The following is a 113171-nucleotide window of genomic DNA, read 5'->3' on the forward strand; positions in this document are numbered from 1 at the left end:
TGCAGCAGACGCAAGCCGGCGCTGGTGAAGCGCACGGGCTTGGTCTTGCGCACAAACAGCGGCATGCCCATGCGCTCTTCCAGCTCTTTGAACTGGTGCGAAAGTGCCGACTGGGTCAGGTGCAGTCGCTCGGCGGCTTCCACCAGGCTGTCGGCTTCGCGCAAGGCGTGCAGGGTCTTGAGATGACGGATTTCGAGCACGGGCTCTCCATGAAGACAATTTGTGACAAGTTCGGATAGCGTGAGTTTGTCTCATGTTGCCAACGCTGTCGACCATGACCGCTGGGCGCTCTTCATCAAACTGTCACGTAACTGTGGCAGCGCGCTTGAACAAACTTCATCAGACTCGCGCTCTACTGGGGTTCTGCGTTTCGGTGTTTTTCATGCGCGTGTTGCTTTTACTGGCCGCCTTATTGTTCGGCCTGCCGTCGTTTGCGGCTTCTCGATGTGATGTCAATGTCCCGACTGAACGGGTCGACCTGGACCAGGTGAGCCTGGCGTACCAGAGCATTGGTCGTGCTTCCGATCCGGCCTTGTTGCTGGTGATGGGCCTGGGCGGGCAGTTGATCCACTGGCCCGACGAGGTGGTGGTCGCCCTGTGTCAGCAAGGTTTTCGGGTGATCCGCTATGACAACCGTGACGTCGGCCTGTCCACCTGGCGCCAGGCGCCTGCCAGCGCCAACCTGACCTTTGAAGTGCTGCGCTACAAACTGGGCCTGCCGGTGGCCGCGCCCTACACCTTGACCGACATGGCCGACGACGCCCTGGGGTTGATGGATGCGTTGCAGGTCCGCCAGTTCCATGTGCTGGGGGCCAGCATGGGCGGGATGATCGCCCAGCACCTGGCGGCCATGGCGCCGCAGCGCGTGGAAAGCCTGACCCTGATCATGACCAGTTCCGGCGCCGAAGGCCTGCCGGCACCCAATGCTGCACTGGTGCAATTGCTGTCACGGCGCAGCGCGCCCAACCGCGAAGTGGCCCTGGAGCAACAGGCCGACTTGCTGGCGGCCCTGGGCAGCCCCGAGGTCAAGGATGATCGCCAGGCACTACTGCATCAGGCGGCGCAGTCCTACGACCGGGCGTTCAACCCCGAGGGCGTGAAACGTCAGATCATGGCGATTCTTGCCGAGCCGAGCCGGGTACCCTTGCTCAACCAGTTGCGGGTGCCGACCCTGGTGGTCCACGGCACGGCCGACCCGCTGCTGCCGGTGATGCACGGCGTGCATCTGGCGGCGCATATCCAGGGCAGCCAGTTGCGCTTGATTCCGGGCCTGGCCCATCGTTTCCAGGAGGCGTTCAAGGCACCCTTGCTGGCGGCGGTGTTGCCGTACCTGCAAGCCCACCGCGAGGATGCGACGCATTGGGCGCAGGTTGAGCCCAGGCTACCTTCCAAGGTTTTATGAGAGCGGCCTAGGGGTGTATGGTGCGAACTTTGTGGCGTGTAATGCCTGCGAGGTTGCGTAAATGAGTACTTCCCTGAAAATCGATTTCGTCAGCGACGTGTCCTGCCCCTGGTGCATCATCGGCCTGCGCGGCCTGACCGAAGCCCTGGACCAGCTGGGCACCGAAGTGCAGGCCGAGATCCACTTCCAGCCCTTCGAACTGAACCCGAACATGCCCGCCGAAGGGCAGAACATCGTTGAGCACATCACCGAGAAATACGGCTCCACTGCCGAAGAATCCCAGGCCAACCGCGCCCGCATCCGCGACATGGGCGCCGCGCTGGGCTTTGCCTTTCGTACCGATGGCCAGAGCCGCATCTACAACACCTTCGACGCCCATCGCCTGCTGCATTGGGCCGGGCTTGAGGGCTTGCAGTACAACCTCAAGGAAGCGTTGTTCAAGGCTTACTTCAGCGATGGCCAGGACCCTTCCGATCACCCCACTTTGGCGATCATTGCCGAAAGCGTCGGGCTGGATCTCAAGCGTGCAGCCGAGATCTTGGCTTCGGACGAGTACACCGCCGAAGTCCGCGAGCAGGAACAACTGTGGGTCTCCCGTGGCGTGACCTCGGTGCCGACCATTGTGTTCAACGACCAGTACGCAGTCAGCGGCGGCCAGCCGGCTGAAGCGTTCGTCGGCGCAATCCGCCAGATCATCCAGGAGTCCAAGGCCTAAAGCCGAGCGCAAAGCAAAATGTGGGAGCGGGCCCGCTCCCACATTGGATCATTGTTGCCCCCCCTGGCCCATCCCTTGCATTACCCCCTTAAAGCCCGGCCGGCGTGCGGTTGGGCGCTGCCAAGGGGTTAAACATTACCTTGAATATCCTCGATCTCGACCACAGCCTCACAGCCCAGGCGCCGATTGCCCTGCGCCTGGCCAACGGTCAGGCCACGCGTCTGGACCTGCTCGACCTGGGCCCGAAACTGCGCCTGTGGTCCACCGAAAAAACCTGGAAACACTTCGCCCAGCGCCTGGCCCAGCGGCCCCGGCCAAGTACGCTGCGCCCGGAAATCTTCTTCGTCGGCTCCGGCGACTATCACCACCTGACCCCGGCTTTTCTCGCCGAAGTGCAGGAACCGATCAGCCTGATCCACTTCGACAACCACCCTGACTGGGTGCGCCTGGCACCGCGCCGGCATTGCGGCTCGTGGGTCAACCAGGCGCTGAAGATGCCGGCGATCAAACGTATCGTCACCCTCGGCCCGTGCAGTGACGACCTGCACAACCCGCAACTGCGCGGTGGCAACCTGGGCGCCCTCAAGCGCGGGCATTTGCAGTTGTTTCCCTGGCAGCACCCACCGTCGAAAGTCTGGGGTCGGGTAGGGGATGGTGCCGGCCATGCGCAACAGGAAAACCACCTGCACTGGCGCAACCTGGCTGAGCTCGACTGGGCTGCATTCCTTGAGCAAATGATTGCCAGCCTGCCCACCGAGGCGGTGTGGATCACCATTGACAAGGACGTGCTAGCCAGCGAAGACGCCGCCACCAACTGGGACCAGGGCGGCATGCGCCTGACGCATCTGTTGCAAGCCCTGCGTGCGTTGGCGGCGAGCAAGCGGATCATCGGTATCGATGTGTGTGGCGAGTTTGCCCAGCCTGCGTTCAGCAACGCGTTCAAACGCTGGGAAGCCAAGTCCGACCAGCCGCCGGCCGAGCGCTGGAGCGCGGACGATTTGCTGCGCAACGCGGCGACCAATGAGGCGTTGATCAACCTGTTCGAGGAGCTGTATCCGTGACCCTGACCGTGGTGGTGTTATTGGTCTTTTCCATCGTGCTCGATGTGATTGGCCAGTTGTGTTTCAAGCTGGGCGTGGACCGCTTGCCCGAGATCAGTGGCGGTTTTCGCCTGGGTGCATTTTGGGGCCAGGTGCTCAATGCGCCGCTGCTCTGGGCGGGCATCGGCGCCTATGTGATTGAATTTTTCGTGTGGCTGGAGGCCTTGTCCCGTGCGCCGCTGAGCCTGTTGTTTCCGCTGGCGGCGCTGGCGTATTGCCTGGTGGTACTGGTGGGCAAAGTCGTACTGGGGGAAACCGTCAGCCGCCGTCGCTGGCTGGGCACCCTGGTGATTACGGCCGGCGTGATGCTGGTCGCTGTTGCGGGGACTCAAGCATGAACTCGGAAAATATCGCTATCCGTCCGGTGGGCTGGCTGCATGGTCGCCTGGGGACGCTGGTGTTGTGGGCGTTGTTGATCTTGACCGAAAGCGGCGGCCAGTTGTTTACCAAGGTGGCCGGCGATCAGTTGGGGCAGATGGATTTCAACTGGCAATGGCTGGCGGCGGTGGCGGTCAACCCGGGGATCCTCGCGGCCATCGCCTGTTATATCGGCGCGTTTTTTGTGTGGATGCTGATCCTGCGGCGCAGCAGCCTGTCCCTGGCCTTCCCCCTGAGTTCGCTGGTGTTTGTGGTGGTGCTGCTCGGCTCATGGCTGGGCCTGGGCGAGCACATCAGCTTTCTGCACTGGGTGGGCGTGGTGGTGATCATTGGCGGGATCGCGCTGCTGGCAGAAGGCGAAGAAAACTGAGCGCAGACTGGAATGCTGGACAAATGTGGGAGCTGGCTTGTGTGGGAGCGGGCTTGCTCGCGAAGGCGGTGTGTCAGCCAGGAATTACTTAACTGACCCACCGCCTTCGCGAGCAAGCCCGCTCCCACATTTTGACCGTATTCCTACAGGATGGACGCGGTCGAATGGGTATTGGGCTTTGGACAATCAATCGAAGGTATAGCTGATCGCCGTCTGCACCTGTCCCTGGTTCACCTCGCCGGTCTGGCGCACGATGCTGCTATCGGCCGCCGAGCCTGTCAGGTGTACCCAACTGGCACTGGCCAGCAGCGACCACTTGGGCGCCAGCGGGATCTGCAGGCTCTGGGTCAATGTCAGGTTCTGGAACCCGCCGCTGGCGTTGTACGGACGAATCCCCGAGGCCTGCGCCTCATGCTCATCGACCCCGAAAAACGTCTGGGTCTGGCTCTCGTCGGCAAAGTGCGCCACCAGCCCCGTGCTGCCAATGACCCCGCCGCCCAGCGGATAACCCAGTTCGCCGCCGAGCTTGCCGAGTACGCCGCTCTGTTCGTGAGCGCCGCCAACACTGCGCCCCAGTTGCGCATAGACCCGCCAGAAGTCGGCCGGTGCGTACTGGAGAAACCCGCCGATCTCGGCCATGTCCGACACGTCCCGCAAGCCCCGTAGCGGACCATTGGCCGTACGTCCCGCCAGGTAGTTGAGGTAGGGGCCAGCGCTGAAACCATTGTGGTTGAGCGCACTCCAGGTCAGACCGTCGTCGGTATCCAGGCTGACATTGCCCCAGTCCAGGTCGAAGTAGGGCACCGGTACCGTGTGATAGCGGCTGCCAGTGGGTTCCCGGGCTTGGTAGCTGGCGCCAAGGCCGACCTCACCGCTAATGCCTTCAGCCAGCGCCGAGCCCGCCCAGAGGCCAAGCACACCGGCGAACAGCGCCGAACTCATCCTGCACATCATGTTATTGCCCTCTCGAAAACATACGCGCATGAACGCGCAGGCGCGGGGCGTGTGCAAGCACTCATGTTGTTTGTAGCGACCTACAAAAATTGTAGCTTCGGTGCTGCGTTTATTTCCCATGCATGCCCGCGAGCCCCAGCCCCGCTGGGTTTTGTCCACTTGGCACAGTCCCTGCTCTATCCCTGTCAACGGCGCATCAGCGCGCTAGCATCCAAGGTAAACGCAGATGAATGACTGGCATATCGTGTGTGACTTCGACGGGACCATCACACCCACCGATGTCATCGACAACGTTCTCCAACGCTTCGCCGGCCCCGAATGGGAAACCATCGAGCAGCAATGGCTGGACGGCCATATCGGTTCGCGTGAATGCCTGAGCCGCCAGTTGGCGCTGATCAAGGCGACACCGGCCGAACTGCTGGCGTACTTCGACACGGTCGAGATCGACCCGGACTTCCCGGACTTCGTCGACCATGTGCTCGGCCTCGGTGCTTCCCTGGAAGTAGTCAGCGACGGCATCGAACAAGGCATCGCGCGGATCCTTTCGCGCAACTACGTGACCCTGCTACCGATCATCGCCAACCGCTTGCGCCAGGTTGACCAGAACAGCTGGCGCATCGACTTCCCGCACACCAGCGACGCCTGTCGCGCGGCCTCGGGCAACTGCAAATGCAAGTCCACCCCGCGCAACAAGCGGGTGCTGGTGATCGGCGACGGCAAGTCCGACATGTGTGTGTCGGCCACCGCCGACTTCGTCTTCGCCAAAGGCAGCCTGGCGCAGTACTGCCAGGCCCACGACATCCCTCATATGCGCTTCGACAGCTTTGCCGAACTGCCTGCATTACTGGCCCAACTGCCCCAGGGCATGGCCGCCAACGCCACTCACTTTACGTCTGACACTCAGGAACTCTTTCATCATGTCTGATATCCGCATCGCTACCGCCGAAGACCAGGTTCTGCTGGATAAAGAAGCCAAATACTGCTCCTACGGCGACACCGTCCACTACATCGACCCACCGCGCATCTTCAGCCGTTGCGAAGGCTCCTACGTCTGGGACACCGAAGACCAGGCCTACCTCGACCTGCAAATGTGGTACTCGGCGGTCAACTTTGGCTACGCCAACCCGCGCCTGAACAATGCGCTGAAACAGCAGATCGACACCCTGCCGCAAATCGCCAGCCAGTACCTGCACAAGGGCAAGATCGAGCTGTCGGAAATGATCGCGGTGGACGCCAAGAAGAAATTCGGTCTCGATGGCCGTGTGCACTTCAACGTCGGCGGTTCGCAGTCCATCGAGGACTCGCTGAAAGTGGTGCGTAACGCCTGCAACGGCAAGAGCCTGATGTTCGCCTTCGAAGGCGGCTACCACGGGCGCACCCTTGGCGCGTCGTCGATTACCTCCAGCTACCGCTACCGTCGTCGCTATGGCCACTTTGGCGAGCGTGCCAACTTCATCCCGTTCCCGTACCACTTCCGTGGGCCAAAGGGCATGACCAAGGAAGAATACGGCAGCCACTGCGTGCAGCAATTCGCGCGCTTGTTCGAGACCGAATACAACGGTGTGTGGGACCCGAAGGTCGGCCAGAGCGAATACGCAGCCTTCTACGTCGAGCCGATCCAGGGCACCGGCGGCTACGTGATCCCGCCGATGAACTTCTATAGCGAACTCAAGCAAGTACTCGACCAGCACGGCATCCTGATGGTGGTCGATGAAATCCAGATGGGCTTCTGGCGCACCGGCAAGTTGTGGTCGATCGAGCACTTCGATGTGCAACCGGACGTGATCGTGTTCGGTAAAGCCCTGACCAACGGCCTCAACCCACTGGGCGGCATCTGGGCCAAGGAAGAGCTGATCAACCCGAAACTGTTCCCGCCGGGTTCCACTCACTCCACCTTCGCCTCCAACCCGTTGGGCACCGCGGTGGGCCTGGAAATGTTCAAGATGACCAGCGAAGTCGACTACGGCGCGATGGTCATGGCCAAGGGCAAATACTTCCTCGAAGGCCTGCAGGACCTGCAAAAGCGCTTCCCGATCATCGGCGATGTGGATGGCCTGGGCCTGGCCCTGCGCTGCGAAATCTGCGGGCCGGACGGTTTCACCCCAGACAAGGCAGCCCTGGACTACATGGTTGAGGAAGGCATGAAAGGCGACATGCTGGTGGACGGTCAGAAACTGGGCCTGATCCTCGACGTGGGCGGCTACTACAAGAACGTGATCACCCTGGCGCCGTCCCTGGAAATCAGCTACCCGGAAATCGACCTGGGCTTGAAGCTGCTGGAGCAACTGCTGACCCGAGCGATGAAGCGGTGAACCTGGCCGATATCGATCTCGGCGAAGGCAACGCCGGCTTCGTTCTCGGCAACGGTCCGGTCGGGGTCCTGTTGATCCACGGCCTGACCGGCACCCCGACCGAGTTGCGTCGGGTGGCCCAGGGCCTGGTCAAGGCGGGCAATTGCACGGTGTACGTGCCGACCCTGGCCGGGCACTGCGGGGGCAACGACGACCTGCAGGCCACCGGCTGGCGCGATTGGTACGAGGGCGTGCGCAAGACCTTTGTCGGGGTGCAGCAGCGCCATGCGCAGGTGTTCGTCGGTGGCTTGTCCATGGGCGCGGTGATGTCGATGTACCTGGCTTCGGAATTTCCGGGCCAGATCGCCGGGTTGCTGATGTACTCCACGACCCTCAAGTACGACGGCTGGAGCATCAACAAAATGGCGTTCATCACGCCGTTGCTGATCCGCATCCCGTTCGGCGTGCGCCTGTTCCGCTTTACCGAGAAGCCGCCCTACGGCATCAAGAACGAACGCCTGCGGGCCATCGTCGAGCGGCAGATGAAAGAAGGCGAGAGCAGCGAGGCCGGGCTGTTGACCATGGAAGGCGTCACCGTGCGCGAGTTGCACTGGATGAACGCCGTGGTGAAAAAACGCATGCCGTCGATCAAGACCCCGGCGCTGGTGCTGCACTCCATCGAGGACGACATCACCAGCCGCTGGAATGCCGACTACGTGGAGCGCCACCTCGGCGGCCCGGTGACCAAGATCCTGTTGGACAACTGCTATCACATGATCACCGTCGACCTGCAATACCGCCGGGTGATCGAGTTGAGTGCCGACTTCATCGAGCAGCACACCACCCCTGTGGACGAATACCGCCGGGCTTGACCCCGCCCCCTGTAGGAGCGGGCTTGCCCGCGAAAAACCTGAGAGCGACGCTGGGTGTCAGGTTTTTCGCGAGCAAGCTCGCTCCTACAGCGCACCCTCTGTAGGCGTCGGTTTGCCGGCGATGGACGCATGTGGCCCGGTTTACGCGGTGTTTTTAGATTAAGGAAACGCTGTGATCAGCACTAAAGCCTATTCAACCATCCAAGCCATCGACCGCAGTGCCTGGAACGACTGCTTTCCCCTGGCATTGGAAGATTGGGACTACTACGTCGCCGTGGAAAACGCCGCCATCGACGATTTCCAATGGCGCTATCTGGCCCTCTACGAAAACGGGCAACTGCTGGCCGTCGCGCCGGCGTTCATCACCCATTACCGCCTCGACACCACCGTCTCGGGCATTGGCAAACGCTTCACCCAACGCCTGGAACGCTGGTGGCCCGGTGCATTGCGCCTGGGCCTGTACGCCATCGGTTCGCCAGTGGCCGAGCAATGCCATGCCGGTGTCGCCAGCCATGTGCCGGCTGCACGACGTGCTGCCCTGCTGGCGCAACTGCTGGCCGCTGCGCGCCGGGATGCCGATGCATTCGGCATCGGCCTGCTGGCGGTCAAGGATGCTCCGACCCGGGATCAGGACTGGGCCGACAGTTGCAAGGCCGCCGGCCTGCACAGCATGCCGAGCTTGCCTACTGGGCTACTGCCGCTGCCCTACGGCTCGGTGGATGCCTACCTGGGTTCCCTGGGCAAATCCACGCGCAAGGATTTGCGGCGCAAGCTCCGTGCGCCGGGGCCACAGGTGGAGTGGCGGCGCAATGTCGATGACGTATTGCCCCAGATCATGCGTCTCTACGAAGCGACCCTGGCCCGTGCCGACCTGCAGTTCGAACGTTTGCCCGCCGGTTATTTCAGCCAGGTGCTCGCCCAGCTTGATCAACGGGCGCTGTGTGTACTTTACTGGGTGGACGAGCAACTGGTGGCGTTCAACCTGGTCCTGCTCGACCAGCACCGGCTGATCGACAAGTTCTTTGCCCACGACCTGGCCCACAGCCGCGAACACAACCTGTACTTTCGCAGTTGGCTGACCAACGTCGACTACTGCATCGAGCACAAAATTGCGTTGTATGAGTGCGGGCAGGCCGGTTATGCCAGTAAGCTGCGCCTGGGTTGTGAGTTCGCCGGCAATACGCTGTTCTTCCAGCACCGCAACCGCCTGCTCGACACCCTGCTCAAAGTGGTAAAAGTGTTTATTCGCCCGGATCGATCCGACCCTGCCATGGCTGCTGCAATAAGCGAAACCCGATGATCGCCAAAACCCGCCAGAAAGCCCGCCCGTTTGCCATTTCCCGCTGGAGCCTGCAGCGCAAGCTGGTGTTGGCGTTCTGGCTGGTGACGGTGATCCCGACGATGATTGCCGCTGAACTGGCGGCCACCACCTTGTCGCAGATTTTCGACAGTAACGTGCGCATCTGGCTGCAAGAATCGACCCGTATCGTCAAGGACGAAGTCAGCGACATCCTGCACGACAACGCCCGCGTGGCGCAGATCTTCCTGCGTTATGTGCGTCCGCCTTCCACCCATGAAGCGATGCGTCATGACCGTTTGATCGCAGACATTGCCAGCGCCACAGATATTGACGTGGTCACGCTGATTCGCAGCAGTGACAGCAAAGTGATGTTCAGCACTGTGGGCGATGATGTGGTGAAACAAATCAGCCTCGCACCCAATGCTGTATTGCAAACCGTGCAGGTCGGCGGCGTGGCCACCGGGGCCGTGATTTCCTCGTTCGAGACCAGTCAGGATGGCGTCGATTATGAACTGCTGGTGGGCACGTACCTGGACAGCAGCTTCCTCACCAGTGTCGCCGAGGTGCACTCCCTGGACTTGCGCCTGTACCTGGCCAATACCGACGGTTTCTCGGAGATTTTCTCGACCCAGCGCTTTGAAGACCACCCGACCCGCGTGCCCAAATCCGTCGAAACCCTGCTGCGCAGCACCAAGCAGCCTAGCGAGCAATTCACCAGCAACTACAGTGGCCTGTACTGGCCGATCTTCAATGACACCGGCGAGTTGCAGGGTGTGATCTTCAGCGGCCTGCTGCGCCACACCAGCCTGGTGGGGCTGGTGAACCAGAGCAATCTGTTCGTGCTGATCTTCCTGCTCAGTTCCGCCTTGTCCCTGGGGGCCGGCGTGCTGGTCTCCCGGCACCTGACCCGGCCGCTGCGTGAGTTGTCCCAGGGCGTGAGTGCGGTGATCAGCGGCAACTACCAACACCGCGTGGCCGTCACCGGCGGCGACGAGCTGGCGCAACTGAGCAGCACCTTCAACCATATGACCGAGCGCCTGGGCGAGTTGCATCACCTCGAAGCCCAACTGCGTCGGCGCGACCGCCTGCATGCCCTGGGCGAAGTGGCGATGGGCCTGGCCCATGAAATCCGCAACCCACTGGGCATTATCAAGACCGCGACGCAACTGCTGCACCGCCGCACGGACCTGCCGGAGACTGACAAGCGCCACCTGGAATACGTGGTCAGCGAAGTCAGCCGGATCAATGACCTGATCACTGACTTTCTCGACTTCGCCAAACCCAGCGAGCCACTGCGCAGCCAGCAACTGGCGCGGCCGCTGGTGGAAGAGATCCTGGGGTTCTGCGCGCCGGAGCTGGCGAGCCACGCCATCGACGCGCACCTCGACGACCAGGCGCCTGGCGCGACTCTCTATGTGGACGCCAAGCAATTCAAGCAGGCGTGCCTGAACCTGATTCTCAACGCCATCGACGCCATGCCCCAGGGCGGGCGCCTGACGTTGAGCATCAGCCGCGTCGATCAATCCACGGTGATCAGTGTCAGCGACAGCGGGCAGGGCATTCCGGCAGAGATGATCGAGCGGATCTTTACCCCCTTCGTCACCACCAAGGCCTCGGGCACGGGCCTTGGCCTGGCGAAAGTCTATTCGATCATGGAAAGTCACGACGGCCGCATCGAATGCACCAGTGAGAAGGATGCCGGCGCGACCTTCAGCCTGTACATTCCGGCCAACGGTGAAGATGACGGCGACGACGAGGACAGTCATGACGCATAACATATTGGTGGTCGACGACGAGCCCAAACTCTGCGATTTGCTGGCGTCGGCCCTGAGCCAGAACGATATCCAGGTGTTTATCGCCGGCAATGGCCTGCATGCCCTCAAGGTGTTGGAGCAGGAAGATATCGACCTGGTGATCAGCGACTGGCGCATGCCCGGCATGGACGGCCCGCAGCTCCTGGCTGAGATCAAGGTGCGTTACCCGCAGTTGCCAGTGATCGTGATGACGGCCTACAGCACAGTGAAGAATGCCGTACAGTCGATGCGCAACGGTGCCTACGACTACATTGCCAAGCCCTTCGACATCGACGAGCTGGACATCACCGTGGCCAAGGCCTTGCAGTTTCGCGACATCATGCGCGACAACGCACGGTTGCGTGCCGAGCTCGACGAGCATGCGCAATTCGACAGTCTAGTGGGCGACAGTCCGGCGTTCCGGCGAGTGCTGCAGGCGGTGGATTCGGTACGCGAAAGCAACGCGACCATTCTACTGACCGGTGAAAGCGGCACCGGCAAGGAAATGGTCGCCCGCGCCATTCACAAACATGGCAACCGTGCCGACAAACCCTTTGTGGCGGTCAACTGCGCCGCGATCCCCGAAGGTTTGCTGGAAAGCGAGATGTTTGGCCATCGCAAGGGCGCCTTTACCGGCGCCGTGGCCGACCGGGTAGGGCGTTTCATGCAGGCCGACAAGGGCACGCTGTTTCTCGATGAAGTGGGCGATATGCCCCTGGCGTTGCAGGCCAAGATCCTGCGCGCCTTGCAGGAGCGGGTGATCGAGCCGGTGGGCGATCCCCGCGAGCGTAAAGTCGATGTGCGAGTGATCGCCGCGACCAATAAGAACCTGCTGGACGCGGTGGCGAACAAGGAGTTTCGCGAAGACCTTTACTATCGCCTCAACGTCTTCCCGATCCCGTTGCCGGCGTTGCGCGAGCGCGTCGAAGACATCGCCCCGCTGGCCCGGCACTTTGCCCGTAGCCTGAGCGCCAATGCCGGTAAACGCATCACTGGCTTCAGCGCCGACGCCTTGCAGGCCATGGCCGCCTACAACTGGCCGGGCAATATCCGCGAGCTGCAAAACTGTGTGGAGCGCGCGACCATCGTGGCAGCCAGCCCGGTGATTGAAGATATCGACTTGCCAGCCTATCTGTTCGCGTCCCAACCGACGGCGGGCGATGTGACGACGATCCTCAGTGAAGGCCCGGGTGTGCCCCAGGACCTGGATGCGGCGTTGGCAGAGGTGGAGAAGGCGTACATCCTAGCGGCGTTGCAAGAGAGCAATGGCGTGCAGGCGGCAGCGGCGACGAGGATCGGGATCTCCGAGCGCAGCTTCTGGTATCGCCTGAAAAAGCTCGGGATCCAGATCGACAAGATCGTGCGCTGAAACACTGATCAAAATGTGGGAGCGGGCTTGCCCGCTCCCACATTTGATTGAGGTGAATCAGGCGTGGATGCGTACCCAGACGCTGACCAGCACCGTCGCCGCCATCAGCCAGGCTACTGCGGCGACTGCCAGCGAGGCCTCCAGGCGCATGCGGTCGACCATCACATACAACGTCGCCAGGTACACAAAGTACGGAATGATCGACCACATGCCGAACACAATGGTGGTCTTCAGGTCGTCCACCGAGCGGCCCTTGCCGACGATGTAGTGGGCAATCAGCGCGAAGGTCGGAAACAGTGGCACCAGCCCGGCAATGTAGTAATTCTTGGTCTTGGCCAGCATCGCCAGGATCAACACCACGGCTGCACCCAGGGCAGCCTTGAAGACTAAGTCCATGTGCGACTCCTTAGTGGCTCAGGCCGTATTTCTTGACCTTGTCGAACAAGGTGGTCTTGGCCATGCCCAGTTCCAGGCTGGCCTGGGTCAGGTTGCCGCCGCTGCGTTGCAGGGCGTCGCTGAGCAGGTTACGTTCAAAGGCTTCCACTGCCTCGGTAAAGGCCAGGCCATGGTTGCCGGCACTGGTGCCGCTTTTCTTGAAGGCCGGCAGGCCCAGGGCAAACCGTTCGGCGACGTTGCGTAGTTCACGCACGTTGCCGGGCCAGTCGTGGCTCATCAGGCTGGACAGGGTCTGGTTGTCCAGCTCTGGCGCGATGCGGTCGAAACGCAGGGACGATTGCTGCAGGAAGTGTTCGAACAGTTGCAGGATGTCTTCACGGCGCTCGCGCAGCGGCGGCAGCTCCAGCGTCACCACGTTCAGGCGGTAGTACAAGTCGCTGCGGAACTGGCTGGCACGGCTCAACTCGTCGAGGTCGGACTTGGTGGCGGCGATCACCCGGCAATCCACCGCCACGCTCTGGTTCGAGCCCAGGCGCTCCAGGGTGCGCTCCTGCAGGACCCGCAGCAGTTTGATCTGCAGGTTCATCGGCATGCTTTCCACTTCGTCGAGGAACAGCGTGCCTTCATGGGCATGTTCGATCTTGCCGATACGCCGTTTGCCGGCACCGGTGAAGGCGTTGGCTTCGTGACCGAAAATCTCGCTTTCAAACAGGTTTTCCGGCAGGCCGCCGCAGTTCAGGGCGACGAACTGGTGGGCATGGCGGCGGCTGAAGTCGTGCAGGCAGCGGGCGACCAGTTCCTTGCCGGTGCCGGTCTCGCCTTCGATCAGCACGTTGGCCGAGGTGTCGGCGACGTTGGCGATCAATTCGCGCAGGTTCTGCATCGCCGGCGAGCGGCCGATGATCCGGCCTTCCAACGAGTCACGCTCGGCCAGTTGCCGGCGCAGCGCCCAGACTTCGCGGGCCAGGCCGCGCTGTTCGAGGGCGCGGCGCACCACGTCCACCAGGCGCTCCGGAGAAAAAGGTTTCTCCATGAAGTCATAGGCGCCATTGCGCATCGCACCCACGGCCATGGATATATCGCCATGGCCGGTGATCAGCACCACCGGCAGGCTTTTATCCAGGGCCTTGAGGCGGGTCAACAGCTCCAGGCCGTCGATGCCGGGCAGGCGGATATCACTGATCACAATGCCGGCGAAATTTTCGCCGACGCGCTTGAGAGCCTCTTCGGCGCTGGCCACGCCGACGCTGGGGATGTCTTCCAGGGCGAGGGCTTGCTGGCAGCCGAGCAACACATGGGGATCGTCTTCGACGATCAGCACGGTGAGTTCGGTGTTGGGTTGGCTGTTCATGTCGATTCGCCGGGTTGATGGCCTGCCAGGGGCAGGCTCAGGACAAAGGCTGTACCACCATCGGCCGGATGTTCGACGGCCAGGTTGCCGCCGGTGGCCGCCGCAAGGCTGGCCGACAGGGTCAGGCCCAGGCCCAACCCTTGCTCGCCGGGTTTGGTGGTGAAAAAAGGTTCGAACAGATGCTTGCGGGTTTCGGGGGCGATGCCATGCCCGTTATCGCGCACCCGCAGGCGGTATTTGCCGTCGCTGATCTCACTTTCCAGCCACAGCTCGGGAGCGGGCTGGGCATGCATCGCATCCAGGGCGTTGCCGATCAGGTTGACCAGGATTTGTTCCAGGCGGGTCTGGTCGATCTGCAACATGGCCTGGCTGAAGCCGCGGTGTACGGTCAGTGGCAGGCTGTCGAGGCGGCTGCCCAGGACCTGGAACGCCGCGTCCACGGCCTTGCCCAGGCTGGCCTCGCCCTGATCGTCACCGCGCCGGGCAAACGAGCGCAGGCTGGCGGTGATGCGGCCCATGCGGTCGATCAGTTCGTTGATGGTCTTGAGGTTGGTGCTGGCGGTCTCCAGTGCCCCGCGCTCCAGGAAGCGCACGGTATTGCCGGACAAGGTGCGCAGGGCGGCCAGGGGCTGGTTCAGTTCATGGGCGATGCTGGTGGACATCTGGCCAATGGCCGCTAACTTGCCGGCCTGGACCAACTCGTCCTGGGCACGGCGCAGGGTCTCTTCGGCCTGGCGTCGTTCGCGGATCTGCGCCTTGAGCCGTTCGTTGCTGGCGCGCAGGTCAGTGGTGCGTTCGGCGATCCGCCGTTCCAACTGGTTGTTGGCTTCCTGCAAGGCTTCGCGGGCGGCCAGGCGCGTGGCGATGACCTTGCGCCGCTCATTCCAGGCAATCAGCAGGAACGCCACCAGGGCAAAGGCCACCGCGACGAGGATGCCCTGGTTGATCGCGGCCTGGCGCAGGTCGTTGAGCGGGGTGAGCAGGGTGAAGTTCCACGGTGTGTCGTTCAGCGGCCGGGTCTGGGCCAGGTAGGTGACTTCCTGCTCGTCGGCCACCACTTCACTGTTGGCCGGGAAGGTCAGTTTTTCGCTGCCTGCAGTAAGGTGTTCACGGGCCAGGGGTTGCAGTTCGTTGAGGGTCGCCCAGTAATATTGCAGGCTGCGGGCCAGGCGCTCCTTGGTGTCGTCGCTCAGTGGGCGCACGGCCTTGAGCCGGCGTGCCGGGTCGCTGGAGAGGATGATGATGCCGTTCTCATCGCTGACAAAGGCTTCCAGGCGCGCGCGCTGCCAGCGTTCTTCCAGCGCTTCCAGGCGCACCTTGACCACTGCGACACCAATGATCTTGCCGCGCTCCTCAAGGCCATGGGCCAGGTAGTAGCCGGGTTCGCCATTGGTGCTGCCGATCCCATAGAATCGGCCCGGCTGGCCACGCACGGCATTCTGGAAATAGGCGCGGAACGACAGGTCTTCCCCCAGGTAACTGTCGACATCGCGCCAGTTACTGGTGGCCATTACCCGGCCGGTGGTGTCCATCACATAAATGGCCCGACTGCGGCTGCGCCGGTTCAGGCCTTCGAGGTATTCGTTGACCGTTTGCCGGTGTTCCGGGCTCGGGTCGGCCAGCAGTTTGGAGACGCTGGATTCCAGTTCCAGCAGGCTGGGCAGGTAGGTGTACTTGCTGATCTCACTCTCGACCGTGCGTGCATGCAACTCCAATTGGCGCTCGCCGTTCTCGCCCAGGGTGCGAATCCCGTAGTGTTCGCTGGTCCAGAAGCCGATAAAGCCCAGGCCGATCATCAACAGGATGATCAGGGGCGGCAGGAACAACTGGCGAATCAGACGAGGCTTCACGGCAAGGGATGGCGGCGCGGCGCGATAGAGGGTGGGGTCGCATTTCATCACAGATGCCTTGGGTCAGCTACAGCTTGCCTGCTCCTTGTAGGAGCGAGTTGCGGCTTTTTTAGTGCTGCAGGATTTTTTCGAGGAAGTGCTGCGCACGTTCGGAACGGGCGCTGATATCACCGAAGAACTCCTCTTTGGGGCAGTCTTCGATGATCTTGCCGGCGTCCATGAAGATCACGCGGTCGGCCACTTTACGGGCGAAGCCCATTTCGTGGGTCACGCACATCATGGTCATGCCTTCCTGGGCCAGTTGCACCATCACGTCCAGTACTTCGTTGACCATTTCCGGGTCCAGGGCCGAGGTCGGTTCGTCGAACAGCATGACGATCGGGTCCATGGCCAGTGCACGGGCAATCGCCACGCGCTGCTGCTGGCCGCCGGACAGTTGGCCCGGGTGCTTGTCCTTGTGCGCCGACAGACCCACACGTTCCAGCAATTGCAGGCCTTTCTTCTTGGCCTCTTCTTCGCTGCGACCCAACACTTTCACCTGCGCGACGGTCAGGTTCTTGATGATGGTCATGTGCGGGAACAGTTCGAAGTGCTGGAACACCATACCGACGCGCGAGCGCAGTTTTGGCAGGTTGGTCTTCGGGTCGGCAATCGAGGTGCCGTCGACCACAACGTCACCTTTCTGGAACGGTTCCAGGGCGTTGACGCACTTGATCAGGGTGGATTTGCCCGAGCCGGACGGCCCGCACACCACGATCACTTCGCCTTTTTTGACATCAGTGCTGCAATCGGTCAGCACCTGGAAGTCGCCATACCACTTGTTGATATTCTTGATAGAGATCATACGGCAAACCTTTTTTGCAGACGCTTGACCAGCAGCGAGGCGGCAAAGCTGATGATGAAGTAGACGACACCGGCGAAGATCAGGAACTCATTGGAACGCCCGATGATGTCGCCATTGGCGCGCGAAGCATTGAGGAAGTCCACCAGGCCCACGGTGTAGACCAGCGAGGTGTCCTGGAACAGGATGATGCTCTGCTGCAACAGCAGCGGGGTCATCTTGCGGAACGCCTGGGGCAGGATGATCAGGCGCATGGTCTGGCCGTAGGTCATGCCCATCGCTTGTGCTGCAGCCATCTGGCCCTTGGGGATCGACTGTACGCCGGCCCGCACGATTTCGCAGAAGTACGCCGCCTCGAACATCATGAACGCTACGACGCAGGAGGTGAATGCACCGATTGGCGTGTCTTCGCCGGTGATCCAGCGCAATACGAACGGCACCGCCAGGTAGAACCAGGTGATCACCAGCAGCAGCGGGATCGAGCGGAAGTAGTTCACATAGGCGCCAGCCACGCGCGACAGCAGTTTGCTGGAGGACAGGCGCATCAACGCCAGGATGGTGCCGAGGATGATGCCGCCGACCACGCCCATGACCATCAGCTTCAAGGTCATGACCATGCCGTTCCACAGGCCGGGGATGGCCGGGATAATGCCGCTGAAATCGAATTCCATTATTTACCCCCCACGGAAATCAGGCCGGGCACTGCGACTTTCTTCTCGACCAGGCGCATCAGCAGCATCAGGCTCATGTTCAGGGTGAAGTAGATCAGCGTGGCCAGGGTGAAGGCTTCGAACAGGTTGGCCGAGAATTCGGCGGTCTGCTTGGTTTGCGCCAACAGCTCCATCAGGCCGATCAAGGACGCCACGGAGGAGTTCTTGAAGACGTTGAGGAACTCCGAGGTAAGCGGCGGAATGATGATCCGGTAGGCCTGGGGCAGCAGCACGTTCCAGTAGATCTGCGACAGGCTGAAGCCCATGGCGCGCGCGGCGGCTTCCTGGCCACGGGGCAGCGCCTGGATGCCGGTACGCACTTGTTCACATACGCGGGCGGCGGTGAACAGGCCCAGGCACACGACAACGCTCAGGTAGGCCGAGGTGGTCGGGTTCAAGTCTTGTTTGTACCAGTCCTGCAGGTTCTGCGGCAGCAGGTCGGGTACCAGGAAGTACCAGATGAACAGCTGAACCAGCAGTGGCACGTTACGAAAAAGTTCTACATAGCAGGTCGCGATGCCGGCCACGAGGCGGTTAGGCATCGTACGCATCACGCCTAGCATCGAGCCCAGCAGTAAGGCGACGATCCAGGCCACGATGGCGATGGCGATGGTCCAGCCCAAACCGGAGATGAACCAGTCGAGATAGGTCTCGCTGCCCACGCCGGTGGACTTGAAGAATACGCCCCAGTCCCAGTTGTAATTCATTAGGGTCTCCCCCGAAATCGATCGATGTACAAGCACCCGCTTGGGGAAAATCCATTCCCGCCTGACGGTGAACGTCAGGCACACGCGATCGGCTCGGAAACCGCCAGGTCGAGTGTTCCAAATAATGCCAGCAGGTAGTAACAGGCACCTGAGGGAGGGTTGGCTCCCTCAGGGGATAAGGTTAGTTCGGAATCAGGACTTTTTTTCAGCCGTTTTGTCGTCAGCCGCTTTGTCAGTCGGGTTGGCGATCAGGGCCTTGAGTTCGTCGCTCATCGGGAACATCAGGTTCAGGCCTTTTGGTGGGATCGGCGAGCTGAACCACTTGGTGTAGATGTTGTTGATTTCGCCGGACTTGTAGGTAGCGACGATGGCGTCATCCACAGCCTTCTTGAACGGGGCATCGCCTTTGCGAACCATGCAGCCGTAGATTTCGAAGGATTGTGGGGTGCCGGTCACGGCCCAGTCGGTTGGCTTCTTGGCCTTGGCCATTTCACCGGCCAGCAGTGCGTCGTCCATCATGAAGGCAACGGCACGGCCGCTTTCCAGCATCTGGAAGGATTCACCGTGATCCTTGGCGGAGATGACGTTCATGCCCATTTGCTTGTCAGCGTTCATGGACTTGAGGATGCGCTCGGAGGTAGTACCGGCGGTGGTTACGACGTTCTTGCCCTTGAGGTCAGCGAAATCCTTGTAGGTCGAGTCCTTTTTGGACAGCAGACGGGTACCGATTTCGAAGATGCCGACGGAGAAGTCGACTTGCTGCTGACGCTCGACGTTGTTGGTGGTGGAACCACATTCAACGTCCACGGTGCCGTTCTGCACCAGCGGGATACGGGTTTGCGAGGTGACCAGGTTGTATTTGACCTTCAGCTCGCCTTCTTTCATGCCGAGGTCTTTCTCGACAGCCTTGACGATGGCCAGTTGAATGTCGTGGGAGTAGCCCACTGGCTTGCCCGAGCCGTCTGCGATGTAGGAGAACGGGATGGAGGCGTCGCGGTGGCCCAGGGTGATGGTGCCCGACTCTTTGATTTTCTTCAGGGTGCCGGTGAGCTCAGCGGCAAAAACTGGAGTGCTAATCAGAGCGGCAGCGATAGCTGCGCCCAAAATATGGGGAACGATACGCATCAATACTTCCTCGACATTTGTTTTTTTTATGAAGCCTGGACGGCTCTTTCGATACAGCGAATGCCTGTGACGGCTCCTGAAGCATCTCAGGCAAACACGTACCAAGTGTAGAGCATGAGTCGTGCCAGACCGTTAATAAAAGTCTAACTATATGATTTATATAGTTATTAACTTTATGTGACGCTGTTTAATCGATGTTTAAGTCCGGCAAACCGAATCGGCAACAGCAGCGTGTTCGGAAAACCGAATCCATAGGTGTTGGCTTACCGTCGATTGTCATCAGTCAGTCCGCCATCGCAGGCAAGCCAGCTCCCGCATTGATCGCATTTCACATTAAGACGGCCATAAAAAACCCCTGGACCTTCCGGTGCAGGGGCTTCGTTAATCAGGCCGCTTCGATCTTGCTGCGGTTCTGCTCGACCTTGATCAGGTAGCGCTGCAGGTTCTCCTGCTCTTCGGGGGTGGTGAACAGCCCGAGTTTGGTGCGGCGCCACAGGATGTCGTAGGCCTGGGTCGCCCATTCCTCGGCGCACAGGTAGTCGACTTCCCGGGTGTAGAGGCCGCCGCCGAGGTGCTCACCCATGTCTTCCAGCGATTGCACGCCTTCAAGCAGGCGCCAGGTGCGGCTGCCATAGGTCGTCGACCAGCGACGGGCGATTTCGCTGGGGATCCACTCGAACTTGCTGCGAATATCCGTGGCCAGGGCTTCTGGTGTGGTCATGTCTTCGCCGCCGGGCAGGCTGGCCTTGGCGGTCCAGCTTGGCTTGATATGTGGGAAGTACGGGGCCAGTTGCGCCAGTGCCGATTCGGCCAATTTGCGGTAGGTGGTCAGCTTGCCGCCGAACACCGACAGGATCGGCGCTTCTTCGCCCGTGCCCGACAACGCCAGGGTGTAGTCGCGGGTAATGGCCGACGGGTTGTCGGATTCGTCGTTGCACAGCGGGCGCACGCCGGAATAGGTGTGCACGATGTCGTCGCGGCTCAACTGCTGCTTGAAGTGGGCATTGACCACATTGAGCATGTAGTCCGTTTCACCTTCGGTAATCGCCACTTTTGCCGGATCGCCGGTGTACTCACGGTCGGTGGTACCGATGATGGTCAGGTGATTGAGGTACGGAATGGTGAAGACGATGCGCCCGTCTTCGTTCTGCAGGATGTGCGCGTGGGCACCTTCGTACAGTTTCGGCACGATCAGGTGGCTGCCCTGGATCAGGCGGATGCCGTAGGGCGAATCCAGCTTCAGGTCATCCTTGATGAACTTGGCTACCCACGGGCCGGCAGCGTTCACCAGCGCCTTGGCGCGGATCGAGAACAGGCTGCCATCGGCACGTTCCAGGTGCAGATGCCACAGGCCCTTGCTGCGACGGGCGCTGACGCAACGGGTCTGGGTGTGGATATGTGCACCTTTTTCCCGGGCTGCCATGGCATTGAGCACTACCAGGCGCGCGTCATCCACCCAGCAGTCGGAGTATTCGAAGCCTTTGGTGATTGTGCTTTTCAGCGGGCTGTCGGCGCCGAACTTCAGGCTTTTGGAGCCGGCGAGTTTTTCGCGTTTGCCGAGGTGGTCATACAGGAACAGGCCGGCGCGAATCATCCAGGCCGGGCGCAGGTGCGGGCGATGGGGCAGCACAAAGCGCATCTGCTTGACGATGTGCGGGGCCTTGGCCAGCAGCACTTCGCGCTCTGCCAGGGCTTCGCGCACCAGGCGGAATTCGTAATGTTCAAGATAGCGCAGGCCGCCGTGGATCAGCTTGCTGCTGGCGGACGAAGTGTGGCTGGCCAGGTCGTCCTTTTCGCAAAGGAAAACCGACAGGCCGCGACCGGCCGCGTCTGCCGCGATGCCCACGCCATTGATCCCACCGCCAATAACGGCGACGTCATAGACTTCGGCTAGGGGTGGAGCAGGCAAGGTAGAAAGGGGCATCGGCGGGCCTCACGATGTATTTTTAATATTGGAATTCGAACATTAATGTTCATTTGCGAAAATGGTAGCTCATAAACGCAGGCGCAGCCAGTCGACTTCGATTGAAAAAACTCATCGAAGGGCCGAAAAAGGAAAATTTGTGAACATTGAGCCGGGTGCTGGCTCAAGAGAGTTGTTGCCCTACAGGCAGCCATCGCGGGCAAGCCCGCTCCCACAGTTGGAATGCGATCAACCTGTGGGAGCGGGCTTGCCCGCGATGACGGTGGTCCAGGCGCCAGAGATCTCAGGGATAGATCAGACGACTTCCAGGCGAATCTTATGCTGATTGAGCAACTGCACCAGCGCCGGCACCGGCGGCTGATCGGTGACCAGGCAATCAATCAAACTGATCGGCCCCAGGCGAATCATGGCATTGCGCCCGAATTTGCTGGAGTCCGCCGCCAGGATCACCTTGCGCGCATTGGCAATGATCGCCTGGGAAACCCGCACTTCCTGGTAGTCGAAGTCCAGCAGGCTGCCGTCCTCATCAATGCCGCTGATACCTACCAGGGCAAAGTCGACCTTGAACTGGTTGATGAAGTCCACGCTGGCCTGGCCTACCACACCGCCGTCACGGCGCACATTGCCGCCGGTCAGCAGCACATCGAAGTCGTCCTTGGCGCTGAGCATCATGGCGACGTTGAGGTTGTTGGTGATGATTTTCAGGTGGCTGTGGTTGAGCAGCGCCCGGGCGATGGATTCGGTGGTGGTGCCGATATTGATGAACAGCGAGGCGTGATCGGGGATCTGTGCGGCAATGGCTTCGCCGATACGCTGTTTTTCATCGCGCATCTGGTCGGCACGCATGGCGTACTCGGTGTTTTCGACACTGGAGTCATAGGCCGCGCCGCCGTGGTAGCGCCGTAGCAGGTTGGCATCTGCCAGTTGATTGATATCGCGGCGGATGGTTTGCGGGGTGACAACGAACAGCTGCGCCATTTCCTCGATGCTGACGTAGCCGCGTTCGCGGACCAGTTCGAGGATTTGCTGCTGACGGGGAGGCAGATTCATGGGGCGTCCTTTGGGCTGCCGTACAAAAAAGTGGCCCATGATGACGCAGGAATCTGCTCCCTGCCAGTTACAACCCTAAGTGGGTCCGGCGCTTGGCTTATTCGGCGCCTTCGTGGGGTTCCCAGTCGCGGGTGCGGCTGACCGCTTTTTTCCAGCCGGCGTAGAGTTTTTCTTTGGCTGGCTCGTCCAGTTGCGGTTCGAATTCACGCTCGATCACCGCCTTGCCACGCAGTTCTTCCAGGCTGCCCCAGAAACCACAGGCCAGGCCGGCCAGGTAAGCGGCGCCCAATGCAGTGGTTTCGCGCATTTGCGGTCGTTCGACCTGGGTGCCAAGGATGTCGGCCTGGAACTGCATCAGGAAGTTGTTGGCCACTGCGCCGCCGTCTACCCGTAGGGATTTGAGGCGTTCACCGGAATCCTGCTGCATGGCGTCGAGCACGTCGCGAGTCTGGTAGGCAATCGACTCCAGGGCTGCACGAATGATGTGATCCACGCGTACGCCACGGGTCAGGCCGAACAGCGCGCCACGGGCATACGGGTCCCAGTACGGCGCGCCCAGGCCAGTGAAGGCCGGCACCAGGTACACGCCGTTGCTGTCCTTGACCTTGTTGGCGAAGTATTCGGTGTCGTGGGCATCGTTGATGATCTTCAGCTCGTCACGCAGCCATTGCACGGTGGAGCCGCCGTTGAAGACAGCGCCTTCGAGGGCATAGGCCACTTCGCCACGGGGGCCGCAAGCGATGGTGGTGAGCATGCCGTGCTTGGATTTGACTGCCTTGTCGCCGGTGTTCATCAGCAGGAAGCAGCCGGTGCCGTAGGTGTTTTTCGCCTGGCCCGGCTCGACGCACATCTGGCCGAACAGGGCGGCTTGCTGGTCACCAGCGATACCGCCGATGGCAATCCCACTTTTGGTACGGCCATAGATTTCCGAGGAGGATTTAACTTCTGGCAGCATTTCCCGTGGGATATCCAGCACCTCCAGCATCTTCGCGTCCCACTCCAGGGTGTGGATGTTGAAGAGCATGGTGCGCGAGGCGTTGGTGTAGTCGGTGACGTGGGTCTTGCCACCGGTAAATTTCCAGATCAGCCAGCTGTCGATGGTGCCGAACAGCAGCTCGCCATTGCGCGCGCGTTCACGGCTGCCTTCGACGTTATCGAGGATCCACTTCAACTTGGTGCCGGAGAAGTACGGGTCGGTGACCAGGCCGGTGGTGTCGCTGATGTATTGCTCGTGGCCGTCGCGCTTGAGCTGCTGGCAGATCTCGGTGCTGCGGCGGCATTGCCAGACGATGGCGTTATAGATCGGGCGGCCGGTGATCTTGTCCCAGACCACCGTGGTTTCACGCTGGTTGGTGATGCCGATGGCGGCGACCTGATCGTGGTGCAGGCCGGCTTGCGCCAGGGCCTCGACCATCACGGCGCTCTGGGTGGCGAAGATTTCCATCGGGTCATGCTCGACCCAGCCGGCTTGCGGGTAGTGCTGGACGAATTCACGTTGGGCGGTGCACACCACGTTGGCGTCACGATCAAAGATGATCGCCCGTGAACTGGTGGTGCCCTGATCAAGGGCAATGATGTAGTTCTTATTCTGTGTGTCGGTCATGTCGATTGCCTTGGACGGAAAAAGGGAGTGGGTGAGTAGCCTGGGCCGCAAAGGGCAGGTGGGCTCAGGCTACCGCTATCAGGATGTTCGGGTATTACCGCTGGCGGCGGTGTCGGCTGCATCAGTTGTAGCAGGTGCGGCGTTGGGCAAGTGGCGGGCAATCAGCCCGCGATAGGCCGCAGCGCCGAGGCAGGCACCGACAATCGGTGCAAAGATCGGAATCAGGAAGTACGGAATGTCGCGCCCGCCAGTGAAGGCCATTTCACCCCAACCGGCGAAAAAGGTCATCAGTTTGGGGCCGAAATCACGGGCCGGGTTCATCGCAAACCCAGTCAAAGGGCCCATGGCGCTGCCGATGACGGCGATCAACAGACCGATCAGCAGCGGGGCCAGGGGGCCGCGGGGCAGGCCATTATTGTCATCGGTCAGGGCCATGATCACGCCCATGAGGATGGCGGTGATGACCATTTCCACCAGAAACGCCTGGGCTGTATTCAGCAAGGCGTGAGGGTAGGTGGAGAACACCGAGGCCAACTCCAGGCTGGCTGCGGAGCCACGGACCATCTGGTGGGTTTGTTCGTAATCGAAAAACAGGTTGCTGTAGAGCGTGTAAACCAACGCGGCGGAACAAAAGGCGCCGGCGACCTGGGCGATGATATAGAAGGGCAGTTTGCGTTTGTCGAAGTCGGCAAAAATGCACAGCGCGATACTGACGGCTGGATTGAGATGAGCCCCGGAAATGCCGGCGCTCAGGTAGATCGCCATGCTCACGCCGATCCCCCAGATGATGCTGATTTCCCACAAGCCAAAGCTGGCACCCGCGACCTTGAGCGCAGCGACGCAGCCGGTGCCGAAGAAGATCAGCAGCGCGGTGCCGAGGAACTCGGCCATGCATTGGCTTGAAAGTGAAGGCTGTTGAAGAGCAGTTGTCATTGAAAACCTCGGTTTTTTTTCTTGTCTGGCGCGTTGTCACAACGGACAAGGCGCGATTTTCACCATGGACAGGATCCCCATCCTGTTCGTGGCTTACTGCTCGATTACTGCAGGAAGATTCGTACGGTATTCGGAAACGAAAAAATATAGACAAGAAACACTGCTGTCAAAGGTCGAAAGTGAACGGTCGGTCATTTTCTAACTATTAGTGTGATGAATGATCGCGACAGCACGACAAATGAATGGGCGGCAAGCGGGGTCAGGCTCTGCGCGGATTCGCCGCACGGCGCCCTGCACTAGAGCGTTTTGCCTGGGTTTGTCCTAGAATCGGCGGTCTGCTTTGCCACGTTTTCCCCAAGCCTGGAGCCTCCATGACACCCGCATTGGACTTGTTGAAGAAAGTTCGCGCCGAACATCGTATCCACAGTTATGAACATGACCCCAAGGCCGCCTCTTATGGCCTGGAGGCCGCGGAAAAGTTGAGCCTTGACCCGGCGCAGGTGTTCAAGACCTTGCTCGCCAGTAGCGAAAAAGGTGAGTTATTGGTGGCGGTGGTGCCAGTCGTCGGAAGTCTGGATTTGAAGGCCCTGGCTCACGCAGCAGGCGTCAAGAAAGTCGAGATGGCCGACCCGGCTGCGGCGCAGCGTTCTACCGGTTATTTGTTGGGCGGGATCAGCCCGTTGGGGCAGAAGAAACGCTTGCGCACGTTCATCGATGTGAGTGCCCAGCCTTTTGCGACAATTTTTGTCAGCGCCGGCAGGAGAGGGCTGGAGGTAGAGTTGGGAGTAGCAGTGCTGGCAGAGCACACCCAGGGTAAATTTGCGCCGATTGGCCGGGCCTGACGTCAATTTCGAAGGTATCGGCAATCTAAATGTGGGAGCGGGCTTGCTCTCACATTTTGGATTTGGTTGCTTCAGCTGGCAGTGCTATAGCGCCGCACACCGGACTCCACCTGCGGAATCTGCGCCGCCGTGCTCCCCGAGGCCTGGAACAGCACCAGGTGTTCGGCCGCCACGCGAATCCCGACCTGTACACCCACCTGATGATCGGCATGGCTGGGGAAGATCGACTCTAGCTGGGCCCCGGTCGGCAACTGCAGGCGGTACAAGGTCGAGGCCCCCAGGAAGGTCTTGCCGACGATCTGTGCTTTCAGCGCGCTGTCCGGTGCGTAAACGATGTCGTCCGGGCGCAGCAACACGTCCACTGCACAGCCGGCCGGCCAGGTGTAGGCACGATTACCGCGCAACTCACCCAGTTCAGTGGTGACCGACTCCGGCGTAATCAACTGCCCACGGATGAAATAGCCCTGGCCAATAAAGCTCGCGACATAAGGTGTCAGCGGTTCGTGATAGAGGTTGTAGGGCGTATCCCACTGCTCCAGGCGGCCCTCCTTGAACACGCCTACATGGTCACTCACGGCAAAGGCTTCTTCCTGGTCATGGGTCACCAGGATCGCACTGGTGCCACGGGCCTTCAGGATGTCCCGCACTTCATGGCTGAGCTTGCGCCGCAGTTCGCCGTCGAGGTTGGAGAAGGGCTCGTCGAGCAACAGTAATTGCGGTTCCGGCGCCAATGCACGGGCCAGGGCCACGCGTTGCTGCTGCCCGCCAGACAGTTCGTGGGGGAAGCGTTTGCCCAGGTTCTTCAGGTTGACCAGCTCCAGCAGCTCACTAACCACGCGCTCTTTGTGCGGGTGTTTGCGGATACCGAAGCCGATGTTGTCGGCCACGCTGAGATGGGGAAACAGTGCGTAGTCCTGGAACACCATGCCAATGCGACGTTTCTCCGGAGCCAGGGTAAACCCTGCACTGGAGATGACTTCGCCGGCCAGGTTGATTTCGCCTTCGTGCACCGGCTCGAACCCGGCAATTGCCCGCAGGGTGGTGGTCTTGCCACAGCCCGAGGAGCCCAGCAGGCAGCCGATATCACCTGCGTTGAGGTGCAGATTGAGGTTCTGCACCACCCGTTGGTCCTGATAGCCGCATGCCAGATTGCGCAGGTTCAGCAGAAGTGGCTGGCTCATGCGTGGTGGTACGCCGGTGGGACCAGGAACTCCAGCAAGGCCTTCTGGGCGTGCAGGCGGTTTTCTGCCTGGTCCCAGGCGACGGAGCGCGGGTCGTCCAACAGGTCGAGGCTGATTTCTTCACCGCGATGCGCCGGCAGGCAGTGCATGAACAACACATCTGGCGCGGCGAGGTCGAGCAATTCACGGGTGACCTGATAAGGCGCAAACAGGGCCAAGCGCTTGGCGGTTTCGTCTTCCTGGCCCATGGAGGTCCAGACGTCGGTGCTCACCAGGTGCGCGCCGATCACGGCGTCTTTCGGGTCACGCACAATTTGCACGCGGGCGTCGGCCTTGGCCAGGAATTCGGCGCTGGGCTCATAGCCCACAGGGCAGGCAATGCGCAGATGGAAGTCGAACTGGATCGCCGCTTCTATATAGCTGTTGCACATGTTGTTGCCATCGCCGATCCAGGCCACGGTCTTGCCCTGGATCGAGCCGCGATGTTCGAGGAACGTCTGCATATCGGCCAGCAACTGGCACGGGTGCAGGTCATCGGACAGCCCGTTGATCACCGGTACCCGCGAGTTGGCGGCAAACTCGGTGAGCGTGCTGTGGGCGAAGGTACGGATCATCACCGCGTCGAGCATGCGCGACATGACGATGGCGCAATCGCTGATCGGCTCGCCACGGCCCAGTTGGGTGTCCCGTGGCGACAGAAAGATGGCCTGGCCGCCGAGCTGGATCATGCCGGCTTCGAAGGACAGGCGGGTACGGGTGGACGACTTCTCGAAAATCATCCCGAGTACGCGGTTTTTCAAAGGCTCGAACAGTACGCCGCGATTACGCAGGTCTTTAAGCTCAATGCCTCGACGGATCACGCTGACCAGCTCTTCGGGCGTGCAATCCATCAGGGAGAGAAAGTGCCTTGCGCTCATCATTAACTACCTTTTTGCAACAGACCGCAGATACTCAAAGCCTTGTTTATTGTGACAACGGGCGAGACCTGCGGCGAAAGCCGCACGGGGCGACGAAATAGGGGAAGGCGCGATATTGACACTAAATGTCGCGTCTTACCAATAGGCTACGGTTTTTTAGAGGGGTTCAAAGGGGCGGGAATTGCACTTTTGAGGCCTGTTTACGCACTGCAGCGGGTCATTTGTACACTGGCGTCGCGACCTTTTGCAATGTGTGATGGCGGCCTGAGGCCAGGTTGCGTCGGTTTCCTGGGCAGCGCGGGCGCTCTCTGAAACATTTGCTCATGCTTGGCCATGGCCTGGCCTGATGCCCGTTGATTCACGGGGCGAACGTTGCTGGCGCCGCTAGTGGCCGCGGCCCATAGTTGGGCCAAAGCCCTAATAAAGAGACTGGCCATGACCAAGACTCTCCATCACCGTGCCTGCCACCTGTGCGAAGCCATCTGCGGCCTGACCCTGGAAACCACCACCTCTGAGGAGGGCGGCATCGCCATCACCTCGATCAAGGGTGACGCCCAGGACACCTTCAGCCGTGGCCATATCTGCCCCAAGGCCGTGGCCCTGCAGGATATCCAGAATGATCCCGATCGCCTGCACCAGCCGATGCTGCGGGTGGGCAGCGAATGGCAACCGATCCCGTGGGGCGAGGCCTTTACCCTGGTGGCCGAGCGGCTGGCGGGCATCCAGGCGCGGCATGGGCAGAATGCGGTGGCGGTATACCAGGGCAATCCCAGCGTGCATAACTATGGCTTGATGACTCACAGCAACTACTTTCTCGGGCAGTTGAAGACGCGCAATCGTTTCTCTGCAACATCGGTGGACCAACTGCCTCACCACCTTTCCAGCCACCTGATGTATGGCCATGGCCTGTTGCTGCCCATCCCGGATATCGACCAGACCGACTTCATGTTGATCCTGGGCGGCAATCCACTGGCCTCCAATGGCAGCATCATGACCGTGCCAGATGTGGAAAAGCGCCTGAAGGCGATCCAGGCGCGGGGCGGCAAAGTGGTGGTGGTCGACCCCCGGCGCAGTGAGACGGCGGCCATGGCCGACCAGCATCTGTTTGTGCGCCCCGGCGGGGATGCGGCGCTACTGTTCGGGCTGCTCAACACCTTGTTTGCCGAGAACCTGACCCGCGACAGTCACCTGCCGGTGGACGGCCTGGATGAAGTGCGCCGCGCGGTTGAGGGTTTTACCGCCGAGGCCATGAGTACCCGGTGCGCGATCCCGGCGGCACAGATTCGCCAGTTGGCGCGGGATTTTGCAGCGGCAGACAAGGCGGTCTGCTATGGCCGGATGGGGGTGTCGACCCAGGCATTCGGCACCTTGTGCCATTGGTTGGTGCAGTTGATCAACCTGGTCACCGGCAATCTGGATCGGGTAGGCGGCGCCTTGTGCACCGAGCCCGCAGTGGACCTGGTGGCGGCGACCTCCGGCGGGCATTTCAATCGCTGGCAGAGTCGGGTTTCCGGGCGTCCCGAATACAGCGGTGAACTGCCGGTGTCGGCACTGGCCGAAGAAATGCTCACCGAAGGCGAAGGGCAAATCCGCGCACTGGTAACGGTCGCCGGCAATCCGGTGCTGTCCACGCCCAATGGGCGGCAACTGGAGCAGGCGCTGGACGGCCTGGAGTTCATGGTCAGCGTGGACTTGTATATCAATGAAACCACGCGCTATGCCGACCTGATACTGCCGTCGACCTCGGCCCTGGAAAACGATCACTACGACACCACCTTCAATATGTTTGCGGTGCGTAACGTCACGCGCTTCAACCGGGCGATCCTGCCCAAGCCTGAGGGCGCGTTGCACGACTGGGAGATTTTCGTCGGCCTGGCCGAGGCGTTTGCGGCCAGGACCGGCAACCCGCTCAAGCCCACGATGGCGCCAGCGCAGATGATTGATTTTGGCCTGCGGGCGGGCGCCTATGGCGATGCCTCCAGCCATAAACTGTCGGTGGCCATGCTGGCCGAGCATCCCCATGGCCTGGACCTGGGGCCGTTGAAGGCCAACCTGGCAGGGCGCTTGAAAAACGCCAATGGTCGGGTGCAGGCGGCGCCAGCAGTGATCCTGGCGGACCTGGCGCGGTTTGCAGCCTTGCCGTTGCCCAAGGCCGATGAGTTGCTGCTGATCGGTCGCCGGCATGTGCGCAGCAATAACTCATGGATGCATAACTATCACCGGTTGGTGAAGGGCAAGCCGCGGCATCAATTGCTGATGCATCCGGATGACCTCGCCAGTCGCCAACTCAGTGATGGGCAGCAGGTGCGGGTCAGCTCGCGGATCGGCATGATCGAAGTGCAAGTGCTGTCCAGCCTGGAGATGATGCCTGGCGTAGTCAGCCTGCCCCACGGTTGGGGGCATGACCGGCCGGGCGTACACATGAACATTGCCAGCGCACAGCCTGGAGCCAGTGCCAACGACCTCACGGATGAGCGGCAGTTGGACGAGCTGTCGGGCAACGCAGCATTGAACGGCGTGCCAGTGCAGGTCGCGGCGGCGTGACGCAGTGAGTCTGTCGGGGAGCCCGAGCACCACGCTGGGATTTTGCGTTACAATGCGCCACCGTGCCGACCTGTGAGTCGCAAAGTTCCAGCCGAGGTGTTCCATGGATATCATCGAAACGATTAAAGAGCAGATTGCCAACAACACCATTCTGCTTTACATGAAGGGCGCCCCGAATGCCCCTCAGTGTGGCTTCTCCGCGAAGGCTTCCCAGGCTGTCATGCAGTGTGGTGAAAAGTTCGCTTACGTGGATATCCTGCAAAACCCGGAAATCCGCGCCAACCTGCCGAAGTACGCCAACTGGCCAACTTTCCCACAACTGTGGGTAGCCGGTGAACTGGTCGGCGGTAGCGATATCATCACCGAAATGGCGGCTGATGGTTCGTTGCAGGCGCTGATCAAGGACGCTGCTGAAAAAGCCGCTGCCAAGACCGAAGCGTAATTCGCGCGCAATAAAAAGCCCCGCTTCTCATTCGAGAGCGGGGCTTTTTTGTACCTGTAGGAGCGAGCTTGCTCACGAAAAGCGTAAAGGCGCCGCGTTCATTCAGAATGCTCGCGTTATCGTTAACGTCTTTCGCGAGCGAGCTCGCTCCTACAATAGTTAGAGATTATTCACCCATCTGCGATTGCAGGTAGTTCTCCAGGGTCACTTTGTCGATCAGGCCGACTTGGGTTTCCAGCCAGTCGATGTGCTCTTCCTGGTCTTCCAGGATATCTTCCAGCAGCTCACGGCTACCGAAGTCGCCCTTGGTCTCGCAGTGGGCAATGGCGGCCTTGAGGTCGGCGTGGCTCTTGCGCTCCAAGTTCAGGTCGCTGTTGAGCATTTCCAGGGTGTGCTCGCCGATGTTCAGCTTGCCCAAGTCCTGGACGTTCGGCAGGCCTTCGAGGAACAGGATGCGCTTGATCAGCGCGTCTGCATCCTTCATGGCCTTGATCGATTCCTTGTACTCACGCTTGCCGAGCTTTTCCAGGCCCCAGTCGTCATACATGCGTGCATGCAGGAAGTACTGATTGATCGCGACCAGTTCATTGGCAAGGATTTTGTTGAGTTGCTGGATGACTGAGATGTCGCCTTTCATGATTGGGGTCCTGCCCTGTATTCGTTGTATATAGGGCAGAGTTTGAGCTGCACAATTACGAGTGTCAAACCTAAGTTATTGAATAATAAATGAAAATTAATCGGAATAAGAATGTTTGTGTTCCGCGTCTTGGCGCTAACTATTTGAATTACAGACATAAAAAAACCGGACATTAAGTCCGGTTCTTTAAAATAGGCTGATTCAGGCGTGTGTAAATTCTACTGAATAGGGGATTGCGGCCTGGGCTACCTGCAGTTTTGTCAGGGTTTCCCGTACCACTTGCTTGGCGAGGCAGGCACATTTGCCACATTGGCTGGCTACGCCGGTGGTTTCACGCACTTCCTTGTAGCTGCAGCAACCTTCATAGATCGCTTCGCGGATTTGTCCGTCGGTGACGCCAGTGCAGAGGCAGACATACATAAGGGAGAACCATCGCGGGTTTAAGGCTTAAGTGCGATGGATCTTAATGTTAACGAGAATGATTGTCAAAGTGCTTTCTCAAAGCATTGCCCCCCATATGGCCCTCGCTGACGAACGGCTTTTTTCAGGTATGATGGTTGGTCTTTACGAAGCGTGATCGCGTCACGGGCCTGTCGTCAAATCACGGCAGACTCAAAGGCGGTCCATTTACTTCAATTACCATCAGGAGATAACCAATGAGCGTACTCGTCGGCAAACAAGCCCCGGATTTCGACGTACCAGCCGTCCTCGGCAATGGCGAAATCGTTGACAGCTTCAAGCTGTCTGAAGCCATCAAAGGCAAATACGGCCTGGTGTTCTTCTACCCGCTGGACTTCACCTTCGTCTGCCCGTCCGAGCTGATCGCCCTGGATCACCGCATGGACGACTTCAAGGCGCGTAACGTTGAAGTGGTTGCCGTCTCCATCGACTCCCATTTCACCCACAACGCCTGGCGCAACACTGCCATCAATGATGGCGGCATCGGCAAAGTCAAATACACCATGGCTGCCGACATGAAGCACGACATTGCCAAGGCCTACGACGTTGAGTCCGAAGGCGGCGTGGCATTCCGTGGCGCGTTCCTGATCGACGACAAGGGCGTTGTGCGCTCGCAGATCATCAACGACCTGCCGCTGGGCCGTAACATGGAAGAGCTGATCCGTCTGGTCGACGCTCTGCAATTCCACGAAGAGCACGGTGAAGTCTGCCCGGCCAACTGGAAAAAAGGCGACAAGGGCATGAACGCTTCGCCAGCAGGCGTTGCGGCTTACCTGACCGAGAACGCTGGCAAGCTGTAAGCCAGGTTCGCGGTAAAAAAAACCGGCCTGAGAGGGCCGGTTTTTTTATGCATGGGATTCAGGGACGCAATCAGTCGCTGAAGTCTTCCCAGCCGCCCATCTGTTTCCAGCGGTTGACGATGCCGCAGAACAGGTCGGCGGTCTTCTCGGTGTCGTAGCGAGCCGAGTGGGCTTCACGTCCGTCGAAGTCGATGCCGGCTGCCTGGCATGCCTTGGCCAATACGGTCTGGCCATAAGCCAGGCCAGCCAGGGTGGCGGTGTCAAAGCTGGAGAACGGGTGAAACGGGTTGCGCTTCATGTCCAGGCGCGCCACGGCGGCGTTGAGGAAGCCCAGGTCAAAACTGCTGTTGTGGCCGACCAGGATCGCGCGTTTGCAGCCATTGGCCTTCAACGCCTTGCGCACACCACGGAAAATGTCGGTCAGCGCAGCTTCTTCGCTGACGGCCATGCGCAACGGATGATCGAGCTTGATCCCGGTGAACTCCAGGGCAGCGGCTTCGATGTTGGCGCCTTCAAACGGCTCGACGCGGAAGAAGTGGGTGTGTTCTGGATACACAAAGCCCTGTTCATCCATGCCGATGGTCGTCGCGGCAATTTCCAGCAGCGCATCGGTGGCGCAATTGAAACCGCCGGTCTCTACGTCGATAACGACAGGCAGATAGCCGCGGAAACGCTCGGCCATCGGGTGACGCGAACCGCCGCCACCGTGTTCCTGTTCGTCGTCGTAATGGTCTTCACTCACTTGTGTTCCTCCAGCAGGCGCCAGCGCAGTGTTTCACCGGCGCGCAGCGGGATAACGGTCAGCTCGCCAAATGGCAGGCTGGTGGGGGCGGTCCAGTCTTCACGGACCAGGGTAATGCGGTCGGTATTCGCCGGCAGGCCGTAGAAACGCGGGCCATTGAGGCTGGCGAAAGCCTCTAGTTTGTCCAGGGCGTTGCGCGCCTCGAAGGCCTCGGCGTACAACTCGATCGCCGCATAGGCGGTGTAGCAGCCGGCACAGCCGCAGGCCGCTTCCTTGGCGTGCTGGGCGTGGGGCGCCGAGTCGGTGCCGAGGAAAAACTTCGCGCTGCCACTGGTGGCGGCATCGAGCAACGCTACCTGGTGAGTGTTGCGCTTGAGGATCGGCAGGCAATAGAAGTGCGGCCGGATCCCGCCCACCAGCATGTGGTTGCGGTTGTACAGCAGGTGGTGCGCGGTGATGGTCGCGCCAACGTTGGCCGAGGCCTCGGTGACGAACTGCACGGCATCTGCGGTGGTGATGTGCTCGAACACCACCTTGAGGGTCGGGAACAGCTCGACCACACGGCGCATGTGTTCGTCGATGAAGATCTTCTCGCGATCGAATACATCGACATCGCCACGGGTGACTTCACCGTGGATCAGCAGCGGCATGCCCACTTCGGCCATGGCTTCGATGGCGGGCAGGATCTTGTCGATACTGGTCACGCCGGAGTCGGAGTTGGTCGTGGCACCGGCCGGGTACAGCTTGGCGGCGTGTACGAAACCGCTGGCCTTGGCCTCGCGGATTTCGGCAGGCTGGGTGCGGTCGGTCAGGTAGAGCACCATCAACGGTTCGAAGCGGCTACCGGCCGGCCGCGCAGCGAGGATGCGCTGGCGATAGGCGTCGGCTTCAGCGGCATTACGCACCGGAGGTACCAGGTTAGGCATGATGATGGCGCGGCCAAACGTGCGCGCAACATCGGCCACGGTTTGGGGCAACGCAGCACCATCGCGAAGATGAATATGCCAGTCGTCGGGACGCAGCAGGGTCAGGCGGTCGGACATTGGGGATTCCAGGCGGGTCAATCTGGTGGGAATGCTACCGGAAAAGACTCTTGCAGGCACTCGCTATCAAGTTTTGCAGGGCCCGACCGATATCCCTGGGTATGCCTTAACGATGTATGACGCCTTGATGTGTTGTAGAAACCAGTGGAGCCGCCCGTGCGCCAGCAATATCTAGCCCTGCTCAGCGTGTTCGCCAGCCTGCCCGCGATGGCCCTGACATTCCAGACGCGCCTGGAGAATATCGAGTGGAAGGTGGAAGGCGACAAGTTCGAGTGCCGCTTGAGCCAGCCGATCACCGATTTTGGTTCGGGTGAGTTTGTGCGCCGGGCCGGCGAGCAGGCGACATTCCGTCTGAAAGCCTATAACAGCGCGTTGGGTGTTGGTTCCGCAACGCTATTGGCGGCGGCGGCACCGTGGCAGCCGGGGCGCGGTGATATCAACCTTGGTGCCGTACGTGTCGGCAGCGGCGATGTGCTGTTCAACAGCTCCCAAGCCCAGGCCGGGCGCCTGTTCAATGGTTTGCTGGAGGGTCGCAGTCCCACCGTGCGCCACTATTCCCGGGACGGCGGCTATTCGGAAATCCGCCTGCTGCCGGTGCGATTCAATAAGGCCTATAGCGACTACCAGTTGTGTACCGCGAAATTGCTGCCGATGAATTTCGAGCAGGTCAAGCAGGCTGAAGTGGGCTTTCCGGGTGGTGGTATCGACCTGGATCCGGCGGCCAAGGCCAAGTTGATGGTGATGCTCGAATTCATCAAGGCCGATCCTACGGTCAACCATATCGAACTGGACGGCCATTCGGACAACAGCGGCAACCGCCTGACCAATCGCGACCTGTCCCGGCGCCGGGGCCTGGCGGTGATGGACTTCCTCAAGGCCAACGGTATTCCTGAGTCGCAGATCGTTCTGCGCTTCCACGGTGAACGTTATCCGCTGGTGCCCAATACCAATCCGGCCAACCGGGCGAAGAACCGGCGAGTGAATATTCACCTTGATCGCGTGCCTGCCCCCGAGAAACCAGCGCCCCAGGCCACGGCTCCGGCGAATGCGGCGGCAACGTCCTGAGTGCGGCCATTCGTCGCGCGCTCGACATAATCTGTCGCTTTATCTTCATTTGCTGTCGCGCCCCTGTAATTTCACGGTTTTGATCGGTAGAATCGACGCCTTTCCGTAAAACCCCGTGGAGTGATGGCATGGCCGACGTAAACAAGGTCGTTCTCGCGTATTCCGGCGGCCTGGACACTTCGGTGATCCTCAAGTGGCTGCAGGATACTTATAACTGTGAAGTGGTGACCTTCACCGCTGACCTGGGTCAGGGCGAAGAGGTCGAACCTGCACGAGCCAAGGCGCAAGCCATGGGCGTCAAAGAGATCTACATTGACGACCTGCGCGAAGAATTCGTCCGCGATTTCGTTTTCCCGATGTTTCGCGCCAACACCGTCTACGAAGGCGAGTACCTGCTGGGTACTTCCATCGCACGTCCGCTGATCGCCAAGCGCCTGATCGAAATCGCCAATGAAACCGGCGCTGACGCCATTTCCCATGGCGCCACTGGCAAGGGCAACGACCAGGTGCGTTTCGAACTGGGCGCCTATGCCTTGAAGCCTGGCGTAAAAGTGATTGCCCCTTGGCGTGAATGGGACCTGTTGTCCCGTGAAAAGCTGATGGATTACGCTGAAAAGCACGCAATCCCGATCGAACGCCACGGCAAGAAGAAGTCCCCGTACTCGATGGACGCCAACCTCCTGCACATCTCCTATGAAGGCGGCGTGCTGGAAGATACCTGGACCGAGCACGAAGAAGACATGTGGAAATGGACCGTCTCCCCGGAGAACGCTCCTGACAAGGCCCAGTACCTGGAACTGACCTACCGCAACGGCGACATCGTCGCGCTGGACGGCGTCGAAATGACCCCGGCCACCGTACTGGCGACCCTGAACCGTATCGGTGGCGAGCACGGCATTGGCCGTCTGGACATCGTGGAAAACCGTTACGTGGGCATGAAGTCCCGTGGCTGCTACGAAACCCCAGGCGGCACCATCATGCTGCGCGCTCACCGCGCCATCGAGTCCATCACCCTGGACCGCGAAGTGGCTCACCTCAAAGATGAGCTGATGCCCAAGTACGCCAGCCTGATCTACACCGGCTACTGGTGGAGCCCTGAGCGCCTGATGCTGCAACAGATGATCGATGCGTCCCAGGTCCATGTGAACGGTGTTGTGCGCCTGAAGCTGTACAAGGGCAACGTGATCGTGACCGGCCGCAAGTCCGATGAGTCGCTGTTCGATGCCAACATCGCGACCTTTGAAGAGGACGGCGGTGCCTACAATCAGGCCGATGCCGCTGGTTTCATCAAGCTCAACGCCCTGCGCATGCGCATTGCGGCCAACAAGGGCCGCAAGTTGTTCTGAAAAGCCTGAAGCCTCATAAAGAATGGTTCCTTGAAAGAGGGGCCATTTTTTTTACCTGCGATTCAGGAGGCGATTGTGTTTATCAATGTTTAATGTTCTTTTGGTCGTCGGAATTTTCGGTGTTTATTATTTTTTACATTTGATTTTTTTGTGTCCGGAAGTTGGTGTTTCAGGTGAATAGTCTTATTTGTGTTTGAATTCATCCAGTTGTTTAGTAGTAAAAAGGAAGCGTTAGGTTTCGTTTGTAGAAATATCTGTCAGATAATTCCAGTTGTTGTCAGGGGGTGTTGCACGAGGGAACTTTTTGGAAACGGCTTTGGTGGCTCCGACGCCCGCCGATACAAACCGTGCAAGGGATATTTCCTGAAAGTGGCGTGCGTCACGTTTACTTTTCCTCGGCGATGGGGGCTTTTTTGAGTCAAGATATGTTTGCCAGCGGAAAGTTCTGAAAGGCCGAACAAAAACCGACACATCCATATAGTCGTTTTTTTGTAGGCCTATTCTCATAACTTTGTGGGCTGGGTCTCTGCTTGTCGTTACTTGGGGGGGAGTGCTATGCCAAGGAGGAAACGACTAGGCTATTGTGCTGGTTCTGAATAATTCGAACAGCGAAATTGGACTTGCCCATGAATAAAGTGCTGATCGTGGATGATCATCCCGTCATTCGTCTTGCTGTACGCATGCTAATGGAACGTCATGGTTATGAGGTCGTTGCAGAGACCGATAACGGAGTCGACGCGTTGCAACTAGCGCGGGAGCATATGCCGGATATTGTCATCCTGGATATTGGAATTCCCAAACTTGACGGTTTGGAAGTTATTTGTCGCCTGTCTTCCACAAAGCAGGCGCAACCCTTCAAGGTGCTGGTCTTGACGTCACAGGCGCCAGGCCACTTTTCCATGCGTTGCATGCAGGCTGGTGCCGCGGGCTACGTGTGCAAGCAACAGGATCTCACCGAGTTGCTGAGTGCGATCAAGGCGGTGCTGTCTGGCTACAGCTACTTCCCCAACCAGGCCCTCAACTCGGTGCGCTCCACGCAAGGCAATACCAGCGAAGCGGATATGGTCGAGCGGCTCTCAGGCCGGGAGATGATGGTGTTGCAGCAACTGGCCCAGGGCAAAACCAACAAGGAGATCGCCGACGGCATGTTCCTCAGCAACAAGACGGTGAGCACGTACAAGACACGCTTGCTGCTCAAGCTCAATGCCCGGTCCCTGGTGGACCTGATCGAGCTTGCCCAGCGTAACGGCCTGGTTTAATAAGCAGGGAGCAACAGGCAGGAAAAGCCTCCATGGCGGAGGCTTCTGTGTGATCGTTTGGCTAGAGATCGAAATCGTAATCGGCCAACTGTTTTTGCAAGCGTCGCTCTTCCAGAAGATTGTCGATGGTGCGGCGTTTGCTCAAATTGGTCTTGGCAACTTCTACAGGTGCCTCGGCTGCTTCGTCAGTGTCTGCGGCCACAAAGTCATCTTCTACATCCAGTTGCTCTTTGCCAGTGCTCATAAGGTTAACTCCAGGCTAAGACTGCCGTTGGCGCTCCTTATATCGACAATCGTGCACCGGGTAAAAAAGATTTTTTCAATCGACTGATCAATAAAATCAATGATTGCTCAATCGTCCGACGTCTTTTCCTTGTATTCACACAGATCCTCGATGCGACAGCTGCCACAACGCGGCTTGCGGGCCTGGCACACATAACGTCCGTGCAGGATCAGCCAGTGGTGGGAGTCGAGCAGGTAAGGCTTGGGTACAAACTTCATCAGTTGCTTCTCCACCTCCACCACATTTTTGCCAGGCGCCAGCCCTGTACGGTTGCTGACTCGGAAAATATGGGTGTCCACTGCCATCGTCAGTTGGCGAAACGCTGTATTGAGCACCACATTGGCCGTCTTGCGCCCCACGCCGGGCAATGCTTCAAGTGCTTCGCGGGTCTGTGGCACTTCACCGCCATGCAACTCGACCAGCAACCGGCAGGTTTCAATGACGTTCTTCGCCTTGCTGTTGTACAGGCCAATGGTCTTGATGTACTGCGACAGCCCTTCCACCCCCAGGGCATGGATCGCCGCCGGGGTGTTGGCCACGGGAAACAGCTTGGCCGTGGCCTTGTTCACGCCCACATCCGTCGATTGTGCAGACAGGATCACGGCGATCAGCAACTCGAACGGTGACGAGTAGGCCAGTTCGGTCTTGGGTTCCGGATTGTCTTCGTGAAACCTTCGAAAGATCTCCAGGCGTTTTGCGGCGTTCATTGGGCGAGCGGTTCCTTCAGTGTGGTTTGCGGCGTTGAGTCCAGGCCTGCCATCCGGCAAGCAGCAACCCGAGCAGAATAAACCCTGTTGGGGCGAGCATGGCGATGCTGCTGGCGAGTAAAAAGCGCGCAACAGTGATTGCAACCAACAGCCCGGCTGACACAGCGATCAGTTGAAGCCGTGCCCTGCGCTGGTTGGCAGCGAACAGGCCGTCATGTTCAAGCAGTACGCATTGCATGGCGATCAGCGCCAGGTATGCCCCAAGGCCCGTAGACGGCGCAAAGGCCAGGGCCTGCGCCACCAGGTACGCGCAACTGACCCAGGTGGTGGCCAGCAACACATTGGCCATCAGCCGCCAATGGCCACTGAGGCGATTGCGCACCCAGCCGCAGCTCCAGCCATGGAGCGTTACGATTAGCATCCACGAAACCCAGAACATTGCGGCGCCCGACGGCGTAGCACTGACACCCAGCAGCGCAGGTAGCAACAACAGGCTGGCGAGGGCGAACGGTTTAGTCATGGTCGGTGGGCTCCAGCAGTGCCTGGCGATGCCCGTCAAAGTAGCGCAAGGCATCATGGATCGCATTGATCACCGCGCGAGACGTGATGGTGGCGCCGACCATCTGGTCGAATTGGCCGCTGTCTCTCTTCAGCGCCCAGGCCTGTGGATTTTCCAGTGACAGCCCCTTGAATGCAGCAATCCACGCATTGCCGGACTCGCCAATGTGTCCGCCCAGACTGGGTGTTTCCGTGTGTGCCAGGGTTTTTACCCCGAGCAGCTTGGCGTTGCGGTCGATGGCAATCAGCAACTCAATGCGCCCACCATATCCATCGATCTGTGAGCGCAGCACAACCGCACTGGGTTTACCGGCCAGGGTCGCTAGGTAACCACCCAGCAGTTGACTGTTGTCCAGCATTGGCGAGGTGATGCCCAGTGGGTGCTCCAGCGGTTGATTGTCATAGCCGCCAGTGGGCAGCACATCCAGCAGCGCCCGGTTTTGCAGCGCGCGCTGCTGCTCGGCAATCGGCTTGGCGGTCAGCTGTTGCAGGCCGATGGTCAGGCCCACTGCGCCAACCGCGATCAGCAGCACGATCAAGGCTTGAGAGGTGCGCTTCATGCATTCACCGCCTGCGGTCGCGCCCAGCGCTCCAGCGCTGGCACCGCTAGGTTCATCATCAGTACCGCGAACGCTACGCCATCCGGGTAGCTGCCCCAGGTGCGGATCAGATAGGTCAATACACCCACACCCACGCCAAACAGCAAGCGCGCCCGCGCACTTTTCGCACCCGACACCGGTTCGGTGATGATGAAGAAGGCCCCAAGCATGGTGGCCCCAGTCAACAGATGAAACAGCGGCGAGCCATGGGAGTCGGAGCCCGAGCCGTTCCAGCACAGCAGGCTGATGACGAACAGGCTGGCGAGCATGCCCACTGGCGCGTGCCAACTGAAAACCCGTTGCTGCAGTAAAAAAAGCCCGCCGGCGAGAAACGCCAGGTTTACCCACTCGCTTCCTTTGCCTGCGATCTGGCCGAAAGCCGGGTGGCGGGCGAACAGCTCATCGATGGTCAGGCTATTGTTGATGCGCAAAGCGTCCAGCGCCGTGGCTCGGGCCCAGGCATCGGCGGCCTCGCCGTGCAGGCCGAACACCTGTTGCAGGCCGGCCAGCAGGTCGAGGCCGTGGGACGCCGGCCAATGGGTCATTGGCTGGGGAAAGGCCAGTAACATCAGGGCATAACCGACCATGGCCGGGTTGAATGGGTTCTGCTTGCCGCCATACAGGTGTTTGCCCAGCAGCAATGCACTGCTGACGGCGCCCAGGCATAACCACCACGGGCAATAAGGTGGCAATGCCAGGGCCAGCAGCACCGCGCTGACCAGACCGCTCAGGTCGCGGGAGTCATGGCCGCGCAACCGACGCACCCAGGCTTCGACGGCCCATGCACAGGTGCCGGCCAGCAACAGATTGATCAGCACGCCCCAGCCATACAGCCAGAACAGCACCAGCAAGCCAGGCGTTACTGCCATTAACAGGCGCTGCATGGCCTGTTGCTGGCGCTCGACTGCTTCAGGCGCCAACATGTTCATCCACCCAACGTTGGGCGTCAGCCAGGCGCTGCCTGGCGTCCATCAGCTCGATTGCACTGCTGGCGGGGTGGCGTTCGAGCTTGCTCAGGTCGGCGCGGGCATAGGCCAGGGCGGTCTTCAACTGGCGCAGTTGGTTGTCGATCGGCCGTTTCTCGACACGTTGCAGGTCTGGCCTGGGCTGGGCCGAGTTTTCCTCGGCAGCGTGCAACGCCTGTTCAGCAGCGGCCAGGGCTGTGCCCAGTGTGGCCAACTGTTCGGCGCCGGCCAGCGCGTCCTGGGCTTTTTTCAGCTCGGCGCGACGCATGGCCAGCTGGATTTTTGCGCGCTTGAGCTCAGGATCTTTATTGGTTTGCGGGATCGCCACGGCGGGGGCGTTCGCTTCGAGTGCGTTTAATGCCTGTTCGGCGGACTCAAACTGTTGTTGCAGGATGATCAACTGCGACTGCTGCTCAAAGGTTGGCGGGTGGCCAAAGGCTTTGAGGGATTTGTGCAGTTGCGCTCGGCTCATTGCCAGGTTGATTTTGGCCTTTTTTACCGCCGCATCGATGTCGGCAGCTTTTTGCGCGCGGACCCGCTCGATGGCGGCCTGCATAGGGTCGCTCTCAACCTGTGGGCTGGGGGCCGGGCGTTTGCTGCGGGCCAGGCGTTCCGCCAGTTTGTGTTCTTCCTCGCGTTGCAGCCGTGCATTGCGCTGTTCGAAGCGACGCCGGGCGCGGTCGCGCTTGGTCGCTCGCGCCTGGAGCTCCTCGGCGGTACTGGCAAAGCCTGCGACTATCGGCAGCACCGTGGCCTGGGGCAGCGCCAGCATATCGATGCAGTCCACCGGGCACGGGGCCACGCACAAGTCGCAGCCGGTGCATTCATCGACGATGACCGTATGCATCAACTTCGCTGCGCCGACAATCGCATCCACCGGGCAGGCCTGGATGCACTTGGTGCAGCCGATGCACTCGGCCTCGCGGATAAAGGCAATCTGCGCGGGGGCTTCGCCACGGGAACGGTCCAGCTCCAGCGGCGCCAGGTTCAACAGCTGCGCCAGCTCGGCGATGGTTTCGGTGCCGCCAGGCGGGCACTTGTTGATGGCCTCGCCCTGGGCGATACCCTCGGCGTAGGGCCTGCAACCCGGGTGTCCGCATTTGCCGCATTGGGTCTGGGGCAGCAGGGCGTCGATACGTTGAATCAGGCTCATGGTGTGATCATTGCGTTTAAGCCCAGCAACGCCACGGCCATCAGCCCGGCGCTGAGCAGGTTCACGGGCAGGCCTTTGAAGGGCTGGGGGATATCGTTTTGGTCTATTCGCTGGCGCAGGTCATTGAACAGGCTGAGGGTCAGCCAGAACGCCGGGCCGATGCCCAGGCAATAAATCAGTTGGCTGGTATTGCCAGGGCTCAGGAGCACCACGCTGAGCACGCCGGCGTTGGCCAGCAGCGGCCCCCACAACCCAGTAAAGGGCAGTGCGGGCACGCGGCGGGAAAGCACATTCAGCAACGGCTGGCTCAACAGGATCACCGCGGGCACGTAGGCAAACAGCCATAACGCGCCCAGCGCCAACGGCTGCAACAAAAAAAGGTCCAGCAGATAGCTCGAAATACCGGCCAGCGCCACCAGCAGCGTGGTCGCGAGCCCAAGGGCATGCACCCGCAGTCGTTCCAACTGTGGATCACCAGGCAACAACCGGCGCAGCATGTACTGGCTGATCAGGGTGGCGCTGAGAAGGGCGACTAGCATTTCGGTCATGGTCGAGCCGGTTAAGCAAACAGGGCCTGATTATCCGGCAAGCAGGGAGAGGGTACTAGCGCAAACCGCCCTGTCGCGGCTAATCACCACGGCAGGGCAGGCTTGAGGTGTTACTTGATGCGCTGGCCAGGCTTGGCGCCGCTGTCCGGGCTGAGCAGGTAGATCTCTTCACCGCCAGGGCCGGCAGCCATCACCATGCCTTCGGAGATACCGAACTTCATTTTCCGTGGCTTGAGGTTGGCGATCATCATGGTCAGGCGACCATCGAGCTTGGACGGGTCCGGATACGCGCTCTTGATCCCGGAGAACACGTTGCGTTGTTCATCACCGATATCCAGGGTCAGGCGCAACAGCTTGTCGGCGCCTTCCACCGCTTCGGCCTTGATGATCAGCGCGACACGCAGGTCCACTGCGGCAAACGCGTCGAAGTCGATTTCCGGCGACAGCGGATCCTTGGCCAACTCGCCATTGCCCGCTGGGGCTGCCTGGCCGGTATCGGTCTGGCTGGCGGTCAGGTCTTCCTTGGAGGCGTCAGTCATGGCCTGCACCTTGACCGGATCGATACGGGTCATCAACGGCTTGAATTCGTTGAGCTGATGGCTGTTGAGCAGGCGGGTATGGTCATTCCAGGTCAGCGGTGCAACGTTGAGGAATGCCTCGGCGTCGGCGGCCAGCAACGGCAGCACCGGCTTGAGGAAGATCACCAGTTGGCGGAACAGGTTGATGCCGGTGGCGCAGATGGCCTGGACTTCATCCTGCTTGCCTTCCTGCTTGTTCAGCGACCACGGCGCCTTGTCGGCGATCCAGGCGTTGGCACGGTCGGCCAGGCCCATGATCTCGCGCATGGCACGGGCAAAGTCGCGGGCTTCATAGGCATCGGCGATGCTTGGCGCGGCGGCCAGGAAGGCGTCGGTCAGTTCTGGCGCGGCGTTGACCGGAACCATCACGCCAGCATTGCCCTTGTGGATAAACCCGGCGCAACGGCTGGCGATGTTGACTACCTTGCCCACCAGGTCCGAGTTGACCTTCTGCACGAAGTCTTCCAGGTTCAGGTCCAGGTCGTCTACGCCACGGCCCAGCTTGGACGCGTAGTAGTAGCGCAGGTACTCCGGCGACAGGTGGTCCAGGTAGGTGCGCGCCTTGATAAAGGTGCCACGGGACTTGGACATCTTCTGGCCGTTGACCGTCAGGTAGCCGTGCACGGCGATGCCGGTTGGCTTGCGGTAGCCCGAGCCTTCGAGCATGGCCGGCCAGAACAGGGCGTGGAAGTTGACGATGTCCTTGCCGATGAAGTGGTACAGCTCGGCGGTGGAGTCCTTGCCCCAGAACGCGTCGAAGTCCAACTCTGGCGTGCGGTCGCAGAGGTTCTTGAAGCTGGCCATGTAGCCGATTGGCGCGTCCAGCCACACGTAGAAGTACTTGCCCGGTTCATCGGGTATCTCAAAACCGAAATACGGCGCATCACGGGAGATGTCCCACTGTTGCAGGCCGGCATCCAGCCATTCGGCGATCTTGTTCGCCACGGCGTCCTGCAGGGTGCCGCTGCGGGTCCAGGCTTGCAGCATTTCCTGGAAATCCGGGAGCTTGAAGAAGAAGTGCTGGGAATCCTTGAGCACCGGGGTGGCGCCAGAGATCGCCGACTTCGGATCCTTCAGGTCGGTGGGTGCATAGGTGGCACCGCATTTTTCGCAGTTGTCGCCGTACTGGTCTTCAGTGCCGCACTTGGGGCAGGTGCCCTTGATGAAGCGGTCGGCCAGGAACATTTTCTTTTCCGGGTCGAAATACTGGGTGATCGAGCGCGTAGCAATGTGCCCGGCGTCACGCAGCTTCAGGTAGATCTGGCTCGACAGCTCGCGGTTTTCTTCGGCGTGGGTCGAGTGGAAGTTGTCGAAATCCACCAGGAACTCGGCAAAGTCGGCGCTATGTTCAGCCTGGACGTTGGCGATCAGTTGTTCCGGAGTGATGCCTTCCTTTTCGGCGCGCAACATGATGGCCGAACCGTGGGCGTCGTCTGCGCAGACATAGATGCATTGATTGCCGCGATGCTTCTGGAAGCGCACCCACATATCGGTCTGGATGTACTCAAGCATATGGCCAAGATGGATGGAACCATTGGCATAGGGCAGGGCGCTGGTGACGAGGATCTTGCGTGGCTCGGACATGGGGCTCGGCTACTTGATGAAACGGAGGTCGGCCACTATAAAGCGCCGGCGAATTTATTTCACCCCGTGAGGCTGTTTCAGGGTTTTCCAATGTCGCGAAAGCATGCCCCTCGGGCGCGGGAACGGTTAGGATAGCCGCCTGTTTTAGTCTGTCTTTTCCGGGAGTAGCCCATGAGCGCCGTCAATCGCGCAGCGGTGGAAGCCGTTCTTCGCCAGTACACCGACCCCTATCTGAACCAGGACCCGGTCAGCGCCGGCTGTGTCCGGGCCATTGATGTGCAGGGCGATCAGGTCACGGTCCAGCTTGAACTGGGCTACGCCGCCGGTCTGTTCAAGAGCGGCTGGGCGCAGATGCTGCAAATGGCCATTGAAGGCCTGGACGGTGTGCGTTCGGCCAAGGTCGACATCCAGTGCGTGATCGCCGCGCACAAGGCCCAGGCACAGATCCCGGGCCTGGCCAACGTCAAGAACGTGGTGGCCGTGGCGTCGGGCAAGGGAGGCGTGGGCAAATCGACCACGGCGGCCAACCTGGCCCTGGCCCTGGCCCGTGAAGGCGCGCGGGTGGGGATTCTCGACGCGGATATCTATGGCCCCAGCCAGGGCGTGATGTTTGGCATTGCCGAAGGTTCGCGGCCCAAGATCAAGGACCAGAAGTGGTTCGTGCCAATCCAGGCCCATGGCGTGGAAGTCATGTCGATGGCGTTCCTCACCGATGACAACACGCCGATGGTCTGGCGTGGGCCGATGGTGTCCGGGGCCTTGATGCAACTGGTGATGCAGACCGACTGGGGCAACCTGGACTACCTGGTGATCGATATGCCGCCAGGCACCGGTGATATCCAGCTGACCCTGGCGCAAAAAGTGCCGGTGGCCGGTTCAGTGATCGTGACCACGCCCCAGGACCTGGCGCTGCTCGACGCGCGCAAAGGCGTGGAGATGTTCCGCAAGGTCAACATCCCGGTGCTGGGCGTGGTGGAAAACATGGCGGTGCACATCTGTTCCAACTGCGGTCACGCCGAGCATTTGTTCGGTGAAGGCGGCGGTGAAAAGCTCGCCACGCAATATGACGTTGAGTTGCTGGCTTCATTGCCGCTGTCGATGGGCATTCGTGAGCAGGCTGATGGCGGCAAGCCGACGGTGGTCGCCGAGCCGGATGGGCAGATCGCCATGGTTTACCAGGAACTGGCCCGCCATGTGGGCGCGCGGATTGTCTTGCAGGAAGCCGGTGCCCAGGCAATGCCGACCATCACTGTCAGCGACGACTGATCAGCCTGAAGGCAGAAAAGCCTCGACCCTGTCGGGGCTTTTTCTTGTCTTGCGTAAACCTTTTGGACGGTCGAGTGCGCATTTCCCTAATGGACCGTGTAAGCATTCGCTTACTTTTTCGTAAGTGTTTGGTTTTTTAGCCGCGCCAGGACGCCTCGAATTACCTGGATATATTTCTATGCAATTGAAAAATAACATTTATTTATTGTGGTTCGAAGGCGGCGACAGGTTGTGCTTGCGAATGGATCCCGTTGAACTTGTTCGGGAAGTCTCTACTATCAGCCCTGTGTCCACGGATTGACACAGTCATCAAGGATCGATGACTCAGGGAACCTCGCAGGATGCGATTCATCAGGACGATGAAAGGGAACACAGGGACTAGGGAAAAAATGTGGGCGGGTCAAACCGCCCCTTTTTTTGCCTGCAGAAAAGTAAAAGACCGGCGTGCAGAAACGCAAAAAGGCCCGCAAGGGGCCTTTTGAAGGGGCGCGACGCTGTTAGCGTTCGAGGTCTTTGATCTTGCCTTTTACGCCATCCCACTCTTCCGCATCTGGAAGCGATTCTTTTTTCTCAGTGATGTTTGGCCAGATTTCCGCCAGCTCGACGTTCAACTGAATAAATTCCTGCATCTCTGCCGGGACTTCATCCTCGGAGAAAATCGCAACGGCCGGGCATTCTGGTTCACACAGGGCGCAGTCAATGCACTCATCCGGGTGGATCACCAGGAAATTCGGGCCTTCGTAAAAGCAGTCCACCGGACACACTTCTACGCAGTCGGTGTACTTGCACTTGATGCAGTTGTCGGTGACGACGAAGGTCATTTCTAATTTTCTCCTCAGGCGGCGGCAGCGAAACCCCTTGTGGCAGGGCTCGCGAGGTTCGGGAGCGATAGTCTGCGGGCCAGGCTAAAAGCCCGCAGCATCCCAAACCGCGCGAGAGTCTACCAGCTTGCAAGCGTCTGCGTTATATCCGAGTCTTCAGTGCATATAACATTTCGAGCGCTTTACGCGGTGTCAAGTCATCCAGGTCAAGCTTTACCAACTCATCCAGCACTGGATGGGGCAGGCTGGCGAACATATCGCTCTGGTGCGGTGCCGCAGGTTTGCTGGTGGCCTTGGCGGGGCTGGCGACCACATTCTCATGGGGCAGGGCCGTGGTTTCCAGGCGGCTGAGGTGCTCGCGGGCGCGCAAAATCACGTCGTTCGGTACACCGGCCAGTTGCGCCACGGCCAGGCCGTAACTCTGGCTGGCCGGGCCTGGCAGCACATGGTGCAGGAACACGATGCGTTCGTTGTGCTCGGTGGCATTGAGATGCACGTTGGCCACCAGCGGCTCGCTTTCCGGCAATACGGTCAGCTCGAAGTAGTGGGTGGCAAACAGCGTATAGGCCCGCAGGTGCGCCAGGCGCTCGGCTGCCGCCCAGGCCAGGGACAAGCCGTCGAAGGTACTGGTGCCGCGCCCCACTTCGTCCATCAATACCAGGCTGCGGTCGCTGGCGTTGTGCAGGATATTGGCGGTTTCGCTCATTTCCACCATAAAGGTCGAACGGCCACCGGCCAGGTCATCGCTGGAGCCGATCCGGGTAAAAATGCGGTCTACCAGGGACAACTCGCAACTGGCCGCCGGCACGAAGCTGCCGATATGCGCCAGCAGCACGATCAATGCGGTCTGGCGCATGTAGGTGGATTTACCACCCATGTTCGGACCGGTGATCACCAGCATGCGCGTATCGTCGTCCAGCGACAGGTCGTTGGCCACGAACGGGGTGGTCAGCACTTGTTCCACTACCGGATGGCGACCCTGGACAATGCGCATGCACGGCTCGCTGACAAAACGCGGGCAGTTCAGGTCAAGGTTCAAGGCGCGCTCGGCCAGGTTGCTCAACACATCCAGCTCGGCCAGGGCCGCGGCGGTGTCCTGCAACGGTGCCAGCTTGCCGATCAGGTCTTCGAGCAAGGCCTCATAGAGCATTTTCTCCCGGGCCAGGGCGCGGCTCTTGGCCGACAGTGCTTTGTCTTCGAATGCTTTGAGCTCGGGCGTGATGAAGCGCTCGGCACCTTTGAGGGTCTGGCGGCGCTGGTAATCGATAGGTGCCTGCTCGGCTTGCTTGCTCGGCAATTCAATAAAGTAGCCGTGCACACGGTTGTAGCCGACCTTGAGATTGGCCAGGCCGGTGCGGGCTTTTTCGCGGGCCTCCAGGTCAATCAGGAACTGCCCGGCGTTTTCGCTCAGGGCTTGCAGCTCGTCCAGCTCGCTGTCGTAACCGGTCTTGAGCACGCCTCCGTCGCGGATGATTGCAGGCGGGTTGTCAATGATGGCTTTTGCCAGCAGCGCCGCCAGTTCCGGGTAGGTGCCGGCCGTGACGGCAAGTTGTTGCAGGTGCGGCGCTTCCAGTTCGGTCATCGCCTGTTGCAACTCGGGCAATACGCCCAGCGCGTCTCGCAAGCGTGCCAGGTCGCGAGGGCGAGCGTTACGCAAGCCGATTCGCGCGAGGATTCGCTCGATATCACCGATCTCCTTGAGCTGCGGCTGCAGCTTTTCAAAACGGTAGACGTCCAGCAGGCAGGTAATAGATGACTGACGCGCTTGCAGCACCGTCAAGTCGCGCAGCGGGCGGTTCAGCCAGCGGGTCAGCAAACGGCTGCCCATGGCGGTCTGGCAACGGTCGACCACCGACTGCAGGGTATTGTCGCGCCCGCCAGCCAGGTTGGTGTCCAACTCCAGATTGCGCCGACTGGCGCCATCGAGCACCACGGTGTCGTCCAGGCGCTCATGGCGCAGGCTGCGCAAATGCGGCAGGGCGGTGCGCTGGGTTTCCTTTGCATAGTTGAGCAGGCAACCGGCGGCGCCGATGGCCAGGGTCAGGGTCTCGCAGCCAAAGCCCTTGAGATCCTGCACGGAGAATTGCTGGCACAGACTTTTTAGCGCCGAATCACGCTCAAAATCCCACGGCGCACGGCGCTTGGTCCCACGACGTTTTTCCGCCGGCAGGTCCTTGGGCCAGTCATCCGGGATCATCAACTCCACCGGATTGATCCGCTCCAACTCTGCCAGCAGGTTTTCCCAGCCCTTGATCTCCAGGACTGTGAAGTTGCCACTGGTGATATCCAGCACCGCCAGGCCGAACAGCCGCTCATCCCCCAGCACCGCCGCGATCAGGTTGTCGCGGCGCTCATCCAGCAGCGCCTCATCACTCACCGTCCCCGGCGTAATGATGCGTACCACCTGACGTTCCACCGGCCCTTTGCTGGTGGCCGGGTCGCCGATCTGCTCGCAGATCACCACCGACTCGCCGAGCTTGACCAGCTTGGCCAGGTAACCTTCCAACGAATGATAAGGAATCCCACACATCGGAATCGCCTGCCCAGCCGACTGCCCGCGCGCGGTCAGGGTGATGTCCAGCAACTTGGCGGCCTTCTTCGCATCTTCATAGAAGATCTCGTAGAAATCGCCCATGCGATAGAACATCAACTGATCAGGGTGCTGGTTTTTCAGGCGCCAGTACTGCTGCATCATCGGGGTGTGGGAGGACAGATCGGAAGTGTTTTTACTCATTGGATAGTAGGCAAATTCGTTGAAAGTGATGGGGCAAAGGGGGCGCTTGGCCCAGCATTTTTTGCGATGGCGGCAAGGTTAACATGTGAGGTCAGTGCTTCGCAGTTCACAAACGGTTAGGTAAAACGCAGAAGGAGTACACCTAACGCCGATCTTGGCTGTAGGAGCGAGCTTGCTCGCGAAGAACGTTAACGATAATGCGTGCTTGCTGGGTAAGCGCGGTGCTCTGAGGTTTTTCGTCGGAACGCCGCCCGGAGACAAGCTCGCTTCTACAGAAAATCGGCATTAGGTGTGGATGTGCATACGTCATGCACAAAATATGCAAATTAGCATTTGCCAACCCCAAAAACTCCCGTCACTATCCCCGTTATGCAAAAACGCAACGTTTCAATCGTCTTAAGAGAGCTGCTCGATCACGACGGGATCTCCCCCACGGAGCTTCACCGGCGTACCGGCGTGCCTCAATCCACTCTGTCCCGGATCCTCAGCGGCAAGATCGTTGATCCGTCGGACAAGCACATCTCGCGTATCGCTGATTATTTCCGCATCAGCACTGACCAGTTGCGCGGGCGTGCGGCGCCGGTGCGGTTGGATGAGCGTGACCCGATGCATTCGGAGCTCAAGGATATAAGCCTGTGGGACGACGATACCCCCGTCAATGACGACGAGGTGTCGATCCCCTTTTTGCGTGAGGTTGAATTGGCTGCTGGATCAGGAAGATTCGTCATCGAGGAAAGCGAGAAGGCCAGCCTGCGGTTCGGCAAGCGCAGCCTGCGGCATAACGGTGTGCAATTCGATCAGGCCAAGTGTGTGACGGTGCGCGGTAACAGCATGCTGCCGGTATTGCGCGATGGGGCGACGGTGGGGGTCAATGCTGGCAAGAGCGGGATTGGCGATATCGTCGATGGCGATTTGTATGCCATCAACCACAACGGCCAATTGCGGGTCAAACAACTCTATCGCCTGCCTTCGGGGATTCGCCTGCGCAGTTTCAATCGTGATGAGCATCCGGATGAGGACTACAGCTTCCAGGATATCCAGGAAGAACAGATCAGCATCCTCGGTCACGTTTTCTGGTGGGGCATGTACGCCCGCTAAACCTCCTTTGTAAGAAACAGCCCGCTCATCAGCGGGCTTTTTTTCGCCTGCGGAAAACCGCCAAGTGGCTGTCTTTCAAGATGTTTATGCTGATATGCATTGTTCGGGTGGAAATAAATGCATTTATGCATTGACTGTATATCCATACATGCATATTCTTCATCTCAAGCCAGCCAACAAGGCCTGGTGGAGGCGGCAAGGATGCTGCCAGGGAAGACAAGGAAGGCACGCAACACTGGCAAGGACGCCACCGAGTGATGGCAAGGACGCCAGGCAACACCGGCAAGGATGCCGACGCTCTTTAGTTTCACGGTTTCACCACAGGCAGCGATGAACCGGCCTTAACGGTTCAGAGGGTTGGCAACTGACCCGGGTGTGCAGCGTAAAGCACCAGAAGCAGTTATCCGGCAGACAGGGATCGTGGTCGGAAAAACATCGAGGAAAGATCCGTACCGCGCCAGTAGCGCCGAAAGATCGCAAGGACCGCATTACTGAAAAGCCTGGGCAACCGGGCTTTTTGGAATGCCTACCGACACATCAAACCACTTATTGATCAAAGCACCGGCCACCTGCCGGTTTTACGCATTCCAGGAGGCGTGACATGACAAACGAGCAGCAAGCGTTGGCAGAAATGCCTATCTGGCTGGTGATTATTCTGGCCCTGATCGGCGGGGTATCCGGGGAAATGTGGCGCGCCGACAAGGAGGGCGCCCGCGGTTGGTCGCTGGTCCGTCGCCTGGCCCTGCGTTCCGGGGCGTGCATGGTGTGCGGGGTATCGGCACTGATGCTGCTGTATGCCGCTGGCATGTCGATCTGGACGGCGGGCGCCCTCGGATGCCTGACCGCCATGGCCGGTGCCGACGTGGCCATCGGCCTGTATGAGCGCTGGGCCGCCAAGCGCATCGGGGTCAACCAACCCCCGGATTCAAAGTGATTGTTGCAAGGAAGCCACACCATGACCCTCATTGAAAAACCTTCACAGCTGCCGATTGCTGTCGGCGAGGCGCTGCGTGCAGCGTTCCCCGATTTGCGGGTGGGCAGCCCGCCGGGCTTTCTGGCGACGGATGAAACCGGCGTGGCGATCACGGTCGAGCGCAATGGCCCCGGCGTGCGCTCCCTTGAAGGGCGCAAGGCCCATGTGCTGTCGATCTCGCTCAAAGTCATGGCCGCCCAGGGCGCGCAACCCTTTGACGCTTGTGACCTGGCGAGCCGGCTGATGGACCTGGTACTGGATAACCGTTGGCAGTTGCCGCCGGCCCAGTGCGATGTGCCGGTGAATATCGTCGCGCTGCCGTCGAGCCTGGTGGGGGCCGAAACCAACTATGACAGTTGGACCGTGTCCTTCAGCCAGACCCTTTACCTCGGCCCGCCACTGCTCAACGACCCCATCGGCAAGCCGCTGTTTGCCCGTACCTGGGAAGTGTCGAACATCGACGACCCCGATCAATACCGGCCATTGCAGGAGTAGCCCATGTTCGATGCACTGTTACGCCTGCAATTGGCGCCCCTGATCGAGCGCCTGGCCCACATGGAAACCCAGCTTGAAGACCTCTATCGGCGTGCCGAGAGCTTTTGCCGGATCGGCGTGTGCCAGGAGGTCGATGCGGCCAGCAATACCTGCAAGGTCAGCCATGGCGAGTTGCTGACCCCGGCGATTCGTTTTTTCAACCCCAGCGCCGGCGCGCAGACGGAAACGCGGATCCCCACGGTGGGTGAGCAATGCCTGCTGCTCAACTACGGCGGTGGCGAGGGTGGGGGGCAGTCGGTGGCGTTGTTTGGCCTCAACAGTGACCGCTTTCCGCCGCTGTCCAGTGCGGCCAGCCTGACGAGCCGACGTTATGAGGACGGCACGCAAAGCGCCTACGACGCCGCAGCACATGTATTGGGTTGGAACAATGGACCAGCGGCATTCAGCGGCTCTCGCGAGCAAGTGGAAATGAATTTGGGCGCTGCCCGTTTAGTCATGACCGCCGCAACCATCAGTCTGCAAGTCGGAGCCGTCGGCATGCTGCTGGATGCATCCGGCGTGCACTTGAGTGGCCCGGTGGTCGATCACCAGGGCCGAGTTATCAGCACGGCATAAGGATTTGCCATGATCGGAATTGAGAGAAACACCGGGGCCGTGGTGGACGACTGGCTGCAATTCGTCCAGCGCGCCACCCGGGCCCTGACCACACCTTTGGGCTCGCGGCAGAAACGCCCGCTTTACGGTTCGATGATCCCGCAGCTGCTGGGGCAGAACCTGGGCGATGATCTGCTGATCCTCGCCCAAAGCCACGCCGCCCAGGCCTTTTACAACCCGCAGAACGGCATCGCCGATTTTGCCCCGCAAGTCATCGTCGCCAATCGCCAGGGCGCAGGCCTGCTGTTGCGGTTTGCCGGCACCTGGAAAAACCGCAAGCAATCCTTCGAGGTGGTGACATGAGCATGTTGATCCCCGGGCAGAACCAACTGGCGCCGCCCGACCTCATTGCCGTCGACGAATTCGAACCGCTGCTGGCGCAGTTCAAGGCATTTGTCGTCGACTACGTGGCCACCCGCGCCCCGCAAAGCGCGGCCAAACTCAAGGTCAGCCTGGACAATGAAAGCGAGTTGCTGACCCTGGCCCTGGAAGCCTTTTGTGTGCGCCTGCAAACCCATGAGCGCAAATACAATGCGCGGATCCAGCAGATGCTGGCGTGGTGGGCCACCGGCAGCAACCTGGATGCGCGCCTGGCCGACATGGGCCTGGAGCGCCAGGTGCTCGACCCAGGCGACCCGGCGGCATTCCCGCCCGTGCCACCGACCCTGGAAAGTGACGACGATGCGCGGCTGCGCTACTACCTGGCGCCCCACGCGCCGGCTGCGGGTTCACGCATGCAGTATCGTCGCGAGGTGTTCACCCTTGGCGAGCGGCCGGTGGTGAAAGTGCAGAGTGCCGCTGCTGGCGTGGTGACAGTCAGTTATACCTTCGACCCGGATGGTTATGCCGCCCAGGTCAAGGATGGCAACGCCCGGCGCACGGCACCTGGGGAGGTCATGGTCACAGTGCTCTCGCGCTCGGGTAATGGCACGCCATCGACGGACTTGCTTGACGGTGTGCGCCGCCATTTCGCCCGGCCCGATGTGCGCCCGGAAACCGATTGGGTGACAGTGCAGGGCGCGCAGATCGTGCCCTATAAGATTCGCGTGGTCGCCCGGATCAACGCCGGCCCGGACTCGGGGCTGACGCAAGTGGCGGCCCAGCAATTGCTGCAACGTTATGCCGAATCTTGCCACCGCCTTGAAGGGCGCGTGGACCCGAGTTGGATCGACTACACCATCCACACCGCCGGGGCTACGCAACTGGAGATTCTCGAACCGCTGGCGCCGATCATCACCACGGCCTTCCAGGCTCCGTATTGCACGGGTGTCGAGGTGCAGGTGCTGACGCTATGAGTGAGCACACATCCAGTTTATTGCCGGCCAACAGTTCGCCGCTGGAGAAGGCGCTGGACCTGGGTTTCGGCAAGTTGCTCGAACGGGCCGAGCCGCCGTTCCCGGCGCTGATGAATCCGCTGCACACGCCGCAGGCGTTCCTGCCTTACCTGGCCGCTGACCGTGGCGTCAGTGAATGGAACGCCGCTGCCGACGAAACCGAAAAGCGCCTCACGGTCGCCCTATCCTGGCAGATCCAGCGCCAGGCCGGTACGCCCAAGGCGTTGAGCCACGCAGTCGAATCCCTGGGGTTTACCCCCAATATTCTGGCCTGGTACCAACAGCGCCCGCTGGCCCAGCCCTACACCTTCGACGTGCAGGCGATCATCGGCCGCAGTTGGTCCAGTGGCGACCACAACCGCTTGATCCGCCGCATCAACGCGGCCAAGAGCGAGCGCGACCTGGCCACCATCACCCTGGTGCATGAGGTGGTGGGCAGGCTGCCCATCACCAGCGTCGCCCATGCAGCGCTAAGTGACAGCGAGCTGTCGCTGCGGGGCGCCTTGCCGCAACTCATGTTGAGTTCAGGGCTTAACAGTGCGGGCGTGGCCCAGCACTACACCATTAACGACTACGACCTCAGGGCGCAGCCATGACCGATGACATTACGCGCCTGGTGCGCTTCACCTCCAAGGGTTTGGATGAAGTGTTGCAGGCAAAGAACCAAGGCTTGAAAGGCGAAATCACCCACATCGCCGCCGGCACCGGCCGCTACAACCCCACCGGCAACGAAACCGCCCTGCGCGATGAGCGCCAGCGCGTGGCGATTGTGGATTACGAAGACCTGGGCCAGCGCCAACTGCGCATGGCCGCGCTGTTTGATGGCGATGGTGAATATGAGATTGGCGAGTTCGGGTTTTACCTCGCCAGTGGCACGCTGTTGGCGGTGTACTCGGTGGCGGGGAAGTTGCTGACGTACAAGGCGGCGGCGGCGCGGGTGTTGCAGAAGTTTACGTTGGATATTTCGCCGTTGCCGGCGGATAGCGTCACCGTGATCGTGGGGTCGGAAAACCTCAACATCCTGGTGGTGGATGAGTTGGCGTCACTCTCGACGGCCAGTATCGACAACATGGCGCGAGGCATCGGAGCTTTATTTCGATTGATGGCGCTTGAAGCGAAGGCTTAACACAAGATCAATGCACTACAAGGAGTTTAAACATTGAGTACTGAACAGCAATTGGCCGCGGTTGTCAGCGCGGCAAATAATCTGACGGGTGTTGTGACGGGTAAGATCGGCGAGATTGATAAAGCCCTTGAAGTAGCGCAACGAACCTACCGCGAACATCTTGCAAGTTTGGATCAGCGCCTGCCAAGGCTGGCGCTTACGCAAAATTTTAGTATGGCGCCGGATGCCACGGGCAATCTGATTGAGGGATGGGATATTCATCAGCAGGTAACTACAAAGAAGTTGCGGGCAATCACTACTCTTTCTCAAGAAGCTGGGCGCCCCCAAGCAGATATCGATTTTATGCGACAAGTCCAAGCGGATGTTCGGGAACAGTTTCCTGATTTTGATATTAGGGCCTCTGAATATTGGAGAAATGTCATTCACGTCTGGCAAATGAAATGGTCGAGTAATACGGGAGGTGCTGCTTGGCTTGCTTATCCAAGGTCTGTCGATGACGGAAAGGTAAGTGGTGGCCGCCCGTTGATTCTGAACTCTAGCCTGACGATAGGTGCTTTTGTTCGGATTGTGAGTGGTGAAGTTAATAACGCGTGGTGTACAGGGGCTGAAAAGGGCAAGTGGCGTTGGTGTTCAGTGGTTATGCAACCGACTCGAATGTTTGGCCATTACTGGTTTATCCACCCAATGTGTATCACTGCGGATGGGGAAGTTGAGGTCATGCTTGCAGGCGCCTGTACGGGTGTTGTTACTCATCCAGCTGATTGGTCGTACATGTTGGCTTTGGATTAAGGAGAACGTTAATGAAACCTGTATTTGCACTTGCTGAACTACATCCTTTGATCAAGTGGAAGGAAATCCGTGCCTCCCGCGACGCTGACCTCGCCGCCAGCGATTACGCCGCGATGCCCGATTACCCCATGACGGAAAAGGACCGCCCGGTCTTCGTCGCCTACCGCAAGGCCCTGCGCGATATCCCCGATCAAGGCGCCGATCCGGACGCCGTGATCTGGCCCGAAAAACCGGCCTTCCTGAAGTAATACACACCACCGCGAAAGCGGTTTTTTTTCGCCCGCCCAAAGCCCCTCCCGAAGGGGCTTTGCGCTTTTTGCACCCGGAGAATTCCCCCCATGGCCAACCGCCAAACCTACACCGTCCTCATCCCATTCCCCACCCAAGGTGGCCACTGGTCCACCGTCGGTCAGGAGCTGGACTTGCTGGACGTCGAAGCAACCGCCCTGCGCACCGCCGGCCGCCTGGAACTGACCAGCGTGCTGGCTGCCGCCCAAGACACCCCACCGGCCAAGAAGGCCGTCACCAAGAAGGCTGAATAATCATGGCTGAGGTTTTGAACTTCGAGCATAACGGCATCACCGTCAATGCCAGCGAATCCCCCGAGGCCATGGGTGGCCTGGGTGACAACGTAATCGGTCTGGTCGGCACTGCGCCTAATGCGCATCTGTCGATCCCGAAAAACGCCCCGTTCCGCATCAACAGTTTCACCGCCCAGGCACTGCTGGACCCGACCGGCACTGAGTCGGGCACGCTGTTTCATGCGGTGTACCAGATCCTCAAAGTGGTCAAGGTGCCGGTCTATGTGGTGATCGTCGAAGAGGGCGCGACCCCCGCCGATACCCTCAACAACGTGATCGGCGGCAACGAGCCGGTGACCGGTCGCAAGCTGGGCCTCGCGGCGCTTGGCAGCGTCCCGGAAGACCTGACCATCATTGGCGCTCCAGGCTTCACCGGCACCAAGGCCGTGGCCGGTGAGTTTGCCGCGTTCGGCAAGCGCATCAAGGCCCGTGTGGTGCTGGACGGCAAAGACGCCAGCGTCGCCGATCAAGTGACCTACAGCGGCGAGCTGGGTGGCGCCGACCTGGGTTTCGACCGTTGCCTGCTGGTACACAACATGCCGTCGGTGTACTCCAAGGCCGCGAAGAAAAACGTGTTCCTCGCGCCGTCGTCCCTGGCCATTGCCGCGCTGGCCAAGGTCAAGCAGTGGGAGAGCCCGGGCAACCAGGTGACCTTCGCCGAAGATGTATCGCGGGTGGTCGAGTACAACATCCTCGACACCTCCACCGAAGGCGACCTGCTCAACCGCTACGGCGTGAGCTACTACGCCCGCACCATCCTCGGCGGTTTCTCGCTGCTGGGTAACCGTTCCATCACCGGCAAGTTCATCAGCTATGTCGGCCTGGAAGACGCCATCAGTCGCAAGCTGGTCAAGGCCGGGCAGAAAGCCATGGCGCACAACCTGACCAAGTCGTTCATGGACCAGGAGGTCAAGCGCATCAACGACTGGCTGCAAACCCTGGTGGCCGACGAAACCATCCCGGGCGGTAGCGTGTACCTGCACCCGGAACTCAACAGTGTCGAGAAGTACAAGAACGGCACCTGGTTCATCGTGATCGACTACGGCCGCTACGCGCCGAACGAACACATGGTTTATCAACTCAATGCCCGCGATGAAATCATCGAGCAATTCCTGGAGGACGTTCTCTAATGTTTACCAACCGAGTCAGACAGGCCATTGCGGCCACTCTCCAGGGCCTGCCGCTGTCGGCGACCGTCGAGGAATTCACCCCGCCGAAGATCGAGTTCGAGATGGAAGCCATGACCGGCGGGCGCTTTATCGCCGAGGAAATGGCCAAGAGCGCCAAGGTGCTGAGCGCCAAGCTGGTGCTGCAAGGCGCCGGTCCCGAAATCATGCTGGCCCTGGGCGTGCGCTTGGGCGAAGACATCCTGCTCAACGTGCGTGAAGCGGGCCAGGACCAGGACGGCAAGGCCTACTTCACCTACCACACCGTCGGCGGCAAGCTCAAATCCCTGGAAGAAGCCAAGCTGAAGATGGGCGACAAGGCTACCACCACCCTGGATCTGTCCTGCCGCACCTACCATCGCCTGGACAACGGCGTGCCGGTGATCGACATCGACGTGCGCACCCAGAGGTTCGTGCTCAACGGCGTCGACATCCTCGGTGATGCCCGGCGTGCGGTGTTGATGCCGTAAGCCTGCCCACGGCGCGGCCACTATAGGAGCTGGCTTGCCGGCGATTGCATCACCTCAGTTCAACTGAAAGACCGCGCTGCCTGTATCGCAGGCAAGCCGGCTCCCACACTGACCGTGCCCACGCTTTCTAAATTGTCATCAAGGAATTTTGCCCATGGCCTGGAAGCCACCCTTGCATAGCCTGCTGGCGCCGATCACCGCCGACAACGGTGCGACGATCGAGCAGATTCAACTCAACGCGCTGTTCTACGCCGCGCAAAAACAAGCGCTGGCCCGCGCTGGCGAGGACGAGGATGACCAGTTCTTCGAGCTGGCCAAACTGGCCACCGGCCTCTCGGAAAAGGAACTCGACCAACTCAAGCGCCCGGACTACGTGAGCATTGCCCAGCACGTACACGACATGTCGACACGCCCGGCCTCGTTCTTTCTGGGCGACTCCACCGAGCCTGGCGAGCAGGTGCAACTGCTGCTGCCGCTGGAAGTGGCCGGCCGTGTGTTGACCAGCGTCACCCTGGAAATGCCCGCGCTGCGCGCCACCAAGGTGATGAAAAAACTCGCCACCAACAAAGAGCGCGCCGAGTTCATCACCTCGCACTGCACCGGCCTTATGATCCCTGACCTGGACGGCCTGACCGTGCCCGACTGGACGCAACTGCAGGAGCGCATCGACGATTTTTTAAACAAACCGGCGGACTTCTTTCGCAGCGCGACATCGAAGTAATCCTCGACGTCGTTCCGCTGGTTTATTCGGTAAACGAAGCGGAAATTCTTGAATGGAATGCCGCCAAAGCATTGCGCCGCTACGACATCGCGATCACTCGCCTTGGCGTCAAATAGGAGGAGAGCGAGATGCAAGACGCTCGATATACGCTCAAGCTCGCGGACGAAGACAAACGCTGGATGACCTTTCCCGGGCTCGCCGAAAGTGGCGCCTCGCAACTGTCGGGCCTGCTTGCCGAGCCGAATGAAAGTCTGATTGGCGCTCCCACTATGGGCGTGGCGACAGAGCCACCGTCTGAGCTGAGCCTGGCCCTGGCCAACGCCAGCCTGCACATCCATGCGTTGACCGAGGAACAGGTGCGGCTGCGTGAGAGTCTGGAAACCCTCAATAGCACCCTGTTTATCACAGGCAACTCCCTGCTCGGCAGCGTCGCTGCAAGCCCCGCCCCTGTGGCTCAAGAGGAGGCTGCCAAAGACAAGGAGCCGGCAGCGGATTCCTGGTACGCCAAGGGGGCCAAGTGGTTGGGGGAGGGCTATCTCGATACGGCCAGGAGCCGGTTAACGGGCAAGGCTGTCGATGTGACGCTTGGCAAGTTGCCCGGTGTGGGGAAACTGTTTCGCGACGACAGCAAGGATTGCTGCTGCCCAGGGGCAACCGAAACCTTGAAGGGGCGTGCGCGTTTCCTGCCGAAAAAAACGGTGCGCCAGAGGCTCACCGAGCGGCTGAGGCCGTCGTCGTCGAAAAAAACTACCCGCTTGGGCAGCCGCATGGCCGGGTCAATGGCAACGCTGCAGCGTATTTTTGGACAGGCCGGCAAGGTGTTTGACGGGCCAAAAGTGGGTTTTCATGGTGCGTCGCTTCAAGCTTATCGGCCCGCTCCGCGCCTGGGCGAGGGTTCATCCAAGGCGCCTGTTTCATCCGCTCAAGGGCCGGTATTGCTCAGCACTCCAGCGCTCGCTTTGCCCAAGACTATCCCCTCCAGCCTGGTTTCAACGATGAGCAAACTGGAGTCCGTCGGCACTCGATCCCTTGCGCCGCTGCGCTACGCCGACACCGCCATCAACCTCGTCCAGGGTGTGCGCAACGGCGACCTGCAAGCGGTCGGCAGCAGCCTCGGCACTGCCGGTGGTGCGTGGGCCGGCGCCTCTGCCGGCGCGGCCCTTGGTACCCTGGTTTTGCCAGGCGTTGGCACTGCCGTCGGTGGCCTGATCGGCGGCCTGTTGGGCGGCGAGGCGGGCACCTGGCTGGGTGAAAAACTCTTCCCTTCCAGCGACCGCCTGCCATCGCCCGATTCGGTGAGCAAGGAACTCAACAGCGCGCGCTCGGACAACGTCCAGGTCACGCTGGCGCCGAGCATCCAGATCACCGGCGTCAACCCTGCCGACGCCCAGCAGGTGGTCGACCGAGTGATCCAGGCCCTGCAAAACCAATGCATGCCGATGCTGACCGATTCACTGGCGGTTCGGCGCAACGCAGCACTGACCGATGGAGGTGATTAATGCGACAGCAGATGGTACTGGGCGACTTTATATTTGGCCTGTCCCGAGGGTTCGCCTACTCCACGCTCCAACGCGGCAGTGATGGTGGCTGGGGCGACCTGGAGATTATCGCCAGCAAGCCCCAGTCGCGGCAGAACGGCCAGAAGCTGGAAAAACTGACCTTTGCCGGCACCGCCACGGCGGCTGTTGGCATGCAGCGTCTCGACCAATTACGCGTCCTGCTGGATGCACGGACGCCGTTGCCGCTGGTCGATGGTATCGGCCGCAACTGGGGCCTGTGGCGCATCACCGCACTGACGGAAAGCCAGGCCAATGTTATCGATGACGGCACCGCCATGGTGATCAAGTGGTCGCTGGTGCTGGAGGAGTTCGTCAATGCGTAGAGTTCGAAGTATTGCCGGTGATTCGGTCAACCTGCTGCTCTACCGCGAGTTGGGTCGTTGTGATGACGCCGCTGAAGAAACCCTCTGGCGCTTGAATCCAGGGCTTGCCGAGCATGGCCCGGTGTTGCCTGCGGGTATCTGGGTGATCGTGCCCGAAATGGACGCGCAACCCGGTCTTGTACGACCCGTTTCGGCCTGGGATTAAGGAGGCAGCATGGCAATGGGATTTACCCCGGTCGTGGAGATCTATGGCGCCAATGCGGCGTTGATCAACCCACGGCTGATGCAATGGAAACACACCGACGCGGCGGGCATCGAGTCCGACCGCCTGGAACTGACCATCAACATCGAGGGTCTGGAGGGCCTGCCGAGCCTGGGTGCAAAGATCGGCTTGCGCGTGGGTTACCGCGAGTCGGGGCTGGTGGAAAAAGGCGAGTTTGTGATTACCCAGCGCACGCCTTACCTGTTTCCCATGCGCCTGGCGATCGTGGCCACGGCGGCGCCGTTCAGCGTGATGGACCAAAGCGGTTACCGCCAGCGCCGTTCCGCCAGTCATGGTCCCACGACCCTCGGTGCGCTGTTTCGCCAACTGGCCACGCGGCACGGGTTTTCACCCCGGGTGGCGCCGGCATTGGACGGGATTGCGATCGACCATATCGATCAGTCGAATGAGACCGACATGGGCTTCATCACCCGCCTGGCCGGGCGCTACAACGCAGTGACCAAGCCGATCAACGAGTTGTATGTACTGGCCGAAAGTGGTCAGGTCAAGTCGCTGTCGGGCCAGCAACTGCCGGATGTGCGGTTGTCGGTGACCCATGACAACCGTCCTGGCGAGCAGGCGTTTATCAGCGCGCGGATTGATGAAAGCGCGCGGGCCAAATACCAGGGCTGCCGTGTCAATTGGTGGGATGGAGCGGCCTCTCGCCAGCGTGTGGTCGAGGTGGGGATCGCACCATTCAAGACCTTGCGCCAACGCTGCCAGAGCGAAACCGAAGCGCGCTCAGTGGCGCAGGGCGAGTTGCGCCGGGTGGGGCGCGAAGGGTTGACGATCGCTATCGATTGCCCTGGCAACCCGTTGCTGTCCGCCGAAGGGCTGTTGCTGCTGGATGAGACTTGGCCTGGGTATATGCAGGGGCGCTGGTCGATTGACAAGGTGACCCATGTAGGCGACACGACGACGGGCTATCGCAGTTCGATCATGGCCAGTGGGTTGGCCTCTTAGACCGTGGAGATCAAGGATGATGACACTTTCGCAACTGCAACAGATCCTGCCTAACGCCCGTGCCCAAGCGGGCGTTTTCATTTCGGCGCTCAACGCCGCCATGCTTCACCGACACATCACCGCACCCAAACGCATGGCCGCCTTTATTGCCCAGGTCGGTCACGAGTCCGGTGAGTTGCGCTACGTCCGGGAACTGGGCGGCGAGCAATACCTGAGCAAATACGACACCGGCACCCTGGCGGTACGCCTGGGCAACAGTCCCGAAGCCGACGGTGACGGTCAGAAATACCGCGGCCGTGGGCTGATCCAGATTACCGGGCGGCGCAATTACCTGGCCTGCAGTCGCGCGCTGTTTGGCGATGAACGCCTGCTGCATTTCCCCGAACTGCTGGAACAACCGCAATGGGCGGCCGAGTCCGCCGCCTGGTTCTGGCACAGCAATGGTTTGAATGAACTGGCGGATCAGGACCAATTCACCACCATCACTCGCCGTATCAATGGTGGCCTCAATGGGCTGGAGCATCGTCAGCAATTGTGGGCGCAGGCGAGGGCGGTGTTATGCAGTTGAGCTGGCGCATGCTGGCTGTTGCCTTGCTGATGGCCGTCCCGGCGGTGGCCAGTTGGCAGGTCCAGGCCTGGCGCCTTGGCCTTGAGTTCGAACGCCAGGCGGCGCGGCACTCAGAGCTGCTGAACCAGCAAAGCCAGGCAGCACAGCGCCACTACCTGGCCGAACAAACCAGGCGCCAGGCATTGGAGCAACAGCTCGCCGCCAGCGATCAACAGCACACGCGGGAGTTGAGCGATGCACAACGTAACCAGGTTTATCTGCGCGACCGGCTGGCCACTGCTGATGTGCGCCTGTCAGTCCTTCTCGACGCCGCCGATCCCGCCGCCGGCCACTCAATGCCAGCCACCGCCACCCGCAGCGTGGTTCATGGCGCCCCGCGAGGTCGACTTGACCCGGCGCATGCTCAACGAATTATCGGCATCACCGATGCCGGCGATAACGGATTGATCGCGCTGCGGGCCTGCCAGGCGTATGTGCGGGCCATCACCCGGTAACCTGTTGCAGCTGTCTGCCGTTTGCGTGGCCGATGGGCTCCTGTAGGGTAGGCAAACCCCCGCACTTTCCTGGAGACGACCGTGAAGGAAATTACCCAACTCGCCGCCGAACTTGGCCGACGTTTGCAGGTGCTCAATGCCCACGTCACCACCGCCGAATCTTGCACCGGTGGCGGTATTGCCGAAGCCATCACACGGATTCCCGGGAGTTCGGCCTGGTTCGAGGCCGGTTATGTGACCTATTCCAATCGGCAGAAGACCCGCCAGCTCAATGTACCGGAAGGGCTGTTCCCCAAGGTCGGCGCCGTAAGCCGTGAAGTGGTCGAGGCCATGGCCAGGGGCGCCCAGGAAAAAAGCCTGGCGCGGTTTGCCGTGGCGGTCAGCGGTGTGGCAGGCCCCGATGGCGGCTCGCCGGACAAACCGGTGGGCACCGTATGGCTGGCCTGGGGGGTCGGTGACGAGGTTATGGCCGAGTGCCAGCACTTCCCTGGAAACCGTGACGAGGTCCGCCGACAAACGGTAAAAGCCGCATTAGAGGGGCTGTTGCGACGAGTTGCAGCAGAAATAGAAAATCAGGGGTAGGCGATCCCCGATCTTTATGGAACAATACTGTCTACTTATACAGGTGTTGGCCGTCAGGCCTTATTGATTACGTGAGGACTTTAATGGACGACAACAAGAAGAAAGCCTTGGCTGCGGCCCTGGGTCAGATCGAACGTCAATTCGGCAAGGGTGCCGTAATGCGTATGGGCGATCACGACCGTCAGGCGATCCCGGCTATTTCCACTGGCTCTCTGGGTCTGGACATCGCGCTCGGCATTGGCGGCCTGCCAAAAGGCCGTATCGTTGAGATCTACGGTCCGGAGTCTTCTGGTAAAACCACCCTGACCCTGTCGGTGATTGCCCAGGCACAGAAAATGGGCGCTACCTGCGCGTTCGTCGATGCCGAGCACGCCCTGGATCCTGAATACGCGGGCAAGTTGGGCGTCAATGTCGACGACCTGCTGGTTTCGCAGCCGGACACCGGCGAGCAAGCGTTGGAAATCACCGACATGCTGGTGCGTTCGAATGCCATCGACGTGATCGTGGTCGACTCCGTGGCGGCCCTGGTGCCGAAGGCCGAGATCGAAGGCGAAATGGGCGACATGCACGTCGGCCTGCAAGCCCGTCTGATGTCCCAGGCCCTGCGTAAGATCACCGGTAACATCAAGAACGCCAACTGCCTGGTGATCTTCATCAACCAGATCCGGATGAAAATCGGCGTGATGTTCGGCAGCCCGGAAACCACCACCGGTGGTAACGCGCTGAAGTTCTACGCTTCGGTTCGCCTGGACATCCGTCGTACTGGCGCGGTGAAGGAAGGTGACGAGGTTGTCGGTAGCGAAACCCGCGTCAAGGTTGTGAAGAACAAGGTAGCTCCGCCATTCCGTCAGGCCGAGTTCCAGATTCTCTACGGCAAGGGTATCTACCTGAACGGCGAGATGATCGACCTGGGCGTGCTGCACGGTTTTGTCGAGAAGTCCGGTGCCTGGTATGCCTACAACGGCAGCAAGATCGGTCAGGGCAAGGCCAACTCGGCCAAGTTCCTGCAGGACAACCCAGATATCGCGGCGACGCTTGAGAAGCAGATCCGCGACAAGCTGCTGACCCCGGCGCCAGACGTCAAGGCTGCAGCCAACCGCGAACCTGTTGATGACATGGCAGAAGCCGACGCTGATATCTGAGACCAGCGATGACAGTTGTACTCGATACGCTGGTTGCGGTACGGCGTACGGCAATGGATCTGCTCGCACGTCGCGAGCATGGTCGTGTCGAGCTGACACGTAAACTGCGTCAGCGTGGCGCCCCTCCCGAAATGATCGAAACAGCCCTCGACCGCTTGACGGAAGAGGGGCTGCTTTCGGAAGCCCGTTATCTCGAAAGTTTTGTTTCCTACCGCGCACGCTCGGGCTACGGGCCTGCGCGGATTCGCGAAGAGCTGAGCCAGCGTGGCTTGCAGCGTGCCGATATCGATCTGGCGCTGCGTGAGTGTGGTATCAGTTGGCAAACGCAACTGGAAGACACCTGGCGCCGTAAGTTTGCTGGCCATCTACCAATTGATGCCCGTGAACGCGCCAAGCAAGGGCGCTTTTTGAGCTATCGCGGATTTTCGATGGAGATGATCAGCCGCTTGTTGAGCGGTCGGGATCTGGACGACTGAAATGTGAGCGCTCCCTTGTAGGAGGCGGCTTGCCGGCGATAGCGGTGGGTCAGGTATCAATACCGTGGCAGATAGACCGCTATTGCTGGCAAGCCAGCTCCTACATGGATTTTGCGTTTATACAAAAAGGCCCGCTATGAAAATAGCGGGCCTTTTTTGCGTTTTACGGCATCACGCTGGCTCCGGCGTCACCCGTTGCTGTGCTTTACCCTGGGCTTGAGCCCAGTTTTCCGGCAAGTTGATGTAGTCCACCAACTCCCGCAGCCGGCCCTGATTACGACCGGTGAAGTTGAATACCAGTCGCGTCAGGTGGTTGAAGCGAGGTTCATCGTATTCCTCACCGGCATAGGCCAGTTGCTGGAAACCGTCGCTGAGCAACAGGTCTGCGAAGGCTGTTTGTATATGCGTCAACGCATGCTCGCTGAGAGGATGGTTCATGCGGACCACGAATTGACGTTTCAGCCAGCGGGTAGAGTGGAAGTTGGCATAGAACTGGTTGATTTCATGGACCGCCTCCTCGGCGCTATGCACCAGGCGCACCAATTTCAGGTCGGTGGGCAGGATGTAGCGGTTGGCCTCCAGTTGGTTGCGAATAAACTCCAGGGCGCCTTTCCAGAAACCGCCCCCCGGTTCATCCAGCAGTACCACGGGAACCAGCGGGCTCTTGCCGGTCTGGATCAGGGTTAAGACTTCCAGCGCTTCATCCAGGGTGCCGAAGCCGCCAGGGCACAGCACCAGCCCATCGGCTTCCTTGACGAAAAACAGTTTGCGGGTAAAGAAGAAGTGGAACGACAGCAGGTTTTCCGTGCCATCGATGGTCGGGTTGGCATGCTGTTCGAAGGGCAGGGTGATGTTGAACCCCAGGCTGTGTTCCAGGCCCGCGCCTTCGTGGGCGGCGGCCATGATGCCACCGCCGCCGCCGGTGATGACCATCAGGTCAGAACGGGCCAGAGCCGCGCCCACTTCCCTGGCCAGGGCATACAGGGGGCTTTCGACCGGGGTGCGGGCCGAGCCGAATACCGTGACCTTGCGCCGGCCCTTGAACTGTTCGAGTACGCGGAAGGCATGGTCCAGCTCACGTATGGCCTTCAAGGTGATCTTGGCATTCCAGCGGTCACGGTCGTCCTGGGCCATGCGCAGCACGGTGAGGATCATGTCGCGATACAGGGGAATGTTCGGGCTGCTGGGGGCAATCAGGTTGAGTTGCGCTTCGACCTGCTGGGCGAGGTCGGTCCCGTTGTCTGGAAAATGACGGGTGAGGAGGTCATTCGGTTGATCAGGCATTCAGCTTCTCCTTCGTTACAGAGCCCCGGCGTCTTGTTGCAGGCTGCTGACGGCGACGAAACAGGCTCTGTATGTTCCTTGTGATTAAAAACCTTTGCACTGCAAGTCACGCGAGGGCAACCCTTTTTTGCCCTGGAAATGTTACCGGATCACTCGATCATGACCCCCTAAAGTCTTGTCTGGCAATAACTTATTGGAGATGAAGGAGAGTGGTGGTGCAACTGTAGGAGCGAGCTTGCTCGCGAAGATCGTCAACGGTGACACGGGCAATCTGAATGAATGGGTTGCCTTGACGTTTTTCGCGAGCAGGCACGCGCCTGGAGGATGAAGGCTTACTTTTTCTTCTTGGCCGGGGCAGGGCAATCAGCCTCGACGAACTTGACCGACGCCACCGGGCGGTTGCTCTTGTTTTCGGTGATTTCGTAGCGCATCACGGCACCCTTGGCCATCAACTCGCGGTAGCCTTTGTTCAGGCAAACGCTTTGCCCCAACTGGAAATACACCGCCTTGGGGTTGGCGCGCATTTGCTCGGCACGTTCTGGTAATACGCTCAGGTGGTCAATCAACTGCATGCCTTCGACGGTGTAGGCCACTTCCAGGGTTTGTTCATCGATCTCCCTGGGCAGGTCTTTGTTGCTTTCCGCCGCGACGCTTTGCAGTTTCTTGTTCATTTGCAGCTCCACCAGGGAGGCTGCCTGGGCGCCCAGGGGCAATACCAGCGCCAGGGCGACGGTCGGGGCGGCAAGACGCAACATAAGACGCAGCATGAAACTCTCCTGATTCGGTTACTGGTCCATAGACCCGCCACTGCGCTGTGCGTTCAGTGGCGCGCGATTATAGGTGACCTGGAGCCGCGACGGCCAGGCGTATTGGCTGGGCAGCTCTGGTAAACTGCCGGCACTTTTGCCTGTCCCGAGTTTATCCGTGTCGATTTTCATCGCTCCACCCTGGCGCCCGCTATGAGTCACGCAGTCTTTCGCTTGCGTACCCAGCGCCTGGCCCGTGCCGTCAGCCCTTTTGTTGCTCGGGGCTCGCGTGCCGAACGTTGCCCCAGATGCCGGGTCATCCCCCAATACTGCCTGTGTGCATGGCGGCCAAAGGTTCAGGCCAGGTCGGCCATGTGCCTGTTGATGCACGATGTGGAGCCGATGAAACCCAGCAACACTGGCTGGCTGATAGCCGATGTCATCGAAGACACCAGCGCTTTCCCCTGGTCGCGCACGGCCGTCGAGCCAGAGCTGCTGACCCTGTTGGCCGACCCGCAATGGCAGCCTTATATCGTCTTTCCCGGCGAGTTCGTTGCACCGCAGCGAGTGGTCAACGAGGTCAGGGTGACGGACGGCAAACGCCCGTTGTTTATCCTGCTCGATGGTACCTGGAGCGAAGCGCGCAAGATGTTCCGCAAGAGCCCGTACCTGGAGCACCTGCCGGTACTGAGCCTGGAACCGGAGCAGTTATCGCGCTACAAGTTGCGTCGCTCCAAGCGCGATGACCACTTCTGCACCGCCGAAGTGGCCGCCTTGTGCCTGGAACTGGCCGAGGACCAGCAGGCCAGCGAAGTGCTGGATGCCTACCTGGATGTTTTCAGTACCCACTACCTGGCGGCCAAGTTCCAGTTGGCGCTGGACCCGACAGACAGCGTGCATACGCGTCTTGCACCTTATCTGTAGGCATTCGGGGCCAGAGGACCTTTGCATGATGGCACTGCAGCGCCTGAGCCGGCTAAAATGCCATCAGGCGTAACTGTTCGTGACAGCCGCTGGCTGGCACCTCGTACGTTGGCGAGCACCGAACCCATCGGTGCTCCCATAAAAAACAGGATCATTTAATAAATGGCCACATACGAAATCCTGATTGCCGATGACCACCCTCTTTTCCGCAGCGCGCTGCACCAGGCCGTCACGCTGGGCCTGGGCCCGGATGTGCGCCTGGTTGAAGTGGGCAGCATCGCTGAGCTGGAAACCTGCCTGACCGACAAGACCGATTGGGACCTGGTGCTACTGGACCTGAATATGCCTGGCGCCTATGGGTTTTCCGGCCTGGTGCTGCTACGCGGGCAATACCCGCAGATTCCAGTGGTGATGGTGTCGGCCCAGGAAGAGGCAGACGTCGTCGTGCGCTCCCGCGAATTCGGGGCCAGTGGCTTTATCCCCAAGTCCAGCTCCATGGAGCAGATTCAAGCGGCAGTGCGTACGGTGTTGGACGGTGACGTCTCGTGGCCGCCCCAGGCATTTGAAGAAATCAATGTGTCCGCCGAAGCCAAGGCCGCCCAGGAAGGGCTCGCCAGCCTTACCCCGCAGCAGTTCCGTGTATTGACCATGGTCTGCGAAGGCTTGCTGAACAAGCAGATCGCCTATGAGCTGAGTGTGTCCGAGGCGACCATCAAGGCCCACGTTACCGCGATTTTCCGTAAGTTGGGCGTGCGCACCCGCACCCAGGCGGCGTTGCTGCTGCAACAACTTGAGTCAATTTCCCACTGATAGGGCGGCTCGATTCACGCTTTTTTGACCTGGCTTACTCTAGCTTCCCACCATCTTTTTGCGCAGTTGCCTACTCTATGTCGCCTTTCAAGGGTCAAACCGGTATCAAACGTATCTTCAACGCAGGGGGCTATTCCCTCGATGGCCTGCGTGCGGCTTTCACCGGCGAGGCGGCCTTTCGCCAGTTGGTGTTGCTCAACGTCATCCTGATTCCATTGAGCTTCTTCCTCAATGTCAGCCGCGTAGAGCGCGCACTGCTGATTGCGGTGTGCCTGCTGGCGTTGATTGTCGAGTTGCTCAACTCGGCCGTGGAAGCGGCAATCGACCGGATCTCCCTGGATCGCCACCCTTTGTCGAAAAACGCCAAGGACATGGGCAGCGCCGCGCAGTTCGTGGCATTGACCATGATTACCGTGGTGTGGGCCGTGATCCTGGTCTAAGCGATATTCGGCAGCACGATCTCGTCGCTGCGCTGCACCCCGGCGGTGAAGGCGCGGCACAGTTCGAGGAACTCGCGCATGGCCGAGGTCTGGTACTTCTGTTTATGCCAGATAAAGTAGAACTGCCGGGCCAGGTCCAGGTCCGGGGTTTCCACCGGCACCAGGCTGCCACGCCGGAACGCGTCCCGTAGCGCCAGGCGGGAAATGCAGCCAATCCCCAAACCAGACTCCACGGCCCGCTTGATGGCCTCGGTGTGCTCCAGTTCCAGTCGGATGTTCAGCGCACTGCGATGGTGGCGCATGGCTTGATCAAAGGTCAGGCGTGTCCCGGAGCCCTGTTCCCGCAGGATCCAGGCTTCATGGGTCAATTGCTCCATGGTCGCCTGGCCGCGCAGGGCCAGGGGATGCTGCGGTGCGCAGAACACTACCAGTTCATCCTCGACCCAGGTTTGTACCTCGATATCCGGGTGGCTGCAGTCGCCTTCGATTAGACCCAGATCAATTTCGTAATGCGCGACCTGATGCACGATATGCGCAGTGTTTTGTACATGCAGTTTCACCTGGCTCTCGGGATGCTGCTGCATGAAACTGCCGATCAGCAGCGTGGCCAGGTAATTGCCGATGGTCAGCGTGGCACCGACCGCCAGGGAACCGAAGCCGGACTTGCCGTTGAGCAGGTCCTCGATCTCCTTGGCCTGGTCCAGTAGCGCCACCGCCTGGGGCAGCAACTGATGGCCGAGGGCGTTGAGGCTCAAGCGTTTGCCGGCACGGTCGAATAATTGGCAGCTGGATTGGCGCTCCAGCTCGGTGATCGAGGTGCTGGCGGCGGATTGAGATAAGGCCAGAAGGCCAGCAGCGCGTGACACACTTTCCTGCTGGGCGACGGCGACGAAGACTTGCAGTTGACGGAGAGTAAATCGCATATCGATATAACCGATAACCCTTATCTTAATAATCCAGTTAACAGATATTGTCGCCGCCATTAGAATACTGTGCAATTGCGCACCTATCATTTTGGCGCAGACCTATTTCCAGGAGTTCCCCGTACATGAGCAACATGAACCACGAGCGTGTCCTCAGTGTTCATCACTGGAACGACACTCTGTTCAGCTTCAAGTGCACCCGCGATCCGGGCCTGCGCTTCGAGAACGGTCAGTTCGTGATGATCGGCCTGCAACAGCCCAACGGCCGCCCGCTCATGCGCGCTTACTCCATTGCCAGCCCGAACTGGGAAGAGCATCTGGAGTTCTTCAGCATCAAGGTCCCGGATGGCCCGCTGACTTCCCAGTTGCAGCACTTGAAGGAAGGCGACGAGATCATCATCAGCAAAAAACCGACTGGCACCCTGGTGCTGGACGATTTGAAACCGGGCAAGCACCTGTACCTGCTCAGCACCGGTACTGGTCTCGCTCCATTCATGAGCGTGATCCAGGACCCGGAAACCTACGAGCGCTTTGAGAAAGTGATCCTGTGCCACGGCGTGCGTTACGTCAACGAAGTCGCCTATCGCGAGTTCATCACCGAGCACCTGCCGCAGAACGAGTTCTTCGGCGAGGCGCTGCGTGAAAAACTGATCTACTACCCGACCGTGACCCGCGAGCCGTTCGAAAACGAAGGCCGCCTGACCGACCTGATGCGCAGCGGCAAGCTGTTCAGCGATATCGGCCTGCCGCCGATCAATCCTGAAGACGACCGCGCCATGCTGTGCGGTAGCCCAAGCATGTTGGATGAGACCAGTGAAGTGTTGAACAGCTTCGGCCTGAAGGTTTCGCCACGCATGCGTGAGCCGGGTGACTACCTGATCGAGCGTGCGTTCGTCGAGAAATAACCTCTGGTCACCTGTAGGAGCGAGCTTGCTCGCGAAAATCGTCAACGATAACGCGGTCATCCAGAGTTGACGCGTTGTCCTTGCGCTCTTCGCGAGCAAGCTCGCTCCTACAGGTGAAGGCGTTTGCAAAGAAAAGCCCGCATTGCCTGTGAAGGCAGTGCGGGCTTTTTCATTTTTGCGATTTACTTCACCGCAACCACTTCAAGCACACAAATCATCCCCGCCTCGGGATAGTGCCAACGCACATCCACATCCCAGAACCGCACGCCATATTCGCGCTCCGGCCCAGGCGTCTGATACGCCGGCCGTGGATCCTGTGCCAGGCACTGTTCAATCAGCTCCACCAACGGTTCGCCAAGGCGCTGAGCGTGAGTGTGAGCCTGTTGCAGTGCGGTCTTCAGCCATTGCACGGGGATCAGCGCCGGTGCGGCACTGGCAATACTGTTGGTCGCGGTATCAATGATGTCGGCATACGGCACATACGGCTTGATGTCCAACACCGGCGTACCATCGAGCAGATCAATCCCGGAAATCCACAGCCGGCCTGGCTCCACCTTGTCCAGTTTCACCACCGACTGGCCAATCCCATTCGGGCGATGGGTCGCGCGGGTGGCAAATACGCCCATGGACGTGTTGCCCCCCAGGCGCGGCGGACGCACCTTCAACCGCGGTTTATCCTCCAGGGCCTGATGAAACAGAAACAGCAACCACACATGGCTGACCTGCTCCAGGCCTTGCACCGCCTCACCCTGGTCGAACGGCGCCACCAACTCCAGCACGCCCCGGGCGGCGGGTGCCAGTTGTGGCTGGCGCGGGATGGCGAACTTCTCCTTGAAGCAGGAGTGCACGAAGCCCACGGGCGAGACGTTGTAACTCATGGCTTAAGCACGAACTCGCAGCGTCAGCCCCTTGAGGAAATTACGCAGCAACTGGTCGCCACACGGGCGATAGTTGGTGTGGCCGAACTTGCGGAACAACGCGCTCAGCTCCGGCTTGGACACCGGGAACTCGGCCGCCTTGAGGATGGCGTGCATGTCGTCTTCCTTCAGTTCGAAGGCCACGCGCAGCTTCTTGAGGATGATGTTGTTGGTCACCGGGGTTTCGATCGGCTGCGGTGGACGGCTTTCGTCCTTGCCACGCTTGAAGATCACCAGGCCATCGAGGAAATGTGCCATGACCTCGTCCGGGCAGAACACAAAGCCTTCTTCCTCATCTTTCTTGAGGTAGGTCAGCAGGTCGTCCTTGGACACTTCCATGCCGCCGAGCTTGATGATCTCGACCATCTTGTTGTCGCTGATGTCGAGCATGTAGCGCACGCTGCGCAGTACGTCGTTGTGAATCATGGTGGGCAATCCTGGTATTCGACTGTAGACATCGCCCGGGCGGGCGATGTCGAGAGAGAGGGCGGCTTAGAACTTTTCTTTGCCGGACATGTAGCGCCATTGGCCGACCGGCACTTTGCCAATGGACACGCCGCCAATACGGATGCGGCGAATGGCCACAACCTTCAAGCCAATGGCTTCGCAGAACAGGGCAATGATGCCGGGCTGCGGGTTTTTCAGGGCAAAGCGCAGGCGGTTCTCGTTCTGCCAGCTGGCTTTGACCGCAGGCAATTCCTTGCCTTTGTACATCAGGCCGTGGGCGAGGCGGTTCAGGCCGTGCTCTGCCACGTCGCCTGCGACTTCAACCACATATTCCTGCTCGATCTTGGCGGCATCGGCCGTCAGCTTGCGCAGGATCTTCCAATCCTGGGTAAACACCAGTAGGCCGCTGGCCTTGGCTTGCAGGTCGGCGCTGGCGGTCAGGCGCAGGAAGTGGCCTTTGAGCGGGCGCTTGCTGAAGCGGTGTTCTTCCGACAGCGTCTCGGCGCTCAGGGACTGCATCGCGCTGTCGACATCCACACCTGCCGGCGCATGAAACAGGATAGTCACCGGCTCTGGAGCCGTGGCCTTGGCCTCGGGATCAAGTTCGACTTTTTGTGTCGTGACCTTGAACTGCGGCTCATCGATCACTTCGCCATCCACCGAGACCCAGCCGCCTTCGATAAACAGCTCGGCCTCCCGACGGGAGCAACCGACCAGTTCGATAAGGCGTTTGGAGAGGCGTATGGGGTCAGTCATGACAAGGGCCGTAACAAAAGGGGGCAGCTATTGTACCTGCCTGGCGCCGGTTAATCCCGGCCCCATTTCGCTGCTGTTGCTTTTTGTGGGAGCTGGCTTGCCTGCGATGGCATCACCTCGGCATACCTGATGCACCGAGTTGCCCGCATCGCAGGCAAGCCAGCGCCTACATTTGATTTGGGTTGTGTCAGCCGCTGCGTGTTTGCTGGGCCTGGCGCAAACGCATATGCAGCAAGGGATAGGGTTGGCCCATGCCGTCATGCTCGGTGCGCCCGATCACTTCAAAGCCCTGTTTAAGGTAGAAGCCCAGGGCCTGCGGGTTCTGTTCGTTGACGTCCAGTTCCTCGGCATTCATCGACTCAATGGCATAGCGCAATAATTGCCGCCCCAGGCCCTGGCCTCGGTACTGCGGATCGATGAACAACATCTCGACCTTGCCTGCCGCGACGCCGGCAAAGCCGGTGATACGCTGGCGCGTGTCCTTGGTGCAGATCAGCATCACGGCATCCAGGTAGCGCGTGAGCACCAGGTTTCTCAGGCGTTCGATGTAACTTTGCGGCAAGAAGTCATGGGTGGCCCGCACCGATGCCTCCCAGATCCGGGTCAGCTCCTGATAGTCGCTGGGTTTGGGGGTGTGGATAACCGAGTGCTGGCCCATGCCCGCTGCTCCTTGCTGCTTGTTGGCGGTAATGGGGCAAACGATAGACCTAAAAAAGCCCCGCATCTTGTCCAGAAGCAGGGCTTTTTCAATTTTTTACAGCTTAGTCGCGTTTTTGCGCCCAGAGATCGTACTCGTCGGCGTCCGTGACCGTGCACCAGACTTTGTCGCCCGGCTTGAGGCCGCTGGCATCGTCGATGAATACGTTACCGTCGATTTCCGGAGCGTCGAAGAAGCAGCGGCCGACCGCGCCTTGCTCGTCCACTTCGTCGATCAGCACTTCGATTTCCTTGCCGATGCGCAGTTGCAGGCGTGCGGAGCTGATGGCCTGTTGATGGGCCATGAAGCGCTCCCAACGGTCCTGCTTGACGTCATCCGGCACCACGGCCAGGTCCAGCAGGTTGGCCGGCGCACCTTCCACCGGCGAGTACTGGAAGCAGCCAACGCGGTCCAGTTGGGCTTCGGTCAGCCAATCCAGCAGGTACTGGAAGTCTTCCTCGGTTTCGCCAGGGAAGCCGACGATGAATGTCGAGCGGATGATCAGCTCAGGGCAGATCTGGCGCCAGTTCTTGATCCGCGCCAGGGTCTTGTCTTCAAACGCCGGGCGTTTCATGGCCTTGAGCACTTTCGGGCTGGCGTGCTGGAACGGGATGTCCAGGTACGGCAGGATCTTGCCGGCGGCCATCAGCGGGATCAACTCGTCCACGTGCGGGTACGGGTAGACGTAGTGCAGGCGCACCCACACACCCAGGCTGCTCAAGGCTTCGCAGAGTTCGGTCATGCGGGTTTTCACTGGCGCGCCGTTCCAGAAACCGGTGCGGTACTTCACGTCGACGCCGTAGGCGCTGGTGTCCTGGGAGATCACCAGCAGCTCCTTGACGCCAGACTTGACCAGGCGCTGGGCCTCGTCCAGCACATCGCCCACCGGGCGGCTGACCAGCTTGCCACGCATCGACGGAATGATGCAGAAGCTGCAGCTGTGGTTGCAGCCTTCGGAAATTTTCAGGTAAGCGTAATGACGCGGGGTCAGCTTGATGCCTTGCGGCGGCACCAGGTCGATCAGCGGGTTGTGGTCCTGGCGCGGCGGCACCACTTGGTGTACGGCATTGACCACCTGCTCGTACTGCTGCGGGCCGGTTACGGCCAGCACGCTTGGGTGCACGTTGCGGATATTGCCTTCTTCCACGCCCATGCAGCCGGTGACGATGACCTTGCCGTTTTCCTTGATGGCTTCGCCGATCACTTCCAAAGACTCGGCCTTGGCCGAGTCAATGAAGCCACAGGTGTTGACCACCACCACGTCGGCGTCCTGGTAGGTGGACACGACATCGTACCCTTCCATGCGCAGTTGGGTGAGGATGCGCTCGGAGTCGACCAGAGCTTTCGGGCAACCCAGGGAAACAAAGCCAACCTTTGGGTTGGCTTTTGCGATGGTGGTGGACATGTCTAACCTCGGTATTGAATGACGCCGCCAGTCGGGCACGACAGGGCTGCGGACGGGCACTTGATGTGCCTCTGATCAAAAAGTGCGCAATTCTATCGACGGGAAACGCGCTTGACCAGCTTTATGCAGGGAAATACGACGAGTGCTGCGCTATGCTTCGCGCCGTTGCACCAAGAGTAAGTCCGTAGTCAACAAATAGTCTGTTACTAGAAGTACGGTGGCACATACTGTGTATAGCTTGGCTTTGGGCTTAAGTGTATAGCTGTGCGGTTTATAAAAGACCTCAGGTCAAAAGGTCAGGAGCGGTTGATGGGTCAGGCAAGTGGTCAGGCAACAGGCGTCGAACATTCCACGGCAAAGCCGATTGGTATGCTGGTGGCGGCGGTCGGGGTCGTCTATGGCGATATCGGTACCAGCCCGCTCTACACCCTTAAAGAGGTGTTTTCTGGCAATTATGGGGTGCAGGTCAATCATGACGGCGTGCTGGGGATCCTGGCGCTGATCTTTTGGTCGTTGATCTGGGTGGTTTCAATCAAATACGTGCTGTTTGTGTTGCGCGCCGACAACCAGGGTGAAGGTGGCATCATGGCACTCACCGCCTTGGCCCGACGAGCGGCAGGCAATCACCCGCGATTGCGCAGTTTCCTGGTGGTGTGCGGTCTGTGCGGCGCGGCGCTGTTCTATGGTGACAGCATGATCACCCCGGCGATTTCGGTGCTATCGGCCATCGAAGGTCTGGAGCTGGCGTTCGACGGCCTGGAGCATTGGGTCGTGCCCTTGGCGCTGGTGGTGCTGGTGGCACTGTTCCTGATCCAGAAACACGGCACCGACCGTATCGGCAAGCTATTCGGGCCGGTGATGGTCACCTGGTTCCTGGTATTGGGCGGCCTGGGTGTTTGCGGGATCATCCAGCGGCCCGAAGTGCTCAACGCGATGAACCCGATGTGGGGCGTGCGTTTCTTCATGGTCCATCCGGGCATTGGCGTGGCGATTCTCGGCGCCGTGGTGCTGGCGCTGACTGGTGCCGAGGCGTTGTATGCCGACATGGGCCATTTCGGCCGCAAACCCATTGCCCGTGCCTGGTTCATCCTGGTGCTGCCAGCCCTGGTGCTCAACTATTTCGGCCAGGGTGCGATGTTGCTGGGCGACCCCGAAGCCGCCCGCAACCCGTTCTACCTGTTGGCGCCAAGCTGGGCACTGTTGCCGCTGGTGGGCTTGTCCACGCTGGCGACGGTGATCGCTTCCCAGGCGGTGATTTCCGGTGCGTTCTCGTTGACACGCCAGGCGATCCAGCTCGGCTACATCCCGCGCATGCATATCCAGCACACCTCCAGCGCCGAACAGGGCCAGATCTACATTGGCGCGGTGAACTGGTCGCTGATGGTCGGAGTGATCTTGCTGGTGCTGGGCTTCGAGTCTTCGGGCGCCCTGGCCTCGGCTTACGGGGTGGCGGTGACTGGGACCATGCTGATGACCACCATCCTGGTCTCCGCCGTGATGCTGCTGTTGTGGAAGTGGCCGCCGGTATTGGCAGTGCCTGTGTTGCTGGGCTTTTTGCTGGTGGATGGCCTGTTCTTTGCGGCCAACGTGCCGAAGGTGGTCCAGGGTGGCGCGTTCCCGGTGTTGGCGGGGATCGTGCTGTTTGTGCTGATGACCACCTGGAAGCGCGGCAAGCAATTGCTGGTGGAGCGCCTGGACGAGGGCGGCCTGCCGCTGCCGATCTTTATCAGCAGCATTCGCGTGCAGCCGCCCCATCGCGTCCAGGGTACGGCGGTGTTCCTTACCGCCCGCCCGGACGCGGTGCCCCACGCCTTGCTGCATAACCTGTTGCACAATCAGGTGCTGCACGAACAGGTGGTGCTGCTGACGGTGATCTATGAGGACATTCCGCGCGTCCCGGCCCAGCGGCGCTTTGAGGTGGACGCTTATGGTGACGGCTTCTTCCGGGTGATTTTGCACTTTGGCTTTACCGACGAGCCGGACGTGCCCGAAGCCCTGAAGCTGTGCCACTTGGATGACCTGGACTTCAGCCCGATGCGCACAACCTACTTCCTCAGCCGCGAGACGGTCATTGCCTCCAAGCTCGAAGGCATGGCGCGCTGGCGCGAAGGGTTGTTCGCCTTCATGCTGAAGAACGCCAACGGCAACCTGCGCTTCTTCAAGTTGCCGGTAAACCGGGTGATTGAGTTGGGGACCCAAGTAGAAATGTAGACCCGGTTGAAAATAAAACCGCGATGGGCTGTATGCCATCGCGGTTTTTTTTGGCCTGTCGATTTGTACGGTGAAGTCACTGCCTTTCACATCCGGCCTGTTGAAACCGGGGGGTGTGCTAACGTCTTTTTACCCAAGTTTGTCGTCTGGCCCATAAGGATCAACTCACTACAGGGAAAGCCAAAGATGAAGCGCGCACTCTCAGGATTGGTGTCAGGCATCACTCTTTTAGTCGTAGGTTGTTCGTCCAGCACCATTGATACACCTCCTGTCGCTCCCCAGGCACTGCAGTTTGCCGACTCACACTTCCATCCTTCCAATTACGCCTATCAGGGTGTTTCACTCAAGTCATTGTTGTCGGATTACTTATCGGCCAGCGTGGTCCGTTCGGTGGTGATGCCGCTGCCGTTGCAACAGCGCTGGGACAGTTTTGAAAACTATCAGGTGACGGATACGTCCGGCCGTTTGTATGGCGCCAACTACTACATCGGCCCCAAGGCTGACTTGTACTATTACGCCTTCGCAGACGCGATGTATGCCCGGGAGTACCTGCAGTTGTCAGCGGCGGATCAGGGGCGATTGGACCTCATGATTACCGGCTTCAACCCCATGGATCGTTATGGGGCCCAGCACATCAAGCGGGTACTGCTGACCTTCCCGGGGGCTTTTGCCGGTATCGGTGAGTTCACGGTGCATAAGGAACTGGTGTCACGCAAGATCGCCGGCGAGACCATCCGCAGCACTGCCACCGTGCCGCTGCCCCCCGACCTCGATAAGAAAGGCACGATGTCGCTGTATGCGCAGTCCCTGGCAGACGTGTTGAAGGTGGCCGAGGAGACCGGCCTGGTGGTGACGCTGCACAACGACCTGTATCAGACGGAGGTCAATTATGAGGGCACGGTGGAAGATGTTTTCCCTGGCAGGACCTACGAAGCTGCACTGAAGCATTTGTGCAGTACCGCGCCCAAGGCCTCGGTGATCTGGGCCCACACTGGGCTGGGACGCTACGTAAAGCCGACTTCCAGCCACTTGAAAACCGTTGCCCGGATCCTGGATAGCTGTCCTGCATGGGTGGTGGACATTTCTTGGGATCTGGTCCAGGAAAACATTATTCACCCTGGGCCTGGCATGCCGCCCGTCAACGAGTGGATCGGCTTTTTCAATCAGTACAGCAGCCGGGTGTTATGGGGCTCCGACACCGTGATGTTCAGCAAGAACACACTTGAATTGCCGGATAAGGTCGTGCCTGGCCAGCGTCTCACGGTCGAGCAATACCTGGCACTTCCCGAGTTGCTGCGACCGCTGTTCAGTCGGCTGCGGCCTGATGTCGCGGAAAAAATCAGCTACGGCAACTATGTGCGATTGTTTGATGACGCGCGGCGTAAGGTGCGAGCCTGGGAGGCCAGCCATGCGCAGGATGATGTGTGGGATCTTTCCGGACCATCCGCAGCGGTGCGCTGAAACCTGCAAAAAGCCCCCGTTGCCTTTGCGCCAGCGGGGGCTTTTTGTCGCACGCACTATTTGATCTGCAATGCAATCAACTGCAGGGACTGGTCCACCGCTATCGCAGGCAAGCCAGCTCCCACATTGACCGAGTTCAGCAGGAGTTATTCGGCCTTGGCCTGGCGCTTCTCGATGATATCCACCAGGCGCTTGGCCAGTGCCGGGTAGTTTTCGTCGAAGTGATGGCCACCCGGTAGCTTCATGGCTTCACCCACGGCGGTCTTGTCGGTGCAGCCACTCTCGTCGACTTCTTCCTCGCCATAGATGCACACCACTTTAGCGGCTGGCAGCTTGGCCATTTCCGGGCCAGTGGCTGCTTCCTTGCCAGCATTGCCCAGCCAGCCTTCCACTTCGATCTCAAAGCTGCCAGTGCGGGCAAAGGCCAGCAGGATAATTGCGTCGACCCGCTGCTGCTCGGCTTCCGGCAGGCGGTTGTAGATGGCCGGCAACACATCGGCACCGAACGAATAGCCGGTCAGCACAAAGCGCTTGGTGCCCCATTTCTGCCGATAGTGCTGCATCAGCTCGGTCAGGTCCTTGGCGCTCTGCTCCGGGCTTTTGTGCTGCCAGTAGTAGCGCAGGGTGTCGATGCCGACCACCGGATAACCGATCTTGGCCATCTCGCCGGCCACGTCGCGGTCCAGGTCACGCCAGCCGCCGTCGCCAGAGAGGAACAGGGTCACGGTGTCCTTGGCCTGGCCGGCGGGTACTTCAACCACCGGGATCGCCAGGCCGCCATTGTCCGAACCTACCAGTTGCTTGCGCAGTTCGTTGTTCAGCACCTGCGGGTAGTTGATGTCGTAGTCGCTGATGCTGGTGGTGGCACGCGGGGTGTCGCGTACGAAACTGGCGCTTTCGTCGTCAGGGTTATCGTTCCAGGCCACCAGCCAGTTGCCGTGGGCAGCGGTCTTGGGCAGCGGGTCTTTGCAACCTTCCTGGACCAGGGCGAAGCCCACGGAGATGGCATTAGCCTTGTCGTCGTTCTGCGTCGCCAGCCAGCGCCAGGCGAGTGCCGCGCCAGGGCCGATGCCGCTGACCAGGGTGGCCGGGCCTTTGAGCTGGCTTAGTGCTGCTTGCAGGGCTTGTTCCTGCAGTTTGCAGTCGTCCTTGGGCAGGATCACTTGCACGATCTGCGCAGCGCTGCCCTTGCTCAGGGCAATCAGTTGGCTGTCGCTCAGGCTGGCATCGGCCATTACGGCCACCGCTACGCGGGCCTTGGTGGTGGTGCCAGGCGTCACACGGGTCATGGTCGAGCCGTCGGCCTGGGGCAGTTGTTCCAGGGTCGGTTGAGGGGCGGGGCGATTCCAGTACCAGTAGCTGCCACCGAGGATCAGGGCCAGCACCACCAGACTTGCCAATACATACCGCCAGGAGCGTCGAATCATCAGCGTTTCACCAATCCAGTCAAGCCGCCCGCGATCAGGGCGGCGGTATCGGCCAGTGCCACCAGCGGATCAAGTCCTGCGGGCACGGCCATGTAACGAGGTTCCCAGTCAGGCTGGAACTTGTCTTTGAAGCGGCGCAAACCTTGGAAGTTATACAGTTGCTCGCCACGGCGGAACACCATCGAGCCCAGGCGCTGGGTCAGCGGTGCACCACGGCGTGGTTGCAGGCCCGACAGCGGCACCATGCCGAGGCTGAAGCGTGCATAGTTGTGGCTTTTATAGTGCTGGATCAAGCCAACCATCATGAACTCCATGGTCAGCTTTGGCGCATCAGGGTGCGCGCGCATCAGGTCGAGACTGGCCAGGTCATGGCTGTAGGTCTCCAGCAGATTGGCGAAGGCCACCGGCTGCCCTTCGAAGCGAATCACCGCAATGCGAAAATGCTTGAGGTATTCGTCGCTGAAACGTCCCAGGGAGAAGCCTTTTTCGCGCACGTTCTTACCGGTGAGCCAGGCATCGGAGATGATTTTCAGCGCGTCCATCGGTGCCTGGCCCGGTTCGAAAATCTCCAGGGATAGGCCGTCTCGGGTCCCGCGGTTCCAGGTGTAGCGTAAATCCTTCATCTCCTTGCCCTTGGCTTCCAGGTCGAAGCGCTTGAGATCGACCCGGGCTTCTTCACCCAGCTTGATCGCGGTCAGGCCGATGTCCATATAGAAGGGCAGGTTCTCTGCGCGCACCTGGTAGAACACCGGGCGGGCGTGATGAATGTCGCAGAGGTCGCGGAACTGCCAGATCATCTCGGCCCGTGGCTGGGTCGGACCGATCGGGTCGTACAGGGCCACCAGGCTGCGGCCACGCCGGGCATACATCAGGAACGCTTCATCGTTGGGGTGAAACAGCAGGGCCTTGTCGCCGGTCAGTGCCAGGCCACCATCGGGTTGCGACGAGGCCATCAGGATCCTGGTGGCGCGCTCCAGTTCATCGGCGGTCGGCAGGTGGATCACCGGGCGTGCGGTGCGCAGCAGCCAGGTCAGCGACACGATCACCAGCAGCACGGCAGCCCCCAGCAGTGAGCGCAGGCCACGCGGGGCGTTGGCGTCGAGGGTGAATTGCCACCACAGTTGATGGCTGTAAGGCACATCCTGATAGGCAAACAACAGCAGCCAGATCGAGGCCCCCAGCACACAGACGCTGGCCACCAGGTACAGCGGCGAGAAGGGCAGCTCGGTCAGGCGGCTGGCGCGGTAGAACGAGCGCCGGAAGATTGCCAGCAGCACCGCGGTTGTGGTCATCAGGCTGGCTTCTTCCCAATCGAAGCCTTTGAGCAGTGAGAGCAGGGCGCCGACCAGCAACAGCACCATGGTCAGCATCCAGGCTGCCGACAGGCGCCGGCGCAGGCCCTGGGCCAGCAACAGGCACAGCACGCCGATCAGGCTGGCACCAAAGTGCGAGGCGTCAATCAGGCGGTGGGGGATCAGGAAGCCGATGTTTTCCAGGCGCGAGTCGATTTCCGGGGTGGCGCCGGAGAACAGCAGCACCACCCCGGACAAAAAAACCAGCACGGCCAATACCGGTGCTGCGAGGCCCGAGGCCACCCGCAGGCTCTGCTGGGTCTGGAACAGGCGCTGGGCTTCGTTGATCAGCAGGAAGATGCACGCGATCAACAACGGCAGTACCACGTAGATCATGCGGTACAGCAGCAGGGCGGCGGCCAGTGGTGCGGCGCCGAGCTTATCGGCAAAGGCGGCCAGCAGAATCGCTTCGAACACGCCGACACCGCCCGGCACATGGCTGAGCACACCCGCTGCAAGTGCCAGCAGGTACACCAGCAGGAACGGGCCAAACGGTGGGGCTTCCGGCAGCAGCATATAGAGAACGGTAGCTGCGGCAGCTACGTCCAGGGCGGTGATGATCAGTTGCAGAAAGGTCAGGCGGCGTCCAGGCAGGCGCAAGGTACGACGGCCGACCTTGACCAGCAGGTTGTCGGGGTAAGGCTGCTCTGGCAGGCGGCGGCGGTAAATCCCGATGCATAGCGCGGCTGAGAGCAGCAGCACTGCGCCCGCGATCCCGCCGAGCAGCGTGGCCGGCAGGTGCAGCGCGTTGGAGGCGGCTGGCAGATTGCTCAAGGTTGCCAGTGCGGCGAGCGGCGGCAGTGCGCAGCCCAGGGCCAGGCTGGCAAACACGGTCATATGGGCCACTTCCGAGGCCCCGATACCGTGCCGTGCATAGAGGCGATAACGCACTGATCCACCGGACAGCATCGACAGACCGATCGCATTGCCAATGGCGAACGCGGTAAAGCCGCCGTAGGCCAAAGTCTTGGCCGGCAGTTTTACCCCGGCGTAGCGCGCGCCGGAAAATTCGTAGCCCAATAGAATGATGAACCCGGCGATCGCGGCGGCGAAGGCGCCCAGCAAGGAGGGTTTTGGTACTTCCAGGATCGAGTCGTGGAGGGCGTACAGATCCAGCTCAAGCAGCAGGTGGCGGCAGGCGATCAGGGCAATTGCAAACAGCAGCAACGTGACTGCCAGCCCAATGGGTTGACGATACTTGCTCAACAGATCCAGCCAGCGCAGGCGGGCGGGGGCGATCGGTTGTGTGGCTGTGACAGTGTCTTGTGGTTCAGACGAATTGGCGCGCATCAATCACCTCGTGGATTGTGCGCGACAGGATGGGGGTATCCAGCCAAGTTACCAATCCCTATGTACAAAATAATTACAAATAGTAACGCGGATTGCCGGGGCCGGCGACAGCGTCCATTGGTCGCGCAAGGGCGTGCTCGACACTTGAGCATAGCCTGCAAATGGGTGGACTCCGAAACCCATGCGCGGTTTCATGAAAGATGCCATGCCATTGTTTCAAAAGAACTTTTTTAGCGGGCACAAAAAAGGCCACTCTTTCGAGTAGCCTTTTTTGATGTTTGGTTGCGGGAGCCGGATTTGAACCGACGACCTTCGGGTTATGAGCCCGACGAGCTACCAGACTGCTCCATCCCGCGTCTGTGGGCGGCATTCTACAGCGCAACGACGAGGTGTCAACCGTTAATGACATAAAGTGCAAAATAACTGCAAATCAGCCTAAGTGCGCGATTGAAAACGAGTTTTCACTGTAGGAGCGAGCTTGCTCGCGAAGGGCGCCAACGATAACGCGGACACCCGGCATCAACTCGGCACCCTTGAGCTTTTCGCGAGCAAGCTCGCTCCTACAGGGGGGAGGAAATCAGCGCGCACAAAAAAGGCCACTCTTTCGAGTAGCCTTTTTTGATGTTTGGTTGCGGGAGCCGGATTTGAACCGACGACCTTCGGGTTATGAGCCCGACGAGCTACCAGACTGCTCCATCCCGCGTCTGTGTGTCGGCATTCTACAGAGGAATGGCGGTGTGTCAACCGTTGATTCAAAGAAAAGCGCTTGTGCTTCAATTGGTTAGCTCTCCAAGGGCGCTGGAAAAGGAGCTTCGGCCCAGTCTGGCTGTGGCCTTCAGCTCTATTGGGGGAGGCTCTTCGATTGAGAAAACAAATTCAATGAGGTTTTTTCCTGCCACTTTGTCAGATGATTCAAAGTACTGGTGCTATATACAGGTGTGAGTGCGATACTGGCGATCCGTCTACTTTATGTCCCGATTACGCCTCTCTATATGACGCAGCGCAAAATCATCCATGTCGACTGTGATTGCTTCTACGCGGCCATTGAAATGCGGGATAACCCGAGCCTGGCGCAAAAGCCCCTGGCGGTCGGGGGCTCGGCGGATCGGCGTGGGGTGATCGCCACCTGCAACTACGAGGCCCGGGCCTACGGGGTGCGGTCGGCGATGTCTTCACGCCATGCATTGAAGTTGTGTCCCGACCTGACCATCGTCAAGCCGCGCATGGATGCCTATAAAGAAGCCTCGAAGGAAATCCAGACGATTTTTCGTGACTACACCGATCTGATCGAGCCGCTGTCGCTGGATGAGGCTTACCTGGATGTGTCCGATTGTGCGCATTTCGGCGGCAGCGCCACGCGCATTGCCCAGGATATCCGCCGGCGGGTCTCTAATCAGTTGCACATCACGGTGTCTGCCGGGGTGGCCCCCAACAAGTTCCTGGCCAAGATCGCCAGTGACTGGAAAAAGCCCAATGGGCTGTTTGTGATCACCCCTGACCAGGTGGAAGACTTCGTATCGCAGTTGCCGGTGAGCAAGTTGCATGGTGTCGGCAAGGTTACCGCCGACAAGCTGGCGCGCCTGGGGATTGAAGATTGCCTGCAATTGCGCGAGTGGAACAAGCTGGCGCTGGTGCGCGAATTCGGCAGTTTTGGTGAGCGGTTATGGAGTTTGGCGCGTGGGATTGATGATCGTGCGGTACACAACGACAGCCGCCGGCAATCGATCAGTGTGGAAAATACCTACGATGTCGATCTACCGGACTTGCCCAGTTGCCTGGAAAAACTCCCAGAACTGATGGAGACCCTGGCAGGGCGGATGCAGCGTATCGACAGCAGTTATCGCCCGGGTAAACCGTTTGTCAAAGTGAAGTTCCATGACTTTACCCAAACGACGCTGGAGCAGGCGGGAGCGGGGCGGGACCTGGAGAGTTATCGACAGTTGCTGACCCAGGCGTTCAATCGCGGTGGTAAACCGGTGCGGTTGCTGGGGATTGGTGTGCGGCTGCTGGACTTGAGCCTGGGCAATGAACAGTTGGAGCTGTCCCTGTAGGAACCGGCAAGCCGGCTTCTACAGAGGGTCAGCGGATGCCGGGATCCGCCACCAGCCGGCCGCCATCCTTGGTCAGTGCCTTGAGAAATTCCTGCTGCAATTCGGGATCATTGCGTGTCAGTTCAATCAGGCTCTGTTCCAATTCGCTGGCTTCTTCTTCCAGTCCCAGTTCCGACAAGCGCTTGACCCGATGCACCCATTGGCTGACTTCGTCATCCTCCAGGTCGTCGTAGATCAAGCCGTGGGCTTCCAGCAGTTTGCCGCGCAGGGTGCTGCTGATGGCCAGGGACGAGTCCGAATGCACATCGTCCTGGGCATCTTCAATGCTGATCCGCAAGGTGCGGACCTGGCTCAGGTCCTGTTCGGCAAACGGGCTGTCCAACAGGTTCAGGCGCAGGACACCGTTGCGGTCGGTGGTCATCTCGTGGGTCTGCTTGCCGGCCTTTACTTGCACCGGTCGCTCGCTCCACGGCAGGCTGGTGTATTCCAGGCGTCGGTCGCGCTGGACTTCATCGATACCTGCCAGGTTCTGTTGCGCCCGGCCATGGGACTGCACGTTCATGAACGGGTTGAGCCCGGCCACGCCGTAGCTGATCCAGTCATGGGTCATGCTGTCTGGCAGGTTGCCCAGGGCAAAGATGTTCGCCACGTTGGCCCCGGCGCCCGCCACGACTGCCACGGCACCCAGCGGGATCTCATAGAGTTCGCGCCAGGGCTGGTAGGGCGTATAGCGATCATAGTGGCGCGTGACTTCAAACTCAGTGACTTCGAAAGTCCGCTGTTCATGAATGCGCACGCGGCGTTGCGGCAGTTCGAGCACTTTGGGGTCGCCGACATCAATCTGCAGGCTGTGGTCGAGCAATTTGCGCTCGATCCGTTCCTCGTGTTCGCTACGCTGCGACATCTGATTGGCGCAGCCGCTGACCAGCAGGGCGCCGCACAAGGCGGCGCCCCCCAGGGCTTTGGTGTTTCGCTTGAACATGACTTCTCTTGATCTGGTTTTCAGCGACGAATACGCGCCTGAAGGAAGGGCAGTACGTCAGCCACCGGCAACGGTTGGGCTTCGGCTTCGGTCCGGCTCTTGTATTCCAGATTGCCATCGGCCAGGCCGCGGTCACTGACCACGATCCGGTGAGGGATGCCAATCAGTTCCATGTCGGCAAACTTGATGCCCGGGCTGGTTTTTTTGTCGCGATCATCCAGCAGCACTTCGAAACCGGCGGCCGTCAGTTCGGCATACAGTTTGTCGGTGGCTTCGCGAACCTGCTCGGTTTCGTAGCGCAGCGGTACCAGGGCGATCTGGAACGGCGCCAGGGTGTCGCTCCAGATAATGCCTTTGTCGTCGTGGTTCTGCTCGATGGCAGCCGCCACCACGCGGGAAACACCAATGCCGTAGCAGCCCATTTCCAGGGTCACCGGCTTGCCGTTTTCGCCCAGCACTTCGCACTTCATCGCCTTGCTGTACTTGTTGCCCAGCTGGAAGATGTGCCCCACTTCGATACCGCGCTTGATTTCCAGGGTGCCCTTGCCATCCGGGCTTGGATCACCGGCAACCACGTTGCGCAGGTCGGCCACGGTCGGTACCGGCAGGTCACGTTCCCAGTTGACGCCGAAGTAGTGCTTGTCGTCGATATTGGCACCGATGCCGAAGTCGCTCATCAGCGCGACGGAACGGTCGATGATGATCGGCAGTGGCAGGTTCAGCGGGCCCAGGGAGCCGGCGCCGGCGCCAATGGCGTCACGCAGCTCGGCGTCCGAGGCCATGACCAGCGGGCTGGCGACGCCAGGTTGCTGGGCAGCCTTGATCTCGTTGAGCTCGTGGTCGCCACGGATAACCAGGGCGATCAGCTTGCCTTCTTCTTCGGCATGCACGATCAGGGTTTTGATGGTCTTTTCAATCGGCAGATTGAATTTCTCGACCAGGGCCGCGATGGTCTTGGTGTCTGGGGTGTCGACCAGGCGCAGCTCTTCAGCCGGTGCAGGACGGGAAGTTTCCCGTGGCACGGCTTCGGCTTTCTCGATGTTGGCCGCGTAGTCGGAACCGTTGCTGAAGATGATGTCATCTTCGCCAGACTCTGCCAGTACGTGGAACTCATGGGAGCCCGCGCCGCCGATGGAACCGTTGTCCGCTTCGACCGGGCGGAATTTCAGGCCCAGGCGGGTGAACACGTTGCAATAGGCCTGGTGCATGCGGTCATAGGTGACTTGCAGCGAAGGCTGGTCGGCATGAAACGAATAGGCGTCCTTCATGATGAACTCGCGGCCACGCATCAAGCCGAAGCGTGGGCGGATTTCGTCACGGAACTTGGTCTGGATCTGATAGAGGTTGAGGGGCAGCTGTTTGTAGCTGCTCAACTCGTTGCGCATCAGGTCGGTGATCACTTCTTCATGGGTCGGGCCAGCGCAGAAGTCGCGGCCATGACGATCCTTGAAGCGCAGCAACTCAGGGCCGTACTCTTCCCAGCGCCCGGATTCCTGCCACAGTTCAGCCGGCTGAGTGCTCGGCATCAATACTTCCAGAGAGCCGGCGGCGTTCATTTCTTCGCGAACGATCGCTTCGACCTTGCGCATCACCTTCAAGCCCATGGGCAGCCAGGTGTACAGGCCAGAGGCCAGTTTGCGGATCATGCCGGCGCGCAGCATCAGCTGGTGGCTGATCACGACCGCATCGGAAGGCGTTTCTTTCTGTGTGGCGAGCAAATATTGACTGGTACGCATGGTAGGCCGTTGTCGGTTGCTTGGACTTGAAGTGACCTGGGATTGTACGGGCGGTCGCCGCCAGAGTACAGGCATCAGGTGGTGAAGGGATTTCTGTGGGGCACTGGCTCCCACACAAGCCTACCCCAGCAGGTGTCAGTCTTCTTCGGGGGGATTCAAACGGATCCGCCGGCTTTCCTGGTACCAATGCAAGGCAATCAGCAGCAGCGTCGGCACGCCGAGCAGTGCGGTGATCAGGAAGAAGTTGTGATAGCCGAACTTTTCCACCATGACCCCCGAGTAGCCGCCGATCAGCCGCGGTAACAGCAGCATGATCGAGCTGAGCAGCGCGTATTGGGTGGCGGAGAACTTCAGGTTGGTCAGGCTCGACAGGTAGGCGACAAAGGCCGAAGTCGCCAGGCCCGAGCTGAAGTTGTCCAGGGAGATGGTGAAGATCAGCATCTGCAGGTCGGCGCCCATGCCGGCGAGCATCAGGAACAGCAGGTTGGTGCCGGCCGAGGTGATGCCGCCGATAAACAGGATCGGCAGGATGCCGAACCGCACGATCAACAGGCCGCCCATGCCGGCACCGACCAGGGTCATGATCAGGCCGAAGATCTTGCTGACGCTGGCGATCTGGTCCTTGGTGAACCCCTGGTCGATATAGAACACGTTGGCCATCACGCCCATCACCGTGTCCGACATGCGGTAGGTAGCGATCAGCCCCAGCAGCAGCAGAGCCTGCCAGCGGTAGCGCAGGATAAAGTCGTTGACCGGCGTCAGCACCGGCGCCAGGCCCCGGCGACCCATGGCCGAGAGGCACAGGGCGGTGAGGATGATATAGAGGATCGCGCGCAGGAATGCGCGGTCTTCCAGCAGCAGGTCGAGCAGGCTCACGCCTTCGAACAGCACGCTGGCAAAGTCGGTGTTGTACAACTGGGTGAACATCGCCGGTACCGACACCAACAAGATGATCAGCACAAATACCGACATCAGTTGGTGGGCAAACGTATAGCGCCCGGCCTGCAACTGGGTGCGCAGCGGCACATCGGGCTCACGCATGAAAAAACTGGTGAGCAGGGCAGGGATCATCAGCACCCCGAACAGCACATACGTGCCAGTCCACGCCGAGTGCTTATAGTTGAAGCCGGTGGAGCCAAAACCTTCGGCAAAGAACAGCGCGCCCGCCGTGGCCAGCAGGGCGGCGATGCGATAGCCGGACATGTAGCTGGCGGCCAGGGCAGCCTGGCGGCTGTCATCGGCGATTTCCAGGCGATAGGCGTCCACCGCGATGTCTTGGGTGGCGGAGGCGAATGCGACGATAACGGCAATGGCGATCAGCCAGGACAGGTGTTTCTGCGGGTCGCAGAAGCCCATGCCGATCAAGCCGAGAATCACCAGGGATTGGGACAGCACCAGCCAGGAACGACGACGCCCCAGCTTGCCCAATAGCGGCAGGCGCCATTGGTCCAGCAGTGGCGACCAGACCCACTTGAACGCATACGCCAGGCCGATCAGGCTCGCATAGCCAATGGTCTCGCGTGCCACACCGGCTTCACGCAACCAGACCGAGAGCGTCGAAAACACCAACATGTAAGGCAGACCGGCGGCAAAGCCGAGCAGTAGCAGCACTAACGTCGAGGGGCTGGCATAGGCAGCGAGCGCGGCGCGCCAGGTTTTACGGGGCATGGGCTGGAGTCTGCCTCAGATTTACGGAAACAAAGCGCGCACTCTAACCGCTGTGCTCTACCGGACGCCAGCCATGGCGCTGAATATCAACGCGATTGTTCAGGATACTGACACCTTCGCTGCGCAAACGCGCACGTTGCTCGTCGCCCGAAGCGCTACCCACTGGCAGACTTATCCGACCGCCGGCGGCGACCACCCGGTGCCAGGGCAACTTCGAACCGTCGGGAAGCTGGCTCAGCGTGCGGCCGACGAAGCGTGCGGCACGCCCCAACCCGGCCAGGTGCGCCAGCTCGCCGTAACTCACCACACACCCTTCGGGCACTTGGGCCAAGGTCAGGTACAGCGCGGTACGGCGCATTTCGGCCGGGTTTTGTGGAGTGTCGGCGGGCTCGTTCACTGTTCAGGCGGCTCGGTTGAAATTAGTCGTGGATATGTAAGAAACGTCTGTAAAAATGGCGATGAGAATTGAACTCAATAGAAAACCTTGAGTCAGTCCTTGCTAAGACTTGCGCTACGCCGATAATGCCCCTTTTTTCGCCAAACTTGAGCCCCGTAATCGCTTATGTTGTCCAGAACCTTGCTATGCCTCGCTGTTTTTACTGCATCTACCCCTGTGCTGGCCGATACGGTCTGGTTGAAAAACGGTGATCGCCTGACGGGCAAGATCAAGGTTTTCGACGGCGGCAAGCTGCTGATCCAGACCGAATACGCGGGCGCGATCCCGGTGGACTGGAAGCAGGTGAAAACCCTGGAAAGCGACCAGGAGCTGCTGGTCAAGCAAGATGCCTACAGTGGCGAAAAAGCCAAATCCCTGCAGGCGGCCGAAGATGGCAAGGTGGTCCTGGCCAATGGGGAAGCCCCCAAGACCGTGGAGTTGGCCAGCATCCAGCAGATCATCAAGCCCAAGCCTGTGATCGAGGATCTGGTGTGGAAAGGCAATGTCGATGTGGCGCTGGACTACAAGCGTGCGGAAAAAGACACCGACGACTATGACATCGACTTCAAGACCTCCGCCCGTCATGGCAAATGGCGTCATATTGCCGAAGGCGAATACAACCGCGAATTCCAGAACGATGTGGTCACCACCGATAACTGGAGCGCCGAGTACGCGCTGGATCGCTTTATCACCGATCAGTGGTTCTGGCAGGGGCGCCTGACCTACAAGCACGACAAGGTCGAAGACCTGCGCCGCCAGCGCACCATCGGTACCGGCCCGGGTTATCAGTTCTGGGACGATGAGTTGGGCGCTTTCTCCCTGGGTTCGCTGCTCAACCGCACCGATTATGAATACCAGGACGGCGGCAAGGACAACTTCTATTCCCTGGCGATGAAGTGGGATTACAACCGCTACCTGGTCGGCAAGACCGTGGAGTTCTTCACCAACGGCGAAGTGGGCAAACCCCTGGCTGGCCCGGCTGACTACGCCCTCGATGCGGAAATGGGCCTGCGATATAAGGTCACTGAATGGGCCTCGCTCAACCTCAAGGCCGAGCGCGACATCATCAGCGGCAGTGCGGACAGCAACCTGAGCAAGACCCGCTACACCGCAGGTTTTGGCGTGACCTGGTAACGCAGTTACGGCGTGAAATGCGGACCAAAATGTGGGAGCGGGCTTGCTCGCGAATGCGGTATGCCAGTATCAAATGTACTGACTGATACACCGCATTCGCGAGCAAGCCCGCTCCCACATTAGAGTGTGCGGTGTCAGTTACAACCGCAAGCCGCCATCCAATTCCAGGATGCGCCCGGTGTAATAGTCGTTCTCGAAGATATACGCCGCTGAATGGGCGATCTCTTCCGGCCGGCCCATGCGCTTGAGTGGGATCCCCGCCGTCATCTTCTCCAACGCCTCGGGTTTCATGCCCAAGGTCATCTCGGTTTCGATAAAGCCTGGCGCAATTCCCGCCACACGGATGCCATAACGCGCCAGTTCCCTGGCCCAGGTCACTGTGGCTGCGGCCACACCGGCCTTGGCCGCCGAATAGTTGGTCTGGCCCACATTGCCCGCCCGGGAAATCGACGAGATGTTGATAATGGCGCCCTGGTTCTTCAATTCCACCATCTTCGCCGCCACTTCGCGGGTGCACAGGAACACGCCGGTCAGGTTGACGTCGATCACCGCCTGCCACTGGGCGAGGCTCATCTTGGTCATCTCGCCATCCTTGACCTTGAGCAGCAAACCGTCGCGCAGGATCCCTGCGTTGTTGATCAAACCGTGGATCGCACCAAAATCATCGGCGATCTGTGCCACGGTATGAGTGACCTGTTCTTCATCTGCCACGTTGCATAGATAGCTGCGTGCCATGACCCCATGGGACTGGCATGCAGCCACTGCGGCATCGAGTTTTTCCTGATTGAGGTCCACCAGCGCCAGGTGGGCACCTTTGCTTGCAAAATACTCGGCCATGGAGCGGCCCAAACCCTGGCAACCGCCGGTGATAATGATTACTTTGTCGTTGAGATGCATTCGCATGTCCTGTGAGCAGATTTAAGCGGTTGTCCAAGTCCGTTTTGTGACGGATCTTATCGAAGGAGTCATAAGTTGAGCGTCCACGTTGCCAAGAATGCCCGAGAACTACTGCTCAAGGAATACCGTGGGGCGCTCGCCACGCACTCCAAGGCCATGCCCGGTTTTCCCTTTGGTTCGGTAGTGCCTTACTGCCTGGACGCAGAGGGCCGGCCGCTGATCCTGATCAGCCGTATCGCCCAGCACACCCATAACCTGCAAAAAGATCCCAAGTGCTCGTTGCTGGTGGGTGAGCGCGAGGCTGATGACGTGCAGGCCGTGGGGCGCCTGACTTACCTGGCCGAGGCTGAAAAGCTCGACGACGAGGCGGCCATTGCCGCAGCCGCCGAGCGTTACTACCGGTATTTCCCGGATTCGGCGAACTACCACAAGGCCCATGACTTTGATTTCTGGGTGCTCAAGCCGGTGCGTCATCGCTACATCGGCGGTTTTGGCGCGATCCACTGGGTCGATCAACTGACCCTGGCCAACCCGTTCGCCGGCAAGGCTGAACTGAGCATGATCGAGCACATGAACAGCGATCACACCAAGGCCATTGCCCACTATGTCGAATTGGCCGGCCTGCCGACATTCGAGGCGGCGCAACTGGCCGGTATCGACAGCGAAGGCATGCACCTGCGTATTGGCCAGGGCCTTCACTGGCTGCCTTTTGCGGCGACTTGCAACACGCCGACACAAGTGCGCGAGGCCTTGGTTTTCCTGGCTCACGCCGAGGCTTGGCCGAAAAAAGCCACGACCGAAGCTTGAATTCACGAAAGGGCGACGTCATCTAAGGTCTGGTAGCAAGACATTCTTGCGTTGAGGAACCATTTGATGCGCCCTTTTTTATTGCTCTTTCTGCTGTTCCCGGTGTTGGAGCTGTTCGTATTCGTCAAGGTCAGTAGTGCTATCGGGTTTTTCCCGGCGCTGCTGCTGATCATTCTCGGCTCGATGCTCGGCGTGTTCGTGCTGCGTATCGCCGGTCTGGCCACTGCACTGCGTGCCCGTGAAAGCTTGAATCGTGGCGAACTGCCAGCCCAGACCATGCTTGAAGGCCTGATGATGGCCTTGGCCGGCGGCCTGCTGATCGTGCCTGGTTTTGTCAGTGACGTGCTGGGCCTGATCCTGCTGTTGCCATTCACCCGTCGACTGCTGGCAGGCAAGATGCGCCAGCGAGCCGAAGAAGCGGCAATCCGCCAGCGCGCCTTTGCCGATGACCTGCAACCCCGAGGCGGCCCGGCACCTCGCCAGCCGCTGGGGCGTGAAGGTGATGTGATCGAAGGCGAGTTCGAGCACCGCGACTCCAAGTGACGCTTACCCTGGCGCGGCATCTTCGGGTGCCGTGGCGTTTTCAAGGGCTCGCCAGACACAAAAAATTTCACCTGTGGCCCTTGTAATAAGCATATACGCCCTTATGTAACGGTCACCGCAAGGTTTCTGGTGGCGACACCAGACAGACTTCCGCGTTTCGCTTGGCGAACCGCGACCGGCCCCGCCGGAATACAACCAGCCGGTACTGATACCGGCCGATGAAACTTACAATTAGGAGAGATCGACAATGAGCAAGCTTCGTCCTCTGCACGACCGCGTCGTTATCCGTCGCAGCGAAGAAGAAAAGAAAACCGCTGGCGGTATCGTTCTGCCAGGTTCGGCTGCTGAAAAAGCCAACCACGGTGTGATCGTCGCTGCAGGCCCAGGCAAGACTCTGGAAAACGGTGAGGTGCGTGCGCTGGCCGTCAAAGTCGGTGACAAGGTTGTATTCGGTCCTTACTCCGGCAGCAACACTGTGAAAGTTGACGGCGAAGACCTGCTGGTCATGGCTGAGAACGAGATTCTCGCTGTACTGGAAGGCTGATTTCCCGCTCATTTTCCCGTTACTACAAAGTATTTAAGGAATATCGATCATGGCTGCTAAAGAAGTTAAATTCGGCGATTCCGCCCGTAAGAAAATGCTCACCGGTGTCAACATCCTGGCTGACGCAGTAAAAGCGACCCTGGGCCCGAAAGGCCGTAACGTGATCATCGAGAAGAGCTTCGGCGCTCCGACCATCACCAAGGACGGCGTTTCTGTAGCAAAAGAAATCGAACTCGAAGACCGTTTCGAAAACATGGGCGCGCAGCTGGTCAAAGACGTTGCCTCCCGTGCCAACGATGACGCAGGCGACGGTACTACCACCGCCACCGTACTGGCTCAGTCGATCGTCAACGAAGGCCTGAAAGCCGTCGCTGCCGGCATGAACCCAATGGACCTCAAGCGCGGCATCGACAAGGCGACCATCGCCGTTGTTGCTGAGCTGAAAAACCTGTCCAAGCCATGTGCTGACACCAAGGCCATCGCTCAGGTCGGTACCATCTCTGCCAACTCCGACAGCTCCATCGGCGACATCATTGCCGAAGCCATGGAAAAAGTCGGTAAAGAAGGCGTGATCACCGTTGAAGAAGGCACTGGCCTGGAAAACGAACTGTCGGTTGTAGAAGGCATGCAGTTCGACCGTGGCTACCTGTCCCCGTACTTCGTCAACAAGCCAGAAACCATGGTTGCCGAGCTGGAAAGCCCGCTGATCCTGCTGGTCGACAAAAAGATCTCGAACATCCGTGAAATGCTGCCAGTGCTGGAAGCCGTTGCCAAAGCCGGTCGCCCACTGCTGATCGTTTCCGAAGACGTCGAAGGCGAAGCCCTGGCGACTCTGGTTGTGAACAACATGCGCGGTATCGTTAAAGTCGCAGCCGTCAAGGCTCCGGGCTTCGGCGACCGTCGCAAGGCCATGCTGCAGGACATCGCCGTATTGACCGGCGGTACCGTTATCTCCGAAGAGATCGGCCTGAGCCTGGAAAGTGCCACCCTGGAAAACCTGGGTAGCGCCAAGCGCGTGACCATCTCCAAGGAAAACACCATCATCGTTGACGGTGCTGGCGTTGAAGGCGACATCCAGTCGCGTATCAACCAGATCCGCGCCCAGGTTGCCGAAACTTCCTCGGACTACGACCGTGAAAAACTGCAAGAGCGCCTGGCCAAGCTGTCTGGCGGCGTAGCAGTAATCAAGGTTGGCGCTGGTTCCGAAGTTGAAATGAAAGAGAAGAAAGCCCGCGTTGAAGACGCCCTGCACGCAACCCGCGCAGCCGTCGAAGAAGGCGTGGTACCTGGCGGTGGCGTTGCGCTGATCCGTGCGCTGGAAGCCTTGGTTAACCTCAAAGGCGACAATGCTGACCAGAACGTCGGTATTGCTGTACTGCGTCGCGCCGTTGAATCCCCACTGCGCCAGATCGCTTCCAACAGCGGCGACGAGCCAAGTGTTGTGGTCAACGAAGTGAAGAACGGTAAAGGTAACTACGGTTACAACGCTGCAACCAGCGAATACGGCGACATGGTTGAAATGGGTATCCTGGACCCAACCAAGGTGACCCGTTCGGCGTTGCAGGCAGCCGCTTCGATTGCTGGTCTGCTGCTGACCACCGAAGTTGCGATTGCTGACAAGCCGAAGGCTGAAGGCGCTGGCGGCGGTATGCCAGACATGGGCGGCATGGGTGGCATGGGCGGCATGATGTAAGCCAGCCTTACCCCTGTACTGAAAAAGCCCCGCCAGCGTCATGCTGGCGGGGCTTTTTTATGTGCCTTGTGTAGGAGCGAGCTTGCTCGCGAAGAACGTCAACGATAATGCGTTCACCATGAACAAACGCATCGCCCTCAGGTTCTTCGCGAGCAAGCTCGCTCCTACAGGGCTGCCGCGTTCTTGTGTAACTTCCAGTTCAGCAAGTGTTGCTTGAAGTCATAACTGGCCGCCTGGTAGTAAGTGATCGCGCGCTGAATCAACGGATCATCACTGTTGCTCCTGGATTCCTGGCTTTCACCCAGGGCCTGGTCATGGCGGCGCAGGCCTTGGCGAGGGCTGAGGATTGCCAGGTTGGTACCGTCAAACAAGCCCAGGTGCTGATAGTTGCCGACCACCACGCGAGGTGGCAGAGGGTTGTCCTGCAGCAGATTGCGCCCGAAAAACGTCGATTCATAGCTCAGGTTCAACAGGCCCAGGAGTGTCGGGGCGAGGTCGATCTGGCTGGCCAGTTGTGCACTTTCACGGGCCTCAATCAACTTCGGCGCATAGATGAACAACGGAATCTGGTAGTTGCTGATGGGCAGGTCTTCCTTGCCTGCGCTGCCGGCGGTGTGGTCGGCGACGAATATAAAGATCGTGTTATCGAACCACGGTTTCTGGCGTGCAGCTTCCAGGAACTGGCCGATGGCATGGTCGGTGTACTTCACTGCGCCATCGCGACCGTTGCCGGACTTGATATCGATCCGACCGTCAGGATAGGTATAAGGCCGATGGTTGGAAGTTGTCATCAGTTGCAGCAGGAACGGCTGCCGCTTGGCGTAGTCGGCGTCGGCCAGCTTCAGGGTTTGCCTGTAGAGATCTTCATCGGCCATGCCCCAGGCATTTTTGAAGCTGATGTCTGCTTCCGCGACGCTGCTCTGGTCCACCACTCGGTAACCATTGCCACTGAAAAATGCATTCATATTGTCGAAATAGCCACGGCCACCGTAGACAAACACGCTGTCATAGCCGATGGCGCTCAGCTGTTGGCCCAGGCTGGCAAAGCCGCTCTCCCGGCCAATGCGCTTGACGATAGAGCGGCCCGGTGTGGGTGGAATAGCCAGGGTGATAGCCTCCAGGCCCCGGTCGGTTCGGGTGCCGGTGGCGTAGAAGTTATTGAAGTACAGGCTCTGTTTGCGCAAGGCATCGAGGTTGGGCGTCAGGTTGCGCTCATCGCCATTGCTGCCCATGTATTTGGCGCTGAAGCTTTCGATGGTCACTAGCACGATATTGGGTTTGCGCAGGGTGCCGGGGTTGTCGATGGCGCGGCGGATATCCAGTGGGTCGCTGCCGATAAAGCGCGCATTCGGTTCGCTGAGTTCGGCGCGTAGCTGGCGGGCCACGACGTCGGCCGGCAGGCTTTTGTAGAGCTGGCTGTAGTCCAGTTCATTGTTGCGGAACGCCGCGAAGAATTGGTATGGGCCGTTGCTGGCCAGTTCGTTGTTATAGGCGTTGCCGCCTTGGGTTCGTGGACTGTCCTGGCTAATCAATTGCAGGCTCAGGCCGGCAACCACCAGCAATCCCAGGGCATTGAGCAGGCGTCCACGCATGGCCGGCAGAGGCGAGTCGAGTGCTGCGTTGAACAGTTTGCGCAAGGCCAGGCTCAAGACAATCGCCAGGATTGCCAACAGGCCCAGCAGTTTGCCGATCGGGTAGGACTCCAGCAGGTTGTTCAACACTTCATCGGAATACACCAGGTAATCCACGGCAATAAAGTTGAAGCGCACACCGAACTCATCCCAGAACAACCATTCGGCCACGGATGTGAACAGCATGGCGAACAGGCTGACGGTCAGTACACCTTGCAGGAACCAGCGATGGCCGCGTCGCCGCCATAAAGCCGGTGGGCATAGCAGCAGGTACAGGCCCAGGGGCAGTGCGGCATAGGCCAGGAAACCCAGGTCGTAAAGCAGGCCCACGCCGAACACCGGCAGCAGGTTGCCGCTGACCTCATCCAGGTGGGTGATGAGCAGTAGGCTGCGGGTCAGCAGAAAAATGACCAGCCAGGTGCTGGTCAGCAGTAGCAAAAAGCGCATTGGCGCAGTCTTGGGCAGGCCCATGTCTGTATTCCTGAGAGCGATGGGCGGCGATATTCGCCCCGGCACTGTGGTCAGCTTGTGAACCTATAGTGAAAAACTCGTTAAGCAGGTTAATCGGTTGAAAACAGTAATCGGTTGCCCGTTCAGGTCTAGCGATAAGCCATACTTGGCCGTAAGCTGCGCGAGCCAACACGGCCGTTACCGCGTACGGAGACACTGCCCATGCGAATTTTATTGGTTGAAGACAACCGCGATATTCTGGCCAACCTGGCGGATTACCTGGGGCTCAAGGGTTATACCGTGGACTGTGCGCAGGACGGTTTGTCGGGCCTGCACCTGGCCGCCACCGAGCATTACGACCTGATCGTGCTCGATATCATGCTGCCCGGCATTGATGGCTACACCCTGTGCAAACGCCTGCGTGAAGATGCGCGCCGCGATACGCCGGTGATCATGCTCACTGCCCGCGATCAATTGGATGACCGCCTGCAAGGCTTCAAGTCGGGTGCCGACGACTACCTGCTCAAGCCATTTGCCCTGTCGGAACTGGCCGCACGCATCGAAGCCGTGCTGCGCCGCGCCCAGGGTGGTGGTCGGCGAGAGCTGCAAGTTGGCGATCTGTCCTACGACCTCGATACCCTGGAAGTGACCCGTGAAGGGCGCCTGCTCAAGCTCAACCCGGTCGGCCTGAAGTTGCTCGCGGTGTTGATGCAGAAAAGCCCTCACGTCCTGCGCCGCGAAGTGCTGGAAGAGGCCCTGTGGGGCGATGATTGCCCGGACAGCGACAGCTTGCGCAGCCACGTCCACCAACTGCGCCAGGTGATCGACAAGCCATTCGCCAAGCCGCTGCTGCAAACCGTGCATGGCGTGGGTTATCGCTTGGCCGAGGGCCGTGATGGAGTTTAAGCAAAGCCTTGCCCAGCGGATCATCATCGCCTTTGCGCTGATGAGCGCGCTGGTGGCGGGGGCCTTCGCCATGGGCATCGTCGCCACGGTACACCTGGTGGAAGAAAAATTGATTTCGGCGGGCCTGGGCGGCGACCTGCAACGCCTGCTGTTGATGGACAGTGTCGAAGACTGGCGTCACCGCCCCGAGCCGGACCAATTGTTCTACTTCAGCGGCGGACCTGGCGATTTTGAATTGCCCAAGGACTTGCGGCATCTGGACGCGGGCTTTCATGAGGTGTTTCGCGAAGAGCTTTCCTACCATGCCATGGTCGAGATCGTCGACGGTCGCCGCTATGTCCTGCTGCAAGACCAGAGCGATTTCGAAGAGCGCGAGCGCGTGCTGTTTGCGGTGGTGCTGGTGGGGTTTGTTCTCAGTCTGGCGCTGGCGGTATTCCTGGGCTGGGTCCTGGCCCGCAAGGTGATGGCCCCCGTGGTGCGCCTGGCGCGCCAGGTACGGCATCGTGACCAGTTGTTGGGCTTGGCCCCGCCGTTGGCCCCGGACTACGCGGCTGACGAAGTCGGCGAACTGGCGGTGGCCTTCGACGCGACCCTGGGCCGTCTGCGCCAGGCCCTGACCCGTGAGCGTTTGTTCACCAGCGACGTCAGCCATGAGTTGCGTACGCCCTTGATGGTGTTGGCCAGCTCCTGCGAACTGCTGTTGGAAAACCCGGCTATTGATTCACGGGGGCGCAAACAGGTCGAGCGGATCGCCCGGGCCTGCGAGGAGATGCGCGAGCTGGTGCAGACCTTCCTGATGCTGGCCCGTGCCCAGCATGACGACACCACGATGTCGCCCCAGATCAGCCTGTCCGAGGTTGCGGAGGGCTTGCTGGGGATCTGGCGCGACCCGATCGAGCGCAAGGGCATCGAGTTGTTCTACCAGCCGGGTAACCCACTCGATACCCGCTACAACGCCACCTTCTTGCATGCAGTCATGGGCAACCTGCTGCGCAATGCCCTGCATTACACCGAACATGGGTTTATCCGCCTGACCCTGGAGCCGACGGGCTTTGTGGTGGAGGACAGCGGTGTGGGGATCCCCGAAGACAAGCGTGAGGCGATGTTCGAGCCGTTTGTGCGCGGTAACGAAAAGCGCGGTGACGGCCTGGGCCTGGGGTTGTCCCTGGTCCAGCGCATCTGCGAGAGCCAAGGCTGGGTGGTCAGTCTCAGCACCATGGAACCCAGTGGCTGTCGCTTCCATGTTGAATTGAGCCTCGGCAAACCCTGATGCCTTTCCTGCCCCTGTTCTTGGGGCAGACTCTCTCCTGTTCGGCGAAGATGGCTTCATGCCATGCTTTTTCCCTGTAAAACTTTGTAATTCTTTACGGTTGGACGGGACGTTTTTTTCACAAAGGGTTGACCTTCGGATGACGTGCGACTGCTTAAGGTTGTAGGCATCAGTCCAGGAGACCCGTTGATGGCTACCCCGATCAAGCTTGAATTTTCCGAAAAGTACGACAACCAGCACGCTCAGGAATACTTGCTTAAACATCAGGACACCCTGGCACGCCGGCTATCTCACAAACGTGACGAGCAACTGGCCCGTGGTGCGCTGGCGATGGCCGGCGAGCCGGGCCTGGTATTGGATTTGCCGTGCGGTGCCGGGCGTTTCTGGCCGCTGCTGGCTGAAAAACCCAACCGGATCATTATCGGTGCGGACAATTCCGAGTCCATGTTGAACATCGCCATGGGCGCGCAACCGGCTGAAGTGGTCAAGCAGGTACGGCCCTTGCAGACATCAGCCTTTGATATCGATTTGCCAGATAACGCAGTGGACAGCATTTTTTGCATGCGCCTGTTGCACCACATCGGCGAGCCTGCGCACCGAATGGCGATATTGAAGGAGTTTCAACGAGTTACCCGCGATAGCGTGATCATTTCGTTGTGGGTGGATGGCAATTTCAAGGCCTGGAAGCGCAAGCGCCTGGAAGTGCAGCGCCGCAACAAAAGTGAGCAGGAGAGTTACCGAAATCGATTTGTGTTACCGGCTGCTACTGTTGAAGCTGAGTTTGAGCAAGCAGGTTTCCGCGTCCAGGAATATCTGGACTTCATACCGCTGTACGCCATGTGGCGAGTGTATGTATTGCGCAAGAGGTAGCAGGATGGCCGTTGAGTACGTAGCAGGCAGTCACGTAGCACCTGAAGAACGGTTTGATTATTTTTGGCGGCAGCAGGGCGAGTGGGTCGAGGAACCCAATCGACGTCGGGGTGGCGAAAGCGGTGTACAGCGGGTGATCGGTACCAATGGGCGTTTGCTCTACAGCAAACGCCAGACGGGCCATACCTACCGCAGTTGGTTGCATCCCTTTGGGCGGCCGACGGTGCTACGTGAGCGTGATGCGCTCAGGGGCCTGCGCTTGCTGAATGTAGGCGTCCCGGAACTGGTGTTCTGTGGGGCCCGCCGTGATCCCGAATATCAATGGACTGCCTTGCTGGTGACGGCGTCCCTGGATGGCTTCGACGAAATCGACAACTGGTACGCCGCAGGTGGCCGCGAACAATACGGTGAACGGGTACACGAGCGCCTACTCCAGGAGCTGGCGCAAACCCTGGCACGTATGCATAAGGGCCGCTGGCAGCATGGCTGCCTGTACAGCAAGCATATCTTTGTGCGGGTCTGCGGGGAGGGCGAGGAGGCCACGGTCGAAGTGGCGCTGCTGGATCTAGAGAAATGCCGCCAACGCCTGACCGCCCGGCGCGCCGCTGCCCATGATATGCAGCAATTACGTCGCCATTCGTCGTGGAATGCCGCCGACTGGCAAAAACTCAGCTACTTTTACGAAACGGCGTTTGGCAGCGCTATCAAGGGTTTAACCTAATGAAGCTAGAAATAGCACGAGGTTTGTTTCTGTTGGGGGCCTTGGGCATCGCTTCCCTGGCCCTGGCTACCTGGGAGCAGCCTCGTACAGAAGTCCTCAGCGCGGAGCACAGTGGCGGGCAATGCCCGTTGCCGCGGATCGCCAAGGCCGCGGGGGTGACTCAGCCTGATCATCAGCTGTTGCTGTTTATGTTTGGGTTGTCCCAAGGGATGAGGCCTGCGAGTTGAAGAGATTGATGTCCTTATAAAAGGCCTCGCAGTGCGGGTAATGCCAGTCAGTTAAGCGGATTCTGCTTTCTGTAGGAGCGAGGGGGACGCCTAGTTCTTGCTCGCGAAGGACGTCAACGATAACGCGTGTTTGCTAGGTAAACGCGGTGCTCTCGAGTTCTTCGCGAGCAAGCTCGCTCCTACAAAAAGGCTTAACTGACTGGCGATACGCGCACTCAATCAATCCGCCAAGGGATCACGCTTAGCCAACAACGTATACACACACGGCAACACAAACAAAGTAAACAGCGTCCCCACCGACATCCCCGTAGCAATCACCATCCCGATATCAAACCGACTGACCGCCCCAGCCCCAGTAGCCAAGATCAACGGCACCATGCCAAACACCATCGCCGCCGTGGTCATCAATACCGGGCGCAGGCGAATGGCCGCCGCTTCTTCCACCGCTTCACGGGGTGTCAGGCCCTTGTCCTTGCGCAACTGGTTGGCAAATTCGACGATCAGGATCCCATGCTTGCTGATCAGCCCGATCAACGTCACCAGCCCCACCTGGGTGTAGATGTTCATGCTCGACCAGCCGAGGAACAACGGGATCAACGCGCCGCAGATCGACAGTGGCACCGTCACCAGTATCACCAGCGGGTCACGGAAGCTCTCGAACTGCGCGGCCAGCACGAGGAAGATGATCGCCAGTGCCAGGCCAAAGGTGACCCACAGCGCACTGCCTTCCTGGATGAACTGGCGCGACGCGCCGCTGTAGTCAAAGGCGTAGCCGGCCGGGGTTTCTTCGATGGCAATCTGGCGCACGGTGTCGATGGCTTCGCCCATGCTGACAATCGGAAAGCCCGAGATCAGGGCCGAGTTGAGTTGCTGGAACTGATTGAGCTGTCGCGGCCGTGCGCGGTCGCTGACGCTGATCAAGGTCGACAGCGGCAACAGTTCGCCCTGGGTGTTTTTCACGTAGTAGTTGTTCAGCCACTCGGGGTTATCCCGATAGGCCCGTTCGACCTGGGCGATGACCTTGTAGCTGCGCCCGTCAATGGTGAACCGGTTGATTTCGGCCTCCGCCAGCAAGGTCGCCAGGGTGCTGCCCAGATCCTGCATCGACACCCCCATCTGCGCCGCTTTGGCGCGGTCGATGTCCACCACCACCTCGGGCTTATCGAACGCCAGGTCGATATCGACAAAGGCAAACTTGCCCGACTCCATGGCGCGTTTCTTCACGCGGTTGGCCACTTGCAGCAATGACTCATAGTCATTGGGTGTGTTGATCACAAAACCGAAGGGCAGGCCTTCGCCGGTGCCTGGCAGCGAGGGCAGGTTGAAGCCGAACACTTGCAAACCGGGGATCTGCTCCAGGCGTTTCTGCACTTCAGGCAGGATCTGCATCTGCGTGCGGTCGCGCTCGTTCCACGGTTTGAGCAGGAAACCGCCAATCCCCGATTGCACACCATTGAACCCATTGATCTGGAACGAGGAGTAGTACTCCGGGAAGTCCTTGAAGATCGTGATGAACTCGTCGGTGTAGGTGTTCAGGTAGTCCAGGTTGGTCGGCTGCGGCGCGCTGGCCATCATGAAGATGATGCCCTGGTCTTCGTCCGGGGCCAGTTGCGACTGGGTGAACTTGAGGAACACTGGGATCAGGCACAGCACGATCAAGGCAAACACAATTACCACCGGCCGGGTGTTCAAGGTGCCGTGCAACAGGCTCTGGTAGCGGCGCTTGAGGCCTTCGAAGATCCGGTCCAGGCGATGGGCCAGGCCCGTGGGGTTTTCATCGTGGCGCAACAGCAAGGCACACATCATCGGAGACAGGGTCAGGGCGACGATGCCGGAGATCACCACCGCGCCGGCCAGGGTCAGGGCGAACTCCTTGAACAACGCCCCGGTCAATCCCTCCAGGAAACCGATGGGCGCGTACACCGCCGCCAGGGTGATGGTCATCGACACCACCGGCACGGCAATCTCCCGCGCGCCTTCCAGCGCGGCATCAAGTGGCGTCTTGCCTTGTTCGATATGGCGGTGGATGTTCTCCACCACCACAATCGCGTCGTCCACCACCAGGCCGATGGCCAGCACCATCGCCAGGAGTGTCAGCAGGTTGATGGAGTAGCCCATCAACTGCATGAAAAACAGCACGCCAATCATCGACAGCGGGATGGTGACCACCGGGATCACCACCGAGCGCAATGCCCCGAGAAACAGGAACACTACGACTATCACGATCAGCACGGCTTCAAACAGGGTTTTGACCACCTCGTTGATGGACGCCTGGATAAACAGCGTGGCGTCGTAGGCAATTTCTGCCTTGAGATTGGGCGGTAGCTGGGATTCCAGCTCCGGCATGATCTTGCGTACTTCCTTGATCACATCCAGCGGGTTGGCGCTGGGAGTAGCCTTGATGCCGATGTACACCGAGGGCGTGCCACCAAAGGAGCTGATGGCGTTGTAGTTCTCTGCGCCCATTTCCACCCGGGCCACGTCACCCAGCAGCACCCGGCTGTCGCCATCGGTCTTCACGGTGATGGCGGCGAAGGCTTCGGCGGTCTTGAGGTCGGTATTGGCGTTGATGCTGGTGACGACATACTCGCCCTTCACTTCGCCGGCGGCGGAGAGATAGTTGTAGTTGCGCACGGCATTGGTGACGTCACCGGCGCTCAGGCCGAAACCGGCGAGCTTGACCGGGTCCAGCCACAGGCGCATGGCAAATACCTGATTGCCGAGGATCTCGGCTTCGGCCATGCCGGGCAGGGTCGCCAGTTTGGGCTGGATCACCCGCGACAGGTAGTCGGTGATCTGCGGGTTGCTCAGTTGCTGGCTTGAGAAACTGATGTACATCAGCGCCGAAGCATCCGCAGCCTCTTTGCTCAATACCGGATCTTCAGCGTCTTGCGGCAGCTTGTTCTTCACCTCGTTGGCCTTGGCCAGCAGTTCGGTGAACAGGCGGTCGCTGTTGGCGCCGATCCGCGCATAGATGGAAATCACCGAGAAGTTCTGGCGACTGACCGAGGTCATGTAGTCGATGCCTTCGGCGCTCGCCAGGCTTTGTTGCAAGGGTTGTGTGATGTAGTCCTGGATCGTCTCGGCATTGGCCCCGGGGTACGCGGTGGTCACAGTGATCAGGGCGTTTTCCATGGATGGGTATTGGCGCAGTGGCAGTTTGCTGTAGGCCTGGAAACCCAGCAGCACGATCAGCAGGCTGACCACCATGGCCAGCACCGGGCGGCGGATAAACGTATCGGTAAACGCCATGGCTCAGTTCCTTGAACCGTCGTTGCGCGGGGGTTGGCCCGGGGCGGCCGGCAGGTTTTTATCCGCGGTGATGGCGATATGCGCACCGGTGTCGAGCTTGATCTGCCCGGCACTCACCACTTGCTCGCCACTGCTCAGGCCCTTGCTGACCAGCACCAGGCCGTCGCGCCGCTCGCCGGTCTCGATAAACCGTCGTTCGGCGATCAATATCGGTTGGCCATCGGCTCCTTTTTCGAGGCTGCCGTCCTCGGCCTTTTTCTGTGCGACCACGTAGGCTGAGTTGCCGTAGAGGGTGTAGGTAATTGCACTTTCCGGCACCACCACCTGCGCTTGTGGGTCGGGCAACAGCACTTGCAGGTTGCTGAACATACCCGGTAGTAGTTGATTGTCAGGGTTGGCCAGGGTGGCGCGTACCAGCACGTTACGGGTGCTGCTCTCGACTTTGGGGTTGATGGCGCTGAGGGTGCCGGGGAAGGTCAGTTTCGGGTAGGCCGAGACTTGCACCTGTACCGCCTGGCCGACGGCCAGTCTGGGCACCGCTTGTTCAGGCACATAGAAATCCACATAGAGGCTGCTCAGGTCCTGCAAGGTGGCGATCACCGTGCCGCTGGCCAGGTAGTCGCCCACGTCGACCTGGCGAATGCCGATGGTGCCGCTGAACGGTGCGACGATGTGTTTCTTGGCCAGGGATGCCTTGAGCTGGTTGACCGTGGCCTTGTTTTTTTGCAGTTGCGCCGAGAGTCGGTCGAACTCACCCTTGGAGATTGCCTGGCTGCCCACCAGTTGGCTGCCGCGCCCGTAATCGAGCTGGGCCAGGCCCAGGTCGGCCTGGGCGGTTTGCAGCAGGGCGTCTTCCACCGCGCTGTCCAGTTGCACCAGTGGTTGCCCGGCCTTGACCTTCTGCCCGGACTCGAACTGCACGGCCTTGACGGTGCCGGCGATCTCCAGGGCAAGGTTCACCCCTTGCAAGGCCTTGAGCGTGCCCACCGCCGGCAGGCGCTGTTGCCAGGGTTGTTCGACCGCCGTGGCCACCGCCACGCTGATCGGCGGTTTGGGGGCGGAAAAGACCTGGATCTGCTGGTAAATGGAGAAGGCCTTATAGCCCCCCAGCAGCAGGACAATCAACAGCACAACGGCCAACATGATCAGCATGCGACGACGCAGCATATTCCGGTTCCTTGGAAAAAACTGAGGCAGACGAAGACGAACGATTTGGCACATTACTCCGAGTTTCGGGGGGATTCCAACTGGTAAATTTCACAACCTGAGGGCAGGCTCAAGCGCAATGGTTTCGGGGCGTCCAGGGGTGAGAAAGGGTTGTCAGTCCTTTCTCTCAAGGGTGTGTTCCAGCCGGTTGTCGCGCTTGGCCAACGCCGTATACACCGACGGCAGGACAAACAAGGTGAACAACGTCCCGATCGACATGCCGGTGGCGATCACCATGCCGATATCAAACCGACTGACCGCGCCCGCACCGCTGGAAAACACCAGTGGGACCACCCCCAGCACGGTAGCGATGGTGGTCATCAATACCGGCCGCAAGCGGATAGCGGCGGCCTCCTCGATGGCGGCACGCGCCGACAGGCCTTGTTCCTTGCGCAATTGATTGGCGAACTCGACGATCAGGATGCCGTGCTTGCTGATCAGGCCAATCAACGTGACCAAGCCGATTTGCGTGTAAATGTTCAACGTGGACCAGCCCAGGAACAGCGCAATCAGCGCACCGCATATCGACAGCGGCACGGTCACCAGGATCACCAGCGGGTCACGCAGGCTTTCAAACTGGGCCGCCAGCACCAGGCCGATAATTGCCAGTGCCAGGCCGAACGTACCCCACAGCGCATTCCCCTCTTGTACAAACTGGCGCGTGGCGTTGCTGTAGTCGAAGGTGTAGCCCGTCGGGGCCTCCTCCAGGGCGATGGCTTGCACGGTCTCAAGGGCGTTGCTCATGCCCACAATCGGATACGCCGAGACCAGCACTGAATTGAGCTGCTGGAACTGATTCAACTGCCGGGGGCGGACCTCTTGGCTGGAGACGGTGATCAGTGTCGACAAGGGCAATAATTGGCCTTTGGCCGTTTTTACGTTGTAGTGACTCAGCCAGTCCGGATTGTCCCGGTAGGTACGCTCGACCTGGGCAATGACCTTGTAGAGATTGCCATCAATCCGAAACCGGTTGATTTCCGTTTCGGCCAGCAGCGTCGCCAGGGTCAGGCTCAGGTCTTCCATGGATACGCCCATCTGCGCGGCCTTGGCCCGGTCAATGTCGATCACCACTTCAGGCCGGTCGAATGCCAGGTCGATATCCACATAGGCAAACTTCCCCGAGTCGATCGCCCGTTGCTTGACGCGCTCGGCCACCTCCAACATCGATTGATGATCCTGCTGGGAACTGATGACAAAGCCAAAGGGCAGGCCCTCGCCCGTACCCGGCAAGGATGGCAGGTTGAAGGCAAAGACTTGCAGGCCGGGGATGTTATCGAGCTTTTCGCGTAGCGGCACCATGACCTCCATCTGTGAGCGCTCGCGTTCGTCCCAGGGCTTGAGCAGGAAACCGCCGACGCCCGAATGCACGCCATCCAGGCCATTGATCTGGAACGAGGCCTGGTACTCGGGCACGGTCTGGAACTGCTCGATAAAGTCCTGGGTGTAGGTGTTGAGGTAGGCCAGGTTGGTTGGCTGCGGTGCACTGGAGAGGATGAAGATCAGGCCCTGGTCCTCATCGGGGGCCAACTCCGACAGGGTGAACGTGAGCATGGCCGGAATCAGGCCGAGGACAAGCAGGGCGAACACGATGACCACTGACTGTGCCTCCATGATCTGATGCAGCCGCCGCTGATAACGCTGTTTCAGGTTGTCGAAGAGTCGCTCCAGGAGCAGGTGCAGGCCCTGCGGTTGTTCTTCAGGGCGCAGCAGCAGGGCGCACATCATTGGTGACAGCGTCAGCGCGACGATGCCGGAAATCACCACGGCGCCGGCCAGGGTCAGGGCAAACTCCTTGAACAGCGCACCGGTCAACCCCTGGAGGAAGCCGATGGGGGCATACACCGCGGCCAGGGTGATCGTCATGGAAATCACCGGCATGCACACCTCCCTGGCGCCCTTGATTGCCGCTTCGAGGGGCGATCGGCCTTTTTCGATATGCCGATGGATGTTCTCCATCATCACAATGGCATCATCGACCACCAGGCCGATGGCCAACACCATGGCCAGCAGCGTCAGGACGTTGATCGAGTAACCCATCAGTTGCATGAAGAACAGTGTGCCGACCAGTGACAGGGGAATGGTGATGACGGGAATCACCACCGAGCGCAACGAGCCAAGAAACAAAAACACCACCAGCACCACAATCAGGATGGCTTCCATCAGGCTCGACAGCACATGGTCGATAGAGGCGTTGATATACAGCGTCGAGTCGTAGGCGATATCCGCTTGCAGGTGCGGCGGTAACTGCGCCTGCAAGTCCGGCAACAGGTCGCGTACGCGCTTGCCCAGCTCCAGCGGGTTGGCATCGGGGGTTGGCTTGATGCTGATATAAGTTGCGGGCAGACCGTTGAATGAACTGAAACTGTCGTAGTTCTGCGCGCCCAATTCCACCCGCGCCACATCACCGAGGCGTACCTGGCTGTCGCCATTGGTTTTCAAGGTGATGGCCTTGAAGCCTTCAACCGTTTGCAGTTCGGTATTGGCCGTGACACTGGTCACGACAAACTCACCGGTGGCGTCGCCGGCGATAGACTGGACGTTGTAGCGCTTGACGGCCTGCGTTACATCGCTGGCGCTCAAGCCAAATCCCGCGAGTTTCAGCGGGTCCAGCCACAGGCGCATGGCAAAGCTCTGGTTGCCGATGATCTGGGCTTCGGCCATGCCCGGCAGCGTCACCAGCCGAGGCTGCACCACCCGCAGCAAGAAGTCGGTGATCTGCGCATTGTTCATGGTGTCGCTGGAAAAACTCAGGTACATGAGCGCGGTGTTGTCTGCCGCGACTTTGTTCAGGACCGGATCTTCAATCTCCCTGGGTAGCTGGTTCCTCACTTCATTGGTCTTGGCCAGCAGTTCGGTGAACAAACGGTCGCTGTCGGCACCGACCCGGCCATAGATTGAAATAACGGACACATTCTGGCGGCTGGAGGAGCGCATGTAGTCGATGCCTTGCGCACTGGCCAGGCTTTTCTGCAGCGGTTGTGTGATGTAGCTCTGTACGGTCTCGGCACTGGAGCCCGGAGCAAGCGTGGTTACGGTAATCAGCGCATTTTCCATCTGGGGGAACTGGCGCAGGGGTAATTGCCCGTAGGCCTGCCATCCCAGCAACACGATCAGCAGGCTGACAACCAGGGCCAGCACGGGGCGGCGGATAAACAGGTCGGTGAACGTCATTCAGCGTTCTCCCGCTGAGTGGTCAGGGGCCGTTCAGCAGGCTGGTTCTTGTCGATACCGATGCGTATCGGGGTACCGTTTTGCAGCTTGATCTGGCCGGCGGTGACGATCTGTTCGCCCTTGTTCAAGCCCTTGGCAATCACGATCTCGCCGGCGCGCCGTTCGCCGGTTTCGACCAGGCGTTGTTCGGCGATCAGGACCGGCTTGCCCTCGCCATCGAGTTCGTCGCGTCCCTCGCTGTTTTTGCGTGGTGTCACGACGTATACATACTGGCCGTAGGGGCTGTAGGCGATTGCGCTCTCCTGAATCACCACGTGCACGGCCGGGTTGGCCAACAGCACCTGCAAGTGGGCGAACATCCCCGGCAGCAGGTCGTTGGACGGGTTGCTCAAGGTGGCGCGCACCAACACATTTCGGGTGTTGTCGTCGACAATGGGGTTGATGGCGCTGACGCTGGCGAGACTGACCAGCCCTGGCCGCGCCGAAACTTCAATCTGCACCGCCTGGCCGACTTCGATCAGTTGCACGGCTTGTTCAGGCACATGGAAATCCACGTAAAGGCTCTGGGTGTCCTGCAGGCTGGCGATTACCGTGGCGCTTTGCAGGTTGTCGCCGATATCGATTTGGCGAATGCCGATCGTGCCGTCGAACGGGGCAACGATACTTTTTTTGGTCAGGGCCGAGCGGCGCTGGGCAACCAGGGCGTTGTTGCGGTTGAGTTCGGCAGACAGCCGATCGAACTCGCCTTGGGAGATGGCCTTGATCCTCACCAGTTTCTGCCCGCGCTGGAAATTCTGCCGCGCCAGGCTGCGGTCAGCCAGGGCCACGTCCAACTCGGCCTGTTCGGTCTGGTGTTCGAGTTGCAGCAGGGTTTGCCCGGCCTTGACGGCTTGCCCCGAGTCGAAATGCAACTGGGTGACGATGCCGGGCACCTCGATACTCAGGTTGATGCCTTGCAGCGCCTTGAGTGTTCCCGCCGCTGGCAATTGGCGCTGCCAGGTTTTTTCGACGGCATTGGCGACCGCCACACTGACGGGCGGCTTGGGCGCATGCAGCAGCTGCAACTGTTGGTAAACCCAGAATGCCTTATAGCTGGCGAGCATCAGCACGGCCAACAGGACAATGCTGAGCATGGTAATCATCCGGCGGCCCGGCATAGGTTCTTCCTTGTGAGGGTGACGTGGTGCGGGGGGCGCACGCTGAGCCACGCAGTCTTCACGAGAAAGGCGGGTGCTATAAGGCGGAAATTCGCGAGTACCTGTAAGAAGGCTGGTCCCTCGTTGAGGGCGCTTTCGCAGGCTGCGTAGGATTTGTTCTGGGGATGGGCTCCCAGGTGTCAGCCCGGGAGCGATGCAGTGGTTTCAGACCAGATGCAGATGGTTATCCCAAAACCCGGCGGGCAATTCCAGGGGCTTGGCCACCAGTTGTGGCTGCCGGCAATCGTAGAAGCGACAACGGCCCTGGCCCGAGGTCACGACAAACCCGTCTGCCACCGCACCCACGCCGGCGCAGTCGGGCAACGGCCCGTCCAGACGCAGTTCGCCGCTGTCCATGTCCCAGATAAAAAAGCGATTGCCCCGTGGTGCGGTCAGTGCCACCAGGCGCAACTCACTGTGCACAGCCACGCTGGCGGTGTAGTGCCCCATGGCCTGCAACTGCTCATCCGCCACCGGGAACGCCACGAACGGTTGCCCCGGACGCTTGATTGCCAACAATTCGGATCGCTCCTGCGAAGGCCCCATGAACTGCTGTCCGGTGAGGATCGTGCCATCGCTGGCGATCCCCATATGGCGCACGCTGTTCATCTGTTGGCCGAGGGTTTCCTTGCTCAACAGCGTACCGTCGCGCTGCATCAGCACCAGGCTGGGCTCCATGGCGTTGAGGTTCATCTCGACCCGGCTTTCGGCCTCGGTGCGAATACCGCCATTGGCTACGATCAGGGTTTCTCCATCGGGCATCCACGACACCTGGTGCGGGCCGATGCCGTGGGTGGAGATCTCGCCACGGTGTACCAGGCGTTCACCTTCGAACTTGTATACCCCCAACAGGCCGCGACCGGGGTCGGTGGTGTCGTTTTCCGTGGCGTACAGCCAGTCGCCGCTCTTGTGGATCACCGCATGCCCATAGAAGTGCCGGTTGGCCTGGGACGTCACGGTTTGCAGCAGCGTGCCGTCGCGCAGGTCTACCAGGTAGCTCTCGGTGCCCGGGCGGCGGGCCACGAACAGGGCGATGGGCAGGGTCGGGTGGTTGATGATGTCGTGGCAGCGCTGGCCGACCTGGGTCGCGAACACCTGGCTGCCGTCCAGGCGATAACCCACGGCGTAGTGCTTGCCGTCGGCATCATCCCGGGCCGACAGCAGCAGCGGGCTGTCGCCCTTGCGCTTGAACAGCGTCCAGCCGCCCAGAGTGATTGCACTGAGCAGCACGCTGCCGATGGCCAAAGCCTGTCGCCTGAGCATCATCAGTCACCGTCGTTGGCGTTGAAGCCCAGTTGGATGCCCAGCGCCTTGGCCAGTTCGCCCTCATGCAGGCGGTGGACGACGTTGAGGCTGTCGTAGATGTCGTTGAGTTGCTGGCGCCCGGCGTCATCGGCCAGCAGTTCATTGAGCGAACGCTGGTTGCTGTCGAACAGTTTCAGTGAGGCGGCGTAGGCAGCGTCGATCTTCTCGGCCAAAGGCTTCTGGTCGGCGGGCAGCAGGCCGCGCAGGCCCTTGTTGTCGACCCCGACCCACACGGTCTGGGCCGCCGCGAGGCTGGCTTGCAAGCCTTGCAGGGACGACTGGCTACGCCACGCATCGGCCTGGAACGGCTGCGGGATACCCTTGGACAGGCGACCCATCGGCGTGCCGAGTTTTTTCTTCAGAGTGTCCAGGGCCGTGACCTGCACGCGCAGCAGCTCGGCGATGGCTTCGTGGGAATCGGCGTAGCGCTGGTTCGGGAACTTGGTCATCTGCGCGAGCATGCCGTCGGTGCTGTTCCAACTGGCGAGGATTTCCTCGGCGAGTTGTTTCTGGCGCTCGCCGATGGCGATCAGGAGTGGGCAGTAGCGGGCTTTCTGGGCATCGTTGGCGATGTCGGTCTTGGCGTCATACAGGATG

At 60.0% G+C, this 113171-nt stretch carries 110 protein-coding genes and 2 tRNA genes (2 of these 112 running past the window's edge); 59 read left to right on the plus strand and 53 right to left on the minus strand.

Features of this window, described 5'->3' with window-relative positions:
• On the minus strand, positions 1–200 hold the start of the coding sequence (gene metR, locus FJD34_RS05065; RefSeq protein ID WP_032859924.1) for a transcriptional regulator MetR. Its footprint begins 718 nt before the window's first position; 200 of the gene's 918 nt are visible here — the first part of the coding sequence; the start codon lies at positions 198–200; its stop codon lies beyond the left edge, outside the window.
• A gap of 182 nt (positions 201–382) precedes the next feature.
• On the opposite strand from metR, the gene FJD34_RS05070 reads away from it, so the two are divergent.
• The 5 genes from FJD34_RS05070 (at position 383) to FJD34_RS05090 (ending at position 3965) form a co-directional block, all read left to right on the plus strand.
• On the plus strand, positions 383–1402 hold the full coding sequence (locus FJD34_RS05070; protein ID WP_032859923.1) for an alpha/beta fold hydrolase: 1020 nt from the start codon (positions 383–385) through the stop codon (positions 1400–1402).
• Between the two features lie 61 nt (positions 1403–1463).
• Positions 1464–2117, plus strand: coding sequence for a DsbA family oxidoreductase (locus FJD34_RS05075; RefSeq protein ID WP_032859922.1), 654 nt, complete (start codon positions 1464–1466; stop codon positions 2115–2117).
• A 140-nt stretch (positions 2118–2257) separates the two neighbouring features.
• A complete protein-coding gene (locus tag FJD34_RS05080; RefSeq protein WP_032859921.1) occupies positions 2258–3178 on the plus strand; it encodes an arginase family protein in 921 nt (306 codons plus the stop codon).
• Positions 3175–3555: a DMT family transporter gene (locus tag FJD34_RS05085; protein WP_032859920.1), complete on the plus strand. Its 381-nt coding sequence runs from the start codon at positions 3175–3177 to the stop codon at positions 3553–3555. Before FJD34_RS05080 ends, FJD34_RS05085 begins: the two co-directional genes overlap by 4 nt.
• On the plus strand, positions 3552–3965 hold the full coding sequence (locus FJD34_RS05090; RefSeq protein WP_029297410.1) for an EamA family transporter: 414 nt from the start codon (positions 3552–3554) through the stop codon (positions 3963–3965). Before FJD34_RS05085 ends, FJD34_RS05090 begins: the two co-directional genes overlap by 4 nt.
• 186 nt (positions 3966–4151) lie before the next feature.
• On the opposite strand, the gene FJD34_RS05095 is transcribed toward FJD34_RS05090, so the two are convergent.
• The gene (locus FJD34_RS05095; protein ID WP_373290022.1) at positions 4152–4907 is read right to left on the minus strand and encodes a MipA/OmpV family protein; all 756 of its coding nucleotides are present in this window, start codon (positions 4905–4907) and stop codon (positions 4152–4154) included.
• Between the two features lie 238 nt (positions 4908–5145).
• On the opposite strand from FJD34_RS05095, the gene FJD34_RS05100 reads away from it, so the two are divergent.
• The 6 genes from FJD34_RS05100 to FJD34_RS05125 all read left to right on the plus strand — a co-directional run bounded on the left by FJD34_RS05100 (position 5146) and on the right by FJD34_RS05125 (position 12544).
• Positions 5146–5844: an MtnX-like HAD-IB family phosphatase gene (locus FJD34_RS05100; protein WP_032859919.1), complete on the plus strand. Its 699-nt coding sequence runs from the start codon at positions 5146–5148 to the stop codon at positions 5842–5844.
• The gene (locus FJD34_RS05105; RefSeq protein WP_032859918.1) at positions 5837–7231 is read left to right on the plus strand and encodes an aspartate aminotransferase family protein; all 1395 of its coding nucleotides are present in this window, start codon (positions 5837–5839) and stop codon (positions 7229–7231) included. The genes FJD34_RS05100 and FJD34_RS05105 overlap by 8 nt, the downstream gene beginning before the upstream one ends.
• Positions 7228–8082: an alpha/beta hydrolase gene (locus tag FJD34_RS05110; RefSeq protein ID WP_032859917.1), complete on the plus strand. Its 855-nt coding sequence runs from the start codon at positions 7228–7230 to the stop codon at positions 8080–8082. The genes FJD34_RS05105 and FJD34_RS05110 overlap by 4 nt, the downstream gene beginning before the upstream one ends.
• A 172-nt stretch (positions 8083–8254) precedes the next feature.
• The gene (locus FJD34_RS05115; RefSeq protein ID WP_090291922.1) at positions 8255–9382 is read left to right on the plus strand and encodes a GNAT family N-acetyltransferase; all 1128 of its coding nucleotides are present in this window, start codon (positions 8255–8257) and stop codon (positions 9380–9382) included.
• Complete coding sequence (locus FJD34_RS05120) at positions 9379–11157, plus strand: sensor histidine kinase (RefSeq protein WP_032859915.1); 1779 nt, start codon at positions 9379–9381, stop codon at positions 11155–11157. The genes FJD34_RS05115 and FJD34_RS05120 overlap by 4 nt, the downstream gene beginning before the upstream one ends.
• Positions 11147–12544, plus strand: a complete 1398-nt coding sequence (locus FJD34_RS05125; RefSeq protein WP_032859914.1) for a sigma-54-dependent transcriptional regulator — start codon at positions 11147–11149, stop codon at positions 12542–12544. Before FJD34_RS05120 ends, FJD34_RS05125 begins: the two co-directional genes overlap by 11 nt.
• A gap of 57 nt (positions 12545–12601) precedes the next feature.
• Here the strand turns inward: FJD34_RS05125 and FJD34_RS05130 are convergent, their stop codons facing one another.
• From FJD34_RS05130 to FJD34_RS05180, 11 genes are all read right to left on the minus strand, one after another.
• Positions 12602–12940: a GlpM family protein gene (locus tag FJD34_RS05130; RefSeq protein WP_032859913.1), complete on the minus strand. Its 339-nt coding sequence runs from the start codon at positions 12938–12940 to the stop codon at positions 12602–12604.
• Positions 12941–12950: 10 nt separating this feature from the next.
• Complete coding sequence (gene aauR / locus FJD34_RS05135) at positions 12951–14291, minus strand: two-component response regulator AauR (protein ID WP_032859912.1); 1341 nt, start codon at positions 14289–14291, stop codon at positions 12951–12953.
• Positions 14288–16189, minus strand: coding sequence for a two-component sensor histidine kinase AauS (gene aauS, locus FJD34_RS05140; RefSeq protein ID WP_090291920.1), 1902 nt, complete (start codon positions 16187–16189; stop codon positions 14288–14290). The genes aauR and aauS overlap by 4 nt, the downstream gene beginning before the upstream one ends.
• 61 nt (positions 16190–16250) lie before the next feature.
• On the minus strand, positions 16251–16985 hold the full coding sequence (locus FJD34_RS05145) for an amino acid ABC transporter ATP-binding protein (RefSeq protein WP_032859910.1): 735 nt from the start codon (positions 16983–16985) through the stop codon (positions 16251–16253).
• Positions 16982–17653: an amino acid ABC transporter permease gene (locus FJD34_RS05150; protein WP_032859909.1), complete on the minus strand. Its 672-nt coding sequence runs from the start codon at positions 17651–17653 to the stop codon at positions 16982–16984. The genes FJD34_RS05145 and FJD34_RS05150 overlap by 4 nt, the downstream gene beginning before the upstream one ends.
• A complete protein-coding gene (locus tag FJD34_RS05155; RefSeq protein WP_032859908.1) occupies positions 17653–18399 on the minus strand; it encodes an amino acid ABC transporter permease in 747 nt (248 codons plus the stop codon). The genes FJD34_RS05150 and FJD34_RS05155 overlap by 1 nt, the downstream gene beginning before the upstream one ends.
• Before the next feature lie 192 nt (positions 18400–18591).
• Entirely contained in the window at positions 18592–19524 is a 933-nt protein-coding gene (locus FJD34_RS05160; RefSeq protein ID WP_029295166.1) for a glutamate/aspartate ABC transporter substrate-binding protein, read from the minus strand.
• Positions 19525–19909: 385 nt separating this feature from the next.
• Positions 19910–21448, minus strand: coding sequence for a glycerol-3-phosphate dehydrogenase (gene glpD / locus FJD34_RS05165; protein ID WP_090291917.1), 1539 nt, complete (start codon positions 21446–21448; stop codon positions 19910–19912).
• A gap of 294 nt (positions 21449–21742) precedes the next feature.
• Positions 21743–22498 carry a DeoR/GlpR family transcriptional regulator gene (locus FJD34_RS05170; protein WP_032859906.1) on the minus strand — a complete coding sequence of 252 codons (756 nt, stop codon included), beginning with the start codon at positions 22496–22498 and terminating at the stop codon, positions 21743–21745.
• A gap of 97 nt (positions 22499–22595) precedes the next feature.
• Positions 22596–24101, minus strand: a complete 1506-nt coding sequence (glpK, locus tag FJD34_RS05175; protein WP_090291916.1) for a glycerol kinase GlpK — start codon at positions 24099–24101, stop codon at positions 22596–22598.
• Positions 24102–24179: 78 nt separating this feature from the next.
• Positions 24180–25034 carry an MIP/aquaporin family protein gene (locus FJD34_RS05180; RefSeq protein ID WP_032859904.1) on the minus strand — a complete coding sequence of 285 codons (855 nt, stop codon included), beginning with the start codon at positions 25032–25034 and terminating at the stop codon, positions 24180–24182.
• Positions 25035–25405: 371 nt separating this feature from the next.
• Between FJD34_RS05180 and ybaK the strand changes: the two genes are divergently transcribed.
• Positions 25406–25876 (plus strand): Cys-tRNA(Pro) deacylase, encoded by a 471-nt coding sequence (gene ybaK / locus FJD34_RS05185; RefSeq protein ID WP_090291914.1) that lies wholly within the window; start codon positions 25406–25408, stop codon positions 25874–25876.
• A gap of 71 nt (positions 25877–25947) precedes the next feature.
• Here ybaK and FJD34_RS05190 read toward each other — a convergent pair whose 3' ends face one another.
• Together FJD34_RS05190 and argF are read right to left on the minus strand one after the other, a co-directional pair.
• Positions 25948–27057: an ABC transporter ATP-binding protein gene (locus FJD34_RS05190; RefSeq protein ID WP_032858450.1), complete on the minus strand. Its 1110-nt coding sequence runs from the start codon at positions 27055–27057 to the stop codon at positions 25948–25950.
• The gene (argF, locus tag FJD34_RS05195) at positions 27054–27974 is read right to left on the minus strand and encodes an ornithine carbamoyltransferase (RefSeq protein ID WP_065942645.1); all 921 of its coding nucleotides are present in this window, start codon (positions 27972–27974) and stop codon (positions 27054–27056) included. Before argF ends, FJD34_RS05190 begins: the two co-directional genes overlap by 4 nt.
• A 435-nt stretch (positions 27975–28409) precedes the next feature.
• Between argF and FJD34_RS05205 the strand changes: the two genes are divergently transcribed.
• Together FJD34_RS05205 and grxD are read left to right on the plus strand one after the other, a co-directional pair.
• On the plus strand, positions 28410–30518 hold the full coding sequence (locus FJD34_RS05205) for a molybdopterin oxidoreductase family protein (RefSeq protein ID WP_090291909.1): 2109 nt from the start codon (positions 28410–28412) through the stop codon (positions 30516–30518).
• Between the two features lie 103 nt (positions 30519–30621).
• Positions 30622–30960, plus strand: coding sequence for a Grx4 family monothiol glutaredoxin (gene grxD / locus FJD34_RS05210; protein WP_032858447.1), 339 nt, complete (start codon positions 30622–30624; stop codon positions 30958–30960).
• A 166-nt stretch (positions 30961–31126) separates the two neighbouring features.
• Here the strand turns inward: grxD and bfr are convergent, their stop codons facing one another.
• Entirely contained in the window at positions 31127–31597 is a 471-nt protein-coding gene (gene bfr / locus FJD34_RS05215; RefSeq protein WP_032858446.1) for a bacterioferritin, read from the minus strand.
• A gap of 201 nt (positions 31598–31798) precedes the next feature.
• Positions 31799–32017, minus strand: coding sequence for a bacterioferritin-associated ferredoxin (locus FJD34_RS05220; RefSeq protein WP_032858445.1), 219 nt, complete (start codon positions 32015–32017; stop codon positions 31799–31801).
• A 236-nt stretch (positions 32018–32253) separates the two neighbouring features.
• Between FJD34_RS05220 and FJD34_RS05225 the strand changes: the two genes are divergently transcribed.
• Complete coding sequence (locus FJD34_RS05225; protein WP_032858443.1) at positions 32254–32856, plus strand: peroxiredoxin; 603 nt, start codon at positions 32254–32256, stop codon at positions 32854–32856.
• A gap of 70 nt (positions 32857–32926) precedes the next feature.
• Here FJD34_RS05225 and rnt read toward each other — a convergent pair whose 3' ends face one another.
• Complete coding sequence (rnt, locus tag FJD34_RS05230) at positions 32927–33598, minus strand: ribonuclease T (protein WP_029295237.1); 672 nt, start codon at positions 33596–33598, stop codon at positions 32927–32929.
• Positions 33595–34641, minus strand: coding sequence for a dihydroorotase (gene pyrC, locus FJD34_RS05235; protein WP_032858441.1), 1047 nt, complete (start codon positions 34639–34641; stop codon positions 33595–33597). The genes rnt and pyrC overlap by 4 nt, the downstream gene beginning before the upstream one ends.
• Before the next feature lie 156 nt (positions 34642–34797).
• Between pyrC and FJD34_RS05240 the strand changes: the two genes are divergently transcribed.
• The 3 genes from FJD34_RS05240 to FJD34_RS05250 all read left to right on the plus strand — a co-directional run bounded on the left by FJD34_RS05240 (position 34798) and on the right by FJD34_RS05250 (position 38311).
• A complete protein-coding gene (locus FJD34_RS05240; RefSeq protein WP_032858438.1) occupies positions 34798–35706 on the plus strand; it encodes a flagellar protein MotY in 909 nt (302 codons plus the stop codon).
• A gap of 128 nt (positions 35707–35834) precedes the next feature.
• Positions 35835–37052, plus strand: a complete 1218-nt coding sequence (locus FJD34_RS05245; RefSeq protein ID WP_003208700.1) for an argininosuccinate synthase — start codon at positions 35835–35837, stop codon at positions 37050–37052.
• A gap of 626 nt (positions 37053–37678) precedes the next feature.
• A complete protein-coding gene (locus FJD34_RS05250) occupies positions 37679–38311 on the plus strand; it encodes a response regulator transcription factor (RefSeq protein ID WP_032858436.1) in 633 nt (210 codons plus the stop codon).
• A gap of 61 nt (positions 38312–38372) precedes the next feature.
• On the opposite strand, the gene FJD34_RS05255 is transcribed toward FJD34_RS05250, so the two are convergent.
• From FJD34_RS05255 to metG, 8 genes are all read right to left on the minus strand, one after another.
• Positions 38373–38555: a PA3496 family putative envelope integrity protein gene (locus FJD34_RS05255; RefSeq protein WP_032858435.1), complete on the minus strand. Its 183-nt coding sequence runs from the start codon at positions 38553–38555 to the stop codon at positions 38373–38375.
• A 107-nt stretch (positions 38556–38662) separates the two neighbouring features.
• The gene (nth, locus tag FJD34_RS05260; RefSeq protein ID WP_032858433.1) at positions 38663–39301 is read right to left on the minus strand and encodes an endonuclease III; all 639 of its coding nucleotides are present in this window, start codon (positions 39299–39301) and stop codon (positions 38663–38665) included.
• A 16-nt stretch (positions 39302–39317) separates the two neighbouring features.
• Positions 39318–39821, minus strand: coding sequence for an Rnf-Nqr domain containing protein (locus tag FJD34_RS05265; RefSeq protein WP_090291906.1), 504 nt, complete (start codon positions 39819–39821; stop codon positions 39318–39320).
• Positions 39814–40419 carry an RnfABCDGE type electron transport complex subunit G gene (locus FJD34_RS05270; protein ID WP_065942648.1) on the minus strand — a complete coding sequence of 202 codons (606 nt, stop codon included), beginning with the start codon at positions 40417–40419 and terminating at the stop codon, positions 39814–39816. The genes FJD34_RS05265 and FJD34_RS05270 overlap by 8 nt, the downstream gene beginning before the upstream one ends.
• Positions 40416–41381 (minus strand): RnfABCDGE type electron transport complex subunit D, encoded by a 966-nt coding sequence (locus FJD34_RS05275; protein WP_090291904.1) that lies wholly within the window; start codon positions 41379–41381, stop codon positions 40416–40418. Before FJD34_RS05275 ends, FJD34_RS05270 begins: the two co-directional genes overlap by 4 nt.
• Positions 41368–42576 carry an electron transport complex subunit RsxB gene (rsxB, locus tag FJD34_RS05280; protein ID WP_032858427.1) on the minus strand — a complete coding sequence of 403 codons (1209 nt, stop codon included), beginning with the start codon at positions 42574–42576 and terminating at the stop codon, positions 41368–41370. Before rsxB ends, FJD34_RS05275 begins: the two co-directional genes overlap by 14 nt.
• Entirely contained in the window at positions 42573–43124 is a 552-nt protein-coding gene (locus FJD34_RS05285) for an Rnf-Nqr domain containing protein (RefSeq protein WP_090291902.1), read from the minus strand. Before FJD34_RS05285 ends, rsxB begins: the two co-directional genes overlap by 4 nt.
• A gap of 110 nt (positions 43125–43234) precedes the next feature.
• Complete coding sequence (gene metG, locus FJD34_RS05290; RefSeq protein ID WP_032858424.1) at positions 43235–45286, minus strand: methionine--tRNA ligase; 2052 nt, start codon at positions 45284–45286, stop codon at positions 43235–43237.
• Between the two features lie 171 nt (positions 45287–45457).
• On the opposite strand from metG, the gene apbC reads away from it, so the two are divergent.
• A complete protein-coding gene (gene apbC / locus FJD34_RS05295; protein ID WP_032858422.1) occupies positions 45458–46552 on the plus strand; it encodes an iron-sulfur cluster carrier protein ApbC in 1095 nt (364 codons plus the stop codon).
• Between the two features lie 497 nt (positions 46553–47049).
• Here the strand turns inward: apbC and fdxA are convergent, their stop codons facing one another.
• Entirely contained in the window at positions 47050–47373 is a 324-nt protein-coding gene (gene fdxA, locus FJD34_RS05300) for a ferredoxin FdxA (RefSeq protein ID WP_032858421.1), read from the minus strand.
• A 142-nt stretch (positions 47374–47515) separates the two neighbouring features.
• Complete coding sequence (gene mutS / locus FJD34_RS05305) at positions 47516–50107, minus strand: DNA mismatch repair protein MutS (RefSeq protein WP_090291900.1); 2592 nt, start codon at positions 50105–50107, stop codon at positions 47516–47518.
• 369 nt (positions 50108–50476) lie between these two features.
• Here mutS and FJD34_RS05310 point away from each other — a divergent pair, with 369 nt between their 5' ends.
• The 23 genes from FJD34_RS05310 to recX all read left to right on the plus strand — a co-directional run bounded on the left by FJD34_RS05310 (position 50477) and on the right by recX (position 65883).
• Complete coding sequence (locus tag FJD34_RS05310; RefSeq protein WP_082445537.1) at positions 50477–51205, plus strand: LexA family transcriptional regulator; 729 nt, start codon at positions 50477–50479, stop codon at positions 51203–51205.
• Between the two features lie 601 nt (positions 51206–51806).
• The gene (locus tag FJD34_RS05315; protein ID WP_032858418.1) at positions 51807–52139 is read left to right on the plus strand and encodes a phage holin family protein; all 333 of its coding nucleotides are present in this window, start codon (positions 51807–51809) and stop codon (positions 52137–52139) included.
• 21 nt (positions 52140–52160) lie between these two features.
• On the plus strand, positions 52161–52673 hold the full coding sequence (locus FJD34_RS05320) for a hypothetical protein (protein WP_065942652.1): 513 nt from the start codon (positions 52161–52163) through the stop codon (positions 52671–52673).
• A gap of 3 nt (positions 52674–52676) precedes the next feature.
• Entirely contained in the window at positions 52677–53288 is a 612-nt protein-coding gene (locus FJD34_RS05325; protein WP_032858415.1) for a phage baseplate assembly protein V, read from the plus strand.
• Between the two features lie 9 nt (positions 53289–53297).
• Positions 53298–53630, plus strand: coding sequence for a phage baseplate protein (locus FJD34_RS05330; RefSeq protein ID WP_090291898.1), 333 nt, complete (start codon positions 53298–53300; stop codon positions 53628–53630).
• Complete coding sequence (locus FJD34_RS05335; RefSeq protein WP_032858412.1) at positions 53627–54622, plus strand: baseplate J/gp47 family protein; 996 nt, start codon at positions 53627–53629, stop codon at positions 54620–54622. The genes FJD34_RS05330 and FJD34_RS05335 overlap by 4 nt, the downstream gene beginning before the upstream one ends.
• A complete protein-coding gene (locus FJD34_RS05340; protein WP_090291896.1) occupies positions 54619–55257 on the plus strand; it encodes a phage tail protein I in 639 nt (212 codons plus the stop codon). Before FJD34_RS05335 ends, FJD34_RS05340 begins: the two co-directional genes overlap by 4 nt.
• Positions 55254–55787, plus strand: coding sequence for a phage tail-collar fiber domain-containing protein (locus tag FJD34_RS05345; protein WP_032858408.1), 534 nt, complete (start codon positions 55254–55256; stop codon positions 55785–55787). The genes FJD34_RS05340 and FJD34_RS05345 overlap by 4 nt, the downstream gene beginning before the upstream one ends.
• A 33-nt stretch (positions 55788–55820) precedes the next feature.
• Positions 55821–56576 carry a hypothetical protein gene (locus FJD34_RS05350; protein WP_090291894.1) on the plus strand — a complete coding sequence of 252 codons (756 nt, stop codon included), beginning with the start codon at positions 55821–55823 and terminating at the stop codon, positions 56574–56576.
• 11 nt (positions 56577–56587) lie between these two features.
• Positions 56588–56824, plus strand: a complete 237-nt coding sequence (locus FJD34_RS05355) for a tail fiber assembly protein (RefSeq protein ID WP_090291892.1) — start codon at positions 56588–56590, stop codon at positions 56822–56824.
• A gap of 90 nt (positions 56825–56914) precedes the next feature.
• The gene (locus FJD34_RS05360) at positions 56915–57118 is read left to right on the plus strand and encodes a hypothetical protein (RefSeq protein ID WP_032858404.1); all 204 of its coding nucleotides are present in this window, start codon (positions 56915–56917) and stop codon (positions 57116–57118) included.
• Between the two features lie 2 nt (positions 57119–57120).
• Entirely contained in the window at positions 57121–58287 is a 1167-nt protein-coding gene (locus FJD34_RS05365) for a phage tail sheath protein (RefSeq protein ID WP_090291890.1), read from the plus strand.
• The gene (locus tag FJD34_RS05370; RefSeq protein ID WP_090291888.1) at positions 58287–58793 is read left to right on the plus strand and encodes a phage major tail tube protein; all 507 of its coding nucleotides are present in this window, start codon (positions 58287–58289) and stop codon (positions 58791–58793) included. Before FJD34_RS05365 ends, FJD34_RS05370 begins: the two co-directional genes overlap by 1 nt.
• A 154-nt stretch (positions 58794–58947) precedes the next feature.
• Positions 58948–59514, plus strand: coding sequence for a phage tail assembly protein (locus FJD34_RS05375; RefSeq protein WP_032858401.1), 567 nt, complete (start codon positions 58948–58950; stop codon positions 59512–59514).
• 128 nt (positions 59515–59642) lie between these two features.
• Positions 59643–61013, plus strand: coding sequence for a tail tape measure protein (locus FJD34_RS28190; protein WP_223232719.1), 1371 nt, complete (start codon positions 59643–59645; stop codon positions 61011–61013).
• Positions 61013–61396 carry a phage tail protein gene (locus tag FJD34_RS05385; protein WP_090291886.1) on the plus strand — a complete coding sequence of 128 codons (384 nt, stop codon included), beginning with the start codon at positions 61013–61015 and terminating at the stop codon, positions 61394–61396. The genes FJD34_RS28190 and FJD34_RS05385 overlap by 1 nt, the downstream gene beginning before the upstream one ends.
• Positions 61389–61601: a tail protein X gene (locus FJD34_RS05390; RefSeq protein ID WP_032858397.1), complete on the plus strand. Its 213-nt coding sequence runs from the start codon at positions 61389–61391 to the stop codon at positions 61599–61601. Before FJD34_RS05385 ends, FJD34_RS05390 begins: the two co-directional genes overlap by 8 nt.
• A 9-nt stretch (positions 61602–61610) precedes the next feature.
• Positions 61611–62621 carry a contractile injection system protein, VgrG/Pvc8 family gene (locus FJD34_RS05395; protein WP_090291884.1) on the plus strand — a complete coding sequence of 337 codons (1011 nt, stop codon included), beginning with the start codon at positions 61611–61613 and terminating at the stop codon, positions 62619–62621.
• Between the two features lie 19 nt (positions 62622–62640).
• Positions 62641–63189, plus strand: a complete 549-nt coding sequence (locus FJD34_RS05400; protein WP_032858458.1) for a glycoside hydrolase family 19 protein — start codon at positions 62641–62643, stop codon at positions 63187–63189.
• The gene (locus FJD34_RS05405; protein ID WP_090291882.1) at positions 63180–63683 is read left to right on the plus strand and encodes a lysis system i-spanin subunit Rz; all 504 of its coding nucleotides are present in this window, start codon (positions 63180–63182) and stop codon (positions 63681–63683) included. Before FJD34_RS05400 ends, FJD34_RS05405 begins: the two co-directional genes overlap by 10 nt.
• Before the next feature lie 81 nt (positions 63684–63764).
• Positions 63765–64265, plus strand: a complete 501-nt coding sequence (locus tag FJD34_RS05410; protein WP_090291880.1) for a CinA family protein — start codon at positions 63765–63767, stop codon at positions 64263–64265.
• An 83-nt stretch (positions 64266–64348) separates the two neighbouring features.
• A complete protein-coding gene (gene recA / locus FJD34_RS05415) occupies positions 64349–65407 on the plus strand; it encodes a recombinase RecA (RefSeq protein WP_029295312.1) in 1059 nt (352 codons plus the stop codon).
• A gap of 8 nt (positions 65408–65415) precedes the next feature.
• Entirely contained in the window at positions 65416–65883 is a 468-nt protein-coding gene (recX, locus tag FJD34_RS05420) for a recombination regulator RecX (protein WP_032858392.1), read from the plus strand.
• 171 nt (positions 65884–66054) lie between these two features.
• Here recX and FJD34_RS05425 read toward each other — a convergent pair whose 3' ends face one another.
• On the minus strand, positions 66055–67167 hold the full coding sequence (locus FJD34_RS05425; protein ID WP_032858390.1) for an LOG family protein: 1113 nt from the start codon (positions 67165–67167) through the stop codon (positions 66055–66057).
• A gap of 332 nt (positions 67168–67499) precedes the next feature.
• A complete protein-coding gene (locus FJD34_RS05430; protein WP_032858389.1) occupies positions 67500–67934 on the minus strand; it encodes a PA3611 family quorum-sensing-regulated virulence factor in 435 nt (144 codons plus the stop codon).
• Positions 67935–68126: 192 nt separating this feature from the next.
• Here FJD34_RS05430 and FJD34_RS05435 point away from each other — a divergent pair, with 192 nt between their 5' ends.
• From FJD34_RS05435 to FJD34_RS05445, 3 genes are all read left to right on the plus strand, one after another.
• The gene (locus FJD34_RS05435) at positions 68127–68837 is read left to right on the plus strand and encodes a tRNA-uridine aminocarboxypropyltransferase (protein ID WP_090291878.1); all 711 of its coding nucleotides are present in this window, start codon (positions 68127–68129) and stop codon (positions 68835–68837) included.
• A 162-nt stretch (positions 68838–68999) separates the two neighbouring features.
• Positions 69000–69647: a response regulator transcription factor ErdR gene (gene erdR, locus FJD34_RS05440; RefSeq protein ID WP_032858386.1), complete on the plus strand. Its 648-nt coding sequence runs from the start codon at positions 69000–69002 to the stop codon at positions 69645–69647.
• A gap of 77 nt (positions 69648–69724) precedes the next feature.
• Complete coding sequence (locus FJD34_RS05445) at positions 69725–70087, plus strand: diacylglycerol kinase (protein ID WP_032858385.1); 363 nt, start codon at positions 69725–69727, stop codon at positions 70085–70087.
• On the opposite strand, the gene FJD34_RS05450 is transcribed toward FJD34_RS05445, so the two are convergent.
• Entirely contained in the window at positions 70084–71010 is a 927-nt protein-coding gene (locus FJD34_RS05450; protein ID WP_032858383.1) for a LysR family transcriptional regulator, read from the minus strand. The two genes, FJD34_RS05445 and FJD34_RS05450, sit on opposite strands and share 4 nt — an antisense overlap.
• Positions 71011–71135: 125 nt before the next feature.
• On the opposite strand from FJD34_RS05450, the gene fpr reads away from it, so the two are divergent.
• Positions 71136–71915 (plus strand): ferredoxin-NADP reductase, encoded by a 780-nt coding sequence (gene fpr / locus FJD34_RS05455; RefSeq protein ID WP_003172178.1) that lies wholly within the window; start codon positions 71136–71138, stop codon positions 71913–71915.
• A 182-nt stretch (positions 71916–72097) separates the two neighbouring features.
• Here fpr and tsaA read toward each other — a convergent pair whose 3' ends face one another.
• From tsaA to rimO, 5 genes are all read right to left on the minus strand, one after another.
• Complete coding sequence (gene tsaA, locus FJD34_RS05460) at positions 72098–72793, minus strand: tRNA (N6-threonylcarbamoyladenosine(37)-N6)-methyltransferase TrmO (protein ID WP_032858381.1); 696 nt, start codon at positions 72791–72793, stop codon at positions 72098–72100.
• 3 nt (positions 72794–72796) lie between these two features.
• A complete protein-coding gene (locus tag FJD34_RS05465; protein WP_032858379.1) occupies positions 72797–73258 on the minus strand; it encodes a YehS family protein in 462 nt (153 codons plus the stop codon).
• Between the two features lie 66 nt (positions 73259–73324).
• A complete protein-coding gene (locus FJD34_RS05470) occupies positions 73325–74035 on the minus strand; it encodes an rRNA pseudouridine synthase (RefSeq protein ID WP_029295333.1) in 711 nt (236 codons plus the stop codon).
• Between the two features lie 187 nt (positions 74036–74222).
• A complete protein-coding gene (locus FJD34_RS05475; protein ID WP_032858377.1) occupies positions 74223–74693 on the minus strand; it encodes a GNAT family N-acetyltransferase in 471 nt (156 codons plus the stop codon).
• Between the two features lie 103 nt (positions 74694–74796).
• Positions 74797–76137 carry a 30S ribosomal protein S12 methylthiotransferase RimO gene (rimO, locus tag FJD34_RS05480; protein WP_065942655.1) on the minus strand — a complete coding sequence of 447 codons (1341 nt, stop codon included), beginning with the start codon at positions 76135–76137 and terminating at the stop codon, positions 74797–74799.
• A 309-nt stretch (positions 76138–76446) separates the two neighbouring features.
• Here rimO and FJD34_RS05485 point away from each other — a divergent pair, with 309 nt between their 5' ends.
• Positions 76447–78348 (plus strand): potassium transporter Kup, encoded by a 1902-nt coding sequence (locus FJD34_RS05485; protein ID WP_032862406.1) that lies wholly within the window; start codon positions 76447–76449, stop codon positions 78346–78348.
• A gap of 186 nt (positions 78349–78534) precedes the next feature.
• Positions 78535–79809 (plus strand): amidohydrolase family protein, encoded by a 1275-nt coding sequence (locus FJD34_RS05490; RefSeq protein WP_146552182.1) that lies wholly within the window; start codon positions 78535–78537, stop codon positions 79807–79809.
• Between the two features lie 146 nt (positions 79810–79955).
• Here FJD34_RS05490 and FJD34_RS05495 read toward each other — a convergent pair whose 3' ends face one another.
• The 4 genes from FJD34_RS05495 to FJD34_RS05510 form a co-directional block, all read right to left on the minus strand.
• Complete coding sequence (locus tag FJD34_RS05495; protein WP_090291872.1) at positions 79956–81236, minus strand: virulence factor family protein; 1281 nt, start codon at positions 81234–81236, stop codon at positions 79956–79958.
• Entirely contained in the window at positions 81236–83878 is a 2643-nt protein-coding gene (gene mprF, locus FJD34_RS05500; RefSeq protein ID WP_090291869.1) for a bifunctional lysylphosphatidylglycerol flippase/synthetase MprF, read from the minus strand. Before mprF ends, FJD34_RS05495 begins: the two co-directional genes overlap by 1 nt.
• Before the next feature lie 279 nt (positions 83879–84157).
• Positions 84158–84234 (minus strand) — tRNA-Met (locus FJD34_RS05505).
• 270 nt (positions 84235–84504) lie between these two features.
• Positions 84505–84581, minus strand: a tRNA-Met gene (locus FJD34_RS05510).
• Between the two features lie 289 nt (positions 84582–84870).
• Between FJD34_RS05510 and dinB the strand changes: the two genes are divergently transcribed.
• The gene (gene dinB, locus FJD34_RS05515; RefSeq protein ID WP_032862411.1) at positions 84871–85929 is read left to right on the plus strand and encodes a DNA polymerase IV; all 1059 of its coding nucleotides are present in this window, start codon (positions 84871–84873) and stop codon (positions 85927–85929) included.
• Positions 85930–85957: 28 nt separating this feature from the next.
• Here the strand turns inward: dinB and FJD34_RS05520 are convergent, their stop codons facing one another.
• The 4 genes from FJD34_RS05520 to FJD34_RS05535 all read right to left on the minus strand — a co-directional run bounded on the left by FJD34_RS05520 (position 85958) and on the right by FJD34_RS05535 (position 90712).
• Complete coding sequence (locus FJD34_RS05520) at positions 85958–86911, minus strand: hypothetical protein (RefSeq protein WP_032862412.1); 954 nt, start codon at positions 86909–86911, stop codon at positions 85958–85960.
• 20 nt (positions 86912–86931) lie between these two features.
• Positions 86932–88647 carry a proline--tRNA ligase gene (locus FJD34_RS05525; protein ID WP_032862413.1) on the minus strand — a complete coding sequence of 572 codons (1716 nt, stop codon included), beginning with the start codon at positions 88645–88647 and terminating at the stop codon, positions 86932–86934.
• 135 nt (positions 88648–88782) lie between these two features.
• Complete coding sequence (locus FJD34_RS05530; RefSeq protein WP_032862414.1) at positions 88783–90315, minus strand: AmpG family muropeptide MFS transporter; 1533 nt, start codon at positions 90313–90315, stop codon at positions 88783–88785.
• Between the two features lie 43 nt (positions 90316–90358).
• Positions 90359–90712, minus strand: a complete 354-nt coding sequence (locus tag FJD34_RS05535) for an MGMT family protein (protein WP_032862415.1) — start codon at positions 90710–90712, stop codon at positions 90359–90361.
• Between the two features lie 165 nt (positions 90713–90877).
• Between FJD34_RS05535 and FJD34_RS05540 the strand changes: the two genes are divergently transcribed.
• Complete coding sequence (locus FJD34_RS05540) at positions 90878–91885, plus strand: DUF481 domain-containing protein (RefSeq protein ID WP_065943983.1); 1008 nt, start codon at positions 90878–90880, stop codon at positions 91883–91885.
• Between the two features lie 138 nt (positions 91886–92023).
• Here the strand turns inward: FJD34_RS05540 and FJD34_RS05545 are convergent, their stop codons facing one another.
• Complete coding sequence (locus FJD34_RS05545) at positions 92024–92782, minus strand: SDR family oxidoreductase (RefSeq protein ID WP_065943984.1); 759 nt, start codon at positions 92780–92782, stop codon at positions 92024–92026.
• Between the two features lie 75 nt (positions 92783–92857).
• Between FJD34_RS05545 and FJD34_RS05550 the strand changes: the two genes are divergently transcribed.
• The 4 genes from FJD34_RS05550 to groL all read left to right on the plus strand — a co-directional run bounded on the left by FJD34_RS05550 (position 92858) and on the right by groL (position 96369).
• Positions 92858–93589: a HugZ family pyridoxamine 5'-phosphate oxidase gene (locus FJD34_RS05550; RefSeq protein ID WP_032862418.1), complete on the plus strand. Its 732-nt coding sequence runs from the start codon at positions 92858–92860 to the stop codon at positions 93587–93589.
• A 66-nt stretch (positions 93590–93655) separates the two neighbouring features.
• Positions 93656–94132 (plus strand): FxsA family protein, encoded by a 477-nt coding sequence (locus tag FJD34_RS05555; RefSeq protein ID WP_090291867.1) that lies wholly within the window; start codon positions 93656–93658, stop codon positions 94130–94132.
• Positions 94133–94379: 247 nt separating this feature from the next.
• Positions 94380–94676: a co-chaperone GroES gene (locus FJD34_RS05560; RefSeq protein ID WP_017846112.1), complete on the plus strand. Its 297-nt coding sequence runs from the start codon at positions 94380–94382 to the stop codon at positions 94674–94676.
• A 49-nt stretch (positions 94677–94725) separates the two neighbouring features.
• Complete coding sequence (groL, locus tag FJD34_RS05565) at positions 94726–96369, plus strand: chaperonin GroEL (RefSeq protein ID WP_032862422.1); 1644 nt, start codon at positions 94726–94728, stop codon at positions 96367–96369.
• Positions 96370–96533: 164 nt separating this feature from the next.
• Here the strand turns inward: groL and FJD34_RS05570 are convergent, their stop codons facing one another.
• A complete protein-coding gene (locus FJD34_RS05570) occupies positions 96534–98471 on the minus strand; it encodes an LTA synthase family protein (protein WP_090291864.1) in 1938 nt (645 codons plus the stop codon).
• Between the two features lie 201 nt (positions 98472–98672).
• Between FJD34_RS05570 and colR the strand changes: the two genes are divergently transcribed.
• The 5 genes from colR to FJD34_RS28195 all read left to right on the plus strand — a co-directional run bounded on the left by colR (position 98673) and on the right by FJD34_RS28195 (position 102444).
• Entirely contained in the window at positions 98673–99356 is a 684-nt protein-coding gene (gene colR / locus FJD34_RS05575) for a two-component system response regulator ColR (RefSeq protein ID WP_029295378.1), read from the plus strand.
• A complete protein-coding gene (locus FJD34_RS05580) occupies positions 99346–100626 on the plus strand; it encodes a sensor histidine kinase (protein WP_032862424.1) in 1281 nt (426 codons plus the stop codon). The genes colR and FJD34_RS05580 overlap by 11 nt, the downstream gene beginning before the upstream one ends.
• Positions 100627–100815: 189 nt before the next feature.
• The gene (locus FJD34_RS05585; protein ID WP_032862425.1) at positions 100816–101496 is read left to right on the plus strand and encodes a class I SAM-dependent methyltransferase; all 681 of its coding nucleotides are present in this window, start codon (positions 100816–100818) and stop codon (positions 101494–101496) included.
• 4 nt (positions 101497–101500) lie between these two features.
• Positions 101501–102217, plus strand: a complete 717-nt coding sequence (locus FJD34_RS05590) for a lipopolysaccharide kinase InaA family protein (RefSeq protein WP_032862426.1) — start codon at positions 101501–101503, stop codon at positions 102215–102217.
• Entirely contained in the window at positions 102217–102444 is a 228-nt protein-coding gene (locus tag FJD34_RS28195; RefSeq protein ID WP_032862428.1) for a hypothetical protein, read from the plus strand. The genes FJD34_RS05590 and FJD34_RS28195 overlap by 1 nt, the downstream gene beginning before the upstream one ends.
• 219 nt (positions 102445–102663) lie before the next feature.
• On the opposite strand, the gene FJD34_RS05600 is transcribed toward FJD34_RS28195, so the two are convergent.
• From FJD34_RS05600 to FJD34_RS05625, 6 genes are all read right to left on the minus strand, one after another.
• The gene (locus FJD34_RS05600; RefSeq protein ID WP_090291861.1) at positions 102664–105696 is read right to left on the minus strand and encodes a multidrug efflux RND transporter permease subunit; all 3033 of its coding nucleotides are present in this window, start codon (positions 105694–105696) and stop codon (positions 102664–102666) included.
• Positions 105697–105699: 3 nt separating this feature from the next.
• Positions 105700–106863, minus strand: coding sequence for an efflux RND transporter periplasmic adaptor subunit (locus FJD34_RS05605; RefSeq protein ID WP_032862431.1), 1164 nt, complete (start codon positions 106861–106863; stop codon positions 105700–105702).
• Positions 106864–107016: 153 nt separating this feature from the next.
• Positions 107017–110073 carry a multidrug efflux RND transporter permease subunit gene (locus tag FJD34_RS05610; protein ID WP_090291859.1) on the minus strand — a complete coding sequence of 1019 codons (3057 nt, stop codon included), beginning with the start codon at positions 110071–110073 and terminating at the stop codon, positions 107017–107019.
• The gene (locus FJD34_RS05615) at positions 110070–111230 is read right to left on the minus strand and encodes an efflux RND transporter periplasmic adaptor subunit (RefSeq protein ID WP_090291856.1); all 1161 of its coding nucleotides are present in this window, start codon (positions 111228–111230) and stop codon (positions 110070–110072) included. Before FJD34_RS05615 ends, FJD34_RS05610 begins: the two co-directional genes overlap by 4 nt.
• A gap of 204 nt (positions 111231–111434) precedes the next feature.
• A complete protein-coding gene (locus tag FJD34_RS05620) occupies positions 111435–112532 on the minus strand; it encodes a DUF1513 domain-containing protein (RefSeq protein WP_065943989.1) in 1098 nt (365 codons plus the stop codon).
• 2 nt (positions 112533–112534) lie between these two features.
• Positions 112535–113171, minus strand: partial view of an imelysin family protein gene (locus tag FJD34_RS05625; RefSeq protein WP_032862436.1) — the 3' portion only. 428 nt of this gene lie beyond the right edge of the window; only the last 637 of its 1065 coding nucleotides appear in the window; the start codon falls outside the window, past its right edge; it ends in the stop codon at positions 112535–112537.

Origin of the sequence: Pseudomonas brenneri (genome assembly GCF_007858285.1) — a bacterium.
In the GTDB taxonomy this organism is placed as follows: Bacteria; Pseudomonadota; Gammaproteobacteria; order Pseudomonadales; family Pseudomonadaceae; genus Aquipseudomonas; species Aquipseudomonas brenneri.

Excerpts from the sequence above, each read along its gene's own strand:
- glpD (WP_090291917.1), bottom strand. The coding sequence starts at position 21,448 with ATGCCCCTTTCTACCTTGCCTGCTCCACCCCTAGCCGAAGTCTATGAC.
- metG (WP_032858424.1), bottom strand. The coding sequence starts at position 45,286 with ATGTCCGAGCCACGCAAGATCCTCGTCACCAGCGCCCTGCCCTATGCC.
- colR (WP_029295378.1), top strand. The coding sequence starts at position 98,673 with ATGCGAATTTTATTGGTTGAAGACAACCGCGATATTCTGGCCAACCTG.
- FJD34_RS05335 (WP_032858412.1), top strand. The coding sequence starts at position 53,627 with ATGAGCATGTTGATCCCCGGGCAGAACCAACTGGCGCCGCCCGACCTC.
- FJD34_RS05105 (WP_032859918.1), top strand. The coding sequence starts at position 5,837 with ATGTCTGATATCCGCATCGCTACCGCCGAAGACCAGGTTCTGCTGGAT.
- FJD34_RS05490 (WP_146552182.1), top strand. The coding sequence starts at position 78,535 with ATGAAGCGCGCACTCTCAGGATTGGTGTCAGGCATCACTCTTTTAGTC.
- FJD34_RS05400 (WP_032858458.1), top strand. The coding sequence starts at position 62,641 with ATGACACTTTCGCAACTGCAACAGATCCTGCCTAACGCCCGTGCCCAA.
- FJD34_RS28190 (WP_223232719.1), top strand. The coding sequence starts at position 59,643 with ATGCAAGACGCTCGATATACGCTCAAGCTCGCGGACGAAGACAAACGC.
- FJD34_RS05145 (WP_032859910.1), bottom strand. The coding sequence starts at position 16,985 with ATGATCTCTATCAAGAATATCAACAAGTGGTATGGCGACTTCCAGGTG.
- FJD34_RS05075 (WP_032859922.1), top strand. The coding sequence starts at position 1,464 with ATGAGTACTTCCCTGAAAATCGATTTCGTCAGCGACGTGTCCTGCCCC.
- aauR (WP_032859912.1), bottom strand. The coding sequence starts at position 14,291 with ATGAACAGCCAACCCAACACCGAACTCACCGTGCTGATCGTCGAAGAC.
- FJD34_RS05610 (WP_090291859.1), bottom strand. The coding sequence starts at position 110,073 with ATGACGTTCACCGACCTGTTTATCCGCCGCCCCGTGCTGGCCCTGGTT.
- FJD34_RS05070 (WP_032859923.1), top strand. The coding sequence starts at position 383 with ATGCGCGTGTTGCTTTTACTGGCCGCCTTATTGTTCGGCCTGCCGTCG.
- FJD34_RS05090 (WP_029297410.1), top strand. The coding sequence starts at position 3,552 with ATGAACTCGGAAAATATCGCTATCCGTCCGGTGGGCTGGCTGCATGGT.
- FJD34_RS05255 (WP_032858435.1), bottom strand. The coding sequence starts at position 38,555 with ATGAGCACTGGCAAAGAGCAACTGGATGTAGAAGATGACTTTGTGGCC.
- apbC (WP_032858422.1), top strand. The coding sequence starts at position 45,458 with ATGAGCGCCGTCAATCGCGCAGCGGTGGAAGCCGTTCTTCGCCAGTAC.
- FJD34_RS05620 (WP_065943989.1), bottom strand. The coding sequence starts at position 112,532 with ATGCTCAGGCGACAGGCTTTGGCCATCGGCAGCGTGCTGCTCAGTGCA.
- FJD34_RS05475 (WP_032858377.1), bottom strand. The coding sequence starts at position 74,693 with ATGGGCCAGCACTCGGTTATCCACACCCCCAAACCCAGCGACTATCAG.
- dinB (WP_032862411.1), top strand. The coding sequence starts at position 84,871 with ATGACGCAGCGCAAAATCATCCATGTCGACTGTGATTGCTTCTACGCG.
- rsxB (WP_032858427.1), bottom strand. The coding sequence starts at position 42,576 with ATGAGCCTGATTCAACGTATCGACGCCCTGCTGCCCCAGACCCAATGC.
- rimO (WP_065942655.1), bottom strand. The coding sequence starts at position 76,137 with ATGTCCACCACCATCGCAAAAGCCAACCCAAAGGTTGGCTTTGTTTCC.
- FJD34_RS05345 (WP_032858408.1), top strand. The coding sequence starts at position 55,254 with ATGACCGATGACATTACGCGCCTGGTGCGCTTCACCTCCAAGGGTTTG.
- tsaA (WP_032858381.1), bottom strand. The coding sequence starts at position 72,793 with ATGAGTTACAACGTCTCGCCCGTGGGCTTCGTGCACTCCTGCTTCAAG.
- FJD34_RS05545 (WP_065943984.1), bottom strand. The coding sequence starts at position 92,782 with ATGCATCTCAACGACAAAGTAATCATTATCACCGGCGGTTGCCAGGGT.
- FJD34_RS05160 (WP_029295166.1), bottom strand. The coding sequence starts at position 19,524 with ATGCGTATCGTTCCCCATATTTTGGGCGCAGCTATCGCTGCCGCTCTG.
- FJD34_RS05540 (WP_065943983.1), top strand. The coding sequence starts at position 90,878 with ATGTTGTCCAGAACCTTGCTATGCCTCGCTGTTTTTACTGCATCTACC.
- pyrC (WP_032858441.1), bottom strand. The coding sequence starts at position 34,641 with ATGTCCGACCGCCTGACCCTGCTGCGTCCCGACGACTGGCATATTCAT.
- FJD34_RS05205 (WP_090291909.1), top strand. The coding sequence starts at position 28,410 with ATGACCAAGACTCTCCATCACCGTGCCTGCCACCTGTGCGAAGCCATC.
- mprF (WP_090291869.1), bottom strand. The coding sequence starts at position 83,878 with ATGCGCGCCAATTCGTCTGAACCACAAGACACTGTCACAGCCACACAA.
- FJD34_RS05370 (WP_090291888.1), top strand. The coding sequence starts at position 58,287 with ATGTTTACCAACCGAGTCAGACAGGCCATTGCGGCCACTCTCCAGGGC.
- FJD34_RS05100 (WP_032859919.1), top strand. The coding sequence starts at position 5,146 with ATGAATGACTGGCATATCGTGTGTGACTTCGACGGGACCATCACACCC.
- FJD34_RS05375 (WP_032858401.1), top strand. The coding sequence starts at position 58,948 with ATGGCCTGGAAGCCACCCTTGCATAGCCTGCTGGCGCCGATCACCGCC.
- erdR (WP_032858386.1), top strand. The coding sequence starts at position 69,000 with ATGGCCACATACGAAATCCTGATTGCCGATGACCACCCTCTTTTCCGC.
- mutS (WP_090291900.1), bottom strand. The coding sequence starts at position 50,107 with ATGAGTAAAAACACTTCCGATCTGTCCTCCCACACCCCGATGATGCAG.
- FJD34_RS05615 (WP_090291856.1), bottom strand. The coding sequence starts at position 111,230 with ATGCCGGGCCGCCGGATGATTACCATGCTCAGCATTGTCCTGTTGGCC.
- recA (WP_029295312.1), top strand. The coding sequence starts at position 64,349 with ATGGACGACAACAAGAAGAAAGCCTTGGCTGCGGCCCTGGGTCAGATC.
- FJD34_RS05285 (WP_090291902.1), bottom strand. The coding sequence starts at position 43,124 with ATGACCGAAATGCTAGTCGCCCTTCTCAGCGCCACCCTGATCAGCCAG.
- FJD34_RS05310 (WP_082445537.1), top strand. The coding sequence starts at position 50,477 with ATGCAAAAACGCAACGTTTCAATCGTCTTAAGAGAGCTGCTCGATCAC.
- FJD34_RS05470 (WP_029295333.1), bottom strand. The coding sequence starts at position 74,035 with ATGACTGACCCCATACGCCTCTCCAAACGCCTTATCGAACTGGTCGGT.
- FJD34_RS05425 (WP_032858390.1), bottom strand. The coding sequence starts at position 67,167 with ATGCCTGATCAACCGAATGACCTCCTCACCCGTCATTTTCCAGACAAC.
- FJD34_RS05120 (WP_032859915.1), top strand. The coding sequence starts at position 9,379 with ATGATCGCCAAAACCCGCCAGAAAGCCCGCCCGTTTGCCATTTCCCGC.
- FJD34_RS05385 (WP_090291886.1), top strand. The coding sequence starts at position 61,013 with ATGCGACAGCAGATGGTACTGGGCGACTTTATATTTGGCCTGTCCCGA.
- FJD34_RS05555 (WP_090291867.1), top strand. The coding sequence starts at position 93,656 with ATGCGCCCTTTTTTATTGCTCTTTCTGCTGTTCCCGGTGTTGGAGCTG.
- FJD34_RS05590 (WP_032862426.1), top strand. The coding sequence starts at position 101,501 with ATGGCCGTTGAGTACGTAGCAGGCAGTCACGTAGCACCTGAAGAACGG.
- FJD34_RS05530 (WP_032862414.1), bottom strand. The coding sequence starts at position 90,315 with ATGCCCCGTAAAACCTGGCGCGCCGCGCTCGCTGCCTATGCCAGCCCC.
- FJD34_RS05585 (WP_032862425.1), top strand. The coding sequence starts at position 100,816 with ATGGCTACCCCGATCAAGCTTGAATTTTCCGAAAAGTACGACAACCAG.
- FJD34_RS05095 (WP_373290022.1), bottom strand. The coding sequence starts at position 4,907 with ATGAGTTCGGCGCTGTTCGCCGGTGTGCTTGGCCTCTGGGCGGGCTCG.
- FJD34_RS28195 (WP_032862428.1), top strand. The coding sequence starts at position 102,217 with ATGAAGCTAGAAATAGCACGAGGTTTGTTTCTGTTGGGGGCCTTGGGC.
- FJD34_RS05570 (WP_090291864.1), bottom strand. The coding sequence starts at position 98,471 with ATGGGCCTGCCCAAGACTGCGCCAATGCGCTTTTTGCTACTGCTGACC.
- nth (WP_032858433.1), bottom strand. The coding sequence starts at position 39,301 with ATGAACGCCGCAAAACGCCTGGAGATCTTTCGAAGGTTTCACGAAGAC.
- FJD34_RS05365 (WP_090291890.1), top strand. The coding sequence starts at position 57,121 with ATGGCTGAGGTTTTGAACTTCGAGCATAACGGCATCACCGTCAATGCC.
- recX (WP_032858392.1), top strand. The coding sequence starts at position 65,416 with ATGACAGTTGTACTCGATACGCTGGTTGCGGTACGGCGTACGGCAATG.
- ybaK (WP_090291914.1), top strand. The coding sequence starts at position 25,406 with ATGACACCCGCATTGGACTTGTTGAAGAAAGTTCGCGCCGAACATCGT.
- FJD34_RS05130 (WP_032859913.1), bottom strand. The coding sequence starts at position 12,940 with ATGGACTTAGTCTTCAAGGCTGCCCTGGGTGCAGCCGTGGTGTTGATC.
- grxD (WP_032858447.1), top strand. The coding sequence starts at position 30,622 with ATGGATATCATCGAAACGATTAAAGAGCAGATTGCCAACAACACCATT.
- FJD34_RS05225 (WP_032858443.1), top strand. The coding sequence starts at position 32,254 with ATGAGCGTACTCGTCGGCAAACAAGCCCCGGATTTCGACGTACCAGCC.
- FJD34_RS05605 (WP_032862431.1), bottom strand. The coding sequence starts at position 106,863 with ATGCTGCGTCGTCGCATGCTGATCATGTTGGCCGTTGTGCTGTTGATT.
- FJD34_RS05395 (WP_090291884.1), top strand. The coding sequence starts at position 61,611 with ATGGCAATGGGATTTACCCCGGTCGTGGAGATCTATGGCGCCAATGCG.
- groL (WP_032862422.1), top strand. The coding sequence starts at position 94,726 with ATGGCTGCTAAAGAAGTTAAATTCGGCGATTCCGCCCGTAAGAAAATG.
- fdxA (WP_032858421.1), bottom strand. The coding sequence starts at position 47,373 with ATGACCTTCGTCGTCACCGACAACTGCATCAAGTGCAAGTACACCGAC.
- FJD34_RS05465 (WP_032858379.1), bottom strand. The coding sequence starts at position 73,258 with ATGATTCACAACGACGTACTGCGCAGCGTGCGCTACATGCTCGACATC.
- FJD34_RS05275 (WP_090291904.1), bottom strand. The coding sequence starts at position 41,381 with ATGTTGGCGCCTGAAGCAGTCGAGCGCCAGCAACAGGCCATGCAGCGC.
- FJD34_RS05320 (WP_065942652.1), top strand. The coding sequence starts at position 52,161 with ATGACCCTCATTGAAAAACCTTCACAGCTGCCGATTGCTGTCGGCGAG.
- bfr (WP_032858446.1), bottom strand. The coding sequence starts at position 31,597 with ATGAAAGGCGACATCTCAGTCATCCAGCAACTCAACAAAATCCTTGCC.
- FJD34_RS05520 (WP_032862412.1), bottom strand. The coding sequence starts at position 86,911 with ATGTTCAAGCGAAACACCAAAGCCCTGGGGGGCGCCGCCTTGTGCGGC.
- FJD34_RS05495 (WP_090291872.1), bottom strand. The coding sequence starts at position 81,236 with ATGATTCGACGCTCCTGGCGGTATGTATTGGCAAGTCTGGTGGTGCTG.
- glpK (WP_090291916.1), bottom strand. The coding sequence starts at position 24,101 with ATGACCGACACACAGAATAAGAACTACATCATTGCCCTTGATCAGGGC.
- FJD34_RS05445 (WP_032858385.1), top strand. The coding sequence starts at position 69,725 with ATGTCGCCTTTCAAGGGTCAAACCGGTATCAAACGTATCTTCAACGCA.
- argF (WP_065942645.1), bottom strand. The coding sequence starts at position 27,974 with ATGAGCGCAAGGCACTTTCTCTCCCTGATGGATTGCACGCCCGAAGAG.
- FJD34_RS05190 (WP_032858450.1), bottom strand. The coding sequence starts at position 27,057 with ATGAGCCAGCCACTTCTGCTGAACCTGCGCAATCTGGCATGCGGCTAT.
- FJD34_RS05170 (WP_032859906.1), bottom strand. The coding sequence starts at position 22,498 with ATGAATCTGCCTCCCCGTCAGCAGCAAATCCTCGAACTGGTCCGCGAA.
- FJD34_RS05220 (WP_032858445.1), bottom strand. The coding sequence starts at position 32,017 with ATGTATGTCTGCCTCTGCACTGGCGTCACCGACGGACAAATCCGCGAA.
- FJD34_RS05340 (WP_090291896.1), top strand. The coding sequence starts at position 54,619 with ATGAGTGAGCACACATCCAGTTTATTGCCGGCCAACAGTTCGCCGCTG.
- fpr (WP_003172178.1), top strand. The coding sequence starts at position 71,136 with ATGAGCAACATGAACCACGAGCGTGTCCTCAGTGTTCATCACTGGAAC.
- FJD34_RS05245 (WP_003208700.1), top strand. The coding sequence starts at position 35,835 with ATGGCCGACGTAAACAAGGTCGTTCTCGCGTATTCCGGCGGCCTGGAC.
- FJD34_RS05315 (WP_032858418.1), top strand. The coding sequence starts at position 51,807 with ATGACAAACGAGCAGCAAGCGTTGGCAGAAATGCCTATCTGGCTGGTG.
- FJD34_RS05360 (WP_032858404.1), top strand. The coding sequence starts at position 56,915 with ATGGCCAACCGCCAAACCTACACCGTCCTCATCCCATTCCCCACCCAA.
- aauS (WP_090291920.1), bottom strand. The coding sequence starts at position 16,189 with ATGAAATGCGACCCCACCCTCTATCGCGCCGCGCCGCCATCCCTTGCC.
- FJD34_RS05265 (WP_090291906.1), bottom strand. The coding sequence starts at position 39,821 with ATGACTAAACCGTTCGCCCTCGCCAGCCTGTTGTTGCTACCTGCGCTG.
- FJD34_RS05450 (WP_032858383.1), bottom strand. The coding sequence starts at position 71,010 with ATGCGATTTACTCTCCGTCAACTGCAAGTCTTCGTCGCCGTCGCCCAG.
- FJD34_RS05125 (WP_032859914.1), top strand. The coding sequence starts at position 11,147 with ATGACGCATAACATATTGGTGGTCGACGACGAGCCCAAACTCTGCGAT.
- FJD34_RS05485 (WP_032862406.1), top strand. The coding sequence starts at position 76,447 with ATGGGTCAGGCAAGTGGTCAGGCAACAGGCGTCGAACATTCCACGGCA.
- FJD34_RS05325 (WP_032858415.1), top strand. The coding sequence starts at position 52,677 with ATGTTCGATGCACTGTTACGCCTGCAATTGGCGCCCCTGATCGAGCGC.
- FJD34_RS05250 (WP_032858436.1), top strand. The coding sequence starts at position 37,679 with ATGAATAAAGTGCTGATCGTGGATGATCATCCCGTCATTCGTCTTGCT.
- FJD34_RS05270 (WP_065942648.1), bottom strand. The coding sequence starts at position 40,419 with ATGAAGCGCACCTCTCAAGCCTTGATCGTGCTGCTGATCGCGGTTGGC.
- FJD34_RS05155 (WP_032859908.1), bottom strand. The coding sequence starts at position 18,399 with ATGAATTACAACTGGGACTGGGGCGTATTCTTCAAGTCCACCGGCGTG.
- FJD34_RS05405 (WP_090291882.1), top strand. The coding sequence starts at position 63,180 with ATGCAGTTGAGCTGGCGCATGCTGGCTGTTGCCTTGCTGATGGCCGTC.
- FJD34_RS05180 (WP_032859904.1), bottom strand. The coding sequence starts at position 25,034 with ATGACAACTGCTCTTCAACAGCCTTCACTTTCAAGCCAATGCATGGCC.
- FJD34_RS05600 (WP_090291861.1), bottom strand. The coding sequence starts at position 105,696 with ATGGCGTTTACCGATACGTTTATCCGCCGCCCGGTGCTGGCCATGGTG.
- FJD34_RS05355 (WP_090291892.1), top strand. The coding sequence starts at position 56,588 with ATGAAACCTGTATTTGCACTTGCTGAACTACATCCTTTGATCAAGTGG.
- FJD34_RS05580 (WP_032862424.1), top strand. The coding sequence starts at position 99,346 with ATGGAGTTTAAGCAAAGCCTTGCCCAGCGGATCATCATCGCCTTTGCG.
- FJD34_RS05525 (WP_032862413.1), bottom strand. The coding sequence starts at position 88,647 with ATGCGTACCAGTCAATATTTGCTCGCCACACAGAAAGAAACGCCTTCC.
- FJD34_RS05560 (WP_017846112.1), top strand. The coding sequence starts at position 94,380 with ATGAGCAAGCTTCGTCCTCTGCACGACCGCGTCGTTATCCGTCGCAGC.
- FJD34_RS05435 (WP_090291878.1), top strand. The coding sequence starts at position 68,127 with ATGAGTCACGCAGTCTTTCGCTTGCGTACCCAGCGCCTGGCCCGTGCC.
- FJD34_RS05390 (WP_032858397.1), top strand. The coding sequence starts at position 61,389 with ATGCGTAGAGTTCGAAGTATTGCCGGTGATTCGGTCAACCTGCTGCTC.
- FJD34_RS05330 (WP_090291898.1), top strand. The coding sequence starts at position 53,298 with ATGATCGGAATTGAGAGAAACACCGGGGCCGTGGTGGACGACTGGCTG.
- FJD34_RS05430 (WP_032858389.1), bottom strand. The coding sequence starts at position 67,934 with ATGCTGCGTCTTATGTTGCGTCTTGCCGCCCCGACCGTCGCCCTGGCG.
- FJD34_RS05150 (WP_032859909.1), bottom strand. The coding sequence starts at position 17,653 with ATGGAATTCGATTTCAGCGGCATTATCCCGGCCATCCCCGGCCTGTGG.